The 113,844-nt window shown below is 70.8% G+C and carries 99 protein-coding genes, 2 tRNA genes and 1 riboswitch (2 of these 102 only partly in view); of the genes, 43 read left to right on the top strand and 58 right to left on the bottom strand.

The window, feature by feature from the left end:
• The 5 genes from G3I78_RS30105 to G3I78_RS30085 all read left to right on the top strand — a co-directional run.
• Positions 1-21 carry the 3' end of an ABC transporter ATP-binding protein gene (locus G3I78_RS30105; protein WP_164430216.1) on the top strand. The gene continues 1,014 nt to the left of window position 1, outside the view, so only the last 21 of its 1,035 coding nucleotides appear in the window; its start codon lies beyond the left edge, outside the window; its stop codon occupies positions 19-21.
• A complete protein-coding gene (locus tag G3I78_RS30100; protein WP_164430214.1) occupies positions 18-659 on the top strand; it encodes an ABC transporter permease in 642 nt (213 codons plus the stop codon). Before G3I78_RS30105 ends, G3I78_RS30100 begins: the two co-directional genes overlap by 4 nt.
• A 3-nt stretch (positions 660-662) precedes the next feature.
• A complete protein-coding gene (locus tag G3I78_RS30095; RefSeq protein ID WP_164430212.1) occupies positions 663-1,325 on the top strand; it encodes an ABC transporter permease in 663 nt (220 codons plus the stop codon).
• Between the two features lie 10 nt (positions 1,326-1,335).
• On the top strand, positions 1,336-2,265 hold the full coding sequence (locus tag G3I78_RS30090) for an ABC transporter substrate-binding protein (protein WP_164430210.1): 930 nt from the start codon (positions 1,336-1,338) through the stop codon (positions 2,263-2,265).
• Between the two features lie 71 nt (positions 2,266-2,336).
• Entirely contained in the window at positions 2,337-2,780 is a 444-nt protein-coding gene (locus G3I78_RS30085; RefSeq protein WP_203615702.1) for a hypothetical protein, read from the top strand.
• Positions 2,781-3,266: 486 nt separating this feature from the next.
• Here the strand turns inward: G3I78_RS30085 and G3I78_RS30080 are convergent, their stop codons facing one another.
• Positions 3,267-4,274 (bottom strand): Gfo/Idh/MocA family oxidoreductase, encoded by a 1,008-nt coding sequence (locus tag G3I78_RS30080; protein ID WP_164430208.1) that lies wholly within the window; start codon positions 4,272-4,274, stop codon positions 3,267-3,269.
• Positions 4,275-4,358: 84 nt separating this feature from the next.
• Positions 4,359-5,651, bottom strand: a complete 1,293-nt coding sequence (locus G3I78_RS30075; protein ID WP_203615701.1) for a family 1 glycosylhydrolase — start codon at positions 5,649-5,651, stop codon at positions 4,359-4,361.
• Between the two features lie 237 nt (positions 5,652-5,888).
• Between G3I78_RS30075 and G3I78_RS30070 the strand changes: the two genes are divergently transcribed.
• The gene (locus G3I78_RS30070) at positions 5,889-6,899 is read left to right on the top strand and encodes a LacI family DNA-binding transcriptional regulator (RefSeq protein WP_164430204.1); all 1,011 of its coding nucleotides are present in this window, start codon (positions 5,889-5,891) and stop codon (positions 6,897-6,899) included.
• A gap of 415 nt (positions 6,900-7,314) precedes the next feature.
• On the top strand, positions 7,315-8,274 hold the full coding sequence (locus G3I78_RS30065) for an alpha/beta hydrolase (RefSeq protein WP_164430202.1): 960 nt from the start codon (positions 7,315-7,317) through the stop codon (positions 8,272-8,274).
• 135 nt (positions 8,275-8,409) lie between these two features.
• Here the strand turns inward: G3I78_RS30065 and G3I78_RS30060 are convergent, their stop codons facing one another.
• From G3I78_RS30060 to G3I78_RS30035, 5 genes are all read right to left on the bottom strand, one after another.
• Complete coding sequence (locus G3I78_RS30060) at positions 8,410-10,923, bottom strand: ABC transporter permease (RefSeq protein ID WP_164430200.1); 2,514 nt, start codon at positions 10,921-10,923, stop codon at positions 8,410-8,412.
• A 344-nt stretch (positions 10,924-11,267) separates the two neighbouring features.
• A complete protein-coding gene (locus tag G3I78_RS30055) occupies positions 11,268-12,035 on the bottom strand; it encodes an ABC transporter ATP-binding protein (RefSeq protein ID WP_164430198.1) in 768 nt (255 codons plus the stop codon).
• 517 nt (positions 12,036-12,552) lie between these two features.
• Complete coding sequence (locus tag G3I78_RS30050) at positions 12,553-13,692, bottom strand: methyltransferase domain-containing protein (RefSeq protein ID WP_164430196.1); 1,140 nt, start codon at positions 13,690-13,692, stop codon at positions 12,553-12,555.
• A 10-nt stretch (positions 13,693-13,702) separates the two neighbouring features.
• Entirely contained in the window at positions 13,703-14,575 is an 873-nt protein-coding gene (locus G3I78_RS30045; protein WP_164430194.1) for a radical SAM protein, read from the bottom strand.
• A gap of 324 nt (positions 14,576-14,899) precedes the next feature.
• Positions 14,900-15,139, bottom strand: a complete 240-nt coding sequence (locus tag G3I78_RS30035; protein ID WP_203615700.1) for a hypothetical protein — start codon at positions 15,137-15,139, stop codon at positions 14,900-14,902.
• Positions 15,140-15,278: 139 nt separating this feature from the next.
• On the opposite strand from G3I78_RS30035, the gene G3I78_RS30030 reads away from it, so the two are divergent.
• Both G3I78_RS30030 and G3I78_RS30025 read left to right on the top strand, forming a co-directional pair.
• Positions 15,279-16,076: a helix-turn-helix transcriptional regulator gene (locus G3I78_RS30030; protein WP_164430190.1), complete on the top strand. Its 798-nt coding sequence runs from the start codon at positions 15,279-15,281 to the stop codon at positions 16,074-16,076.
• Positions 16,069-16,281: a DUF397 domain-containing protein gene (locus G3I78_RS30025; protein ID WP_164430188.1), complete on the top strand. Its 213-nt coding sequence runs from the start codon at positions 16,069-16,071 to the stop codon at positions 16,279-16,281. Before G3I78_RS30030 ends, G3I78_RS30025 begins: the two co-directional genes overlap by 8 nt.
• A gap of 93 nt (positions 16,282-16,374) precedes the next feature.
• Here G3I78_RS30025 and G3I78_RS30020 read toward each other — a convergent pair whose 3' ends face one another.
• Positions 16,375-17,766, bottom strand: a complete 1,392-nt coding sequence (locus G3I78_RS30020; RefSeq protein ID WP_164430186.1) for a cystathionine beta-synthase — start codon at positions 17,764-17,766, stop codon at positions 16,375-16,377.
• Between the two features lie 161 nt (positions 17,767-17,927).
• Between G3I78_RS30020 and G3I78_RS30015 the strand changes: the two genes are divergently transcribed.
• From G3I78_RS30015 to G3I78_RS30005, 3 genes are all read left to right on the top strand, one after another.
• Positions 17,928-18,956, top strand: coding sequence for an SGNH/GDSL hydrolase family protein (locus tag G3I78_RS30015; protein WP_164430184.1), 1,029 nt, complete (start codon positions 17,928-17,930; stop codon positions 18,954-18,956).
• A 251-nt stretch (positions 18,957-19,207) separates the two neighbouring features.
• A complete protein-coding gene (locus G3I78_RS30010) occupies positions 19,208-20,428 on the top strand; it encodes an acetyl-CoA C-acetyltransferase (RefSeq protein WP_164430182.1) in 1,221 nt (406 codons plus the stop codon).
• Positions 20,429-20,709: 281 nt separating this feature from the next.
• Positions 20,710-21,501: a hypothetical protein gene (locus tag G3I78_RS30005; protein WP_164430180.1), complete on the top strand. Its 792-nt coding sequence runs from the start codon at positions 20,710-20,712 to the stop codon at positions 21,499-21,501.
• Between the two features lie 119 nt (positions 21,502-21,620).
• Here G3I78_RS30005 and G3I78_RS30000 read toward each other — a convergent pair whose 3' ends face one another.
• On the bottom strand, positions 21,621-21,905 hold the full coding sequence (locus G3I78_RS30000) for a hypothetical protein (protein WP_164430347.1): 285 nt from the start codon (positions 21,903-21,905) through the stop codon (positions 21,621-21,623).
• 132 nt (positions 21,906-22,037) lie between these two features.
• Between G3I78_RS30000 and G3I78_RS29995 the strand changes: the two genes are divergently transcribed.
• On the top strand, positions 22,038-22,268 hold the full coding sequence (locus G3I78_RS29995; protein ID WP_020137875.1) for a DUF4287 domain-containing protein: 231 nt from the start codon (positions 22,038-22,040) through the stop codon (positions 22,266-22,268).
• 65 nt (positions 22,269-22,333) lie between these two features.
• Here the strand turns inward: G3I78_RS29995 and G3I78_RS29990 are convergent, their stop codons facing one another.
• The 6 genes from G3I78_RS29990 to G3I78_RS29965 form a co-directional block, all read right to left on the bottom strand.
• The gene (locus G3I78_RS29990) at positions 22,334-23,227 is read right to left on the bottom strand and encodes a Bax inhibitor-1/YccA family protein (protein WP_164430178.1); all 894 of its coding nucleotides are present in this window, start codon (positions 23,225-23,227) and stop codon (positions 22,334-22,336) included.
• Positions 23,228-23,360: 133 nt separating this feature from the next.
• Complete coding sequence (locus G3I78_RS29985) at positions 23,361-24,533, bottom strand: 4-hydroxybenzoate 3-monooxygenase (protein WP_164430176.1); 1,173 nt, start codon at positions 24,531-24,533, stop codon at positions 23,361-23,363.
• 166 nt (positions 24,534-24,699) lie between these two features.
• Positions 24,700-25,377, bottom strand: a complete 678-nt coding sequence (locus G3I78_RS29980; protein ID WP_164430174.1) for a hypothetical protein — start codon at positions 25,375-25,377, stop codon at positions 24,700-24,702.
• A gap of 164 nt (positions 25,378-25,541) precedes the next feature.
• Entirely contained in the window at positions 25,542-27,467 is a 1,926-nt protein-coding gene (locus G3I78_RS29975; RefSeq protein WP_164430172.1) for a hypothetical protein, read from the bottom strand.
• A gap of 95 nt (positions 27,468-27,562) precedes the next feature.
• Positions 27,563-27,781: a hypothetical protein gene (locus G3I78_RS29970; protein ID WP_164430170.1), complete on the bottom strand. Its 219-nt coding sequence runs from the start codon at positions 27,779-27,781 to the stop codon at positions 27,563-27,565.
• Between the two features lie 58 nt (positions 27,782-27,839).
• Entirely contained in the window at positions 27,840-28,055 is a 216-nt protein-coding gene (locus G3I78_RS29965) for a hypothetical protein (RefSeq protein WP_164430168.1), read from the bottom strand.
• Between the two features lie 232 nt (positions 28,056-28,287).
• Here G3I78_RS29965 and G3I78_RS29960 point away from each other — a divergent pair, with 232 nt between their 5' ends.
• Both G3I78_RS29960 and G3I78_RS29955 read left to right on the top strand, forming a co-directional pair.
• Positions 28,288-28,674: a helix-turn-helix transcriptional regulator gene (locus tag G3I78_RS29960; protein WP_164430166.1), complete on the top strand. Its 387-nt coding sequence runs from the start codon at positions 28,288-28,290 to the stop codon at positions 28,672-28,674.
• A gap of 791 nt (positions 28,675-29,465) precedes the next feature.
• Entirely contained in the window at positions 29,466-29,726 is a 261-nt protein-coding gene (locus G3I78_RS29955; RefSeq protein WP_343243880.1) for a hypothetical protein, read from the top strand.
• Positions 29,727-29,774: 48 nt separating this feature from the next.
• On the opposite strand, the gene G3I78_RS29950 is transcribed toward G3I78_RS29955, so the two are convergent.
• A tRNA-Leu gene (locus tag G3I78_RS29950) sits at positions 29,775-29,858 on the bottom strand.
• Between the two features lie 393 nt (positions 29,859-30,251).
• Between G3I78_RS29950 and G3I78_RS29945 the strand changes: the two genes are divergently transcribed.
• Together G3I78_RS29945 and G3I78_RS29940 are read left to right on the top strand one after the other, a co-directional pair.
• Positions 30,252-31,022, top strand: coding sequence for an ABC transporter ATP-binding protein (locus G3I78_RS29945; RefSeq protein ID WP_164430164.1), 771 nt, complete (start codon positions 30,252-30,254; stop codon positions 31,020-31,022).
• Positions 31,022-33,550 carry an FtsX-like permease family protein gene (locus G3I78_RS29940; RefSeq protein ID WP_164430163.1) on the top strand — a complete coding sequence of 843 codons (2,529 nt, stop codon included), beginning with the start codon at positions 31,022-31,024 and terminating at the stop codon, positions 33,548-33,550. The genes G3I78_RS29945 and G3I78_RS29940 overlap by 1 nt, the downstream gene beginning before the upstream one ends.
• Before the next feature lie 77 nt (positions 33,551-33,627).
• Here G3I78_RS29940 and G3I78_RS29935 read toward each other — a convergent pair whose 3' ends face one another.
• A complete protein-coding gene (locus tag G3I78_RS29935) occupies positions 33,628-34,932 on the bottom strand; it encodes a cyclopropane-fatty-acyl-phospholipid synthase family protein (RefSeq protein ID WP_164430161.1) in 1,305 nt (434 codons plus the stop codon).
• A gap of 192 nt (positions 34,933-35,124) precedes the next feature.
• Here G3I78_RS29935 and G3I78_RS29930 point away from each other — a divergent pair, with 192 nt between their 5' ends.
• Entirely contained in the window at positions 35,125-36,324 is a 1,200-nt protein-coding gene (locus tag G3I78_RS29930; protein WP_164430159.1) for a hypothetical protein, read from the top strand.
• A gap of 142 nt (positions 36,325-36,466) precedes the next feature.
• Here G3I78_RS29930 and G3I78_RS29925 read toward each other — a convergent pair whose 3' ends face one another.
• The 15 genes from G3I78_RS29925 to G3I78_RS29855 form a co-directional block, all read right to left on the bottom strand.
• Entirely contained in the window at positions 36,467-37,846 is a 1,380-nt protein-coding gene (locus tag G3I78_RS29925) for an NAD(P)/FAD-dependent oxidoreductase (protein ID WP_164430157.1), read from the bottom strand.
• Between the two features lie 432 nt (positions 37,847-38,278).
• Positions 38,279-39,220 carry a Ppx/GppA phosphatase family protein gene (locus G3I78_RS29920; RefSeq protein WP_164430155.1) on the bottom strand — a complete coding sequence of 314 codons (942 nt, stop codon included), beginning with the start codon at positions 39,218-39,220 and terminating at the stop codon, positions 38,279-38,281.
• Positions 39,217-39,753 (bottom strand): DUF501 domain-containing protein, encoded by a 537-nt coding sequence (locus tag G3I78_RS29915; protein ID WP_164430153.1) that lies wholly within the window; start codon positions 39,751-39,753, stop codon positions 39,217-39,219. Before G3I78_RS29915 ends, G3I78_RS29920 begins: the two co-directional genes overlap by 4 nt.
• Positions 39,754-39,781: 28 nt before the next feature.
• A complete protein-coding gene (locus tag G3I78_RS29910; RefSeq protein WP_164430151.1) occupies positions 39,782-40,258 on the bottom strand; it encodes a septum formation initiator family protein in 477 nt (158 codons plus the stop codon).
• Positions 40,259-40,377: 119 nt separating this feature from the next.
• The gene (eno, locus tag G3I78_RS29905; protein ID WP_164430149.1) at positions 40,378-41,664 is read right to left on the bottom strand and encodes a phosphopyruvate hydratase; all 1,287 of its coding nucleotides are present in this window, start codon (positions 41,662-41,664) and stop codon (positions 40,378-40,380) included.
• A gap of 266 nt (positions 41,665-41,930) precedes the next feature.
• Entirely contained in the window at positions 41,931-42,623 is a 693-nt protein-coding gene (locus G3I78_RS29900) for a transglycosylase family protein (protein ID WP_164430147.1), read from the bottom strand.
• A 3-nt stretch (positions 42,624-42,626) separates the two neighbouring features.
• Positions 42,627-42,804, bottom strand: a riboswitch (cyclic di-AMP (ydaO/yuaA leader).
• Positions 42,805-43,009: 205 nt separating this feature from the next.
• A complete protein-coding gene (locus G3I78_RS29895; RefSeq protein WP_164430145.1) occupies positions 43,010-44,008 on the bottom strand; it encodes a transglycosylase family protein in 999 nt (332 codons plus the stop codon).
• A gap of 191 nt (positions 44,009-44,199) precedes the next feature.
• On the bottom strand, positions 44,200-45,504 hold the full coding sequence (locus tag G3I78_RS29890; RefSeq protein WP_164430143.1) for a cytochrome P450: 1,305 nt from the start codon (positions 45,502-45,504) through the stop codon (positions 44,200-44,202).
• Positions 45,501-47,849: a tetratricopeptide repeat protein gene (locus G3I78_RS29885; protein WP_164430141.1), complete on the bottom strand. Its 2,349-nt coding sequence runs from the start codon at positions 47,847-47,849 to the stop codon at positions 45,501-45,503. The genes G3I78_RS29890 and G3I78_RS29885 overlap by 4 nt, the downstream gene beginning before the upstream one ends.
• A 71-nt stretch (positions 47,850-47,920) precedes the next feature.
• Positions 47,921-48,937 (bottom strand): nucleoside triphosphate pyrophosphohydrolase, encoded by a 1,017-nt coding sequence (locus G3I78_RS29880; protein WP_164430139.1) that lies wholly within the window; start codon positions 48,935-48,937, stop codon positions 47,921-47,923.
• A gap of 143 nt (positions 48,938-49,080) precedes the next feature.
• A complete protein-coding gene (locus G3I78_RS29875) occupies positions 49,081-49,728 on the bottom strand; it encodes a SurA N-terminal domain-containing protein (protein ID WP_164430137.1) in 648 nt (215 codons plus the stop codon).
• A gap of 166 nt (positions 49,729-49,894) precedes the next feature.
• Positions 49,895-50,722: a glycoside hydrolase domain-containing protein gene (locus G3I78_RS29870; RefSeq protein WP_164430135.1), complete on the bottom strand. Its 828-nt coding sequence runs from the start codon at positions 50,720-50,722 to the stop codon at positions 49,895-49,897.
• 134 nt (positions 50,723-50,856) lie between these two features.
• On the bottom strand, positions 50,857-52,350 hold the full coding sequence (locus G3I78_RS29865) for a serine/threonine-protein kinase (protein ID WP_203615737.1): 1,494 nt from the start codon (positions 52,348-52,350) through the stop codon (positions 50,857-50,859).
• A 38-nt stretch (positions 52,351-52,388) separates the two neighbouring features.
• Positions 52,389-53,003, bottom strand: coding sequence for a hypothetical protein (locus tag G3I78_RS29860; RefSeq protein WP_164430125.1), 615 nt, complete (start codon positions 53,001-53,003; stop codon positions 52,389-52,391).
• A gap of 147 nt (positions 53,004-53,150) precedes the next feature.
• Positions 53,151-55,430, bottom strand: a complete 2,280-nt coding sequence (locus G3I78_RS29855; RefSeq protein WP_164430123.1) for an N-6 DNA methylase — start codon at positions 55,428-55,430, stop codon at positions 53,151-53,153.
• Between the two features lie 212 nt (positions 55,431-55,642).
• Here G3I78_RS29855 and G3I78_RS29850 point away from each other — a divergent pair, with 212 nt between their 5' ends.
• Both G3I78_RS29850 and G3I78_RS29845 read left to right on the top strand, forming a co-directional pair.
• The gene (locus G3I78_RS29850) at positions 55,643-56,353 is read left to right on the top strand and encodes a hypothetical protein (RefSeq protein WP_164430114.1); all 711 of its coding nucleotides are present in this window, start codon (positions 55,643-55,645) and stop codon (positions 56,351-56,353) included.
• A gap of 169 nt (positions 56,354-56,522) precedes the next feature.
• Complete coding sequence (locus G3I78_RS29845) at positions 56,523-57,314, top strand: hypothetical protein (RefSeq protein ID WP_164430112.1); 792 nt, start codon at positions 56,523-56,525, stop codon at positions 57,312-57,314.
• 37 nt (positions 57,315-57,351) lie between these two features.
• On the opposite strand, the gene G3I78_RS29840 is transcribed toward G3I78_RS29845, so the two are convergent.
• Together G3I78_RS29840 and G3I78_RS29835 are read right to left on the bottom strand one after the other, a co-directional pair.
• Positions 57,352-58,095, bottom strand: a complete 744-nt coding sequence (locus G3I78_RS29840; RefSeq protein ID WP_164430110.1) for a GNAT family N-acetyltransferase — start codon at positions 58,093-58,095, stop codon at positions 57,352-57,354.
• 94 nt (positions 58,096-58,189) lie between these two features.
• On the bottom strand, positions 58,190-58,903 hold the full coding sequence (locus G3I78_RS29835; protein ID WP_203615736.1) for an HNH endonuclease family protein: 714 nt from the start codon (positions 58,901-58,903) through the stop codon (positions 58,190-58,192).
• Positions 58,904-59,096: 193 nt separating this feature from the next.
• Between G3I78_RS29835 and G3I78_RS29830 the strand changes: the two genes are divergently transcribed.
• The gene (locus tag G3I78_RS29830; RefSeq protein WP_164430106.1) at positions 59,097-59,282 is read left to right on the top strand and encodes an antitoxin; all 186 of its coding nucleotides are present in this window, start codon (positions 59,097-59,099) and stop codon (positions 59,280-59,282) included.
• Between the two features lie 156 nt (positions 59,283-59,438).
• Here the strand turns inward: G3I78_RS29830 and G3I78_RS29825 are convergent, their stop codons facing one another.
• Entirely contained in the window at positions 59,439-60,050 is a 612-nt protein-coding gene (locus G3I78_RS29825) for a nucleotidyltransferase family protein (protein WP_343243879.1), read from the bottom strand.
• 2 nt (positions 60,051-60,052) lie between these two features.
• Positions 60,053-60,967: a hypothetical protein gene (locus tag G3I78_RS29820; protein ID WP_164430104.1), complete on the bottom strand. Its 915-nt coding sequence runs from the start codon at positions 60,965-60,967 to the stop codon at positions 60,053-60,055.
• A gap of 104 nt (positions 60,968-61,071) precedes the next feature.
• Between G3I78_RS29820 and G3I78_RS29815 the strand changes: the two genes are divergently transcribed.
• On the top strand, positions 61,072-61,677 hold the full coding sequence (locus G3I78_RS29815) for a TetR/AcrR family transcriptional regulator (protein WP_164430102.1): 606 nt from the start codon (positions 61,072-61,074) through the stop codon (positions 61,675-61,677).
• A 304-nt stretch (positions 61,678-61,981) separates the two neighbouring features.
• On the opposite strand, the gene mfd is transcribed toward G3I78_RS29815, so the two are convergent.
• Positions 61,982-65,512, bottom strand: a complete 3,531-nt coding sequence (gene mfd, locus G3I78_RS29810; protein ID WP_164430100.1) for a transcription-repair coupling factor — start codon at positions 65,510-65,512, stop codon at positions 61,982-61,984.
• Between the two features lie 646 nt (positions 65,513-66,158).
• Here mfd and G3I78_RS29805 point away from each other — a divergent pair.
• Positions 66,159-67,589 (top strand): DUF2079 domain-containing protein, encoded by a 1,431-nt coding sequence (locus G3I78_RS29805; RefSeq protein ID WP_164430098.1) that lies wholly within the window; start codon positions 66,159-66,161, stop codon positions 67,587-67,589.
• Positions 67,590-67,699: 110 nt separating this feature from the next.
• Here the strand turns inward: G3I78_RS29805 and G3I78_RS29800 are convergent, their stop codons facing one another.
• Together G3I78_RS29800 and G3I78_RS29795 are read right to left on the bottom strand one after the other, a co-directional pair.
• Positions 67,700-70,279 carry an ABC transporter permease gene (locus G3I78_RS29800; RefSeq protein ID WP_164430096.1) on the bottom strand — a complete coding sequence of 860 codons (2,580 nt, stop codon included), beginning with the start codon at positions 70,277-70,279 and terminating at the stop codon, positions 67,700-67,702.
• Entirely contained in the window at positions 70,276-71,064 is a 789-nt protein-coding gene (locus G3I78_RS29795; protein ID WP_164430094.1) for an ABC transporter ATP-binding protein, read from the bottom strand. Before G3I78_RS29795 ends, G3I78_RS29800 begins: the two co-directional genes overlap by 4 nt.
• Before the next feature lie 404 nt (positions 71,065-71,468).
• Between G3I78_RS29795 and G3I78_RS29790 the strand changes: the two genes are divergently transcribed.
• The 3 genes from G3I78_RS29790 (at position 71,469) to G3I78_RS29780 (ending at position 74,312) form a co-directional block, all read left to right on the top strand.
• Positions 71,469-72,989, top strand: a complete 1,521-nt coding sequence (locus G3I78_RS29790) for an MFS transporter (RefSeq protein ID WP_203615696.1) — start codon at positions 71,469-71,471, stop codon at positions 72,987-72,989.
• Positions 72,990-73,285: 296 nt separating this feature from the next.
• A complete protein-coding gene (locus G3I78_RS29785) occupies positions 73,286-74,125 on the top strand; it encodes a helix-turn-helix transcriptional regulator (RefSeq protein WP_164430090.1) in 840 nt (279 codons plus the stop codon).
• A complete protein-coding gene (locus G3I78_RS29780) occupies positions 74,097-74,312 on the top strand; it encodes a DUF397 domain-containing protein (RefSeq protein WP_164430088.1) in 216 nt (71 codons plus the stop codon). Before G3I78_RS29785 ends, G3I78_RS29780 begins: the two co-directional genes overlap by 29 nt.
• On the opposite strand, the gene G3I78_RS52920 is transcribed toward G3I78_RS29780, so the two are convergent.
• The 4 genes from G3I78_RS52920 to G3I78_RS29760 form a co-directional block, all read right to left on the bottom strand.
• The gene (locus tag G3I78_RS52920) at positions 74,303-77,941 is read right to left on the bottom strand and encodes a TIR-like protein FxsC (RefSeq protein ID WP_164430086.1); all 3,639 of its coding nucleotides are present in this window, start codon (positions 77,939-77,941) and stop codon (positions 74,303-74,305) included. The two genes, G3I78_RS29780 and G3I78_RS52920, sit on opposite strands and share 10 nt — an antisense overlap.
• A 51-nt stretch (positions 77,942-77,992) precedes the next feature.
• Positions 77,993-79,042, bottom strand: a complete 1,050-nt coding sequence (locus G3I78_RS29770; protein WP_164430084.1) for a MoxR family ATPase — start codon at positions 79,040-79,042, stop codon at positions 77,993-77,995.
• Positions 79,039-80,568: a hypothetical protein gene (locus tag G3I78_RS29765; protein WP_164430082.1), complete on the bottom strand. Its 1,530-nt coding sequence runs from the start codon at positions 80,566-80,568 to the stop codon at positions 79,039-79,041. The genes G3I78_RS29770 and G3I78_RS29765 overlap by 4 nt, the downstream gene beginning before the upstream one ends.
• A gap of 76 nt (positions 80,569-80,644) precedes the next feature.
• Positions 80,645-81,571: an SEFIR domain-containing protein gene (locus G3I78_RS29760; protein ID WP_164430080.1), complete on the bottom strand. Its 927-nt coding sequence runs from the start codon at positions 81,569-81,571 to the stop codon at positions 80,645-80,647.
• A gap of 251 nt (positions 81,572-81,822) precedes the next feature.
• On the opposite strand from G3I78_RS29760, the gene G3I78_RS29755 reads away from it, so the two are divergent.
• Complete coding sequence (locus tag G3I78_RS29755) at positions 81,823-82,233, top strand: DUF485 domain-containing protein (protein ID WP_164430078.1); 411 nt, start codon at positions 81,823-81,825, stop codon at positions 82,231-82,233.
• Entirely contained in the window at positions 82,230-83,837 is a 1,608-nt protein-coding gene (locus G3I78_RS29750; protein WP_164430076.1) for a cation acetate symporter, read from the top strand. The genes G3I78_RS29755 and G3I78_RS29750 overlap by 4 nt, the downstream gene beginning before the upstream one ends.
• 24 nt (positions 83,838-83,861) lie before the next feature.
• On the opposite strand, the gene G3I78_RS29745 is transcribed toward G3I78_RS29750, so the two are convergent.
• The 3 genes from G3I78_RS29745 to G3I78_RS29735 all read right to left on the bottom strand — a co-directional run bounded on the left by G3I78_RS29745 (position 83,862) and on the right by G3I78_RS29735 (position 89,022).
• Positions 83,862-84,752: a cellulose-binding protein gene (locus G3I78_RS29745; protein ID WP_164430074.1), complete on the bottom strand. Its 891-nt coding sequence runs from the start codon at positions 84,750-84,752 to the stop codon at positions 83,862-83,864.
• A 212-nt stretch (positions 84,753-84,964) separates the two neighbouring features.
• Positions 84,965-88,030, bottom strand: coding sequence for an SUKH-4 family immunity protein (locus G3I78_RS29740; RefSeq protein ID WP_164430072.1), 3,066 nt, complete (start codon positions 88,028-88,030; stop codon positions 84,965-84,967).
• A gap of 8 nt (positions 88,031-88,038) precedes the next feature.
• A complete protein-coding gene (locus G3I78_RS29735) occupies positions 88,039-89,022 on the bottom strand; it encodes an SMI1/KNR4 family protein (protein WP_164430071.1) in 984 nt (327 codons plus the stop codon).
• Between the two features lie 325 nt (positions 89,023-89,347).
• On the opposite strand from G3I78_RS29735, the gene G3I78_RS29730 reads away from it, so the two are divergent.
• Both G3I78_RS29730 and G3I78_RS29725 read left to right on the top strand, forming a co-directional pair.
• Positions 89,348-89,920, top strand: a complete 573-nt coding sequence (locus tag G3I78_RS29730) for a YwqJ-related putative deaminase (RefSeq protein ID WP_164430069.1) — start codon at positions 89,348-89,350, stop codon at positions 89,918-89,920.
• A 91-nt stretch (positions 89,921-90,011) separates the two neighbouring features.
• On the top strand, positions 90,012-90,506 hold the full coding sequence (locus tag G3I78_RS29725; RefSeq protein ID WP_164430341.1) for an SUKH-3 domain-containing protein: 495 nt from the start codon (positions 90,012-90,014) through the stop codon (positions 90,504-90,506).
• A 156-nt stretch (positions 90,507-90,662) separates the two neighbouring features.
• On the opposite strand, the gene G3I78_RS29720 is transcribed toward G3I78_RS29725, so the two are convergent.
• Positions 90,663-91,970, bottom strand: coding sequence for a histidine kinase (locus G3I78_RS29720; protein WP_164430067.1), 1,308 nt, complete (start codon positions 91,968-91,970; stop codon positions 90,663-90,665).
• A 167-nt stretch (positions 91,971-92,137) separates the two neighbouring features.
• On the opposite strand from G3I78_RS29720, the gene G3I78_RS29715 reads away from it, so the two are divergent.
• From G3I78_RS29715 to G3I78_RS29685, 7 genes are all read left to right on the top strand, one after another.
• Positions 92,138-92,914: a hypothetical protein gene (locus G3I78_RS29715; RefSeq protein ID WP_164430065.1), complete on the top strand. Its 777-nt coding sequence runs from the start codon at positions 92,138-92,140 to the stop codon at positions 92,912-92,914.
• Positions 92,915-92,920: 6 nt separating this feature from the next.
• Positions 92,921-92,991 (top strand) — tRNA-Gln (locus G3I78_RS29710).
• 121 nt (positions 92,992-93,112) lie between these two features.
• Complete coding sequence (gene glmU, locus G3I78_RS29705) at positions 93,113-94,561, top strand: bifunctional UDP-N-acetylglucosamine diphosphorylase/glucosamine-1-phosphate N-acetyltransferase GlmU (protein WP_164430063.1); 1,449 nt, start codon at positions 93,113-93,115, stop codon at positions 94,559-94,561.
• A gap of 78 nt (positions 94,562-94,639) precedes the next feature.
• A complete protein-coding gene (locus tag G3I78_RS29700; RefSeq protein ID WP_164430061.1) occupies positions 94,640-95,620 on the top strand; it encodes a ribose-phosphate diphosphokinase in 981 nt (326 codons plus the stop codon).
• 170 nt (positions 95,621-95,790) lie between these two features.
• Positions 95,791-96,375 (top strand): 50S ribosomal protein L25/general stress protein Ctc, encoded by a 585-nt coding sequence (locus tag G3I78_RS29695; RefSeq protein WP_164430059.1) that lies wholly within the window; start codon positions 95,791-95,793, stop codon positions 96,373-96,375.
• A 76-nt stretch (positions 96,376-96,451) separates the two neighbouring features.
• Positions 96,452-97,048, top strand: a complete 597-nt coding sequence (pth, locus tag G3I78_RS29690; RefSeq protein ID WP_164430057.1) for an aminoacyl-tRNA hydrolase — start codon at positions 96,452-96,454, stop codon at positions 97,046-97,048.
• 53 nt (positions 97,049-97,101) lie between these two features.
• Positions 97,102-97,599, top strand: coding sequence for a hypothetical protein (locus G3I78_RS29685; RefSeq protein WP_164430055.1), 498 nt, complete (start codon positions 97,102-97,104; stop codon positions 97,597-97,599).
• Between the two features lie 28 nt (positions 97,600-97,627).
• Here G3I78_RS29685 and ppc read toward each other — a convergent pair whose 3' ends face one another.
• Entirely contained in the window at positions 97,628-100,369 is a 2,742-nt protein-coding gene (ppc, locus tag G3I78_RS29680) for a phosphoenolpyruvate carboxylase (protein WP_164430053.1), read from the bottom strand.
• A 306-nt stretch (positions 100,370-100,675) separates the two neighbouring features.
• On the opposite strand from ppc, the gene G3I78_RS29675 reads away from it, so the two are divergent.
• Entirely contained in the window at positions 100,676-101,686 is a 1,011-nt protein-coding gene (locus G3I78_RS29675; RefSeq protein ID WP_164430051.1) for a fatty acid desaturase, read from the top strand.
• A complete protein-coding gene (locus G3I78_RS29670) occupies positions 101,683-102,363 on the top strand; it encodes a TetR/AcrR family transcriptional regulator (protein ID WP_164430049.1) in 681 nt (226 codons plus the stop codon). The genes G3I78_RS29675 and G3I78_RS29670 overlap by 4 nt, the downstream gene beginning before the upstream one ends.
• Before the next feature lie 54 nt (positions 102,364-102,417).
• Here G3I78_RS29670 and G3I78_RS29665 read toward each other — a convergent pair whose 3' ends face one another.
• The 3 genes from G3I78_RS29665 to G3I78_RS29655 all read right to left on the bottom strand — a co-directional run bounded on the left by G3I78_RS29665 (position 102,418) and on the right by G3I78_RS29655 (position 103,802).
• On the bottom strand, positions 102,418-102,591 hold the full coding sequence (locus G3I78_RS29665; protein ID WP_164430047.1) for a CsbD family protein: 174 nt from the start codon (positions 102,589-102,591) through the stop codon (positions 102,418-102,420).
• Positions 102,592-102,654: 63 nt separating this feature from the next.
• Positions 102,655-103,008 carry a VOC family protein gene (locus G3I78_RS29660; RefSeq protein ID WP_164430045.1) on the bottom strand — a complete coding sequence of 118 codons (354 nt, stop codon included), beginning with the start codon at positions 103,006-103,008 and terminating at the stop codon, positions 102,655-102,657.
• Entirely contained in the window at positions 103,008-103,802 is a 795-nt protein-coding gene (locus tag G3I78_RS29655; protein WP_164430043.1) for a trans-aconitate 2-methyltransferase, read from the bottom strand. The genes G3I78_RS29660 and G3I78_RS29655 overlap by 1 nt, the downstream gene beginning before the upstream one ends.
• A gap of 89 nt (positions 103,803-103,891) precedes the next feature.
• Between G3I78_RS29655 and G3I78_RS29650 the strand changes: the two genes are divergently transcribed.
• A complete protein-coding gene (locus G3I78_RS29650) occupies positions 103,892-104,389 on the top strand; it encodes a MarR family transcriptional regulator (RefSeq protein ID WP_007382615.1) in 498 nt (165 codons plus the stop codon).
• Positions 104,390-104,468: 79 nt separating this feature from the next.
• Here the strand turns inward: G3I78_RS29650 and G3I78_RS29645 are convergent, their stop codons facing one another.
• Positions 104,469-105,236, bottom strand: coding sequence for a response regulator transcription factor (locus G3I78_RS29645; RefSeq protein WP_164430041.1), 768 nt, complete (start codon positions 105,234-105,236; stop codon positions 104,469-104,471).
• A 273-nt stretch (positions 105,237-105,509) separates the two neighbouring features.
• Here G3I78_RS29645 and G3I78_RS29640 point away from each other — a divergent pair, with 273 nt between their 5' ends.
• Entirely contained in the window at positions 105,510-105,971 is a 462-nt protein-coding gene (locus G3I78_RS29640; protein ID WP_203615694.1) for an N-acetyltransferase, read from the top strand.
• Here the strand turns inward: G3I78_RS29640 and G3I78_RS29635 are convergent.
• From G3I78_RS29635 to galT, 4 genes are all read right to left on the bottom strand, one after another.
• Positions 105,961-106,746, bottom strand: a complete 786-nt coding sequence (locus tag G3I78_RS29635) for a hypothetical protein (protein ID WP_164430036.1) — start codon at positions 106,744-106,746, stop codon at positions 105,961-105,963. The genes G3I78_RS29640 and G3I78_RS29635 overlap by 11 nt on opposite strands.
• An 89-nt stretch (positions 106,747-106,835) precedes the next feature.
• Positions 106,836-107,984 carry a galactokinase gene (gene galK, locus G3I78_RS29630; RefSeq protein ID WP_164430034.1) on the bottom strand — a complete coding sequence of 383 codons (1,149 nt, stop codon included), beginning with the start codon at positions 107,982-107,984 and terminating at the stop codon, positions 106,836-106,838.
• Complete coding sequence (galE, locus tag G3I78_RS29625) at positions 107,984-108,946, bottom strand: UDP-glucose 4-epimerase GalE (protein ID WP_164430032.1); 963 nt, start codon at positions 108,944-108,946, stop codon at positions 107,984-107,986. Before galE ends, galK begins: the two co-directional genes overlap by 1 nt.
• Positions 108,943-110,004 (bottom strand): galactose-1-phosphate uridylyltransferase, encoded by a 1,062-nt coding sequence (gene galT / locus G3I78_RS29620; RefSeq protein WP_164430030.1) that lies wholly within the window; start codon positions 110,002-110,004, stop codon positions 108,943-108,945. The genes galE and galT overlap by 4 nt, the downstream gene beginning before the upstream one ends.
• A gap of 111 nt (positions 110,005-110,115) precedes the next feature.
• On the opposite strand from galT, the gene G3I78_RS29615 reads away from it, so the two are divergent.
• A complete protein-coding gene (locus G3I78_RS29615; protein WP_164430339.1) occupies positions 110,116-111,822 on the top strand; it encodes a sodium:solute symporter family protein in 1,707 nt (568 codons plus the stop codon).
• A 20-nt stretch (positions 111,823-111,842) separates the two neighbouring features.
• On the top strand, positions 111,843-112,133 hold the full coding sequence (locus tag G3I78_RS29610) for a hypothetical protein (RefSeq protein WP_164430028.1): 291 nt from the start codon (positions 111,843-111,845) through the stop codon (positions 112,131-112,133).
• 346 nt (positions 112,134-112,479) lie between these two features.
• Here the strand turns inward: G3I78_RS29610 and G3I78_RS29605 are convergent, their stop codons facing one another.
• The gene (locus tag G3I78_RS29605) at positions 112,480-113,154 is read right to left on the bottom strand and encodes a LuxR C-terminal-related transcriptional regulator (protein ID WP_164430027.1); all 675 of its coding nucleotides are present in this window, start codon (positions 113,152-113,154) and stop codon (positions 112,480-112,482) included.
• A gap of 308 nt (positions 113,155-113,462) precedes the next feature.
• Positions 113,463-113,844, bottom strand: the end of a protein-coding gene (locus G3I78_RS29600) for an ABC-F family ATP-binding cassette domain-containing protein (protein ID WP_164430024.1). It continues 1,421 nt past the right edge of the window; only the last 382 of its 1,803 coding nucleotides appear in the window; its start codon lies off the right edge, out of view; the stop codon is at positions 113,463-113,465.

The following is a 113,844-nucleotide window of genomic DNA, read 5'->3' as shown; positions in this document are numbered from 1 at the left end:
GATGCGCGGGTGGCCGTATGACCATCGACTGGTCGTGGATCTCCGGCCACACCGACGACCTCACCACCCTGACGATCTCGCACCTCCAGGCGGCCCTCAGCGCGGTCTTCTTCGGCCTGCTGATCAGCCTCCCGCTGGCCGTGGTCGCCCACCGGATCCGCCCGCTGCGCGGCTTCCTGCTCGGGCTCTCGAACGTCCTGTTCACGATCCCGTCCATCGCGATCTTCGTGCTCCTGCTGCCGGTCAGCGGACTGACCCGGACCACGACCGTGATCGGGCTGACCGTCTACACGCTGGTCGTGCTGCTGCGGAACACCGTCGAGGGCCTCGACTCGGTGCCCGCGAAGACCAAGGAGGCCGCGAAGGCGATGGGCACGCGCCCGCTGCGCACGCTCCTCACCGTCGAACTCCCCCTCGCGCTGCCGGTGATCATGGCGGGCGTGCGCATCGCGACCGTCATGTCGATCTCCCTCGTCTCGGTCGCCACCTACATCGGCGACGGCGGCCTCGGCCAGCTCTTCACCGACGGCTTCCAGCGCAACTTCCCGACCCCGGTGATCGTGGGCGTGGTCCTCACGATCCTGCTCGCCGTGGTCGCGGACGCCCTGCTGGTGGCCCTCCAGTACGTCCTGACCCCGTGGCGCAGGAAGCGAGCCTGAGCGATGTACGAACTCCTCAAGAACCTCGGCTCCTGGCTGACCAGCGGCTCCCAGTGGGCGGGCTCCGACGGCATCGCCCACCGGCTCGCCGAGCACCTCCAGTACTCGCTGCTCGCGACGCTCATCGCGGCCGCGATCGGCCTCCCGCTCGGCCTGCTGATCGGCCACACCGGCAAGGGCGCCTTCGTCGCGATCAACCTCGCGTCCTTCGGCCGCGCCCTGCCGACGGTCGGCCTGGTCGTGCTGGTCTTCCTGGCCGGCGGACTGTCCATGCTGCCGGTGTACGTCGCCCTGGTCGCCCTCGCGGTCCCGGCGATCGTCACCAACACCTACGCGGGCATGTCGGCGGTGGACCCGGACGTCAAGGACGCCGCCCGCGGCCAGGGCATGCGCGGCCACCAGGTGCTGTTCCAGGTCGAGTTGCCGCTCGCCCTCCCCCTGATCATGACCGGCCTGCGCCTGGCACTGATCCAGGTCGTGGCCACCGCGACCATCGCGGCCTACGTCTCCTTCGGGGGCCTCGGCCGCTATGTCTTCGACGGCCTCGCCCAGCGCGATCTCGTGCAGGTGCTCGGCGGGGCGGTGCTGGTCGCGGTGGTCGCCGTGACCCTCGACCTCCTCCTCTCCGCCCTCCAGCGCTTCCTCTTCCGCCACCGCACTGCCTAGGGACCCTCAGATGAACCGACGCACTCTCCTCGGCGGCCTCCTCGCGGCGGCCTCCGTGCCCGCCCTCTCCGCCTGCTCCAGCGGCATCACCTCGCTCGACGGCGGCGGGAGCGCCTCCGGCGGGGGCGGCTCCAGCAAGGGCGGGGTCACCATCGGCACCGCCAACTTCACCGAGAACCAGGTGCTGGGCTACCTGTACGCGGCCGTGCTGGAGAAAGCCGGCGTGAAGACCAAGGTCCGCCCCAACCTCGGCACCCGCGAGATCCTGATCCCGGCCCTCAAGGGCGGCGACATCGACCTGCTGCCCGAGTACCAGGGCGCCCTGCTGCACTACCTCGACCCCAAGGCGACGGCCACCGAGGAGGGCGCGATGCAGAACGCCCTCACCGTCGCCCTCCCGGCCGGCCTCCAGGTGCTGCCGTACGGCATGGCCGAGGACTCCGACGCGTTCGTGGTGACCCAGGAGACCGCGCGGAAGTACGGCCTGACCTCCCTCGCCGACCTGCGGAAGCAGAACGGCAAGCTGGTCATCGGCGCGGCGCCCGAGGTCAAGAAGCGCCAGGTGGGCGTGGTCGGCCTGAAGGACGTGTACGGCGTGGAGTTCAAGGAGTTCAAGTCCCTCGACTCCTCCGGCCCGCTGGTGAAGGGCGCCCTCAAGAAGGGCGACGTGGACGTGGCGAACCTCTTCACCACCGACACCGACATCGTGGCCAACCACTGGGTCGTCCTCACCGACCCGAAGAACCTCATCCCGGGCCAGCACATCGTCCCCCTCATCGCCGACCGCAAGGCCGACGACACCGTCCGCAAGGCCCTCGCCCGGCTCGGCAACGTCCTGACCACGGCCCAGCTCACCGAGCTGAACCGCCAGGTCGACAAGGACAAGAAGGACCCGGAGGACGTGGCGAACGCGTACGCGAAGCAGCACGGGCTGGCCTAGGAAGGACCCCCGCCGCAACAGGGGGGCTAACCCCAGTGCAGCGGGCGGCCCGGCCTCCTACCGTGGTTCCCATGACCGGAATGGACGCGCGGGACCCCGAACTCAAGAAGGAACTCAACGCCACCCTGCAAGCGCGCAGGGAACTGGGCGAGGAGTACGAGTCCGCGCTGGTCGACTCGTTCCTGGAGAAGGTCGACCAGCGGATCGACGGCGCGGTGGACCGCCGGCTGCGCCGCCAGCTCGCCGAGCAGCAGATGGTGACGGCCCGGGGCGCCCGTACGCCCAAGTCGACGGACTCGTTCGGCGAGCGCTTCGGGTTCGGCATCGTCTCCCTGGTGCTGGCGATCCCGCTCTCGGCGATCGGCGGCGGCGTCGCCCACCTGCCCGGCCTGCTGGTCAGTTGGGTCGGCATCGTCGGCGTCAACGCCTTCCAGGCGCTGCGCGTCAACCCGGACCTCTTCCGGGGCGGCAGGCGCGGGAGGCCGTCCTCGCAGGACAGCGACTGGGAGGGCTGAGGCCGGCCGGCCTCTGGACAAGGATGTGCGCGGGGACCGCCGCACCCCCGTTGCCGGGGGGCGGGACGACGGCGGTCCCCGCGAAGGACGTCGACCAGGTCAGGCCAGGTCTCACGTCCGGCGTCCATGGAGGTCCGGGAGCCGCTCCGGAGGTCCTTGGACGTTCGGCGCCGGCCCGGGCGGGGAGCCGCTCCCGCCCTGCCGACACCCACCAATGTGCCGGACCCGTGTTAAGTGTGTGCTGCGTGCACGTGACGCGCTCGTACCAGTTCCGCGAAGTCCACCTTTTCAGTGGGGAACGACAAGTCCGCCGGATGCACGCCCTGTTCACCGGAGGTTTGCCTGCGGGAGGGGCGCGACGGCGGGTATTGGCACCTGCTGCCCCCCTACCGAGACCGGGTGACGGCAGGGCCCGGAGCGGCCGGTCACGCTGTCCGACAGGACCCACGCGATCGCCATGACCCTGCCCCCCGATGACGGGTGCCGTCAGGTTCTCCCGTAGCTCAGGCCGATCTGGTCGCGCGCGGTGTCGAGCGTGCGCATCACCGCCACGGTCTCGTCCAGCGTCATGACGTCGCTCTCCGTCTCCCCCGCGTGGAGCCGCTGCTGGACGTGCCGGATCTGATGGTGCAGGCCACCGCCTGCCGTGTCGCCGCTGTCGCCTTCGCGTGCGGCGGGCAGGCTCAGCCGTTCGGTGACGCCCCGCGACTGAACGGTCAGTTCGTCCGGGCAGTGCATCAGGAACGGCAGTTCGATGCAGCCCTCGGTTCCGGTGATACGGGCCGTGCAGCCGAGGGTCGCCCGCACGGAACTCTGGGCCAGCGCGACCGCGCCGCTGTCGTATCCGGACAGGACGGCGACGTGCTCGTCGACGCCGGTCGGGCCGAGCGTGCCGTACGCCGTGATCCGGTCGGGCGTGCCCAGCACCATGCTGGCCAGCGACAGGGGATAGACACCCAGGTCGAGCAGGGAACCGCCGCCCAGCGCGCGATCGAACAGCCGGTGTGCGGGATCCGCCGGGAACCGGAGGCCGAAGTCCGCCTCCACGGACTGGACCTCGCCGATGACGCCCTCGGCGAGCAGCTCTCTGACCTTGACGTAGGCCGGCAGGAACCGGCTCCACATCGCCTCCATCAGGAACAGGCCCCGCTTCCTGGACACCGCCACCATGTCGGCGGCCTGCCCGGCGTCCAGCGCGAACGCCTTCTCGCACAGCACCGGGCGCCCCGCGTTCAGGAACAGCAAGGTGTGCTCGTGGTGATGGGAGTGCGGCGAGGCGACGTAGACCACGTCGACGCCGTCGTCGGCGGCCAGGTCTTCGTACGAGGTGTGCCGGTGCCGGGGTGCGACGCCGTACTTCTCGCCGAACGCGTCAGCCCTTTCCCGGCTGCGAGAGCCGACGGCGACCAATTGCGCGTCCGGCAGGCGGCCCAGTGCGTCGGCGAAGCCGTTGGCGATGGCGCCGGTGCCCGCGATGCCCCAGCGGAACGACATGAGAACTCCTTGTCGGTGTGGTGGTGAGGAAGGAGAGTGGGAGCGACCCGGCGCCCCGGCCGATCCCCGTCGCCGGGCATCGGGTCACGCGGGCACCTGGTTGGTCCGGGCGACATCGCCGTACCAGTGGGCCGACGGCTTGACGACCCGGTCCTGAGTCGTGCGGTCGACCGCCACGAGCCCGTACGTGGGCCGGTAGCCGTCCCACCATTCGAAGTTGTCCAGCAGCGACCAGTGGACGTATCCCGTGACGGGCAGTCCGTCGCCGATCAGCCGGTGCACCACCCGCAGCCCCGCCCGCAGGTACTCCACCCGGTCGGCGTCGGCGGCGGTGGCGACACCGTGCTCGGTGATGACGATCTCCTTGCCGGGGAAGAGGTGCGCCACTCGCCGGATCGTGGCCTCGACCGCTTCCGGTGCCCACCGGTAGCCCATCAGGGTGCGGCGGATCCCGTCGTCGGGCGTTCCCTCCACCGGTACGGCGGCCACCGCCTGGCTGTGCAGATACGGCAGGGCGAGCGCCTGCGTCAGACGGCGATTGCGCAGCAGTGCCGCGCTGACGTGCCGGAGGATCCGGGGGGCGTTGACATCGAGGCGGGTGTAGGTCTGGACGCCGAGGAAGTCGTCCTCGGCGGTCTCGGCGAAGAACCGGTCCTCGTGGAGTTCCCTCGCCCAGCGCAGGGCGGGCATGCCGCCCTCGTTGGCGTGCCAGTCCTGGAGCGCGTGTGCCATACCGACCTTGACCCCGGGCGCGAGTTCACGGATGACCTCCCGGGCGCTGCGATGCGCGGCGTTCACTCCTGCCGCCGCGGTGTCGAACGCGTCGAGGTTCCGGACGAAGGGCGGAGTGGGGAAGGTGCCCAGATACCCGCGCGTGATCATGTTGCCGGGCTCGTTGATCGTGCAGATGTAGGGAGCACGGTCCTCCAGGTGCTCCATCACGTGCCTGGTGTAGCGCGCGAACCAGGCGGGAAGGCCGGGGTTCGTCCAGGCGCCGGCACGGGTGACCCAGGCCGGCAGCGTGAAGTGCTGGAGCGTGATCACCGGGGTGACGCCGTGCTTCAGGCAGGTGTCGACCATGTCGGCGTAGTGCCGGAGCGCCTCGCGGTCGAACTCTCCCTGGCGGGGCTCGATGCGCGCCCACTCCACGGAGAACCGGTAGGTGTTCAGCCCGAGCTTCGCGAGCAGGGCGATGTCGTCCTTGTAGCGGGTGAAGTGATCGCAGGCGATACCGGAGGGTTCCGCCAGGGGCGCCTTGGGCGCCGGGTCGGTCTCCCATTCCCACCAGTCACTGGTCGTGTTGTCGCCTTCGACCTGGTGCGCGGCGGTCGCCGCGCCCCACAGGAAGCCGTCGGGGAAGGTCAGCGGTTCGGGCATGGTCAGCTCCTGGGGTTCCGTGCTCGTAGGAAGTCGGGCCGGACGGCGTCGCGGCTCGGCCGCACCGGACGGCTGTCGGGGCCCTCTCGGGCCGCCGCCGTGCGGTTGTCGACGAAACGGCATGACAGGTCGCGGTTCCCATGGCGACGATCCACCAACCGCATCACTAACGCGCGTTAGTGAGTGACGGTACAGTACCTCCGAGGGGGGACACCCACAAGGAGAGAAGGGGCACGGATGGCAGGCGAGGCCGCCGCTCGGCCGGGGGGCCGGATCACCAGTGCCGACGTCGCCCGGGAGGCCGGAGTCTCCAGGGCCACCGTCAGCTTCGTGCTCAACGGCACCAAGGGGCAGACGATCTCCGAGTCGACGCGGCAGCGCGTCCTCGAGACGGCCGCACGACTGCACTACGCCCCCTCGGCGGAAGCCCGCACGCTCAGCCGCGGCCGCAGCGACGTCGTACTCCTCTATCAGCCCCCTCAACTGCCGCTGACCGACCTCGGCGCACTGGTCGAGTTCCTGGCGGCGGAGTTCGCGACGGTCGGGCTCACGGCGGTGATCCACCCGTGGTCCCGCAAGCCCGACGGCGATGTTTGGACCGCCATCACGCCCGTGGCCGTTCTCGCATGGGACCTGCCCGACAGCGACGTCGCCGCGATGCGGCGCAACGGCGTGCGCGCCGTGGTCTCCCTCACCGCGGAGTCCGACCCCGTCGCGCAGTGGATCTGGGGAGCCCGGGAGCACAGCATCGCCCGGTTGCAGGTCGAGCGGCTGCTCAGGGCGGGGCACCGCCGGCTCGGCTACGCCCGCCCGCACGACGAGCGCCTGGCCGAGGCGAGCGACATGCGCCTGAGAGCGCTCCGGCGAGCCTGCGCGGAGCACGGCGTACCGGCCCCCGTGACCCTGACCGTTCCCGGCGACGAGGCAGGAGCCGAAGCCGCGGTCGACGCCGTCGCGGCCTGGCGGGAGGCGGCCGTCACCGGTGTGTGCGCCCACGACGACGTGACCGCCCTGGCCGTCCTGGCGGGCCTGCGCGAGCACGGGCTGACCGCGCCGTCGGATCTGGCGGTGATCGGAGCCGTCGACTCCCCGGCCGCGCGCCTCGCCGCTCCGCCGCTGACCATGGTGGCGGTGGACATGCGGGACACCGCGCGCCACCTCGTCGAGGCGGTCACCAGCCTGCTCGAAGGCCGGAGCGTACCGGCCGGACCCGAGGTCACCCGGGTGATCGAGCGCGGCTCGGTCTGACCCGGGCGCACGCCCCGCAGCGCTCGTCACACCTGCCCGCCGTTGGCTCCCACGAACCCGGCAGCACTTGCGCACCTGCTACTAACGCGCTTTAGTGACACGGGATCGACGTCCGCCTCTCTCGGGACGAGGACCACACCCCTACGTCACGTACGCCTGCTCGACGAACCCGGGACGACGGGCGGCTGAGCCTCCTCACCGCCGAAGTCGGCATCAAGCCGTCCGCATTCACGTACGTCCGTCCGGTCGCGGAAGAGGGGGTGCTGCCCGTGCTGCCGGTTCGGGCGGCGACCGCAGCTGACCGAACGGACCGTCCGCCACGGCCGGGCGCGGGTGAGGGACGGTCGGCGAGGCGCCCCGCTCAACGGCTGTGCCCCCTCGCGAAATTCGTCCGCCGCACCCCCAAGGAGCCCCTGTGACCCACCCGGAAGCCACCGCCTCCGTGCCCGTAGCGCGGCAGCAGCCCAGTCTCGCCATGCGGCTCGCCGGCGCGGTGCTCAGCCTGCGCGCACGCCGCAAGGAAGGCAGGCCCGCCGACCTGGCCGCGGACCGCCGGCTGCTGCGACGGCTCGCGGCCCTGGCCCGCCCGCCCCGAGGCGTGCGGCTGACCCAGGAGGCGATCGCGGGCGTCCCCGTGCTTCGCGCGTCGTCCGGGGCGCGGGCCCGCGGTACCGTCCTCTACCTGCACGGCGGGGCCTACATGGCCGGCAGCGCCCGGGACGGCGTCAACGCCGCCCATCTGTCCGCCGACGGCGGTCCCGACCTGGTCAGCGTCGAGTACCGGCTCGCACCCGAGCACCCGTACCCCGCCGCGGTGGAGGACGCGTTGGCCGTCTATCGCGAACTCGTCCGCGATGCCGGACCCGATCGACTGGTCGTCGTCGGCGAGTCGGCCGGCGGCGGCCTCGCGCTGGTCCTCCTGCAGAAGGCGCGCGAGGAGGGGTTGCCGATGCCGGCCGCCGTGGTGCCCGTCTTCCCCTGGGTGGACCTGTCTCCCGATGGCGCGAACACCACGGCGAACATCGGACGCGACATGCTCACCCGCTCCCACCTGCTGAAGGCAGCGGGTTGGTACGCCGGCGGGCGTGACCCGCGCGATCCCGGAGTGTCACCCTTGTTCGGATCGTTCCGCGACTTCCCGCGCGCCTATGTCGCGGTGGGCCGGCACGACCTCCTGCTCGACGACGCGCGACAGCTGGTGACGCGGATGCGCGCCGAGGGCGTCCCCGTCGTCCTCGACGAGTGGCCAGGAACGATCCACGGCTTCCTCCAGGTGCCCTCGGCCGAGCGCAGGCAATGCCGTCGGCGGATTCGGGCCTTCGCACTTGAGGCGCTTCCCGTGGTGACACCCGTGGCGGGTGCGGAATGTTCGTAGACCTTTCGCACCTGGGCCGTTGAGGCCCTGCCCGGACCTTTCGCACTGGGCCGTTGAGGCCCTGCCCGCCATTCGACCGTACGGCGTTCGGCCGCGGACACGGTATGCCTGCGGCCGTACGGCGTTCCGCTCCGGCTACTCGGACTTGATGGCGGTGAGCATGTTCAGCCGGGCCGCGCTGCGGGCGGGCCACAGTGCGGCCAGCAGCCCTACCAGCGCCGCGAGCAGCAGGAACAGCCCGAACCGTCCCCACGGGAGCACCAGGGCGTAGCCGGGGATGTCCGCCTTCGTCAGCTCGCAAAAGGCCCAGCCCAGGAAGGAGCCGAGCCCGATGCCGATCACCGCTCCGAAGACGGCGATGACCACGGCCTCCAGCTGGATCATCCGTGTCACGCCCCGCCGGTCGAGCCCGACGGCGCGCAGCATGCCGACCTCCCGCTGCCGCTCGAAGACCGACATCGCGAGGGTGTTCACCACCCCCAGCACCGCGATGACCAGGGAGATCGCGAGCAGTGCGTACAGGACGTCCAGCACGGTGTCGAAGGCTCCGCTGAGCTCGTCGCGGATGTCCTGCCGGTCATCGACCCTGGTCCCCGGGCGTCCGGCGAGGGCGTCGGCGAGTGCCTTCTCGTCGGTGCTGCCGTCCGTGGTGACGTAGATCTTCGAGAGGAAGGCGTCGGTGGTGTCCGGTGCGATCACGTCCGTGGAGACGACGACCGGCCGGACGACCTCGTTGGAGGCGAAGACGGCGCCGACGGTGAGCCGGTGGCTCTTGCCCGAGTCCTCGTACACCGCCAACAGGGTGTCCCCCACCTTCCAGCCGTGGGACCGCGCTTCGTCCTCGGCGACAGCGATCTGCCCCTTCGCGAGGGTGCCCTGCGAGCCGGAGACCACCGGGAGGCGGAGGGTCTTGTCGAAGTCCGCCGGGGTGACGGCGGAGACGTCCTCCTGGACGCCGTCGAGTCGCATCCAGGCGGGCTGCTCGGGCGACACCGCCCGGACGCCGGGGACCTTGCGCAGGGCGGCGCCCGCCGAGGCGTCCAGGCGCGCTCCATCGGCCGTGACCATGTAGTCGGCCTTGACGATGTCCGTGGTCATCCTGTCCGTGGAGTGCCCGAGGGTGACGCCGAGCACGGTCAGCGCGCTGACCAGGGTGAGTCCGATGGCGAGCGCCGAGGCGGTGGCACCGGTACGGCGCGGGCTGCGCACGGCGTTCTGGCCCGCGAGGACGCCGGAGACCCCGAAACCGCGCCGCAGCAGGGGCCGTACGACCGCGATCACGGGCCGGGACAGCAACGGGATCAGCACGATGACACCCGTCGCCGCGAGCAGGGCTCCGAACCCGACGACCGCCCCGCCTCCGGAACCGGCGGTCCCGGTACCCGCGACGACGACAGCCGCGCCGAGCAGGGTGGCGACGGCGCCGAGGGAGTTCCGCAGGATCAGGGACCTGGTCGTGGCCGGCAGATGTGCGCTGCCGATGGCCGCGACCGGCGGGATCTTCGCGGCCCGACGGGCCGGCAGCCAGGCGGCCAGCATGGTGACCAGGACACCGACCACGGCCGCGACCAGGACGGTCGTCGACGTGACGATCAGCGGTCCGTCGGGGGTCCCGCCGTCGAACTCGACCGTGGCGCGGGCCACGGCGGCCAGGACCGCGCCGAGCCCGAGCCCCGCGGCCGAGCCGACCGCGCCGACCACCATCGCCTCGATCAGCACGGACCGGGTGACCTGTGGGCGGGAGGCGCCGACCGCACGCAGCAGAGCGAGTTCCCGGGTGCGCTGGGCGGCCAGCATGGTGAAGGTGTTGGCGATCAGGAAGACGCTGACGAAGAGCGCGACGCCGGCGAAGGCGAACAGGATCCCACCGAGCAGTGTGGCGTCTCCCTCCACCAACTTGGCGTTCTCGTCGGCGAGTTGCCGACCTGTCTCGGCCTTCGCGGAGTCGGGAAGCACCTTGCCGACGGCGGCGGCGAGCCCGGTGCTCGAAACGCCGGGGGCGGCGGTGACGGTGAGGGTCTCGAAGAAGCCCGGCCGGAGGAAGAGCCGCTGCGCGGACGGCGTGTCGAACAGCACCAGGCTGCCGCCCGATGCCACCGAGGTGTCCTCGGTGGTGAAGACGCCGGAGAGCTCGTACCTCTTCGCCGGACCCTTGAGTGCCACGGACACCCTGTCGCCGACGCGGTAACCGCCCTTGTCGGCGGTGTCCTTGTCGAGCGCGATCTGTCCGGGCCCGGTGGGTCCGGAGCCGTCGGTGAACGCGTAGAGCGGGTCCTTGCCGTCCTTGCCCGGCGCGAAGTTGGCGCCCGAGTTGAACAGCCCACTGGCGATGAGCCCGCCGTCCCTGTCGGCGACATAGGCGAGCCCGTCGACCCGTCCGACGGCGCCGGCGACCCCGCGCAGTCGGGTGACCTCGTCGAGCGTCTTCCGGCTGATGCCCGGGGAGTCGCCGACGTAGTCGGTGTTCTCCTCGACCTGGACATCGACGTGGGCGTAGCTCTTGGCCGTCTGGCTGGTGGCGGCGTTCTTGTAGGTGTCGGTGAAGATCAGGGTGCCGGAGACGAACGCGACGCCGAGCATGACGGCGAGCACGGTCATCAGCAGCCTGGCCTTGTGCGCGAGGACGTTGCGCAGGGCTGTGCGGAACATGGTGGTGTGGTCCTGGTGGGGTCGGGGGGAGGGTGGGGGCCGGGTAGGGAGTGGGGGTCGGGTAGGGGGTGGGGGGCCGGTTCGGCCGACTCGGTTCGTACGGCTCGGCTCGACCGGGCTCGGTAGCGGCTGGGCTCGGCTCGGGCCGGGCTCGATTCGGGCCAGGTCCAGCTCAGGCCGGGCCCAGCTCGGCACAGGCCGGACTCGGCTCGACCGGACTCGGTAGCGGCTGGGCTCGATTCGGGGCAGGCCCAGCTCGACTCAGGCCGGACTCGATTCGGGCCGGACTCGGCTCAGGCCAAGCCCAGCTCGGCTCGACCGGACTCAATGCGGCAGAACTCAGCTCAGGTCGTCCGGAACCTCGTGTCGAAGGACTTCATGAGATCGAGGACCCCGTCCGCGGTGGGCTCGTACATCTCGTCGACGATTCGCCCGTCGGCGAGGAAGACGACCCGGTCCGCGTAGGCGGCGGCGACCGGATCATGGGTGACCATGACGACGGTCTGGCCCAGCTCCCGTACCGAGTCACGCAGAAACCCGAGGACCTCGGCCCCCGCACGTGAGTCCAGGTTTCCCGTCGGCTCGTCCCCGAAGACGATGTCCGGCCTGGAGGCCAGCGCCCGGGCGACGGCGACCCGCTGCTGCTGGCCGCCGGAGAGCTGGGCGGGACGGTGGCCGAGCCGGTCGGACAGGCCGACCATCTGGATGACGGTGTCCAGCCACTCCTTGTCCGGCGTCCGGCCCGCGATGTCCATCGGGAGCGTGATGTTCTCCAGCGCCGTGAGGGTCGGCAGCAGGTTGAACGCCTGGAAGATGAAACCGACCTTGTCCCGGCGGAGCTTGGTGAGCTGCCTGTCCGTCAGCGACCCCAGTTCGACGTCACCGACGCGCACCGAGCCGGAGGAGAAGGAGTCCAGCCCGGCGACACAGTGCATCAGCGTGGACTTGCCGGACCCGGAGGGCCCCATGATCGCCGTGAACTGCGACTGGCCGAAGCCGACACTGACCTGGTCGAGGGCGACCACCCGGGTGTCACCCTGCCCGTAGACCTTGGAGAGCTGTGTGGCGCGGGCGGCCACAGTGAGGGGGCCGGTGGGCGAGGCGGTGGTCACGGGTACGACTCCGATCGACGGCGGAAGCAGTGCGGGACGTGGGCCTCGCCGGCGGACACAGACCGCCGAAGACAGCACGTGGACACGGGAGTTCAGGCCCACCCCGCTGAGGACTTCTCCATCGTCCGGTTCTCGCCGGTCCTGCGGATCAGCTGAATTGCCGACGCTCCGGGGCTGACGCGGGAGGCGGTTCCGTGAGACTCAGGTATGCCGTCGCGTCAGCTCCCGGGATGACACCCGGCAAAAACCGCGCTGGGAAACAGCCCGCAGTGGGTTGCCGTGGGGCTGCCGCCCCTCACCGACAAGGCGTGCGGGGCATGCCCCCGGACGCCGGGACGCAGCTCGTTTCTGGCCGTTCGGCCGAGGCGGGGAGTCGGTTTCGGGGCGTCGTCCTCTTCCGGGACACATGGCAGACCGCCCGCCGCATCACGCTGCACCATGACGAGGCCCCAGCGCTGTCCGCCCCTGACGCGAGCAGTGGCGAGCACTTGTTCAGATAGGGGGAATCAACCGGGTATCAGTCACCGAGGGTCGCCGACCACTTGCCGCGCGACAGCCGGCACACTCCGTCCGGCGTGATCTCCAGACGGCTGCCGTACAGCGGGAGTCCGCCCTCTGCGTTGAGGCGGTGGCGAATCCGTTCCAGTTGGCTCCACAACCGCTGCGGGCCGCCCTGGTGGACCTCCGGCGGGTCCAGCCATTCGGCGGACGCGCGAGCCCATGAGCCGTCCGCATGCGCCAAGCAGGACGTCCGGCGCCGTCCGTTCTCCGTGTAGTCCAACTCGACGCCCGGTGTCGTGATCTCCAGCATGGAGCGCAGTTCCCACGCGGCAGCCACGTCGAGGACGGGATACCGGCCCAGGGTCACTTCCTCGCCCTCCGCCTCCCGTGCAGTCGCGAGCAGCGCTTCGGGCCCGGGGTCGTAATCGGCTCCGTGCCGGGTCTTCATGAAGCCCGCCCAGTCCCGCTCGACCTGCCCTGTCACCCTGCCGTCCTCGGTCTTCCACCCGGTGAGGATCAGCGACGTGTTGGCGAGCGTGGTCACCAGGCGCCCGCCCGGTCGCAGAGCGCTCAGCACGGGGACCAGCCCAGGCCCTGGTTCCAGAGCCACGGTCGCGATGATCCGGTCGTACGTGCCAGGGATGGCCCGTGTGGCATCCATCGCGAAGAACTGCGGGTGCAGGTCCATGCGTGCCAGACGGCTTGCCGCCGCCTCGGTCAGGTAGCGGTCGACATCCAGGCTCGTCACATGCCGGTCCCCCAGGCGCCGAGCCGCGTACGCGGTCAGGCCGCCCGCGCCGGTACCGAGGTCGAGCAGGTCCAGGCCCTCAGCAAGCCGTGCGTGCCGCAGGAAGCGAACCACCAGGCTGGGCAACGTCGCCGACGACGTCGGCAGCCCGTGCGGCCGGTCGTCGGCGCGCGCGTGGTCGGCATGAACTCCGCCGACGCTCGTGACCAGGGACCTGTCGGCGTACGCGGCAGCCGACCAGCCATCCGGGTCTGACGGGCCGTCGCGCAGCTTCCATCCACCGTCCGCGCGCTCCCACCAGCAAGGTACGAGTTCGTGCCGCGGAGTGCTCGCCACCGGCTGACGCCAGCGGGAGACCGGGTCGGTCACCTCGTCGGCAAGTCGCACCGCGTACTGCTCCCAGTCCACGCCGCTCCTCCTAGTCGTCGTACGCGGGGTTGCACGCCTCGGTGTTCGCCGGGTCGCAGTCCCCCGAGTCGTCCGGCGTACAGGCGAACCCCGAGCGGGGCGGGATACTCGCGATCGTCTCCGACCACGTGGGGCTCCCCAGGATGTCAGCCAGGCGCCGCTCCCGGACGTTGCCGGTGGGCAGGAACCGCGACAGCACGCAGCCGGACAGATCACCGTCCGGCAGCACGGCCGCTCGTCCCCGCCCGCAGTTCCCGCACAGTTCGTCGACAGTCGGCGTCTGTCCCGGAAGAGCACTCCGCCCGACCGCCCGCGCTCGGTCTGTCTGGATCTGCGCGACACCCATGGAGCGCAACTCCGCACGCGCCTGGTTGACGCGCTGGCCCGGCAGGACGGCGACGATCCCGACCCGTACGACGATGGCGCGCACGAGGGCTTCACGGATGTTGGACCGGGTCCGCGCATAGCTGCCCGCCCGGCCTGTGATCTTGTCGTGTTCCGCAGGGTCGTCGCTGTAGTAACTCGTTCCGAGCGTGACACCGTCCCGCTCGAACACCGGCCACCACTCGTCCCGCACGTGGAAGAGGTTGCTGTAGATCTGGACGCGCAGCCCCAGCGACAGAGCCAGGTCCGTGTACTCGATCCAGTACGGGTTGACCGTCGGCTCGCCTCCGATCAACTGCACCTGGGGAATCCCCAGCGCCGCAGCATCGACGATGACCGCCCGCCAGTCCGCAGGCGTCATGTTCCCGTGCGAGGCTTGCGGACTGGACTCCGACAGGCAGTGCGTGCAGGTGAGTTGGCACTTTCCCGTGATCTCCAGTTCAAGCACGTTGATCCCCGCGAAGGGCTTCGACACCGGGGCTTCGGTGACTGTGGTCATGGGCTGTACTCCTCATCAGTCTTGCTTGTCAGGGGGGAAGGAGTCCGCCTCCGCCGAGTTGTAGAGGGGCGTCACCGGCGAAGGCGGCGCATCACGAATGCCGCCAGGTACGCCACGGGCGGGTGATAACTTCCCGAAACGTGTGGTGTGACGGGTTCCGGCCGGAGTGCGACAGCGCCCAGTCCTGCGAGTCAGCGAAGTCCACCGTGGCCGCCGAGGCTTCCTCACACACCGCGCACTGCATCCTGTACGTGGTCGGCTTCGCATCCGGCTCGCGGTCCGGGGTGAGCGTCCATGTCTCCAAACGGATCACCGATCGCGCGGTCACCCGCCCTGCCCCGCTCGGGCATTGGCTGCCTTGACGCCCGCACTGAGCCGTTCTGAAGGAGTGGCCGGACGAATCTGCGCAGGGTCGGCCTCCCACTCACGGCCACCGCCCACCGGCCGCAGCATGGCGTACGGACCGGCCTTGTCCCGGTACTCGCCGACCTTTCTGGACGCCGGGTCGTAGACGACAGCCCCGGGCTCCAGAGGTGCCGCTCCTGACTCCGCCTGCCGTGCCATATCCCACTCCGTACGCATCGGTGCCCGACCGTTCGCAGTCGGGCAATCACGTTGTGTACGACCAACGTTCAACGGCAGGGTGGAGGGCCGCCAGTAGGTACCGGGTGACAACTGATTTGTCGCAAGGGAGAGTTAACCCATGGGCAGTGCATACGGTGATTGGTTAAAGCAGCAGCGCGAAGCGGCGGGGTTTACCCAACAACAGTTGGCCGACGTCGCAGTGATGACGCGCTCCCACATCTCGCACATCGAAGCAGGGCGGCGCATCCCGACAAAGGAAGACGCGCAACGGCTCGACAAGGCTCTGAACACTGGAAACGTGCTGTCCAACTTCCTTCCGAAGAAGGACGACAGAGCCATCGCAGACCACTTCGAAGCGGCTCACGCGTTCGAGCAACAGGCCACGATGATTCGCGAATTCGCGTTGTCGTACATGCCCGGCATCCTTCAGACCAAGAGGTACGCGGATGCCGTTCTGCGGGCGGGCTTCCCTCCATTGAGCGAGGAAGAGCGTGACAGGAGGGTTGTCACACGGCTTGAACGTTCCGGGATTCTCGACGACCCGGTGACGCCTGTGGTGTGGGCGCTGCTCGACGAGGCGGTGTTGCGCAGGCCAGTCGGGGCGCCGGACATCATGGCGGAGCAAATCATGCATGTGGTCGATCTGGTCGAGGCAGGGCGTGTACGTGTACACGTGATGCCGTTCGGTCTGGGTGCTCATCCGCTGCTGATGAGCATGGTCACGCTGATGTGGTTCGAGGACCAGCCGCCGGTGGCCTACGTCGAGGGGCTGCACACAGGCAAGGTGCACGACGCCCCCGCCATGGTCGAACGGATTCAGGGTGCCTACGATCTCGCTCTAGGCGATGCACTGCCGCTGAAGGAGTCACTTGCCCTGCTGAGGGCGACAGCGAAGGATTACGGACACCATGACTGAGCACATCATTGCGGACGCTTCCACGCTGAACGGCTGGCGCAAGTCGTCCTACAGCGGATCCGACTCGGGCAGTTGCGTCGAGGTACTGGACAGCTACCCGTCCGGTGTTCCCGTCCGTGACTCCAAGACCCCCCAGGGCCCCGCGCTGGTCTTCGGCGCCGAGCACTGGAGTGCCTTTGTCGCCGGAGTGAAGTCAGGCCTCTGACAGCGAGCACGACACAGCCCCCGGCAGATCCCTCGTGCCGGGGGCTCGGTCATGTCCGGTGCGGCTCCCGCCGCAGTCGGGGCCGGTACCGGATCAGTGGCGGCTCGTCGTCGCCAGGAAGGACAGCAGGTCCTGGCGGCTGATGACGCCCGTGGGCTTGCCCTCGACGAGGACGATGGCCGCGTCCGCCGTGCCCAGGACCGTCATCAGGTCGGCGACCGGTTCGCCGGAGCCGACCTGGGGCAGGGGGGCCGACATGTGCTTCTCCAGGGGGTCGCCCAGGGAGGCCCGCTGGGTGAACAGCGCGTCCAGCAGCTCGCGTTCGACGACCGAGCCGACGACCTCCGCGGCCATGACGTCCGGGTGACCGGCGCCCGGCTTGACGATCGGCATCTGCGAGACGCCGTACTCGCGCAGGACCTCGATGGCCTCGCCGACGGTCTCGTCCGGGTGCATGTGCACGAGGGACGGGATGGCGCCGTGCACCTTGTCGTTCAGGACGTCGGCGACGCGGGCGCTGGGGCCCTCGTCCTCCAGGAAGCCGTAGTCCGCCATCCACTCGTCGTTGAAGATCTTCGAGAGGTACCCGCGCCCGCTGTCGGGGAGCAGGACGACCACCACGCCGTTCTCGTCGAGGCGTTCGGCGACCCGGAGCGCCGCGACGACGGCCATGCCGCAGGAGCCGCCCACCAGCAGGCCCTCCTCCTTGGCGAGGCGGCGGGTCATCTGGAAGGAGTCCTTGTCGGAGACCGCGACGATCTCGTCGGCGACCGTGCGGTCGTAGGCGGTCGGCCAGAAGTCCTCGCCGACGCCCTCGACGAGATACGGCCGTCCCGAGCCGCCGGAGTACACCGAGCCCTCGGGGTCGGCGCCGACGACCTGGACCTGGCCGTCGCTCGCGTCCTTCAGGTAGCGCCCGGTGCCGGAGATGGTGCCGCCGGTGCCGACGCCCGCGACGAAGTGGGTGATCTTCCCCTCCGTCTGCTCCCACAGCTCGGGGCCGGTGGAGTGGTAGTGGGAGAGCGGGTTGTTGGGGTTGGAGTACTGGTCGGGCTTCCAGGCCCCCGGGGTCTCCCGGACCAGCCGGTCGGAGACGTTGTAGTACGAGTCCGGGTGCTCGGGGTCGACGGCGGTCGGGCAGACGACCACTTCCGCCCCGTACGCCCGCAGGACGTTGATCTTGTCCGTGCTCACCTTGTCGGGGCACACGAAGATGCAGTGGTACCCCTTCTGCTGCGCCACGATGGCGAGCCCGACGCCGGTGTTCCCGCTGGTCGGCTCGACGATGGTGCCCCCGGGCTTCAGCGCGCCGCTCTCCTCCGCCGCCTCGATCATGCGCAGCGCGATGCGGTCCTTCACGGAGCCGCCGGGGTTGAAGTACTCGACCTTGGCCAGGACGGTCGCCCGGATGCCCTTGGTCACGCTGTTGAGCCTCACCAGCGGGGTGTTGCCGACGAGGCTGATCATCGAGTCGTGGAATTGCACCGTTGTCTCCGGATGCTGCAAAAGAAGTGGTCGTAGTGGTTCCGCCAGCCTATGGCCTGATCGGGCGCCATGACGGCCGTTCACTCCTCGATGGGATTGGGCCACGGTCCGTGCGGGGCAAGGAGTGGGTGTAGCGGGTACGACGGAGGTGGCGGCGACGTATGACGAGCATGTCGAGGGCGAGGGTGGCCCGACGGATCGCGGCCGGCGCGGCGTACGGCGGCGGCGGGATCGGTCTGGTCGGCACGGCGGCCGTGGGTCTGTTGCTGGCGGAGGTGCGGCTGGCGAGACGGCAGGTGAGCAACGGCTCGACGCCGCACGTCCCGCAGGCCGAGGGCCGGTACGGCCATGCCTACGCGCTGCCCGGCGAACCTGCCCTGCGGCTGGTGATGCTGGGCGACTCCACGGCCGCGGGCCAGGGAGTGCACCGGGCGGGCCAGACGCCGGGCGCGTTGCTGGCCGCGGGGCTGGCGGCGGTGGCGGAGCGTCCGGTGGAGTTCCGTAACGTCGCCCTGCCCGGGGCGACCTCGGACGACCTGGACCGCCAGGTGGCGCTGACCCTCGCGGACCCCGGCCGGGTGCCCGACATCTGCGTGATCATGATCGGCGCGAACGACGTCACCCACCGGATGCCGGCCACGCGCTCGGTCCGGCACCTCTCCTCGGCGGTACGACGGCTGCGCACGGCCGGTGCCGAGGTGGTCGTCGGCACCTGCCCCGACCTGGGCACCATCGAGCCGGTCCAGCAGCCGCTGCGGTGGCTGGCCCGCAGGGCCTCGCGGCAGCTGGCGGCGGCCCAGACGATCGGCGTGGTGGAGCAGGGCGGCCGCACGGTGTCCCTGGGCGACCTGCTGGGCCCGGAGTTCGCGGCGAACCCGCGCGAGCTGTTCGGCCCGGACCACTACCACCCCTCCGCGGAGGGGTACGCGACGGCGGCCATGGCGGTCCTGCCCACGGTCTGCGCGGCCCTGAGCCTGTGGCCGGCCGACGAGGAACGCCCGGACGTCTCCCGCCGCGAGGGCTTCCTGCCGGTGGCGAGGGCGGCGGCGGAAGCGGCCTCGGAGGCGGGCACGGAGGTCGCGGCGGCGATGCCGACGGGTCCGACCGGGCCGTGGGCCCTGCTCAAGCGGAGGCGCAGGCGGCGGGTCAAGGCGACCGAGCCGTCACCCACCAGCCCGTCCGGCGTGTGAGGACGAGGCCCTTCGGGCCGATGGGGGTCCGGGGGCGCAGCCCCCAGGACGTCCGCCCCCGCACGCCCGCCCCCGACCACCCGCGCCCGCCCGCGCCCACCCGCGCCCCTGTCGGCTCCACCGCCAAAGGCCAAAGCAAGCGCTTAGACAAAGGTCACACCGTCACCCCCGTGACCCAGGCCATACGTCCGGGTAACTTCCCAAGCAGCCACGCCCCGGAAGAACACCCCTCGTACGCCAATGGAGCCGTGATGCCCGAAGCAGTGATCGTCTCGACCGCCCGCTCCCCCATCGGCCGCGCCGTCAAGGGCTCGCTCAAGGACCTGCGCCCGGACGACCTCACCGCCACGATCATCCAGGCCGCCCTCGCCAAGGTCCCCGAGCTGGACCCGCGCGACATCGACGACCTGATGCTCGGCTGCGGCCTCCCCGGCGGCGAGCAGGGCTACAACCTGGGCCGCATCGTCGCCGTACAGATGGGCATGGACCACCTGCCGGGCTGCACGATCACCCGTTACTGCTCCTCCTCGCTCCAGACGAGCCGCATGGCCCTGCACGCCATCAAGGCCGGCGAGGGCGACGTCTTCATCTCGGCCGGTGTCGAGATGGTCTCCCGCTACGCCAAGGGCAGCTCGGACGGCCTCCCGGACACCAAGAACCCGATCTTCGCGGAGGCGGAGGCCCGTACCGTCGCCACCGCCTCCCAGGAGGGCTCCACCTGGCACGACCCGCGCGAGGACGGTCTGCTCCCCGACCCGTACATCGCGATGGGCCAGACCGCCGAGAACCTGGCCCGCAGCAAGGGTGTCACCCGCCAGGACATGGACGAGTTCGGTGTCCGCTCGCAGAACCTCGCCGAGGAAGCCATCAAGAACGGCTTCTGGGAGCGCGAGATCACCCCGGTCACGCTGCCCGACGGCACGGTCGTCTCCAAGGACGACGGCCCCCGCGCCGGCGTCACCCTGGAGGCGGTCGGCGGTCTGAAGCCGGTCTTCCGCCCCGACGGACTCGTCACGGCCGGCAACTGCTGCCCGCTGAACGACGGCGCCGCCGCGGTCGTGATCATGTCCGACACCAAGGCCCGCGAGCTCGGCCTCACCCCGCTCGCCCGCATCGTGTCGACCGGTGTCTCGGGCCTGTCCCCCGAGATCATGGGCCTCGGCCCGGTGGACGCCTCGAACCAGGCCCTGCGCCGCGCCGGCCTCACCATCGACGACATCGACCTGGTCGAGATCAACGAGGCGTTCGCCGCCCAGGTGATCCCCTCCTACCGCGACCTGAACATCCCGCTGGAGAAGCTGAACGTGAACGGCGGCGCCATCGCCGTCGGCCACCCCTTCGGCATGACGGGCGCCCGCATCACCGGCACGCTCATCAACTCCCTCCAGTTCCACGACAAGCAGTTCGGCCTGGAGACGATGTGCGTCGGCGGCGGCCAGGGCATGGCGATGGTCATCGAGCGCCTGAGCTGACAGCCTGACCTGACGGAACGTATCCAACCGAGAACCCAGCGCCACCCTTTGGCCCAGAACCAAGGAAACTCCAAGGTTCTGGGCCGATTTGTGATCCAATCTGCCCCAGGATGTGACCTATATCGCTCGCGGGAGAATTTCCGCAGGTCACACCCTTCCCGCACTAAACCCCGGGCCCAAAGTCCTGTCCGTTTCGTGACGTTACGCACTGACAGCTGGATAGTCCGCCCTTCAAGCTGATGTAGGAAGTCGGGGGTCGACTTTGAACCGGGAGTACGTCAGTGAGCGCCATGCCGATCGCTTTGTTGGTCACCACGGCCGCCACGGGCGCCGTGGGCGTCGCCGTGCTGCGCACCCTCATGGTGCTGCGCCGACAGGTCGCCGCCCTGCACACCGAGCTCGCCAGGAACAACACCGCGCCCGTACGGGGTCTCGTACCGGCCGCCCGTCCCGCCACCGACGTCGAGGAGATACGCGCCGCCGTGGCGGAGGCCCTCGCCGAGGAGCGGGAGCGCGAGCTGGCCGAGGCGCGGGCCTTCTGGGCCGCCCAGGAGTCCCGGGACGCCGCCGACGCGCCCTCGCTGCTCGGTCTGCCCGACAGCGAGCTGTTCCTGCCCCGGCAGGCCGACTTCGTGGGTCTGGAGCCGCTGGAGCCGGTCTCCGAGCCCTCGGCCGACGCGGACGAGTTCGCCGGTGACAGCCCCGAACTGGCCGCCGCCCGGCGCCGCCACCCCTCCCACCCGGACTTCGTGCCGGTCGCGTCACCCGCGGTGGGCGACCACGAACGCACGGTGGCCACCCTGGAGGAACTCGCCGCGTCCGGCACCGAACTGGCCGACGTCCGCCCGGGCCCCCTCGGCACCCTCGACGTCTACGTCTTCGCCGACGGCACCACCCTCTGCATGACCCCGGGCCACCGCGAAACCGCCGAACGCCTCTCCGCGGCCCTCCACGCCGGCCAGACCCCGGTCCTGCTGGGCGGCTCGGGCATCTCGGGCGCGTACACCCTGACGTTCGCGTGCGGCGAGGAGAACGTCTACATCCTGGCTGACAGGGTCATAGCGAGCCTTTAAGAGGCTCACCTCGGGGCGCAGGGCACCTGCGACTCCTCAGGGGCGCGGGCCTGGATCTCTTTGCAGCTCCGCTGCGTGGGCGCGACAAGCCCCCACCGGCCCGCACCCGCCCGCGAACCTCAGACCCCCGCCCGCTTCTGCGCCTCCTCCACCAACCGCACAGCCTCAGAAACCTGGCCCTCGTCATCGAGCACGAGGGCCAAGTCATGCACGGCCACGGTGATTTGATCGGCGGCGGCGAACATCCCCGCGTCCGGCATCTCGCGCAGCGAGACCACCCCCGGCTCCTCCAGGAGCTGTGTCCGACGGGCGAACTCCCGCGCCAGCCCCAGCGCCTCAGCGGCGGCGCCCCGCTGCAAGCGGCTCTGCGGCGCGGCCCTGAGCCGGTCGGCGAAGTGGTCCACAGCCTGGGTCAGACGCGAGGTATCAGCCACGGCGCAACCGTACGCGTCCCACCGGGACTGTTGCCAACACGCGAACGCTCAGGCACGGTGACCTGAAGGACCGGCTTACATCCCATGCGCACGGAGGCGCCGATGTCCCAAGTCTTCTCCGAGGAGACCCACCGCAACATGCTCGCCCGCATCCCCCACTGCACCGGTCGTGAAGTCTCCGACTGGCTCCGCACCGTCGACGAAGGCCCGGCTCTCTTCCGCTTCGAGGAGAAGGTCAGCTGGCTCCGCCACGAACACAACCTCGCGTACGGCCACGCGAAGGCGATCATCCATGAGTACGACCTGAGGAGGGCCGCGCGCAGGTACTTCTAGCCCGCGCACATGCCGAAGGGCCCCAGGTCGTGACCCGGGGCCCTTCGCCGTACGACCGTCGAGGACTAGTCGTTGCTGTTGAGGATCGCGATGAGCCGCAGGAACTCCATGTAGATCCACACCAGCGTCAGCGTGAGCCCGAAGGCCGCCAGCCAGGCCTCCTCCTTCGGCGCGCCGTAGGCGATGCCGTCCTCGACCTGCTTGAAGTCGAGGGCCAGGAAGCACGCGCCGAGCAGCACGCCGATGACGCCGAACATGATGCCGAGGCCGCCGCTGCGGAAGCCGAGGCCGTCACCGCCGCCGAACACGGCGAACAGCATGTTGACGACCATCAGCAGCAGGAAGCCGAGGGTGGCCGCCATCACGAAGCCGTAGAACCGCCGGTTGACGCGGATCCAGCCGGCCTTGTAGGCCACCAGCACGGCGGCGAAGACCGCCAGTGTGCCGATCACGGCCTGCATGGCCGCGCCGCTCGCGATGCGGTTGTCGACCACGCTGGAGACCACGCCGAGGAACACGCCCTCGAACGCGGCGTACGACACGATCAGCGCGGGCGAGGCCGTGCGCTTGAAGGACTGCACCAGCGCCAGGACCATGCCGATCAGCGCGGCGCCGATGCCGATGCCGTACGAACGCCCGATGTTGGCGTCGTCGACGGGCAGCAGCGCCCAGGCGAGCGCGGCCGTGACGATCAGGATGCCGAGGGTGGTGCCGGTGCGCAGGACGACGTCGTCCATCGTCATCCGGCCGGTGCCCGCCGGGGCCTGCGGCGGCGCGCCCTGCTGAAGGTCCTGCTGGGCGTAGGGGTTGGTCGCGTACGGGTTGCCGGCCTGCTGGGCGTAGGGGTTGCCCTGCGTGCCGACTGCTGCGCCCCCGGCCTGCGGCGCGGTGTTGAAGCCCGCGTAGCCGTTGTCGCGGCTGAAGCCCCGTCGCGAGAAGACCGGGTTGCTGCTCCTCATTTCACTCCTCCATGGCCACCGTGTGTGGGCCTTGGCTCAAGAGTAATAGGTAGGCAAAGGATTGACCCTAGTGCTTGGGGAGGATCTTTCCCTGCTCGTGCTGCGCAACACGCTACGCGGTCCGTCGATTCCCTCAGAGGGCGAACCCCGTGTACCCCTCGGCCAGGTCGGTCTCGGCGGCCCGGGAGGAGGAGAGCCGGTCCAGCCGGGCCAGCTGGAGGCGGTCCTCGAAGGGGGTCGCGCCGGGGGCCCGGTGCAGGAGGGCCGTCATGTCGTAGGAGAAGCGCTCGGCCTGCCACACCCGGCGCAGACAGGTCTCGGAGTAGGCGTCGAGCCGTTCGGCCGAGCCCGTCTCCTTCTCGTACGCCAGCGCCCTCGCGAAGGTCACGACGTCGCCGACGGCGAGGTTCAGGCCCTTGGCGCCGGTGGGCGGGACGATGTGTGCCGCGTCACCCGCCAGGAAGAGACGGCCGTACCGCATGGGCTCGTGGACGTAGGAACGCATCGGGGTGACGGACTTCTGGGTGATCGGTCCCCGCTCCAGCGTCCAGTCGTCGTCCGTCTCGAAGCGGCGCTCCAGCTCGTCCCAGATCTCCTCGTCGCCCCAGCTCCCGGCGTCGGTGCCCTCGGGGACCTGGAGGTAGAGGCGGGAGACGGACGGGGAGCGCATGGACAGCAGGGCGAAGCCGCGGTCGTGGCGAGCGTAGACGAGCTCGTCGTGGGAGGGCGGGACGTCGGCGAGGATGCCGAGCCAGGCGAAGGGGTACGACCGCTCGAAGACCTTGGTCAGTTCGGCGGGGATCGCGTTCCTCGCCACGCCCCAGAAGCCGTCGCAGCCGACGACGTACTCGCACTCCAGGACGTCCTCGCGGCCCTCGTGCCGGAAGCGGATCCGCGGGCTGTCGGTGCCGGCGTCCTCGACGGCCAGGGCCTCCGCCTCGAAGAGCAGCGGGCCGCCGTCCTTGAGCTGGAGGGCGATGAGGTCCTTGCAGACCTCGGTCTGGGCGTAGACCATCACGGACCGGCCGCCGGTGAGGGCGGGGAAGTCGACGCGGTGGCGCTTCCTGTCGTAGCGCAGTTCGATGCCGTCGTGCGGCAGGCCCTCGCGGTCCATGCGCTCGCCCGCGCCGGCCGCGCGCAGTACGTCGACCGTGCCCTGCTCCAGGATTCCGGCGCGCTGGCGGTGCTCGACGTAGGCGCGGTCGCGGCTCTCCAGGACGACCGAGGCGATACCGGCGTCGTGGAGGAGCCGGGCGAGGAGGAGACCGGCGGGGCCGGCTCCGATGATGCCGACGGTGGTACGCATCGGGTGTTCCCTTCGGGGACCTGTTCGCAGCAATGGCCGTTGTTCGCGTGGTGAACTTTATTTCACTTGCGTGGGGCGAGTCTGCGCTCGGGGTCTGCCGATGTCAACGGTCCGCGCGGCCGTCCGGCCCGCGGGAGGCTCCCGCGGGCCGGACGGCCGAAGCGGGTCAGCGGCCGGGCCAGCCGTCCAGGTGGCGGCGCATGGTGACGTCCTGCTTGGCGTCGCCCTTCGGAGCGTTGGCCACCGCGTCCTTGAGCACGCCGTCGACCTCGGCGGCGAGGGCGTCGGCCTGGGCCCGCAGCTCGGTCGCGGGCGTCCTCGACCGGGTCAGGGCGTCCAGCCGGCGGTGGATGTCGGCGAGTTGGCGGCGGTGGGCGGAGTCGAGGGTGAGCGGGTTCGGGGTGGCGACCACGAACTGGTAGGCGCCGGCCAGGGTCTGGCAGCCGTCGCAGCTCTTGTTGGCGGCGTCGCTGAGGTTCACGGCGTTCAGCCGGGCCTGCTCACCGGCGTACGTGACGATCTGGAAGGACAGCGCGACCGACCGGCAGGCGTCGTCGGCGGAACAGCCCGACGAGACCGCGTTGGCCTGGTTGCGCACGGAGGCGTTCTTCACCTTGCCGAACTGCCGGATCGTGAACGAGTCCTTCGTCTCGGTGTGGTCGAGCCGGTTGGCCCGGCTGAACACATGGTCCGAGGCGATGGCGACCGCCTTCGACGGCCCTCCGCTCGCGGCCTGCGCCGGCACCGCGGTCGCCACCCCGGCGACCCCGGCGGCGAACAGCCCCACCCGCACGGCACGCCGGGTGAGCGGGGAGGTGGAACGGGGTTTTCGATGACTGCTCAAGGGATCTCCTCGGTGAGTGAGTGCGGGCGTGAGTGCGGGCGGGCGTACGGGTGAACAGGTCACCGCCCTCGGCGACCCGCCCCGGTCCGCACCACCCGGGGGCGGGACTCCGCCGCTGCCCCCGGGTGGGTGTCGTGGAAGCCGGACGGGCGTCGCTCCGGTGGTCAGGACGTCGCCGGTGAGGCGCTGGGCGGCGGCGAGGGCGGGGTGTCCGTCGGGGAGGCCGGGACGCTCTCCGACGGGACGGGGGACGGGGGCGGGGTGGAGGGGTCGCCGCCCGTGCCCGGGGACGACGGCTGCTGCTCGGCCGGTGCGGTCGGGGACGCCGGACCGCGGGAGGTGCCCCCGCTCGCCGCTCCCGGTGCCGTCGCCGACCTGGCCGGTGAGGCGGAGGGAGAGGCGCCGGGCGAGGTTCCGGGGGACGCGGAGCCCGAGCCCGCCGTACGGTCCGCCGCGGACGGTACGGCTCCGTCGGGGCCGGTGTCCGCCGGGCCGTCCGGGTCGTCGTCCGGCGCGGACGCGTCGCCGTCCGGTGTCGTGGCCTGCCGCGGCTGGGGTTCCTCCGTCGACACCCCGGGCTGGAGGATCGGGGCGATCGGAGGTTTCTTCGGGAGGGGCTGGGGGGTGAGGCCCGAGGTCCAGGCGTAGCTGAGGCCCGCGAGTCCGGCCAGGACGCACGCGCACAGCACGACCCGCAGCACCGGCCGCTCCGCCGTGGACCGCTTCGCCGCCCGGACGATCCGGCCGCCGATCTTCACGGTGAGGTAGACGACCCCGCCCATCGGGATCAGCAGCATCAGACAGCCGAGGATCCCCACGAGCCCCTCGACGATCTTCCCGTCCGCGAGGGCCGATCCGGTCCCGGAGAACTGCTCGACCATCGACCGGGTCATCGTGGCGATGATCCGGGGCAGGTTCCACAGCGCGTACGCCAGCTCGCCGATGATCAGCGGCACCATGGTCAGCACCCATGCCGCCACCACGGTCCGCGCGGACTTCTTCAGCCCGGCGACCTCCTTGCGCGCGGCCCGCCCCTTCCTGCCGGGTACCAGCCCGAGCAGGATCGGTTTGATCTTGCCGTAGAGGTCGGGCACCCCCGCGAGGTCGCCCAGGATGTAGTAGCCGTCGAGCCGCACGGCCGGCATCAGCTGTTCGAGGATCTCGAAGTGCCCGAGATACACGGCCGCCAGGAAGAACGGCTCCCCCGTGGCGAAGTACAGCCCGGCCATGCCGAGCATGAAGACCACGTTGAAGTAGACCCCGCCCAGGTCGGTCCTGATCCGGCCGCCGCGTCCGATCCGGTAGACGTCGGTGACGTCGGTGTACATCGACGGCCAGATCAGGAAGATCCCGCAGCCGATGCACCCGGGCCGGGCGCCGCCGTATCTGCACGCGGACGCGTGGCCGAACTCGTGGAAGACGAGCGAGGCCACGGTCAGCGCGAAGACGAGCAGGATCAGCACCGGCTGGTCGAGGACCTCCAGGACCGGTTCGATCGCCCCGTAGAAGGCGAAGAGCCAGACGTCCATGGCCACGGCCGCCGCGATCATCACCAACACCACGACCGGCCGGTGCAGCCACGAGAAGGTCCGCGCGATCTTCGCCGTGCGCCGCTCGTCGAAGATGACCCGGTGGCCCTTGAGCGCGAGCAGCAGGTCGGAGCGCGGGGCGTCGACCTCGTCGCTCTCCTGGCCCTCGGGGACCGTCACGCCGAGCGGTTCGAGCTTCTTCTCCACCAGGAAGCGGATGTTCTCGCCGCTGACCTCGCGGCCGAACCGTGCGCTCACCCGGTGGGCGATCGACTCGACGTCCCGGGCGCCGTCGACGGACGACGCCACGAGATACAGCAGCCGGGACAGCTGCACGACCTGCCCGTCCCCCCGACGGGCGATGTACTTGGGCTCGGTGAACCCCGATCCCTGGTACTCGCCGTGCAGCCGCAGTCCCGCGCTCAGCCGTGGCACCAACTGCGGTTCGACGACCGGCAGGCTGCCCGTCGCCACCTGCTCGTACGTCACCGGCCAGCCGCCGGGTCCGGGCACCGGCCCGGGGTCGTACAGCGTCGGCGCCCCTTCTCCGAGCACTGTCATATGTGGTCTCCCCCCATGTCCTGCCCCCCTACATGGCGGCGGGGGCGGACCGCTCACAGGTGCGGTCCGCCCCCGTCGCCGTCGTCAGCGCAGGGTCACTGCTTGACGGAGATCGTCTGTCCGGCCTGCGACTCGGCGGCCGACCACGCGGAGTGGTCGTTGACGGCCGCGGACTGGTTGTCGGCCTGGATGTTGGCGATGTGCTTGGTGACGTTGGTGGTGCGGTTGAAGCTGAACTTCAGCTTGCCCAGGGCCTCGCGGCCCGGCAGCAGCTCCGCGGACTCGGTCTCGAGCTCGTGCATGTCCATGCTCATGATGGATGTCCTTCCAGGTGGTGGGTGTGGTGCTGGATGTGGAGGTGGTGCGCGGGCGCTACTGCGTGACGCTGATGGTCTGCGAGGCGCTGGAGGCCGCGGCGGACCCGACCGAGTGGTCGTTGAGGGCCAGGGACGAGTTGTGCGCCTCGATGTTGGCGACGTGCTTGGTCACGTTCGTCGTCCGGTTGAAGCTGAACTTCAGCTTGCCCAGGGCCTCCCGGCCCGGCAGCAGTTCCGCGGACTCGGCCTCGAGCTCGTGGGCGTCCATCATGGTCGATTCCCCCTCAGGGACGGGCTTTTCCGGTCGGGCAGAGTCAGGTTCCCCCCACACTCTGTCCAACTTGGTCGGACGTGCTGTCCAACGAGATTGGACACTAGGGCCTCGCGGGGGCGTTGCGCAACCCGTTCGGAGAATCACCCGTTCGGCGCCGGGCGTACCCGCCCGTAGAATCGGCCCCGACATGGACGGTTCCGCCGAGCGGCGAGCAGGAAGTGACTCTCCCGTGGCCAACGCACTGCAGCAGTTGATCCGTGAGCGCCTCGACCTCAAGGGCTGGTCCTACGGCGAGGTGGCCCGCCGGGGCGGCGTCCCGCGCTCCACCGTCCACCACCTCGCGACCACCGACCGCGTCGTCCGCATGCCGCAGTCGACCACCCTGGAGGGCCTGTCCAAGGGCCTGGAACTCCCGTTGGACACCGTCCGCCGCGCCGCCGCGGAGGCCTGCGGCATCCACGTGTACGGCCCCCCGGACCCCGAGTCCACCACCACCCACCCGGCCGACCCCGAGGTCGACCTCCTCATCGCCAGCGTCCAGCAACTCTCGGCGGACGACCGCCGGCATGTGGCCGCGCTGGTGGAGTCACTGTTGGACCGCACGCCGAAGAAGTGACTGCGGGGGGGCTCGGGCGGGGGCCGGGTTGGGGCGTGGGGGCGTGGGGGCGTGGAGCCGACGGGTCGGGGGCGGGGCCGGTTCTCGTAGCCGCCGGATCGGGAGGGGGGTCGCGCCTCGCAGTCGACGGTCCGGAAGCGGGGCCGGGTCCAGGAACCGACCAGCTTGTCGCCGGGCCGCCTGCCTGGGACACGCTCGCGCGGCGAGGCTGGCCGGGTGCGCCTCAGAGTCGACGGATCTGAGGCGGTGCCAAGTCCCGGCGCCGACCGGCCTGTTGCTGGGCCGGCCTGCGGACACACCCGTCCAGTGACCGTAGCCCGGCGCCGCCCAAGAACCGACGGATCGGGAACGCGGCCGGACTGGGCCGCAGAGCGGCCAGCCTGTTGCCGGCCGGACCGCCCCACGGACCCGCCCGTCCGGTGACGCCGGCCCGGCACCTCCTCGCAAGTCCCCCTGAAGCCGCCCGCCCAGGCCAGGGCCGCGACCGCTGGACACTCGGCCGCCCCCGTTCGAAAGCCGACCCTCCTCCCGGAGCGCCCCTCCGGAAGCCGTCCAAGCCCGCAGAGCGCCCTCCGAAACCCGCCCCCACCACCCCACCCCCACCCCAACCCCTGGCCAAAGAAGTGACCGTCCGGAAGCCGGTCCCGGCGGTCCGCGACCGGAGATGTTCACTCTTCCGTGCAGTCGGAAAAAGAATTCGACTGTGCCGGAACGGCCCCCGCGGTGACCGCTACTCTCTCGTCCTGCCCGAGGAGCGAGAGCCGCACGACCCCGGGCTCCCAGGGGGGAATGTGTTGTTCGTGCATGGCGGACCGGCCACGGCCGTGGTCCGCGGGCCCGCCGGTGAATCGGTCGTACTGCTCTCCGGGGAGCTGCCGGGCGTACTGACCGACGAGTCGGTGTCCGAACTCATGGAACTGGCCGCCGCCGTCCTGGACGCGGACGAGCTGCCGCTGTTCCACACCTGTCTGAGAACCCTGCGCCGCGACGGCATGCGAGCGGGCCGCCGGATCGAGATCGACGGTGCCATCCTGACCGTCTACGAAGGGTGACGGCCGGGGGCCGGCCCACGCGTGAGGGAGCTCCGCGTGGGCGGGAAGTGCCCGGAGCCGGACTTGAACCGGCACGCCCGCGAAGGGGCAGCGAGGTTTAAGCTCGCCGTGTCTGCATTCCACCATCCGGGCAGGTCATGGGCTCCGCGTTTGAGGTTCCGAGCCTATCGGGACGCATCCCCCGAACAGCGGACGGGCGGACCGATGTTGTCTTATTTTATTGACGTCTGAGGGTGCATCAGACCATGGAACAGGCCATCCGCACTTGCCAATAGCCTTACGCGGGGCACCCGGCGGCGCATGCGGAATGACGGAATTTCACCGCCCGAACAAGGACGCTCCACCCGTTCTCTGCACGCGCCCCGCCCTCGGGGGTCGCCGTCATCCCCAGGTATGACATCGAGCCGTCCGGTCCCTCCGAAGTCTGCCCCCGGAACCGGAACAGCGGCTGACTACACGGCGCGCTCCGACCCCCACGATGGAAGACGTCCTTCAACGATGTCGTCCCGCTAGGAGTTCCATCCCGTGACCACCACACCCGTCGCCGGCCGGACCACGACCGTGGCCGCACGCGCCACGGATCTGTCGAAGATCTACGGACAGGGCGAGACCCAGGTGGTCGCCCTGGACCGGGTCACCGTCGAGTTCCGGCAGGCCGAGTTCACCGCGATCATGGGCCCCTCCGGCTCCGGCAAGTCCACGCTGATGCACTGCGTGGCCGGCCTCGACACCTTCTCCTCGGGTTCGGTCCGCATCGGCGAGACCGAGCTGGGCTCGCTGAAGGACAAGCAGCTGACCAAGCTGCGTCGGGACAAGATCGGCTTCATCTTCCAGGCGTTCAACCTGCTGCCGACGCTGACCGGCCTGGAGAACATCACGCTCCCGATGGACATCGCGGGCCGCAAGCCGGACAAGCAGTGGCTGGATTCGGTCATCGACATGGTGGGCTTGCGGGACCGTCTCGGACACCGCCCCGCCCAGCTCTCCGGTGGTCAGCAGCAGCGGGTCGCCGTGGCGAGGGCGCTCGCCTCCAAGCCCGACATCATCTTCGGCGACGAGCCGACCGGAAACCTCGACTCCCGCTCCGGCGCCGAGGTGCTGGGCTTCCTGCGCAACTCCGTGCGGGAGTTGGGGCAGACGGTGGTCATGGTGACCCACGACCCGGTGGCGGCGGCGTACGCGGACCGCGTGGTCTTCCTCGCGGACGGCCGGATCGTGGACGAGATGTACAAGCCGACGGCCGACAACGTGCTTGATTTCATGAAGCAGTTCGACGCGAAGGGCCGCACCAGCTGATGTTCCGCACCGCCCTGCGCAACGTACTCGCGCACAAGGCCAGGCTGCTCATGACCGTGCTCGCCGTGATGCTCGGCGTGGCGTTCGTGTCCGGCACCCTGGTCTTCACCAACACCATCTCCGAGGCCTACCAGAAGAGTTCGGCCAAGGGCTTCGACCAGACCGACGTCGCCGTCACCGCCAAGTGGGGCGAGGACAAGGGCAATACGCTCGGCAAGCGCCGCGAGCTGTCCCAGTCGATGCTCGAACAGAGCGCGAAGGTCTCGGGCGCCGCCGGCACGATCGGCGTCGTCAGCGGCTTCACCGCCATCGCCGACAAGGACGGCAAGCTCGTCGGCGGCGGCTTCCAGTCGCAGGGCGGCAACTACTTCGGGGCCGAGGACCCCAGGTATCCGCTGGCCCAGGGCAAGGCCCCGCACGGCGCGAACCAGGTCGCCATCGACTCCGAGACCGCCAAGCGGGCCGGCTACAAGGTCGGCGACACCGTGCGCATCTCGGTCGACGGGCCCGTACTCAAGCCGACCATCACCGGCGTCTTCACCACCGACGACGGCAATGTCGCGGCCGGCGGCAGCCTCGCGCTGTTCGACACGCCCACCGCCCAGAAGCTGTTCGGCAAGCCGGGGACGTACGACGAGATCGACGTGAAGGCGGCCGCCGGCACCTCCCAGACCGCGCTCCAGGCCGCTCTGGAGAAGGCGCTCCCCAAGGGCACCGTCGAGACCACGACCGGCAAGGAACTCGCCGACAGCCAGGCCAGGTTGATCGCCTCCCAGATGAGCGGGCTCAAGCAGGGTCTGCTGGTCTTCGCGGGCATCGCGCTGTTCGTCGGCACCTTCATCATCGCCAACACCTTCACCATGCTGGTCGCCCAGCGCACCAAGGAACTCGCCCTGCTGCGCGCGGTCGGCGCGTCCCGCCGGCAGGTCACGCGGTCGGTGCTGATCGAGGCGTTCGTGGTCGGCCTGGTCGCCGCCGTGACGGGCCTGGTCGCCGGTATCGGCATCGGCGCCGGGCTGAAGTCCCTGATGGGCATGTTCGACGCGACCGTCCCGGACGGACCGCTGGTCATCACGCCGGGCACGGTCGGCGCGGCCCTCGCGGTCGGTGTCCTGGTGACCATGCTGGCGGCCTGGCTGCCGGGCCGCAGGGCGGCGAAGATCCCGCCGGTCGCGGCGATGAGCAGCCTGCACGCGAAGGCGACCACCAAGTCGCTGGTGCTGCGCAACACGCTGGGCGCGCTGTTCTCCGGCGCGGGTGTCGCCGTCGTCCTGGCGGCCACCACGATGGAGGGCTCCGACGGCCAGGCCCCCATGGGGATGGGCGCGGTCCTGCTGATCATCGGCGTCTTCATCCTGACCCCGCTGCTGTCCCGCCCGCTGATCGCGGCCGCGGCCCCGCTGATGCGCGTGTTCGGCATCTCCGGGAAGCTGGCCCGCCAGAACTCGGTGCGCAACCCGCGCCGTACGGCCGCCACCGCCTCCGCGCTGATGATCGGCCTCACCCTGATCACCGGCATGACGGTGATGGCGGGCAGCCTCCAGAAGTCGATCGACAAGATGGCGACGGCGGCCGTCAAGGCGGACTACGTCGTCTCCATGGCGAACGGCAACGAGCTCTCCTCCGACGTCGAGAAGAAGCTGGCGAAGGTCGACGGGGTCACCGCCGTCAGCCCGCTGCGCAACGCGGCCTCCCGCATCGACGGCGAGACCGAGTACCTCACCGGCGTCAACGGCTCGGCGATCGGCGGCCTCACCGACCTCAAGGTCGACGACGGCGCGTTCAAGGTCGGCGGCAGCCAGGTGGTCGTGGACGCGGAGCGGGCCAAGTCCTTCGGCTGGAAGGCGGGTTCGACCTTCACCGTCCACTACGAGGACGGCAAGGCGCAGAAGCTCACGGTCGCCGGGGTCTACGAGGGCAACGACCTGATCAGCGGCATCATGCTCGACACCGCGACGCTCACCCCGCACCTGAGCGACGTGTCCGACATGCAGGTCATGCTGAAGACGTCCGGCGGCGCCTCCGACGCGACCAAGGACAAGCTGGAGAAGGCCCTCGGCTCCAACCCGGCCATCAAGGTCCAGGACAAGAAGGACCTCTCCGACTCCATCGCGCAGCTGTTCACGCTGATGCTGAACATGCTCTACGGCCTGCTGGCGATGGCGGTGCTCGTGGCGGTCCTCGGTGTCATCAACACCCTGGCCATGTCGGTGTTCGAGCGTTCCCAGGAGATCGGCATGCTCCGTGCGATCGGCCTGGACCGCAAGGGCATCAAGCGGATGGTCCGGCTGGAGTCCCTGGTCATCTCGCTGTTCGGCGGGGTGCTCGGCATCGGCCTGGGCGTGTTCTTCGGCTGGGCGGCCGGTGAGCTGCTGGGCGCGAAGATGGCGACGTACGAACTCGTCCTGCCCTGGGCCCGGATGGCGGTCTTCCTGCTGCTCGCGGCGACGGTCGGCATCCTCGCCGCGCTGTGGCCGGCCCGGCGGGCGGCCCGTATGAACATGCTGGCGGCGATCAAGGCGGAGTAGCCGCGGAACCGGTCGGGGCCCGTCGCGGAGGGGGCGACGGGCCCCTTCTTCATGCCCGGTTCTTCATGCGCGGTTCTTCATGCCCGGTTCCAGGTGCGAGCGCGCAGCGGCAGCCCGGAAGCACCGGTGTCGGGGGTCCGCACGGCGAGGACCTGGTTGACGCCGATGCGGTTCTGCTCGAAGGCGAGCGCGGAGGCGGCCATGTACAGCCGCCAGACCCGGGCCCGGCCGGGGCCCGCGATCCGGACCGCCCGCTGCCACTGGGCCTCCAGGTTGACGACCCAGCGGCGCAGGGTGTGCGCGTAGTGCTCCCGGATCGACTCGACGTCCCGCACCTCGAACCCGGCCCGCTCCAGCTGGGTCACGGTGGTGCCGAGCGGGGCGAGTTCGCCGTCGGGGAAGACGTAGGCGTCGATGAACCCGTCGAGGGTGTACGCCGATTCGTCGCGCTGCGGACGCCGGGCGATCTGGTGGTTGAGCAGCCGCCCGCCGGGCCTGAGCAGCTTCAGCAGGTCCTCGGCGTACTCCAGATACCGTTCGGCGCCGACGTGTTCGGCCATGCCGATGGAGGAGATCGCGTCGTACGGCCCGTCGGTGACGTCCCGGTAGTCCTGCACCCGGATCTCGATGCGGTCGGTGAGCCCCTCGTCGGCGACGCGCTTGCGGGCGTAGGCCGCCTGCTCCTGGGAGAGGGTGACGCCGACGACGCTCACGCCGTACTCGCGGGCCGCGTGGACGGCCATCGAGCCCCAGCCGCAGCCGACGTCCAGGAGCCGCTGCCCGTCCTGGAGCCCGAGCTTGCGGCAGACCAGGTCGAGCTTGTCGCGCTGGGCGCTCTCCAGGGTGCCGTCGGGCTCGGGCGCCGCCCAGTAGGCGCACGAGTACACCATGGAGGGGCCGAGGACGATCTCGTAGAACGTGTTTCCGACGTCGTAGTGGTGGCTGATGGCCCGCTTGTCGGTGCGCCTGGTGTGCAGGTGGCCGCGGGTCCTGCGGATCTCCTCGGGCGGCGGGGCGGGCGGCAGCGGTGGTCCGGCCAGGGCGAGCAGTCCGCGTACGGCGGAGCGGACCTCGGGGTCGCGCAGGGACTGGAGGAGGGTCCTGCTGTCCTCCCCGCGCTCCCAGACGAGCCCCGAGATCAGGTCGAGCGCGGTGTAGAGGTCACCGTCGATGTCCAGGTCGCCCGCGACCCAGGCGCGGGCGAGGCCCAGTTCGCCGGGTTTGAAGAGCAGCCGGCGCACGGCACGCCGGTTGCGCACGACCAGTGCGGGCGCGTCGGGCGGCCCGGCCTCCGACCCGTCCCAGGCGCGCACGCGCACCGGGAGCGGTACTCCCAGCAACTGTTCGAAGAGGTCCCTGAGCCGCAGCGCGGCATCTGCCATGGCGCACACCTCCGTGACGAGGATCCCGGAATTGTCCACCTGGGTAAACAACGACGCGGCGGTGCGCACTCCCTCCGGCGGGTCACGTCTGGGCAAAACAGATGTAGCAACCACGTACACCCCGGAATCTCGGATCGCAGGAACACTGGAGCAGGCCGAGAACAGCGAGAGGCAGAGGCAGGGGCGCGCGGAATGTCGACTTCGGAGATTCGATTCAATCGATCGCTTCTTTTGAGTTCCGTTGTTCAGGTCATGCTGTCGTGGGACGAGGAGCCGGCCCTGGCGGCGCGACGCCTGGACAGCCTGCTGCGAAGGACGACACCGCCTGAGTTGATGCGCCTGGAATCGGACTACCGAAGCCGGCGTTACAGCCTCGGCTCTCTCGGGCTGAGAGCCCCTGGTGACGCCGTGCCCGATCGGTACGCCGTGGCCCTGGCCGCTCTGATGTCGTTCGACCGGTCCGGGTATGTCAGGGAAGAGGGCGTCGCCAAGCTCGCCGATGCCCCGGAATCCTTCCCGGTTCCCTTCCTGTTGCTGCGGCTCAACGATCCGGTTGCGGAAGTACGGAACCTCGCGCAGAGCGCGCTGGCCACACGACTGGCCCCGGAGCATGTGGCCTTCCTCGTGCAGGCACTGCCCCTCCTGGACAGCTTGACCAGACGCCGCAGGGCCAGTCCTCTGCTGACCGTGGTGGAGGACCTTCTCCACCGTGGCGGAACGGAAGCGTTGTGGCAGGGCGCCCGGTCAGCGGATCCCCTGATGCGCGCCTGCTGTCTGCGGTGGCTCGCCCGGATCGAGCCGGTGGCGGCCGTCGAGACCGCCTTCGCGTCCCGGGACCCGTCCCTGTGGCGGTGGGCCACTCGTGTGGCCACGTCGTCGCGGCTGACGCCGGCCGAGCGGAACGCGCTCCTGCCGTGCCTGGAGAACAGCAGCAGTCCCCGCATACGTCTGCGGGCCCTGCACGCCCGGGCACGTCAGCAGCACGGCGAAACGGAACTGCGCCGCGCAATGCTCGATCGCGATGCCCGAGTCCGCTACTACGCTCGCGCCACCCTGTATGCCCGCGGGTATACGAATCTCGCGCCACAGGTGTACCGCGACGCCCTGGCGTCCCCTGATGCGCCGGACTCGATCGTCATCGGCGCCCTGGGAGGGCTGTCCGACCTCGGGGGTGCGTGCGACGTGCCGCGGGTGCTGGACTTCGTCACACACCGCAAGGCGCGGATCCGCGCCGAGGCGTGGCGCACCCTGGGTGTCCTGGCCCCGCAGGAAGTGGATCGCAGAGCGGCCCAACTGGCTGACGACCCGAGCGGCAAGGTGCGCCGCCACCTCCCTAACCGGGCTGCTTCGGGTGTTGATGGAATCAACACCGGTGAACGGTCCGACCGATAGGTTCCGACCGTGCCAGGACCGCCCCTGAAGAGGGAGCGGGGGTCCGGGGCCACGTACACCCGTTGGGCGCGGGAACGCCGAAGGACCTCCCGCACCACGGATGGCGGGAGGTCCTTCGGGGTGGATCGGCGACCGGAGCCGGTCAGGAGGCCTTGGCCTCGGTCTTCTCCGGCTTGGGCGCGGCGGGCACGGGCTTGGCGGCCTCGTAGAACTCCTCGCGCGGGTGCTCCATCGCGCCGAGGGAGACGACCTCGCGCTTGAGGAACATGCCGAGGGTCCAGTCGGCGAAGACGCGGACCTTGCGGTTCCAGGTCGGCATGGCCAGACCGTGGTAGCCGCGGTGCATGTACCAGGCGAGCCGGCCCTTGAGCTTGATCTTCATCTTGCCCATGACGATCATCGCGACGCCCTTGTGCAGGCCGAGACCCGCGACGGCGCCCTTGTTGCCGTGGCTGTACTCCTTCTGCGGGAAGCCCCGCATACCGGAGATCACGTTGTCGCCGAGGACCTTGGCCTGGCGCAGCGCGTGCTGGGCGTTCGGCGGGCACCAGGCGTTCTCGTTGCCCGCCTTGCGGCCGACGAGGTCCGGGACCTGGGCGTTGTCGCCCGCGGCCCAGATGTAGTCGGTGCCCTGGACCTGGAGCGTGGTCTGGGTGTCCACGTGACCGCGCGGGCCCAGCGGGAGGCCGTAGCGCGAGAGGACCGGGTTGGGCTTGACGCCGGCGGTCCACACGACCGTGTTGGAGTCGACCTCCAGGCCGTTCTTGAGCACCACGTGGCCGTCGACGCAGGAGTCCATCGAGGTGGAGAGGTAGATCTCCACGCCGCGGCTCTCCAAGTGCTCCTTGCCGTACTGGCCGAGCTTGGGGCCGACCTCGGGCAGGATCTTGTCGGCCGCGTCGACGAGGATGAACCGCATGTCCTCGCGGGAGACGTTGGTGTAGTACTTGGCCGCGTCGCGGGCCATGTCCTCGACCTCGCCGATGGTCTCGGCGCCCGCGAAGCCACCGCCGACGAAGACGAAGGTGAGCGCCTTGCGGCGGATCTCCTCGTCCTTCGTGGAGTCGGCCTTGTCGAGCTGCTCGAGGACGTGGTTGCGCAGGCCGATGGCCTCCTCGACGCCCTTCATGCCGATGCCCTGCTCGGCGAGGCCGGGGATCGGGAAGGTGCGGGAGACCGCGCCGAGCGCGATCACCAGGTAGTCGAAGGGCAGCTCGTACGCCTCGCCGACCAGCGGGGCGATCGTGGCGACCTTGCGGTCCTGGTCGATGGTGGTGACCCGGCCGGTGAGAACCTCCGCCTTGGGCAGCACGCGTCGCAGCGGGACGACGACATGGCGCGGGGAGATGTTGCCGGCGGCGGTTTCGGGGAGGAAGGGCTGGTAGGTCATGTACGACCGGGGGTCGACGACCGTGACGGTCGCCTCGCCGTAGCGCATCTTCTTGAGGATGCGCCGAGCTGCGTACAGGCCTACGTACCCACCGCCTACTACGAGGATCCTGGGACGCTCCGTGGTGCTCATGCCATCGAGTATCCACCTGCCCCAGGGGGGTCGCTCGTGCGCCCCTTCACAAGCTTGTGGAGGGTGTGTGCTATCCTCCGCGACTCGCGTGATCCAGGTCATGGTGCCGAACGGGAACCAGGGTATGCGGCTCACCGTTGTCAATGCCGCGTGAGCTGCCTCTCCGTGCCGGAAGGGCTTCCGTGAGGGGCCCTCGCGAACCCCTCCCGCACCCCTCGCGCGGGGTCCGCATCCCACCGTTTTGAACGTGTTCACACGGGTGTTGGGCCCCCGGAAGGGGCAACCGGGTCACATTCGTCGTCCGACAGGACCCAATTCCTTGTGAAGAACTTCACGAACTTTCCCGGCGGCACGTCGAAGAGGGGCCCCGAAGGGCCCCTCAGGTGCGCTCATACGTTGTTCTGCCTGCTCAGCAGAGGCCCGCGCGGAGCGTCAGGCGACCGACCACGCGATGCCGTCGAGGATGTCGTGCTCGCTCACCACGACCTCCTCCGCGCCGATCCGCTCCATGATCGAGAGCAGGACGAGGGCGCCCGCGGCGATGACGTCCACGCGGCCCGGGTGCATGGAGGGGACGGCCGCGCGTTCGGCGTGGGTGGAGTTCAGGAGCCAGTCGGTGATCTCGCGGACCCGGGTGAGGGGGACGCGCGAGTGGTGGATGGCCTCCGAGTCGTACTCGGGCAGCTCCTGGGCGATGGCCGAGACGGTGGTGACCGACCCGGCGAGGCCGACCAGCGTGCGCGCCTCGCGCAGCGGGACGGTCCGTTCGGCGAGGTCGAGGGCGGCCTCGATGTCGGCCTTCATGGCGGAGATCTGCGCGGCGGTGGGCGGGTCGCTCACGGCCCCGTCCGTCACCAGATGGCGCTCGGTCATCCGCACGCAGCCCACGTCCACGGAGCGCGCGGCACGCACCCCGTCCTCGCCCACGACGAACTCCGTGGAGCCGCCGCCGATGTCCACGACCAGGTAGGGCTTGGCCAGGTGGTCGCTGCCCGCCAGCTCCCTGGTCGCCCCGGTGAAGGAGAACTCCGCCTCCTGGTCCCCGGAGATCACCTCGGGCTCGACCCCGAGGATGTCGAGGACGCCCCGTACGAAGTCGTCCCGGTTCTCGGCGTCCCGGGAGGCCGAGGTGGCGACGAACCGCAGCCGCTCCGCCCCGTGCTCCTTGACGACCGCCGCGTACTCACGGCACGCGGCGAAGGTCCGCTCCAGCGCCTCGGGGGCGAGCCGTCCGGTCCGGTCGACGCCCTGGCCGAGCCGCACGATGGTCATACGGCGGTCCAGGTCGACCAGTTCGCCGGTCGCCGGGTCGCAGTCCGCGACGAGGAGGCGGATGGAGTTCGTACCGCAGTCGATCGCGGCGACCCGGGTCACTGGGCGTTCTCCTCGGTCTCGGCGAGGGTCACGCAGGCTCCCTTGCGCCACCACTCCGGCAGCATCGCGATGGCCTCGTCGCCCAGCGGGTTGACGCCGGGGCCCGCGGCCAGCGAGTGGCCGACCAGGACGTGCAGGCACTTGACCCGGTCCGGCATGCCGCCCGCGCTCGGGAAGCCCTCCAGGACCTCGATGGCGTCACGGCGGGCGATGTAGTCCTCGTGCGCGGCCCGGTACGCCTTCGCCAGCTCCGGGTCGGTCTGGAGGCGCTCCGTCATCTCCTTCATGACGCCGTTCGCCTCCAGGGTGCCGATCGCCGAGGCGGCGCGCGGGCACGTCAGGTAGTACGTCGTCGGGAAGGGCGTGCCGTCGGGGAGGCGGGGTGCCGTCTCCACCACGTCCGGCTGTCCGCAGGGGCAGCGGTGCGCGATCGCGCGCAGTCCGCGCGGCGGCCGCCCGAGCTGCTGCTTGAAGGCCTCGACGTCCGCGTCGGTCGGCTCGGTGCGCGGGGTGGAGGGCGGGGGCGTATCCATGCTTCGGGAAGTATCTCTCTGCTTCAGGTCACTGGTCGGAGGCGTCGGACTTGTCCACGCCGTCCCAGACGTTCGAGTACCAGGGGCGGTCGGCGGCTCCGAGGTCGGCGCGGGACTGCTTGGCCGCGTCCGGGTCGACGACGACGAAGCCCGTCTCCCCCGGCATCACGTAGTGCAGCCGCTGCCGGATCTGCTGCTCCGCGTACGTGTCGTCCTGCCAGCGCGCCTTGAGGTCGCGCAGCTTCTCGACCCGCTCGGCGGTCCGTGCCTTCTCCCGCTGGAGGTCGGCGACCTCGGCGCGCTGGGAGACGTACTGCCTTATCGGGTACGCCAGCGCCACCACCAGCGTGCACAGCACGAGGGCGAGCAGCGCGGCCCGGCCGGTCAGCCGGGAGCGGCGGGCCTGCCGTTTGGTCTGGGAGCGGTAGACACGCGCCGCGGTCTGCTCGCCGAGCAGCCTGATCCTGGTCGCGGTGGAGAAACGGTCCCGGTCCTTCACGGCCATCGGCTCTTCCGCCTCCCCTTCTACGTGCGTACGTCCCCGCACACGGTACGGGACCGGTGCGGGGACGTACGTACGACTGGCTAAGGCTTGGCCCTGTACGGGTCAGCCCTTGAAGCCGCTCAGCCCTTGAAGCGCGGGAAGGCGCTGCGGCCCGCGTACACCGCCGCGTCGTCGAGGATCTCCTCGATGCGCAGGAGCTGGTTGTACTTGGCGACGCGCTCGGAGCGGGCCGGGGCGCCGGTCTTGATCTGGCCGCAGTTGGTGGCGACGGCGAGGTCGGCGATGGTGACGTCCTCGGTCTCGCCGGAGCGGTGGGACATCATGCACTTGAAGCCGCTGCGCTGGGCCAGCTCGACGGCGTCCAGGGTCTCGGTGAGCGAGCCGATCTGGTTCACCTTGACGAGCAGGGCGTTGGCGGCGCCGTCGTCGATGCCGCGGGCCAGGCGCTCCGGGTTGGTGACGAAGAGGTCGTCGCCGACGATCTGCACCTTGTCGCCGAGGCGGTCGGTGAGGACCTTCCAGCCGGCCCAGTCGTCCTCGAACAGCGGGTCCTCGATGGAGACGAGCGGGTAGGCCGCGACCAGCTCCTCGTAGTACTCCGTCATCTCGGCGGCGGAGCGCTCCTTGCCCTCGAAGAGGTACTTGCCGTCCTTGTAGAACTCGGAGGCGGCGACGTCGAGCGCGAGGGCGACCTGCTCGCCGGGGATGTAACCGGCTTCCTTGATCGCTTCGAGGATGAGGTCCAGGGCGGCGCGGTTGGACTCCAGGTTGGGCGCGAAGCCGCCCTCGTCGCCGAGGCCGGTGGACAGGCCCTTCGACTTCAGGACCTTCTTCAGCGTGTGGTAGACCTCGGTGCCCCAGCGCAGCGCCTCGGAGAAGGACTCCGCGCCGATCGGGGCGATCATGAACTCCTGGATGTCCACGTTGGAGTCGGCGTGCGAGCCGCCGTTAAGGATGTTCATCATCGGAACGGGCAGCAGGTGCGCGTTCGGGCCGCCCAGGTAGCGGAAGAGCGGGAGGTCGCTGGCCTCGGAGGCGGCGTGGGCGACGGCGAGGGAGACGCCGAGGATGGCGTTGGCGCCGAGCGAGCCCTTGTTGTCGGTGGCGTCCAGGTCGAACATCGCCTGGTCGATCAGGCGCTGCTCGGTGGCGTCGTAGCCGACGAGCTCCGGGCCGATCTGCTCGATGACCGCGAGGACGGCCTTCTCGACACCCTTGCCCTGGTAGCGGTTGGGGTCACCGTCACGCAGCTCGATGGCTTCGAAGGCGCCCGTGGAGGCGCCGGACGGGACGGCGGCACGACCCGTGCTGCCGTCGTCGAGGCCGACCTCGACCTCGACGGTGGGGTTGCCTCGCGAGTCGAGGATTTCCCTGGCTACGACGACGTCGATCGACGGCACGAGCATCTCCTTCTTGGATGGTGAGCCTGGCGACTAGAGCCTAACCGGCTCCGGGGTATCGGCCACTGTGCGGACCGACCTGTGGACGAAACCGAGAGTAAATTGTTTCTGAACTGAACAAAGACGGCCCGGCAAGCGCGCACAAAAAGCCCCGCCCCGGTGCGTACGGGGGAACACGCACCGGAGCGGGGAGCCCGTGGGGACGGGGGGACCCTCACGAGGCCTTCAGTATGAGGTCCACGGATGTGAGGGCGCTGTGGTTCAGCTGAGTATCACTTCAGGTGCAGCTGCTGGCCCGGGAAGATGAAGTCGGCATCGTCGATGATGTCCTTGTTCAGCTTGAACAGCTTCTGCCAGCCGCCCTTGACCTTGTGCTTCTCGGCGATCGCGCTGAGGGTGTCACCCTTGACGACCTTGTACTCGCCGTCGCCCTTCTTGACCTTCTTGCCGGTCGGGGTGGTGACGGTCTTCTTGGCGGCCGGGCGCTCGGAGGAGCGGGACGCGCTCTGCTCGTCGGTCGAACGGCTGCTGGTGCCGGAGCTCGTGTTCGAGGAGCCGGAGTTCGAGGAGGACGAGCCGCCACCGCTGTACGAGGCGCCGGACAGACCCACGCCACAGGTCGGCCAGGCACCCTTGCCCTGGGAGGCGAGGACCTTCTCGGCCACGGCGATCTGCTGCGACTTGCTGGCCTGGTCGGCGGTGGAGGCGTAGGCGGTGCCGCCGTACGCGGCCCAGGTGGAGGCCGAGAACTGCAGGCCGCCGTAGTAGCCGTTGCCGGTGTTGATGGACCAGTTGCCGCCGGACTCGCACTGGGCGACGGCGTCCCACTCGGAGGCGGTGGCGGCGGAGGCGCTGCCGGCCGCCATCAGCGGGGCGGCGATGGCGACACCGGTGACGCCGGCGAGCGCGGCGGCGCGGGTGGCCTTGGACGGACGACGGTGCTTGCCCTTGCCGGAAAACAGCATGGTGGATCCCCTCACCGACGCCTGCGAGGTGAGCTGTCGGGTTCGGGCCGGTTGAGTTGCCCGGCCACGCTCGGTGCCTTGCGGCCCGTTGCGCGGCTTCACCCCAAGCCGGTCCAGCATGAACTGCTGGGCCCGGCGCTTACCTTGGGTCCCCCGCTCCTGCCTACGGCGCTTGACGCGACGACTGTTCCCGTACGGCCGCTGGCAGGATTCGGCGTTGCGACAGACGGGGCTCGGGTTGCCGAGCGGTGATGACCGTAGACACGCGCTCGGCGGAATTTCAAAGACGATCAGGGCTTCTGAGACTCATCCCACACTTTCACCAAACCGGACATTCGGCGCGAAGCGTGACGTGAACTACCCCTGTTTTTCTGGGCTTTTCGACCCTATTCAGCGCCGGTGTCCAGGGTCTGACCGGCGACGATGTTGCTCGGGTCGACGCCGATGCGGTCCTTGTTCTCGGCGTAGAGGGCGCGCCATCCGCCGTCGAGGCCAAGGGAGTCGGCGATGGAGGCGAGGGAGTCGCCTTCCTGGACCGTGTACGTGCGGGCCGCGTGACGGCCGGCGGAGGCGTCCGCGCTCTTCGTCACATTCTCCTCGGCGCTGCCGCCGCGGTGCTTGCCGGAGCCGAGGGAGCCGACGTCGACGAGGGCCGAAGAGCCGCCCTCCTGCCACGACTTGTCCGCTTCATCCTCTTCTGGGCTCACTATGGGCGAGCTGTCCGAGGGCTGTGCGTCCGGCTTGGCGGTGTCCTTGGAGTCCGCGGAACCCTCGCCGCTCTTGGAGTCACCGGAGCCCTCGGCATCCTCGGAGTTCGATTTGCCCGACTCGGCCGAGTTGTCGCCTCCGCTGGACGGAGTGGCCGACGGCGACGGCGTCGGGGACGAGCCGTCGAGCGAGTCGAGCAGGCCGGACGAGCCGTCGGAACCCGAGGAGTTGGACGAACCGGACGAACCGGATGCCGAGGGCGTCTCGCTCCCCACGCCGGTGTCGACATCGGCCGAGGAGGAGTCCTTGCTGAGACCGGCGAGCAGACCGCAGGTCGGCCAGGCGGCGATGCCCTGGTCCGCGAGCAGCTTCTCGGCGACGGCTATCTGCTGGTTGCGGCTGGCCTGGTCGGCGGTCTCGGCGTACTCGAGGCCGCCGTAGCGCTCCCAGTTCTCCTGGGACATCTGGAGGCCGCCGTAGAAGCCGTTGGCGCCGTTCTCGCTCCAGGAGCCGCCGGACTCGCATTCCGCGACGCGGTCCCAGGTGGAGCCGGTGGCGGCGCTGGCACCCGTCGCCGCGAGCAGGGGGATCGCGATGGCGGATCCCGTCACACCGGCCGCCACGAGGAGCGCCGGGGCTTGACGGGGGCGACGGTGACGACCGTTCCCGGAGAGCATGGGGGACCTTTCCCGAGACTGCACGGACCCGCGCGGCGGGTGATGCGGGGCACCGCGCTGGTCCGTGAACGTATAGGGATTCGATCACTTGTCACAAGTTAATGCCGCGTAGATCACGTGAAGATCACAGACTTGAGGGCGCGTCATGTTTAAGCGGCTTCGCGCCGGTGCACGCCGGATCTCTCCCCCGATTACCGGACGGGCTCGAACTCCACGGGCAAAGTGCGCAATCCGCGCATGATGAGTCCGCCGCGCCAGCGCAATTCCGTTGAATCCACCGCGAGTCGGAGATCCGGGAGCCGGGTGAGCAGCGTGGCGAGCGCGGTCTGGCCCTCCAGCCGGGCGAGCGGGGCGCCGAGGCAGTAGTGGATGCCGTGGCCGTAACCGAGGTGCTGATTGTCACGGCGGGACAGATCCAGAATGTCCGGATCGGCGAACCGCTCCGGATCCCGGTCCGCCGCGGCGAGTACGACGAGCACGGGGTCGCCGGCCGCGATGTCCTGTCCGCCGATGCGCAGGGGCTCGGTGGCGAACCGCCAGGTGGCCAGCTCCACGGGGCCGTCGTAGCGCAGGAGTTCCTCCACGCCGGTCTCCAGCAGGCCGGTGCGGCCGTCGGCGAGGGACCGCTGGAGCCTCTCACGCTGTTCGGGGTGGGTGAGCAGGGCGTAGACGCCGTTGCCGATGAGGTTGACGGTGGTCTCGAACCCGGCGAACAGCAGGATGAAGGCCATCGCCGCGGCCTCGTTCTCGGTGAGGTGCTCGCCGTGGTCGGAGGCGCGGATGAGCCCGGAGATCAGGTCCTCGCCGGGGGCCGGCTCGGCGGGCAGCGCCGCCCGCTTGCGGTGGATCAGCTCGGCGAGATACCCCCGCATCCTCTTCACCGACCGCGCGACCCCGCCTCTCGGCCCGCCGCCGTGCCGGATCATCATGCCCGCCCAGTCCCGGAAGTCGTCCTGGTCCTCCTCGGGGACGCCGAGCAGGTCGCAGATCGCGTAGATGGGGAGCGGGAAGGCGAAGTCGTGGATGAGGTCGGCGGAGCCGGTCGCCGCGAACCGGTCGATGAGACGGTCCGTCAACTCCTGCACCCGGGGCGCGAACTCGGCGACCCTCCTCGGCGTGAACGCCTTGCTGACGAGCCGTCGCAACCTCGTGTGGTCCGGCGGATCGATGTTCAGCAGATGCGTCATCAACTCCGCCTTGCGCTCCCCCGGGATCCCGGTCTTCCCCTTGGCGTGCGCGGGCTCGTCATGATGCGCCGGGTTCTTGGAGAGCCGGTGGTCGGCGAGCGCCTGCTTGGCATCGGCGTACCGGGTGACCAGCCAGGCCTCCACGCCGCTCGGCAGGGTGGTGCGGTGCACGGGGGCATGGTCGCGGAGCCAGGCGTAGGCGGGGTAGGGGTCGGTGGCGAACTCCCAGGTGAAGAGTTCGGGGGCCGGCGGGGTGGGGGCCGCAGGGGTGGAGGCGGGAGTGGGGGCGGAGGTGGGCTGGTCGGTCACTCCCTGACGGTATCCGGCGGGGCGGCGGGGTGACCGAGGTCGGTGGCCTTCCGCGACCAGGCGGCGGCTTCTTCGGGGGCGCCTTGTCTGTGGAGCAGGACGGCCAGGCGGTAGGCACCGTAGGGGTCGCCCAGGTGGTAGGCCTTCTCGTACTGGGTGCGGGCTTCGTCGAGGAGCCCTTGCTTCTCGAGTACGGCGCCGAGGTGGGCGGAGCTCAGGGGAAGCAGCTCGATCGACTCCTGGAAGCCCGTCCTGGCGCCCTCCAGACTCTGCGACGTCCCCGACATGGAACGAGTGAGCGCCAGCAGGTCGGCGGCCGCGACGTCACCCGCGTCCGCCGCGCGCCGCAGATACACCTCGGCCGTCTCCTCCTCGCACCGCAGAAGCGCGAGAAGTCCCGCGCTCCTCGCGACCGGGGCGTGCCCCCGCTGCTCGGCCTTCAGGTAGTAGTAGGCCGCCCTGTCGATGTCACCGCGCCCGAGATGCACATCGCCCAGCTGGTGCGCCGCGTCCGCGTCACCGCGGTCGGCCGCCTGCCCCAGCCAGCGCTCGGCCAGCATCAGATGGGCCTCGCCGAGCAGCCGGACCTCATGACCGGTCGGATCGTGCTCGGCGGCCGTGCGCAGATAGGGGAGTGCCTGTCCTGTCTCCCCCCGGCGGAACAGCAACTCACCGACCCGTCCCGAAAGCTCCGTCTTCCCCGCGTCAGCGGCTCGGCGGAACCAGTCCAGTGCCGTCGCCTCGTCCTGCGCGTCCTCGCTCAGCAGGCCCATCATGTGCATGGCGTCGAGGTCACCGGTCTCCGCCCTCGGGTCGAACACCGCCCGCAGGACCGTGCGGACCCTGCGGTGCACGTAGGCGTCATCCCCCGTCCCCTCCAACGCACAGCGCCACACCGCGACCGGCACGTCCGGCAGCCGGGAGTCCCGCACAGCGTCCGCGACCAGCGACCCGTACGCCCGCCACGCCCACTTGTCCTCGGCCCCTCCCACAAGCGCCCCGTACCTCCCCCACGGCCCCTGCTCCCCTCCCACCAGCAGCCCCGTCACCCCGTGCCGCCGCTCCGCCGCCCAGGCGAACGCCTCCGCCACCGGCTCCCGCTCGGCCTCCGCCGACGCCTCGGCGCCGTACGCACCGCACACCTTCTCCAGCAACGCCCCCGGAATGTCCCCGCCGACCCCGCACAGCGCCAGGTCGATCGCGGCCCGCACCAGGAGGTGGCCGCGGGGATGCGGGCCGCCGGGTCGGGCCGCCCGACGCCACAGGTCCCGGAGTTCGGGTCCGACGGCGAGGTATTCGGGGAGGCTGTGCTCGCCCCGCCACCTCACGGCGTCGGCCAGGCGGGCGTCGGCCGCCGCGGCCTGCTTCAGGCGTCCGAGTTCCGCCGGGCTCCAGCGGGAGTCCAGTTCGACGGTCGCCGCCCGGCTGAGTACACGGGACGCCGGTCCGCCGCCGAAGCGGTGCTCGTCGTAGAGGTCGTCCCGCATCGTCGCGAGCACCTGGACCCGCAGGGCGGCGAGTTGGGACAGCAGCGCCGCGTCCAGGCCGTGTTCGCCGAGGTGTCCCTCCAGTTCGTCGAGCCAGAGCACGTACGACCCCTCGCGGCCGTGCAGCAGAGCGGGGAGGCTCCGGAGATCGGTGCCGGGTGCCGGGGCATGGACGCGGGTGTCCTCCGGCAGGACCAGGGGGCGGCACAGGTACTCCCACGCGGTCCGCGTCTTCCCCGACAGGCGCCCGCCGGTGATCACGATCAGGGCATCGTCGCCGAGGATTCCGTCCCCGGTGCGGTCGGCGTCACGCCGTACATAAGGAGGAAGCGCGGACTCCCCCTCCGTACCCGTACGCCGGCCCGCCCGCACCCCCAGCGTGACCGGGTCGGCGTCCCGGACATGCGGCCAGCTGTCGGGGTCGGACAGCGCGCCGCCGGGTCGCTGGTGGACGTAGTTGTGCTGCACCCCGATCACCGGCCCGTGGAAGGTGCCCTGCCGGAAGTCGATGTGGTCCTCGGCCGGTGCGGGCCGTCGCCGTGGGGCAGGGAGGGTGAACTGTCCGACCAGGGCACGGAGTTCCGCCTCGACCGCGGAGCCGGCCGGTGCCTCCACCAGCGCCTCGGCGAGCCGGCGCCGCCATCGCCGCTCGACCAGGCCCCGCCGCCGGGCGGGTTCAGTCTGACGCTCCTCGATGTCGGCGAGGTCACTCGCGTAGAAGGGCTGCCCCGATACCGCCAACCACGCCGCGAAGGCGTCCCGGACCTGTTTCCAGTTCTCCGACCCCAACCCGGCCAGAAGCACCGCGCTGCCCTCGGCCGCCAGCTCCTCCCACTCCGGTTGCACGTACTCCCCCATGCCGCTCGACCGTCAGTGAATCAACGCTAACCGCCCCGCCTCACGCTGTCGGAGCATCGGGAAACCGGACCTCAACTCCCGCTCTCCACCCGCCGGATCGCGTCCCGGTACGTCCGAGCCGCCGCTCGCAGTGCCGCCTCCGGGTCCACTCCCTCCGTCTCCGCGCGCGCGGCCAGTGCCAGCAACTCGTAGCCGATGCCGTCCCCTTGGGGCAGCGGCACCTCCAGACCGGCGGTCCGCGCGCGGGAGGAGAGCTTGGCGGCGAGGGCCAGGCCCGGCTGACCGAGGGGGACGCCCTCGGTCACCGAGTCGCGCTGCTTCTCCATGGCCTTGGTGCGCAGCCAGTGCGCCTTGACCTCCTCCGGGGTCGTCGCCGTCTCGTCACCGAAGACGTGCGGGTGACGGTGGATGAGCTTGCTGACGATGCCGCCGGCGACGTCGTCGATGGAGAACGGGGTCTCCGGGTCGTCCTGCGCGATACGGGCGTGGAAGACGACCTGGAGCAGGACGTCGCCGAGTTCCTCGCGGAGTTCGTCGCGGTCGCCCTCCTCGATGGCCTCGACGAGTTCGTACGCCTCCTCGATGCCGTACTTCGCCAAGCCCTTGTGGGTCTGCTGGGAGGACCAGGGGCACTCGGCGCGGATGCGGTCCATGACCTGGACGAGGTCGAGGAGCCGGGCGCCCGGCAGGTCGTAAGAGGCGGGGAGCAGTTCCAGCTCGGGCATCTGCACGCGCCCGGATCCGGCGAGGCGGGCCAGACCGTCCGTGAGGGCCGGCTCGCCCTCGCCCGTCGCCACCACGACCACGGTGCGCCCGCCCGCACACGCGCCGAGCAGTTCCTCGGCGGTCGGGGCGTCCTCGTCCACCTGTATCCCGGCCTCGCGCAGATACGGCAGCTGCGGGTGGGCGCCGTCCGCGCACAGGACATGGTCGGCCGCGTGCAGCGCCTGCCAGGCGGGCCAGGACAGCAGGCCCGGGGCGACCCGGTGGCTGGTGGTGAGCAGGACGATGCGGCCGGGGGCGGCGGCCGTGTCGGACGCCTCGTCGGACGCCTGGTCGGGGGCGGGCTCGAAGCCGGTTGCGTTCACAGTTCGAAGCTAACGCACGGCGTCGACGGGGAGATCGGGTTGTCCACAGGGCAGGGGTTGCGGTGCGATCGTATGATCTTCTGCCTTCGGTGGTGCTGTGCCGTTACGCCATCCCGAACGAGGGCCCCGCAAACCCGGCCGGTCTAGGCCGGCTGCCCGCCACCCGCCGCCGTGACCTCGCGCACCCACGGCGTCTTGGCGTCGACGCGGGTGCTCTTCTGGACGTCCCAGGTGCCGTAGCGCGGGTTGAGGTCGACGTCGAGTTCCTTGGACGCCTTGCTGAGGGCGCTCCAGAACGCGGGGTCGCTGGTGTCGGTGCCGAGCTTCGCGGCGAGCTTCTGGGCCTCCAGCTGGAGGCGGAGGTTGTCGTCGAGGCGCTCGGGTGCGATGCCGTACTGCTGGAGCCAGGCCGTCTCCAGGCCCTTGGCCCCGCCGGCCTGCTCCTCCAGGCCGGAGCGCAGCTCCTGGACCTGCTTGCGGGTCACGGACACGCCCGCGTCCTCGGCCGCCCGGTGCAGCACCTGGTCGAGGACCATGCCGTGCAGGACGTCCCGGGTGAGGGTGCCGGTCTTGGCGATGGTCTGCGCGTACTGCGCCTCGTCGGTGACGGCCGCCCGCTGCGCGTCCCGCACCTCGGTCACCCGGTTCTCCAGCTGGGCGACGGTGATCCGCTGGCCGCCGACGACGGCCGCCGCGCCGGGATGCGCGTCGCTGCCGCAGGCGGAGAGGAGGGGAACCGCGGCGGCGAGTGCGGCGGAGAGGACTAGCGCGGTGCGACGACGGCGGTGCAAGGAAGCCTCCCGAGGAGATTGTGCGGCGGTGCACAAAGTCTTGCGGTGATCGATGGTAGGCAGGGGACCGGCTCTGGCCAACCCATTCGACCAACGATTCACCGGGACTTCGGGCACCGCCGCGCCGCCCGCACCGCGCGACGGCGGCCACGCACGTGTGTGCGCGTCAGCCGGTGATCGCCACCGGCCCGTCCCACGCGTCCCGGTCCACGGTGATCGTGTAGCCGCCGCGCGACTCCTTGCTGTTCACCAGGTACTGGTGGCCGCGGCTGTGGTCGGTGTACTGCTTGGCGCCGAACGGCCAGTCCGCGGTGGTGGTGTTCTGCTTGTCCCACAGGGCGTACCAGAGGTTGCCCGGCAGATCGGTCTTGTCGGTCGCGTTGGCGATCGCCTTGGCGCTGGAGCTGGTGAAGCCGTAGAAGCCCGCGCGGTACGTCTTGGCGCGCAGGGTCTTGCCGAAGGCGCGCACATAGGTGAGCACGGCGTCGTTGCACGCCTTGTTCGTGATGTCGTACGACTCCATGTCCAGGTAGATCGGGCTGCCGGCCTTCATGCCGAGCGCGGCTGCCTTGGCGACCGCGTCCGCGCCGTCCTTCGCGCCCAGGGAGGCGGCGGTGGAGGCGGTGAGCTTCTCCGGGCTGGAGCCGGTCTGGCAGGACGGCTGGGCGCCTACGTAGAGCGGGATGAGCTTCCAGCCGACCGTGCCGACCGACTTGACCCAGGAGGCGGTGAGGTTGGGCTGGGCGCAGCCCCGGTTCCTGCCGCCGATGTAGACGGCGGCGGCGCCGTAGAGGCCGCCGTGCCAGGCCTTCATCGCGGACAGGGAGGGCGCGGCGCAGGTGTCGAAGGCGCGTCCCGTGTACGTCTTCTGCGCGGGCCAGGCGGTCGCGGCCATCGAGGACTGCGCGGCGAGGCCCGCGCCGGCGACCACGGCGGCACCGGCGACGCCCCAGGTGACGTATCTGCGCTTCTTCGACTGACGATGGCTGGACATGCCGACCCCACCCCTGGTTGTGCTGTGCTTGGCTGAAACGAATCGCAAAGCTATCCGGCCCCGATCAGCCTTTCGGAAACGCGACCCCCCAAAGGTCACAAGATTCCCTCTGGGCCCGGCAAAGTCCGGGCTCGTCAGCCGCGCACCTGCCCCAGCCACTGGAGCGTCCGGCGGATGTCCGCGGCGAGCGGGTGGGCGGGGCCCTGGAGCCGCTCCACGTCGTGCAGCAGCCGCGCGAGCGTGTCGTGGGCGGCCGGGCGGTCGCCGAGGGCGAGCAGGAGGTGGCCGATCCGGCGGCGGACGTCGTGGGCGAGTTCGGGGCCGCCGGCCACGTACTGGTTCTCGTAGTACGGCAGCAGGGCGCGGTATTCGGCCAGCGCCGCCGCCGGTTCGCCGAGCTGTTCCAGACACTGGGCGGCGTCGTAGCGGAAGCGCAGGGACTGCGGGTCGGCCTGGCCGGCCTCGGCGGCGCGTTCGTCGGCGAGGCGGCGCAGCTCGGGCAGCGCGCGCCGGTACTGGCCGTCGTCCATGAGGGTGGCGGCGTACTGCTTGCGCAGGGTGCGGACGACCGGGGAGTGCACGCCGTGCTGTTCGGCCGCCGCGGGCAGGATCGCGCCGAGGATGTCGACGGCCTGGGTGATACGGCCCTCCCCCAGCAGCCGCTTGACCTCGTCCACCGCGCGCGCGACGTCCGGTTTCTCGGCCTTCTCGGGGACGGGCGAGACCGGGGCGGGCTGCGGTGCGGGCGTCCGCGCACGGTCCGGCCAGGGGGCGTGCGGGCGCAGGAAGGGGCGCGTCGGGTTGAGGGGCGCCCCGGTGGGCGTCCCGCGCGCGGGCAGGAGCAGCGCCAGCTCCTCGTACACGTCCTGCGCGGAGGCCGGGCGGTGCTGCGGGTCCTTCGCGAGCAGCCGCAGGACCAGCGCCTCCAGCGCCTCGGGGACCTCGGGGCGGGTGCGGCGCACCGGCAGCGGGGGCTCGTACAGATGGCGGTGCAGCACGCCGAGCGCCGTGGAGCCCGCGAACGGGACGTCCCCGCTGAGGAGTTCGTGCAGCAGCACACCGAGCGCGTACAGGTCGGTGTACGGGCCGACCGCGCCGCCCATCGCCTGCTCGGGCGCCATGTAGGCGGGCGAGCCGATGGGGGTGCCGGTGTGGGTGAGGCGGGTGGTGTCGGCATCCATGACGGAGGCGACGCCCAGGTCGAGGACGGTGACCGTGCCGTCCTGCTTCACCATCACGTTGCGCGGCTTGAGGTCGCGGTGGACGATCGGCACGGCGTGCACGGCGCTCAGGACGGCGCACAGTTGCGCGGCGACCGCCACGGCCCACTGCCAGGGGTACGGGTCGTGCTCGGCGAGATGGTCGGAGAGGTCCGCGCCGTCGACGTACTGCATGACGAGGAACAGCTCCTCGCCCTCGCTGCCCGCGTCGTGCACGGTGACGAGCCCCGGGTGGTCGACCTGCGCGGTCACCCGGCACTCGCGCACGAACCGGCGGCGCAGCTCGTCCGCCTCCTGTCCGGCCACCTTGTCGGGCCGCAGCAGCTTCACCGCCACCCGTCGGTCCAGGCGCTGGTCGTACGCCGTCCACACCTGTCCCATGCCGCCCTGTCCGATGAGCGTGGACAGCTCGTAGCGGCCGGAGACGACCCGTCCTGTCGCCACGGTCACCTGCCGCCTTCGGTGTTGCCGTCGTGCTTGCGCAGATAGTCGCTGAGCTCGTCGAGTTCGGCGCGCACCTGGTCGATACGGGCCGGGGCGGGGCGCTGGGGCGGCGGGGGCGGCACGACACCGGCGCCGGGGCCCTGCTGGACGGGCGGCTGGGGCTGCGGTTGAGGCTGGGGCTGGGGCTGGGGCTGGGGCACGAGTGTCGTGTACGGCGGCGGCGCGGGCTGCTGCGGATAGCCGTACCCGGTGTGGACGGTCGGGCCCTGGGGCGGCGGGAAGCCGGCGAACCGCATCCGCTGGTGCACCCGGATGTCCATCACCAGGAAGTACACGCTGCTGAACAGCCCGAGGAGCAGCACGATCCCCATGGCGACGTCGGTCCTCGGGTCCTCCTCCGGCAGCCCGCCGACCACCGCGAAGCACGCGATGGACAACGGAAGACTCGCCCAGGCCAGCACCCAGTCGACCGAGCGGCCGCGCAGGAAGGCGACCCGGAACAGCGGGACGCCCGCCAGCAGGCCGCACGAGAGGAAACCGGCAGCGGCGATCAGCACGCGCAGGGTGATGACGGTGCCTGCGCTGCGGGCGGGCGGCACCGCGCCGTGGCCGTACATGACTGCTCCTGGACCGGGTGAAGCCGATGGGGACGGAGTTCGAGCGTATAGGCCGACACGGACATGCGTTCCCGGGTTGTACCGAACCGTTGTGGAGCTGATCACTTCCCACGGCCGCGCAGGTCGCGCGGAGTTGCGGCTTCCGCCTCAGTCGGGCGCGACCGTCCCGCCGGTGAGCCCGTCGTACATCCCGCGCACGAGCTGCTCCCCGAGCCGGCCCGCGCGCCTGAGCGCCCGCTCGAACTCGTCGAGCGCGCGGAAGCGTTCGCCGTAGCGCCGCTGTTCGTCGAGCGGGAGCCGGGGCAGCTGAAGCCGGCGCACGTCCAGGCGTGTCGCGGTGGAGGCGTAACTGCTCGCCTGGCGGTTGTTGGCGGTGCCGCGCAGGAACCCGGCGAGGAACCAGGGGTCGAGCGCGGCGGGATCGGGGCGCAGGAGCACGAGATTGCGCCCCAAGGCGGCGCCCCCGGTCGCCGTATCGATCACGCGGGCCACCGAACCGCCGCCGAGCACGGGTACGACGACGTCGCCCGGCTCGGTCAGCACGGCCTCCTCGTCGCTCTCGGGGAGCGTCCCGGAGGGGTCGGCCCCGGAGAGGACGTCGTGGTCGGTGAGGACGGGCACGCGCGCGTGGCCGCCGTTGCCGCCCGTGCGCAGCAGCAGGGCGCCCCCGCGCGCGAGTTCGCCGATCGTGGTGAGCGGCCACCGCGCGGGTTGCGCCGCGTCCGCGCGGGGCGGGGTGAGGTCGGCGGTCAGGCGCAGGGTCTCGTTCAGGCGCTCACGCACGGCCGTGAGCTGTTCGGCGCCGTCGGCCGCCGTCGGGGGCGGCAGATGGCGGGCTGGGGCGAGGTCCACGTCGTCGTCGAGGAGTTCGATGACGGGCAGCGCGCGGGCCAGACCAGGACGTTCGGCGAACCTGCCCGGCCCGGCGAACGCCTGCCAGGCGTCCAGAACGGCCTCGCGCACCGCCCGCCAGTCCGGCCCGCCGCGCCCCTCCCCGGCGAACCTGCCCACGTCGGCGAGCAGCACCTCCGGCTGCGCGGGCGGCTTGTGGGGGCGGCGCAACACCCACAGGTGCAGCGGGATGTTGTACGGCGGTGCCGCCCCGACCGGCAGGGCGATCACGGCGCGCAGGGCACCGCGGCGCAGCAGGTCGGCGCGGATACGGCGGCCCGAGCGGCGCGAGGCAGCCGCCGGCGGCATGAGCAGGACCGCGCTGCCGCCGTCCTTGAGGCGGGCGAGCGCGTGCTGGACCCAGGCGAGCTCGGACTCGGTGCGGGCCGGGAAGCCGTACTCCCAGCGCGGGTCGTAGGCGAGTTCGTCGTGGCCCCAGTTGCGTTCGTTGAACGGCGGGTGGCACAGGACGGCGTCGGCGTGCAGCTGCGGGAAGGCGTCGGCGCGCAGGGTGTCGCCGGCGGCGCCGTGCACGGTGGACCAGGTGTGCAGGGCGAGCCGGAGCGTGGTGAGCGCGGCGAGTTCGGGGGCGCTGTCCTGGGCGTGGAGCTGCTGTTCGGGGCGGGTGGCGGCGGCCCTCAGCAGGGCGCCGGTGCCGCAGGCCGGGTCGAGGACGGTGCGGACCGGGCCCACGAGGTCGGCCATCAGTCCGGCCAGGTCGGCGGGGGTGAGCGTGTACTGGCGCGGGTTGGCGTCCAGGTGCCGGCCGAGCAGGAACTCGAAGGTCTGCCGGGCACCCAGCTCTGCTGCCAGCTCTACGACTCCGCGCAGGAGGGGGGTGGAGGGGAGGAGTTCGACGGCGGTGGGGGTGTGAACGGCGGGGTGGGTGTTCACGGGGGGGTGCGTGTTCACGGGGGAGGGGTGAGCCGGGTCGGACGGCGTGTGAACAGGGTCGGACGGCGTGTGAACAGGGTGGGAGGTGTTCACAGCCGCAGGTGAGTTCACGGTCGCGGGTGAGTTCACGTCGGCCGGGGCTTCGGCGGCTGTTGCGGTGTTCACAGCCACCGGCGCGTTCACGACGGTCGAGGAGTTCACGGCCGCCGCGATACTCACGCCCGCCGCGGTGTTCACGCCCGCCGCCTCCCCGAAGCGTTGCGTCAGCACCACCCCCAGCTCCCCCGGCAGCATGCCCGCGAGGCGCTCGTCGGAGCCGGCGCTCATGTCCAGCCAGATCGTCGGGCGGTCGTGGATGAGCAGCAGGACGCAGCCCGCGTGGGTGAGGGCGGTGACCGGGCCGTCGGGGTGGCCGGAGAGCTGCTGCCAGACGCGCTCCCGGAGGGGTACCTCGGCAAGTTTCCCCTGCTTGCGCAGCCAGGACTCGACCTCGGCGAGTGCGAACGAGGGGCTGGTCTCGGTGCCGCCGACGGGCCTCGGGAAGTCGGCGTGCCGACGGCGCCAGTTGCTGACGGCCGCGCGGCCGACACCGGCCAGCCGTGCGATACCGGCGGCGGTCACCTCAGTCGCGTTGTCCTGCACCCGCCCGCTCCCCTCGTCGTGCCGCACAGGCCCTGCGCGTCGCCTGTGACGCCGAGCATACCGACGTACGCAAGATCTACCCATTCACGGCCGTGTACACGAGAGGCTTCGTGAATCGTGTTGACTCGGTTCACAGCCTCTGCTCTTATTGACCCAGCGAACGAGCGACCGCCGAAAGGGCGGCGGTCACCGCTTCGGGAGGGGACACAGCCATGGGCATGAAGGGCAGGGTGGCGCTGGGCGCCGTCGTGGGACTCGTCGTCATCGGCGCCGTCTCGGCGAACGCCGGGAGCGGCGGGAGTGACGGGAACGACGGCGGCAGCGGTGGCTCCAAGGGCTCCGGTGGCAGCGGCTCCTCGGCGTCCGCGGAACGCGAGTCCGGGGGCGAGAAGGGCTCGGCGAAGACCGAGGTCGCGGAGAAGAAGGCCGCGTTCTCGGGGGACGGCGACTTCCAGGTCGGTTCGGACGTCAAGCCCGGGACCTATCGCACCACCGGCAACAGCGACGGCATGTGCTACTGGGAGCGGGCCAAGGACGCCTCGGGCGAGATGGACTCGCTGCTGGCCAACGACAATGTCACCGGCACCAGTTACGTCACCGTCAAGGCCACCGACAAGCTCTTCAAGTCGAGCGACTGCAACGACTGGGAGGCCGTCGACACGAAGTCCAAGGGCTCCCCCGCGGCCAGGATGTCCGGCGACGGCGGCATGTTCAGAGTCGGCGCCGACATCGCCCCGGGCACCTACCGGTCCGCCGGAAACGCCGACGACTCCTGCTACTGGGAGCGCGCCAAGGACGCCGAGCACGGAATCGACTCGATCGTCGCGAACGACAACGTCAACGGCACCGCCGTCGTCAAGATCGGCGCCTCGGACGCCTACTTCAAGACGACCGGCTGCAAGGACTGGAAGAAGACCGGCTGATCCCGCCGGGCCCGCACCCTCCGGCCCGCCCCGCCCACAGCCGCCCGGGGCACCACACCGCACGCCCCCTCGGTATATCGCGCCCCTCTCGGCGCATCGCGCGCCACCTCGGCGCACCCGCCGTGGCGCCCCGCGCCACGCCTCACCGCCTCCCCATCAAGGAATCACCATGCGTCGCACCGCACTTGCCGCTCTCTGCATCGCCGCCGCGGCCACCGTGGGACTCACCGGCTGCCAGCCCGGTCAGGACAACGCGGACAACACCAGCGCGGCCGGCACGTCCGCCGGGTCGAGCAAGCCGGCCCAGAAGAAGGAGCCGTTCGCCGGACTGACCGGCGGGGAGATAGCCGACCGCGCCACGAAGGCGACGACCGGCGCCTCAGCGCTCCGGATGAAGGGCGAGATCCCCGACGACGAGAGCAAGGCCACCATCACCCTCGACGTGGCCCTGAACAGGAAGGGCGAGTGCGCCGGCACGATCGGTATGGGCGGCAAGGGCAAGGCCGACCTGATCAAGACCGGCGACACCGTCTACATGAAGTTCGACGAGGCGTTCCTGCGCGAGCAGAGCGAGGGCGAGTCGAAGTCGGACACCGAGGCGGCCGTGGCCATGCTGGCCGGCAAGTGGACCAAGACGAAGGCGACGGGCGACGACGCCAAGGAGTTCGCGGACTTCTGCGACCTGGACACGGTGCTCGCCGGCGCCGAGGACACCGACTCCGACGCGAGCCGCGGGAAGACGGCCACCGTCGACGGGGCCCCGGCGATCGTGCTGCACGAGAAGGACGGCAAGGAGCGCTACACCCTGTACGTCGCCACCGAGGGCAAGCCGTATCTGCTGCGGATCGACAGCACCGCCGGGGCGGACCAGGGCTCGGTCGTCTTCAGCGACTTCGACGAGCCGGTCCCGGCGCAGAAGCCCACCGGGGAGATCCTCGACCTCGACGCGCTGGGCGGCTGACCGGGCGGCAGGGGCCCACGGCACCGATGCGGCACGCTCAAAGGGCGTGCCGCATCCACACGTTGGGCTCGACGTACACCGCGTACCCGCGCTCCGGCTCGCACCGCACCGGCACCAGCGCCCCGGGCACCTCGATGTCGCCCCGGGTGTCGAAGGGCAGCCCGGTCCAGTCGCGCCACTGCTCCAGTGAGCCGGCGACCGTCATGGAGGCCGGTGCCACGGCGTGGACCGCGGCGCCGGCCCGGGCGTGGACGCGCAGCCAGGGGTCGTACGGCAGGCCGTCGGAGCGGACGCGGTAGGCGTACTCCTCCATCGGGGTGTGCGGTTCCAGGTGCTTGCCGCTGGGGCGGACGGGGGCGACGACCTCGGTGAAGCCGTGGGCGCGGGCGTTGTCCCGCATCGCCGAGAGCATCCGGGCGGACAGGCCGCGGCCCTGGAGGCGCGGATCGACGACGACCGAGATCGCGCTGACCGTGTCGGGCCGCACACCGCGGCGCAGGTCGCCGAAGGCCCACACCAGGATCTCGTCCCAGCCGCGGGCGGGCAGCTCACCGCGGTCCTCGGCGCGCAGGGCGAACGGCACGCTGTGGGCGTGCGCGACGACCTCGCCCCGCTCGTCCTCGGCGAACAGCACGTACTCGGGGAGTTCGGCGGAGATCCGGCCGTAGTGGGCGTTGCCCACGGGGTCCTGGGTCACGAACTCCGGCCAGCTGTCGGCCATGTCGAGGACACGCTCCCGCATCTCGGGACGCTCGGCGAGACTCGATACCTTCAGCTCCATGCCCTCAACGTAGGCGCGGGCCCGCAGACCGGAAAGCGCATTTCCCGCCCACGACGGCCCACGCCGGCCCTCTCGGTCCGCTCTCAGTCCGCTCTCAGTCCGCGTGGAACCTCGGCGGTGCCGCCGTCGGGTTGCCGCCGGTCGGCAGCTTCTGGCCGGGGCAGCCCGAGAGGACTTTCTCCATCGCGGACTTCTCGGCGGCCGTGACCCACAGGTCGTACTTCTTCTTCACGGCGACCTGGGCGGCCACATAGGTGCAGCGGTACGCCTTGTTGGGCGGCAGCCAGGTCGCCGTGTCGCCGTCCCCCTTGGAACGGTTGGTGCTCGCGTCCACGGCCAGCAGGTTGAGGGGGTCGTTGGCGAGAGCTATGCGCTTGCCGGCGTCCCAGTACTTGGCGCCCTTCTGCCAGGCGTCGGAGAGCGCCACCATGTGGTCGATGTCGACCTGGCTGCGGCCGCGCCGGTAGGTGACGTCCTTGCCCGAGTAGGGGTCGGACTCCAGGACGCCGTAGGACACCTTGCAGTCCCCGCCGGTGAACTTCACGTCCTCCAGGTCGCGTTTGAGTATGTCGTCGCGGGTGTCGCAGTCGTTCGAGTCGGTGTCCGCCCAGGCGGTACCGAACCTGTCGCGGGAGTAACCCGTCTTGGGCGCCCGCCCCTTCACGGTGAGCGACTCCGCGGCGGTCAGGGCCGCGCCCGAACCCCCGGTCTCCTCCGGTCCGCCGGACCCTGTGGTCGTCTCCGCCTTGCACCCGGCCACGGCGAACACCAGCACGACGGCGGCCGCAGCCCCGCCCCTCAGACGCATCACGTGCGCCCCTCCCCTTGCAAACCCGGTCCGCCCCCGCAGGGAGCGCCTTCCCTTGTACGGCGCCGCGCACACCGTAGCGAGCGGGCGCACCGCGGCATTCAGGAGGTCCAGACCACCACCCGTTCGAGTGGGCATCAGAGACATAACGGCCGTATCGTCGTTCGTGAGTCGCCTCCGGAAGGAGCTCTGGATGGGCATCTTCGACAGGTTCAAGAGCAACCGCCAGATGCAGGACAAGGCCAAGGACATGTCCGACATGGCGGAACGGAAGGTCAACGAGAAGACGGGCAACAAGTACGAGAGCCAGGTCGACGACGCACAGCAGAAGATCGAAGGGTCGCTCGGCATGGATCGCGACAGGCCCGAACAGCCGTAGGCCCGAAGACCCCACGGAGGACAGGGACCCGTCGGGCAGGGCCCGACCGGGCACCGGGTTCCCACCCCACACCGCGTCCGAGGCCGTCCGCGGAGCCCCGTCTCCCGCGGGCGGCCTCGGTCGGTGTGCGCCCGAAGCGGCCTGAACCCGCAGCGGTCAGGCAGGCCACGGCAGCACCGTGAGCTCCGGCCATTCCCCCTTCCAACGCGCGGTCTTGGTCTCGTAGACCTCCCGCGGCGCGAGCACCGGGTTGGGGCGGACGACGAGGTCGAACACGTCGGACAGCCCGTGGGGCGCGTAGACACGCCAGGCGCCGCCGGGTTCCCACCGCACCCCCAGACAGCACGTCGTCGCGGCGAAGCGGTCGATGGCGGACTCGGTGGAGTCGTGCGGCGGGCAGGGGACTCCGAACTTCTGCTCGTACCAGAGGTGCACCCGGGCCTCGTTGCGGATCTCCACCTCGGCGGGCAGTCCCGCGTACACCTCGCGGCCCGCGCGGATCACGGCGTCCTCGGCCTCCCAGGAGAGGTCGGTGGCGTCGAAGTAGAAGATGTCGTAGTCCTTGATGCCCTGCTCCGGGGGCCTGCCCGTGACCACGTTCCACACGGTCTGGAACAGGCAGCCCGCCGTCAGGTACCAGCCGGGCAGGTCGAGGGTCGCCGTTCTGGTCAGCACCTCGGTCAGGGTGTCGTTCCGTGCGAGCACGGCGCGGAGTTCGTCCAGTTGCTCATCGAGGGGGAGCCGCCCCGGCGCCTGCCTGTCCGTCACGGTCACACCTTTCCGATGCCGAGTGTCGTCTCCGACGGCAGCAGCCCGGAGGACAGGACCGCGACCCAGTAGTCGCCGAGCAGGTCCGCGAGGCGGTCGGTGTCGGCTGGGCCGAGCAACTGCCAGGGAGCGGCGGCGAGTTGGTCGGTCCGGTGCTCCACACTGTGCCGCAGGTCGCGGCCCGCGCCGGTGGCCTCGCCGTGCTCGTCGACCAGTCCACGGGCCGTCAGACGCTCACGCGCCGCCGCCCATTCCCGCGCGCTCCAGCCCCGGCTCTCGAAGCGCTCCACGGACGCGGCACCGATCGCGGCGAAGGAGACCAGTGACTCGACCGGGTCGAGGCCGGCCACGAGCAGCGCGGCCACATGGCCGTCACCCCGGTGTTCGCGCAGGATCGTCGCCGCCTGCCAGAGCTGGAGGTGCGGGGCCTCGGGCCACTCCAGTCCGGCGTTGGCCGCGGCGAGCGGACGGCCCGCGGTGTTCGCCGCCTCGGCCGCGCGCCGGGCGAGGGCGGCGGCCTCCGCCAGCTCGGGGCCGTCGACACGGTCGCCCAGTATCGCGCGGTAGGCCCGGTCGACCCCGCGCAGCCTCGCCGCCAGCACCGCCTCGGGCTCGGCGATCGCCCACGCGGGGTCGATGTGCTCGGCGACCATGCGGGGGCTGAAGCTGTAGAACGCGGAGGCCACCCGCTCGGCATCGGCCGCCCCCAACGGCGCGGCACGGTAAGGGAAGTAGCTCGGCCAGCGCTCCCGCGTGCCGTACCCGAGCGCCTTCGCCTCCTCGAAGGCCTCCGGCGCGTAGTAGAGCACCGCGTGCAGCGGCTCCAGCAGATGCCAGAGCTGCCGCACCCGGGTCAGCTCCACGCCTCCGCCGCCCACGCCGGTCTCCCCCGCCGCCGTGCCGTCGTACTCAGACATGACATGCCTCCCGAGAGCCCTCGGACCCACCTCAACTTGACATCGACAAGATTGCCCCATCCCCTCCAACTTGTCAATGGCTAGATTCCACGTACGCTGTTCCCATGGCACCCGCGGAACCCGAGCAAGAAGCCAAGCAAGAACCCAAGCAACCGAACCGCCCCTACCACCACGGCGACCTCCGCCACGCGATCCTCACGACCGCACTCGACGTCATCGCGGCCGACGGCCCGGGCGCACTGAGCCTGCGTGATCTCGCCCGCCGCGCCGGCGTCTCGCACGCGGCCCCGGCCCATCACTTCAAGGACCGCACCGGCCTCCTCACGGCGATCGCCGCCGAAGGCTTCGCGCTGCTCGCGGCGACCCTGGCGGAGGCCCCGGACCTCAAGGAGGCGGGCGTGCGCTACGTACGCTTCGCCCGCGAGCACCCGGCCCACTTCCAGGTGATGTTCGCGCCCGAACTGCTGCGCGCCGACGACCTCGAACTGACCACGGCCCGCGCCCTGGCCACCGACGCCCTGCGCACCCCGGTCTCGGCCGCGCACACGGGAGGCCTGGACAGCCGCCTCGCCGGAGTCGCCGCCTGGTCCTTCGCCCACGGCTTCGCCGCGCTGCTCCTCAGCCACAACCTGGACGACCCGCTCGGCGACCAGGCCCCGGAGGAGGCGTTCAGAACCCTGGCGACCACGATGTTCCGCCCCGGAACCTGACCCGACGACCGGCCTTGCGCGGGCCACCACGCGGACCCTCACCACCACCGCACGCCCCGGTCACCGGGCAACCGGGCCGCCACCCCGCCACCCCGCCGAGGTCAGGCTCGGATCCGGCCCACGGGCGCAGCGCCACGACCCCCACGCCCAGCGCGAGCACGGCCACCGCCGTCACTCCCGCGAGCCACGCCCTGCGCTGCCGCCGTCCCCCGTAGAACATGCCGTCGTCGTGGCAGCGGAAGGGAACGCCGGGCAGTACCGCCGAGAGGACTTCACTCAACCCCGCGTGTCCCCCGGCGGCGCCTCACGACCCCAGGATCGACGTCAGGAACTCCCCGACCCAACCCAGCAGTTCCCGCCCGACCAACGGCTTCCCGCCCACCTTCGCCGTCTTCGGCCGCGGCACCAGCACCTGGTGGACGGCCGGCTTGATGACGGTGCCCGGGTACAGCCGCTTCAGCCGCAGTTCCTGCGACTCCCGCAACTCCACCGGTGCGAAGCGGATGTTGGTGCCCTGGAGGACGATCTCGCCGACGCCGCACGCGCGTGCCAGCATCCGGAGACCGGCGACCAGGAGCAGGTTCTCGACCGGCTCGGGCAACTTGCCGTAGCGGTCGACGAGTTCCTCGCGTACGGCCTTGATGTCCTCCTCGGTGTTGACCGAGGCGATCGCGCGGTAGGCCTGAAGACGCAGCCGCTCGCCCGGCGCGTAGTCGTGCGGGACGTGTGCGTCGACCGGGAGCTCGATCTTGACCTCCAGGGGCGGCTCCTCCTCAACACCGCCCTCCAGGGAGGCCCGGTAGTCCGCGACGGCCTCGCCGACCATGCGGACGTACAGGTCGAAGCCGACGCCCGCGATGTGCCCGGACTGCTCGCCGCCGAGGAGGTTGCCCGCGCCGCGGATCTCCAGGTCCTTCATGGCCACGTACATGCCCGCGCCCATCTCGGTGTGCTGGGCGATGGTCGCGAGCCGCTCGTGGGCCGTCTCCGTGAGCGGCTTCTCCGGCGGGTACAGGAAGTAGGCGTAACCCCGTTCACGGCCACGGCCCACCCGCCCGCGCAGCTGGTGGAGTTGCGAGAGGCCGAAGTTGTCGCCGCGCTCCACGATCAGGGTGTTGGCGTTGGAGATGTCGATGCCGGACTCGACGATCGTGGTCGAGACGAGGACGTCGAACTTCTTCTCCCAGAAGTCGACGACGACCTGCTCCAGGGCCGACTCCGACATCTGGCCGTGCGCGGTCGCGATGCGCGCCTCGGGGACGATCTCCCGCAGCCGCGAGGCCGCGCGGTCGATCGACTCGACGCGGTTGTGGATGTAGAAGACCTGGCCCTCGCGCAGCAGTTCACGGCGGATGGCCGCGCCGATCTGCCGCTCCTCGTACGGTCCGACGAAGGTGAGCACCGGGTGGCGCTCCTCCGGGGGCGTGGTGATCGTCGACATCTCGCGGATGCCGGTGACCGCCATCTCCAGCGTCCTGGGGATGGGCGTCGCGGACATGGTCAGTACGTCGACGTTGGCGCGGAGCTTCTTCAGCTGCTCCTTGTGCTCGACACCGAAGCGCTGCTCCTCGTCGACGATGACCAGGCCGAGGTCCTTGAACTTGGTCTCGGAGGAGAACAGCCGGTGGGTGCCGATGACGACGTCCACGGAGCCCTCGCGCAGGCCCTCCAGGACGGCCTTGGCCTCGGTGTCGGTCTGGAAGCGGCTGAGCGCCTTCACGACGACCGGGAACTGCGAGTAGCGCTCGGAGAACGTCCCGAAGTGCTGCTGCACCAGCAGGGTCGTCGGGACGAGCACCGCCACCTGCTTGCCGTCCTGGACGGCCTTGAAGGCGGCCCGTACGGCGATCTCCGTCTTGCCGTAGCCGACGTCGCCGCAGATCAGGCGGTCCATGGGGACCGACTTCTCCATGTCCTCCTTGACCTCGGCGATAGTGGTGAGCTGGTCGGGGGTCTCCGCGTACGGGAAGGCGTCCTCCAGTTCGCGCTGCCACGGGGTGTCCGGGCCGAAGGTGTGCCCGGGGGCCGCCATGCGCGCGCTGTACAGCTTGATCAGGTCGGCGGCGATCTCCTTGACGGCCTTCTTCGCGCGCGCCTTGGTCTTGGTCCAGTCGGCGCCGCCGAGGCGGTGCAGCGTGGGTGCCTCGCCGCCGACGTACTTGGTGATCTGCTCCAGCTGGTCGGTGGGAATGTAGAGGCGGTCGCCGGGCTGGCCGCGCTTGGCGGGGGCGTACTCGACGACGAGGTACTCGCGCGTGGCGCCCTGCACGGTCCGCTGGACCATCTCGATGTAGCGGCCCACGCCGTGCTGTTCGTGGACGATGTAGTCACCCGCCTCCAGGGTGAGCGGGTCGATGGTCTTGCGGCGCCTGGCAGGCATCCGGGCGCCGTCCTTGCCGGCCGCCTTCTGCCCGGTCAGGTCGGTCTCGGTGAGCACGGCGAGCTTCATCGAAGGGTCCACGAAGCCGTACTCGATCGAGCCGCACGCCACGTGCACGACCGAGGGGGAGATCGCCGCGAGCTCCGCGTCCAGGCGGGCCGCGATGCCCTCGCCGCCCAGCACCTCGACGGTACGCGCCGCCGGGCCGTGGGCCTCGGTGACGAAGACCGCGCGCCAGCCGTCGGCGAGCCAGCCCTTGGTGTCGGCGAGGGCCTTGGCGGTGTCGCCGCGGTAGGTCTCGGGGGCGTGCATGCCGAGCTTGAGGGTGTCGGCGTCGAGTTCCTCGTCGGCCGCGAACGGCGAGACGGACCACCACATCATGTCCAGCTCGCGCGCGCGGTCCCGGACGTCGGCGATGGACCACAGGGAGGCCGCGCCGACGTCGATGGGCGCCTCGCCGCCGCCCGCGGTGGCCGCCCAGGACGCCTGGAGGAACTCCTGCGAGGTGGCCACGAGGTCGGACGCGCGCGTGCGGACCCGCTCCGGGTCGCAGACGACGGCCATGGCGCCCTTGGGCAGGACGTCGATCAGCAGCTCCATGTCGTCGACGAGCACGGGGGCCAGGGACTCCATGCCCTCGACCGCGATCCCCTCGGCGATCCGGCCCAGCAGCTCGCCCAGCTCGGGGTGCTGCTCGGCGAGGGCACGCGCGCGTTCGCGTACGTCGTCGGTGAGCAGGAGTTCACGGCACGGGGGCGCCCACAGGCCGTGTTCGGCGACCTCCAGGGAGCGCTGGTCGGCGACCTTGAAGTAGCGGATCTCCTCGACGTCGTCGCCCCAGAACTCGACGCGCAGGGGGTGTTCCTCGGTGGGCGGGAAGACGTCGAGGATGCCGCCTCGGACGGCGAACTCGCCGCGCTTCTCGACGAGCTCCACGCGCGCGTAGGCCGCTGCCGCGAGGGACTCCACGATCGTGTTCAGGTCGGCGCTCTGACCAGTCCGCAGGGCCACCGGCTCCAGGTCGCCGAGGCCCTTGACCTGCGGCTGGAGCACGGAGCGCACGGGTGCGACGACCACGGAGACCGGGCCGGTCTCGGGGTCGTCCGGGCGGGGGTGGGCCAGCCGCCGCAGGACGGCGAGGCGGCGGCCGACGGTGTCGCTGCGGGGGCTCAGGCGCTCGTGCGGAAGGGTCTCCCAGGACGGGTACTCCACGATCCCCTCGGGCGGGAGCAGGGAGCGCAGGGCCGCGGCCAGGTCCTCGGCCTCGCGGCCGGTCGCCGTCACCGCGAGCACCGGCCGGCCGGCCTCGCGCGCGAGCGCGGCGACCGCGAAGGGGCGGGCCGCCGGGGGGCCGACCAGGTCGACGTGCATGCGGTTGCTGTCCTGGGCGGCCGCGATCGCTTCCGCGAGGGCGGGGTCCTTGACGACGGCGTCGAGCAGACCGTGCAGGCTCATTCGGGGCGGCTTTCGTCCGGGGGGCTTGGCTGGCGGCGGAGGGAGCGGCCGGTGGGATCGGCCGGGGGCGGGCAACGCGAATCGCCCGACGCGGTGACCGGCCGGGGGGTCTCCAGCCTACGACGCCACGCTCGTGGACGCCGGGGCCTGTGGACAACTCCAGGCCCCCGAGCACCGGCCCTGTGGAAAACCGCGAACAGCCGAACGCCGGCCTTGTGGACAGCCCTGGACAACCAAGCGCCGACCCCTGTGGACAGCCCCGGACAACCGAACGCCGCGCCCTGCGGACAGCCCTGGACAACCGAACGCCAGCCCTGCCGGACCACCACGGACAACCGAACGCCGTCCCCACCGGACTACCCCGGACAACCGAGAGCCGCCCCCACCGCACCACCACAGTCCCCGCAGGCCAAGGCCCTCCACACGCGTCCGCCCGGGGCCGGTCACCGCGGCCGCCGGACCACCAGACATGATCGAGGGCCAGGCATCGAAGCCCGCACACCCCGGCCCAAGCCCCGCACACCCCCGGCCCGAGCCCCGCCAATCCTCGACCCAAGCCCCGCCGGCCCCCAGCCCAAGCCACACCAGCCACCAGACCCCACCGGCCCCCACCCCAACCCCCAACCCCACCCCCGAGGCCCGCCACATGCCCCCTCCCGCCCCGCCGTCCACGGACTCGCATCCCGTCATACCGGGGCCGGTCACGCCTCCCCCGCGTGACCGGCGTCCGCCGGGCCCCCGCTGGGACCCCTGGCTGCTGGCCGGGCTGCTGTTCGTCGCGTACGCGGTCGTCTCCGTCTCCCGCTACCGACACCTGGCGAACCGCTCCTGGGACCTCGGCATCTTCGAGCAGGCGATCCGCGCGTACGCGCATCTGCGCGCGCCCGTGGCCGATCTGAAGGGCCCCGGGTTCAACATCCTGGGCGACCACTTCAGCCCGGTCACCGCGCTGCTCGCGCCCGTGTACCGAGTCTTCCCCTCCCCCGTGACGCTCCTGGTGGCGCAGGCCGCGCTGTTCGCGCTGTCCGCGGTGCCGGTCACCCGCGCGGCGGCCGCACTGCTGGGGCGGCGCCGGGGACTCGCGCTGGGGGTGGCGTACGGACTGTCCTGGGGTCTTCAGAGGGCCGTCGACTTCGACTTCCACGAGATCTGCTTCGCCGTCCCGATGATCGCGTTCGCCCTGGAGGCGGTCCTCGCGCAGCGCTGGCGGCGCGCTCTGTGCTGGGCGCTGCCGCTGGTCCTGGTGAAGGAGGACCTGGGTCTCACGGCGGCCGCGATCGCCGTGGTCGTCGCGATCCGGGCGCGGAGCGTGTCCCCGCGCGCGGTGCGGTACGCGCTGGGCGTCGCGGTGCTGTGCGCGGCGGCCACGGTCGTCACCCTCACCGTCGTCATACCGGCCTTCAACACAGCCGGGGACTACGGCTACTGGCAGAAGGTGAGCGGGTCCGGCGGCCCCCTGGACGGCCTCGACACCAAGATCCGTACGCTCGCCTGGCTGCTGATCCCGACCGGCGGACTGCTCGCCCTGCGCTCCCCGCTGGTCCTGGTCGTGCTGCCGACGCTGGGCTGGCGGTTCGTGTCCGCGGACGCGCACTACTGGGGCACGGACTGGCACTACAGCGCGGTGCTGATGCCGGTGGTCACGCTGGCGTTCGCCGACGCCCTGACCGCCGTACGGGAGAGCCCGCGGCCCTGGCTGCGGTCGTACGGCAGGCAGCTGCCCACCGCCGTCGTCGCGGCGGCGCTGGCGCTGACCACGGCGCTTCCGCTGGCGGGGCTGACCGAGGCGGACACCTATCGCGAGCCCGCGCGCGTGAGCGCGGTGGAGGGGCTGCTGGCGCGGGTGCCGGACGGGGCGACGGTGGAGGCCAACATCGGTCCGATCAGCCGGCTCACCGCGCGCTGCCGGGTGTTCTGGATCGGGAACACCCAGGGCCTGTCCCCGGACTACGTCGCGTTCGGCAACCGGACCCAGGAGTACGCCGAGTCGTACGTCAGGCGGCTGCATCCGCGGACCGCCTACACGGTCGTGGGCGTGACCGGCGGCTATGTCCTGCTGAAGCGGGGCAGTTTCTGAGCACGGGAACGGGCCCGGTGCCGGAGGCTGGTTCCTCCGGCACCGGGCCCGTTCCCCGTTCCCCGTTCCCCGTTCCCCGTTCCCCGTTCCCCGTTCCCCCGTCAGGGTGGCTACTCGGTCGCGATGGCGTTCAGGACGTTCATCCGGCCCGCGCGGAACGCCGGGATCAGGGCGGCGAACAGGCCCACGAAGGCCGATCCGACGAAGACCGCGATGATCGTCGGCCAGGGGATCTCCAGGACCTTCAGGCCCTCCAGGGCGAGCAGCTTCTGGGCCGTCGCCCCCCAGCCCATGCCGAGGCCGAGGCCGAGCAGGGCGCCGAAGAGGGCGATGACGACCGACTCCATGCGGATCATGCGCCGCAGCTGGCGCCGCGAGAGGCCGATCGCCCGCATGAGGCCGATCTCCCGGGTCCGCTCGACCACCGAGAGCGCCAGGGTGTTCACGACACCCAGGATCGCGACGATGATCGCGAGGGCCAGAAGGCCGTAGATCATGTTCAGGAGCTGGCCGATCTGGTCCTTGAGGGCCTGCTTGTAGTCGGACTGGTCGCGCACGGTGTACTGCGGGTAGTCGTGCAGCGCCGACTTCAGGGACTTGTACGCGGCGTCCGTCTGGCCTTCCTTGGCCGACGCGAAGACCAGCTGGTCGAGGGGCATCTTGTCGGCCGGCACGTACTTGGCGAGCGTGGCGGTCGAGATGTACTTCGAGCCGGCGTCGATGACGACGTCGCTGCTGGTGATGGCGCGGACGGTGAGGTTCGCGGTGGCGCCGTCCTTGAAGGCGACCTTGATCTTCGAGCCGAGGTGGATGCCGTGCGCCTCGGCGAACTTCTCGTGCACGGACATCGAGTCGGGCTTGTAGGCGTCGGCGAGCTTGCCGGCGACTGTCTTGGTCTGGAGGTCGGTCGCGTACGTCGGGTCGGCCGCCGTGATGTCGGTGTCCTTGAGCGTCTTGCCGTCGGGGGTCGTGTAGTCGGCCTCCGTGATCCGGTACTCGGTGACCCGCGCGAGGCCGGGGGTGTCCTTGACGGCCTTCACAGCGGCCGGGGTGACCAGCTGCCCGCTGTCGGACTGGATGATGAAGTCCGTGCCGACGGTCTTGTCGAGCTGGTCCGTCGCGGAGGCGACCATGGACGAGCCGACGACCGACAGACAGGCGACCAGCGCGAGGCCGATCATCAGGGCGGCGCCCGTGGCCCCGGTACGGCGCGGGTTGCGCAGGGCGTTGCGCTCGGCCATGCGTCCCACCGGGCCGAACACCCTGAGGACGACCGCGCCCAGGACGCGCACCACACCGCCCGCGAGGAGCGGGCCGATCACGACGAAGCCGATCAGGGAGAGCACCACGCCGAGGCCGAGCCACAGGGAGCCCTCCTTGGCCTTGTCGGCCGCGGATGCCAGGTAGAGGGCGTAGCCGCCGCCCCCGGTCAGCACCAGGCCCAGCACGGCCCGTACGACACCGGCCTTGGCGTCGGCCGGGGCGCCCGCGTCGCGCAGCGCGGCCATCGGGGAGACCTTGCCCGCGCGGCGGGCCGGAAGCCAGGCGGCCAGGACGGTGACGACCACGCCGAGCAGCAGGCCGACCAGCGGGGTGGTCCAGGCGACCGTCAGATCGCTGGTCGACAGATGCATGCCCATGGAGCCCATGAGCTTCATCAGTCCGACCGCGAGTCCGACGCCCGCGCCGACCCCCAGCACCGACCCGGTCACGCCCAGGAGCAGCGCCTCGGCCAGCACGGACCGGTTGACCTGCTTGCGGCTCGATCCGATCGCCCGCATCAGGCCGATCTCACGGGTGCGCTGGGCGACCAGCATCGAGAAGGTGTTGATGATCAGGAAGATGCCGACGAGGAAGGCGATCCCGGCGAAGCCGAGCATCGCGTACTTCATGACGCTCATGAAGCTCTCGACGTCCTTCTGGTTGGCGTCGGCGGTCTCCTTGGCCGTCTGCACCTTGTAGCCGCCGCCGACCTCGGCCGCGACGTTCTGCTTCAGCCGCGCGTCGGTGACGCCGGGCGCGGCCGTGACGTTGACGTTCGTGTACACGCCGGTCTCGCCGACCAGCGCCTCCTGGGCGGTCTTCGTGTCCAGGTAGAAGATCGCCGCGCCGGGGTTGGTGACCTGGAAGTCGGCGATGCCGGAGATCTTCGCGGTGTGCGTGCCGACCGCGCTGATCACGCCGATCTCGTCACCGAGCTTCAGGTGGTGCTTGTCGACGGTGTCCGCGTCGACCATGATCTGGCCGGAGTTCTTCGGGGCCGCACCGGAGGTGATCTTCATGGTGCGGGCGTCGTTGGCGTTCCAGCTGCCGACGATGGTCGGGGCGCCGCTGGAGGGCGAGAGGTTGTCCTTGTCGGCGTCCACGACGGTCACCGAGGTCGAGAAGACGGTCCCCTCCGCCGACTTCACGCCCTGCGCCTCGCGGACCTTCGCCAGCACGGAGGCCGGCATGACCGGCGGCTTGCCGTTGTCGGAGGTCGTCTCGCCGCTGTCGGAGGCGCCCTTGCCGCTCACCGTCACGTCGGAGGAGGTGGCCGCGAAGAGCTTGTCGAAGGTGGTGTTCATGGTGTCGGTGAACACCAGCGTCCCGCAGACGAAGGCGACCGACAGCAGGACGGCGACGGCCGACAGGGCCATGCGTCCCTTGTGCGCGAAGAAGTTGCGCATCGAGGTCTTCATGACGGTCATGACGTACGCCCCCGGGCGTCGAAGTCCTTCATGCGGTCCAGGACGGCGTCCGCGGTCGGCTTGTACATCTCGTCGACGATCCGGCCGTCGGCGAGGTACAGCACCCGGTCCGCGTACGAGGCGGCCACCGGGTCGTGGGTGACCATCACGATGGTCTGCCCGAGCTCGTCGACCGAGCGGCGCAGGAAGCCCAGCACCTCGGCGCCCGCGCGCGAGTCGAGGTTTCCGGTGGGCTCGTCACCGAAGATGATCTCCGGCCGGGCGGCCAGGGCGCGGGCCACGGCGACGCGCTGCTGCTGGCCGCCGGAGAGCTGGGTGGGCCGGTGCTTGAGTCGGTCCGAAAGTCCAACTGTCTCGACGACCCTGGCGAGCCACTCCTTGTCGGGTTTGCGGCCCGCGATGTCCATGGGCAGCGTGATGTTCTCGAGCGCGTTGAGCGTCGGCAGCAGGTTGAACGCCTGGAAGATGAACCCGACCCGGTCGCGGCGCAGCTGCGTGAGCTTCTTGTCCTTGAGGCCGGTGATCTCGGTGTCGTCCAGGTAGATCTGACCGCTCGTCACGGTGTCGAGTCCGGCGAGGCAGTGCATGAGGGTGGACTTGCCGGACCCCGAGGGGCCCATGATCGCGGTGAACTGTCCGCGAGCGATGTCCACGTCCACATGGTCAAGGGCGACGACGCGGGTCTCGCCGGACCCGTACGCCTTGACGACCTGCCGCGCCCGCGCGGCAACGGCCGTACGCCCTCCAGTGCCCCCGTGCCTGGTGATGGTTACAGCCGATGTCACGGTATATCTCCTATGTCGGTCATCGAATGAGCAGCGATTGAACCGCCGATCGCCGGGGCGACCGGTGCGATTGCTTGGGTACGGCGTTCAGTCTGGTCCCGCGAGAGGGTCCGCCGCGCTGGTGCTCAGCACCGTCTTCTACGGGGGAAAACCCCACCCCCGCCGATCCGGTCGACCTCCCCCCGCCGCTCCCCAACGGCGTAAAGCCAGGTTAAGGACGGACCGTGGCCCGTCTCGTCCTCCGGCGGTACGAACCCTCCCCGAGCCCAGGTACGGAGATACCCCTAGGGGCAGTCCACCTCCAGGTGGAGGCGATCTAGGGGTCGGCTCCACCCTCCGGCGCAGCCAGGCTGCACCCTGCCGCCGCGTGAGGGTCAAGTGGGAAGCTGTCGTCCGGCAGATAGATGCAGGGGGAAGGAATCCGCGTGGACGACACGAGGCCGGCGATACGTGAGTCCGCGCCCCACCGGGAGACCCGCCGCCGGGGGGCCGTCGTGGCCGCCCTCATGCTCGCGATGGCACTGGCCGCCCTGGACGCCACCATCGTCTCCACGGCCGTCCCCCAGATCGTCGGGGACCTCGGCGGCTTCTCGGTCTTCTCCTGGCTGTTCTCCGGCTATCTGCTGGCCGTGACGGTGACGCTGCCGTTGTACGGCAAGCTCTCCGACACCTTCGGGCGCAAGCCGGTGCTGGTCGCGGGGGCCGCGTTGTTCCTGCTCGGGTCACTGCTGTGCGCGGTGGCGTGGAACATGGGGGCGCTGATCGCCTTCCGGATCGTGCAGGGCCTCGGCGGCGGCGCGCTCCAGGGCACGGTCCAGACGCTCGCCGCCGACCTGTACCCGCTGGAGGAACGCCCGAAGATCCAGGCCAGGCTCTCCACGGTGTGGGCGGTGGCGGCGGTCGCGGGCCCGGGGGTCGGCGGGGTGCTCGCGGCCTACGCCGACTGGCGGTGGATCTTCCTCGTCAACCTGCCGATCGGCGCGGTGGCGCTGTGGCTGATCGCCCGCCATCTGCACGAGCCGGCCCGCGAAGCGCGCTCCACGCGCGCGCGTGTCGACTGGGCGGGCGCGCTCGCGGTGTTCGCCTGCGGGGGCGTGCTGCTGACGGCGCTCGTGCAGGGCGGGGTGGCGTGGGCATGGCTCTCGGCGCCGTCGCTGGGGCTGTTCGGCGCGGGACTCGCCCTGGTGGCCGTCGTCGTCCTGGTGGAGCGCCGGGCGGCCGAGCCGATCATCCCCGGGTGGGTGTGGCGCCGCAGGACCATCGCCGCGGTGAACCTGGCCCTGGGCGCGCTGGGACTCCTCATGGTCGCCCCTACGGTCTTCCTGCCCACGTACGCCCAGTCCGTCCTCGGCCTCGCCCCGGTCGCCGCCGGATTCGTGCTGTCCGTCTGGACGTTGAGCTGGCCGGTATCGGCCGCGCTGAGCCAGCACGTGTACCGGCGCATCGGCTTCCGCAACACCGCGATGCTCGGCATCGGCACGGCGTCCCTGATCCTGTTCGCGTTCCCCTTCCTCCCCTACCCGGGCGCGGCCTGGCAGCCCACCCTGCTGATGCTGCTCCTCGGCGCCGCGCTGGGCCTCTTCCAACTCCCCCTGATCGTCGGGGTCCAGTCCACGGTCGGCTGGGCCGAACGCGGCACCACGACGGCCTCCGTGCTGTTCTGCCGCCAGACCGGCCAGACCATCGGCGCCGCCGTCTTCGGCGCGGTCGCCAACAGAGTCCTCGCCTCCCGCCTCGGCGGCGCGAACGACCTCGACTCCGTCACCCGCGCCCTCTCCGCGGGCACCGCACCCGAGGCGACCCGGCGGGCCATCGCGGACGCGGTGCACGCGGTGTATCTGGGGGCGGGGTGCGCGGCGGCGGTGGCCTTCGTGGTGCTGCTGGTGTGGGCGCCTCGGCGGTTTCCGGTGTTGGAGGAGCAGTGAGCTACGCGCGCGTGCACCTCGGACACCGGCAGGGCGGAAAACGTCCCGCCAGGTCGATCGGAGCGTCCTTGCGGGACGGGCTGTACGTCACTGTGGGTCCCCAGCTCCGGCCGCCGTCGCGTGAGACCTGAAGGGTGATGCTCGCCCCGACAAGCCCGTCTTCCTGCTCTTTCGAGAGTTCCACCCTGTCGCCTTTCACTTTCCGTGCCGATTCCTGCACAGAGTGACGTGGCGCCGGTTACGCTCGGAAGGTAGCTGAGCGTGACAACGTGGTCTGCACGAGGGGGAGTTGACCGGTGGCGATCGAGGACAACCCGCTGACGCGTCAGCAGTACGGCACCGAGCTGAAGCGGCGACGGGAGGCAGCCGGGTTCACGCAGGAGGAGCTGAGCATGCGTGCGGTCATGTCGCGCACGCACATCGCACACATCGAGGCGGGGCGGCGCAGGCCGGACGTGGAGGACGCGCGGCGGCTGGACCAGGTGCTGGAGACAGGCGGCTTCTTCGAGAACTTCCTTCCGGCGCTGGACGGCCGCAGGGTGGCGGAACACTTCGCGGAGGCGCTGGAGTTCGAGGGGCGGGCGACGGAGATCCGGGAATACGCCCCCAAGTTGGTGCCTGGCATCCTCCAAACCCCGGCCTACGCACGCGAGGTGCTCAGTTCGGGCGCGTCACCGAGGAGCGACGAGGAACGTGACAAGCTCCTTGTCACCCGCCTCGAACGCGCCCGCATCCTCGACGACTTCCACTCGCCGAAAGTGTGGATCCTGCTCGACGAGGCGGTACTTCGGCGCCCTATCGGCGGGCCAGAGGTGATGTGCGAACAACTCCGGCACATCGCGACCCTGGGAGAGAGCAACCGCATTCGCGTCCATGTCCTGCCCTTCTCCGTCGGTTACCACGCCCTGATGGAGGGCTTCGTCTCGCTGATGTGGTTCGAGGACCTGCCGCCCCTCGCCTACGCCGAAGGCCTCAAGTCGGGCCGGATCCTGGAACTCCCGTCCGTGGTCCGGGAGTGCCAGGTGTCCTACGATCATGCGCTGGGCGACGCTCTGTCGCACCGCAACTCCCTGGCGTTGATCAAGTCAGTCGCAGAGGATTACGAGCATGAAGCACAACGAGCACAACATCTCTGACGACTCCGCCCTGACCTCGTGGCGCAAGTCGAGCTACAGCGGCGGAAGCAGCGGCGACTGCCTCGAAGTGGCCGACGCTGCTTGGCCGTTGGTGCCGGTCCGCGACAGCAAGCGGACTGGTGGACCGGTGCTTGTCTTCAGGGGCCCCGCCTGGTCCGCCTTCGTCGCCGGTGTACGTCAGGGCTGAACATCCTCGAAGGCGTTGGGCAGGTCCGCCAAGTCGTTAGGGTCGCAGGGCCGCAGTCGAGCCGCTTTGGCCGCTTCCGCTACGGACATGGCGATCCGGAAAACCGCCTCCCGGTACTCGCGGCGGCGGCCGGATTTCAGAAGGCCGAGCAGTCCCTCTTCGAAATACGCGTTGCCCAGCGCCGCCTCCCCGTACTGGATGTTCCGTACGGCCGACGGCAGCTGTTCGCCGTCTGTGGGAAGCCAAATCACCGGCACGATGGCCGACAGAGGGCTCCTGCCGGAAGAGGACTCCCTCTCCATACGCCAGTTGAATGCCGCCCATTCCCTCCCGCACCATTCGCTCTTGAAGTAGCGGGGTGAATAGAGGGGTACGAGCACCTGTGCCTCGGCCAAGGCCCTCATCGTCGTCGCCCGCCACTCTGTCCCTGGGGAAATCTCCGCGTCGATGAAGCCCACGTCCGACGATTCCAGAGTGGTGAGCTGCCAGATGTCCGTGCTCAGGTCTCTGAAAAAGCGCTGCTCCAGGTCGTGGTCCCGAGATTCGGCTGACGGTGTGTGGGCGTAACTCAGATAGAAGAGCGGCCCTCGGGTCGGCACGGGCTGTGGCCTGGAGACCGAGAACAGCTCATGCAGTTCGGGATGGATCCTAGACGCCGTCAACCCGCCGCCGGCGTTCTCCCACACCACAGAACAGAGCCGTCCGCCCTCGTCGAACACCACCGCACCCGGAATGCCGTCGTTCAGCCTCCTTGAGACGGATCGCACCTGGAGACCCGGTGTTCCCGCACTTCCTGGGTCCCGGAACCAAACTGCGGCGAAGGGGCTGAAAAGGCCGCTCACCTCAGCCACCACTTCCCGGGGCAGCTCATCAGGAACGCGCAGCAGCGTCTGCCCTGGCACACCAAATGCGCGAATTCCGGTCACGTCGAGACCCCGGCCGAGCAGTCGATGCACACGCAGGACGCCGCCCGGGGTTGTGTCGACGACACCGGTCATCACCGTGTCGGTTCCGACGACAATCCCGGTTCCGATGAACTCCCCATCGCGGGTGATCCACACGAGCGACGGCTCAATCCGCCGGAACCCCTCGCTGCTCGCCAGCTCCCGCATAACCCTGAAACGGACCGACATGTCCTTCGTCCTGATCGCCGTCACAGCGTGCCCGAGCGCACCCGGATTCGTCCCCGTCACCTCGACCAACTCGGCTAGCTCAGAATCGCTCACCCAGAACCGGCCCGGGGGACCAAGCGACAGCGTGACGTACTCCAAGGCCTCGCCCCAAGTGAAGTCCTCCAACTCCAGCCGCTCGTGAGGCATGACCACCGTCCCCGGGTCCCCGGAGCAGGTCACCAGCATGCTGTTGTACGAGTTCGCCAGCAACGGCAGCCGATCCACGAAGGCGAGAGTCTCCGTCGTGGCTCCGTCGAGGATCAGCAGCACGTCAGGGTTTCTCGCGAAGTAGGCATAGACGTCCGCCAGAAGGGAGTCCGCGTAGATCGACTCGCCGGCGCGAATGACGTCAGCGTCGACGGCGAAGCTGACGAGATCCTCCTCCAGGACCTCGCGACTGTGCGCTCTGACCCATCGGACCGTCTTGAAGTCCATGGCCAGTTCCCGTGCGCAGGCAATGGCCAGTGAAGTCTTCCCGGTGCCCGGACGCCCCGTCATGACGACGATGCTCGGGCCCTTGGTGCGGCTTCCGCGTGAGCGGCTTCCTCTGCGCAGGACCTCCAGGACACGGCCGGTCTCCGCCCGCGGGAGGTAGTGCTCCGGAAGCGCGGGGATCGTGTTCGACAGCCCCGCCGACGAGCCCTGCTCCTCGCCAGGACGGTCACCACGCCGTCGCCGCCACGGAAGCGACCACCCTCGACGGCTCCGCCGCCCAACCTCCTCGGCGTCCTCTCGGTCCCGCACCAGCTCCCCGCCCCCGCCATCGCCCCCCAACCGCGCCGCCAGCTCCGCGTAGTCGCCTCCCGCCCGGCTGATAACGGCCAAGGCGACCTCCGCGAACGCCCGGCTCTCCGGCGGCAGTTCGACCCCGTCGAGTCCCGCCCCGGAGCCCGCTGCCACCAGGGCCGCGAAGTCTGTCACCCCACCCAGTGTCCGGGAGACCCGCTCGCCGGCACCCGCCATCACCTCCCGGAGCACCCTCAGCGACTCCGTGCGCGTCAGGCGGTCCAGCAACGTCTCGCGAATGCCGTCCCGGAAGTCGTACAGGACCGTGTCCGGGTCCTCGCCGGGGCCGGCCGGTGTGGCGCGGACCAGGAGGCCGGACAGGAAGATCTCGGCCAGGTGCATGGGCGTCGATGACGGGAGCAGCGTCTGCTGGACGAGCCGCATCACCGGGAGACTGAGCGGGGCCGCAGCGAGGAGGCGCAGGAGGCGGAAGGCCTCCGGGGAGTAGCCCTCTTCAAAGCGTTCGATCCACGCGGCCGGGGTGGTACTGCCGTCGGGCCGGTCGGCGGCTGGGGCGGGGCGGTCGGCCACGGTGAGCGGGGTGGCCAGCAACGGGGTCCAGTCCGTGGCGCGGCCCGCGACCAGACGGGCCCACGGGTCCAGCCAGGGGCCGGAGACCTCCAGCACCGGCAGCCAGCGGATCCGGGCCCGGTCGGCCGCTCCCGCACGTCCTCGGACGATGCCGGGCAGCGGACCGGAGGAACTGACCTCGATCGTCGCGCGGGCCCCCTCCGTACCGCGAGCACGGACAGCCGAGGTGCGCAGGGCCGTCCGGTGCCACAGGTGGCTGGGGAGCACCTGGAACGCGGCCACGGGACGCTCGCGGGACCATGCGGCCAGCGTCCTGGGCAGGTCGGTGCCGTACCAGGCCGGGCCCACGCCGTCGGTCAGGACGAGGACGGCCCGGCAGCCGGTGGGGTCGGCCAGGGCCTCACGCCAGCGGCGCGTCGGGGACACGGCCCGCGTATCTCGCCGGAAGGGCGCAAGGCGCGGCTCCGGATCGTCGGTGTGCAGTGCCCAGGCGCGTACCTCCGCGAAGGCGCTGTGCCGGGCGAAGAGGGTGCGCAATTCGTCCGCGAGCCGGTGCCAGACACCCATCGTCGTCCCCGTGTCGATCAACAGGTCGGCGGAGAAGCGGAGTTCGCTCGCCGGGCGCAGGACCGGCAGCAGCAGTCCGGTGTCACCCGAGGCGGCCGCCGTGGCTTCGACGTCGAGGACCCGGGTCCTGGTGGAGGAGACCTTCTGGCGCAGCGGGCGCAGGGCGCGGGCCAGGGACAGGGCGTCGGGGAGGGCGTGCGGCTGGGTGACACGGACGGCGTGTGCGCCGCCAGGACGCGGTGGCGCCGTGCCGGTGCCACCGGGCAGGTACAGGCGGGCCGACGGGGCCCGCGGACCGGAGTCGTGTGCGGGACGGGGTTCGGGCGGAGGAGCCGGCAGCGGGTCGGTGTCCCGCGCACCGGCGGTCGGGTCGGTGCCGTCGCCGATCCTGGCCCAGTCCAGGGGGCCGATACCGCTGAGCCTGGCGATCCACAGGACGTCGAGAGCGTCGCCCGCGTCCGGGCGGCCGTCCGGGTTCAGGAGTCGGGCGAGTTCCTCTCGCAGGACGCCGTCCGGGACGGAGGGCCGTGGATCCGGGTTCGGCCGGGTCGGCGAGGTGCCCTCGGAGTCCACCGGCCGCGCGTACCCGGCAGGACCTGCCCACTCAGCCCCGGCCACCGCCCCTCACCCCCGGTCCAACGGCCGCAACAAGTGGTCCCGCACCAGATCCCGCCCCGTCTCCCCGTCCCACAGCCCGCGCTCCGCCATCAGCAGCGCGTTGAGCAGTTGGTCGTTGGCCAGTGCCCCCATCTCCCGTTGCCGGGAAAGGAATTCGGCGATCAGCTCGGCCCGCGCCCCGCCCGCGGTATCCGCCCCGCCAAGATGGGCGGCGAGCATGCCGGCCAGTCGCTTCGGGTCCGGAGTGCCGATCTCCAGCCGAATGCAGCGCCGCAGGAAGGCCATCGGGAACTCCCGCTCCTCGTTGCTGGTCAGCACCACGAACGGGAACTCCGCGCAGGCCACTTCGCCGCCGACGACCTCGACAGGCCTGCGATCCGAGGTCATCACCCGCTGTGCTCCGTGTCCCAGCCTGGCCAGTTCGGGGATGACGAACTCACCCTCCTCGAAGACGTTCAGCAGGTCGTTGGGGAAGTCCATGTCGCTCTTGTCGATCTCGTCGATCAGCAGGACCCGCGGGCGCCGCCAGGGCAGCAGTGCGGTGCCCAGCGGACCGAGCCACATGTACCGGCCGATGTCGGGCGGTTCCGGAACCGGGCCGCCGAGGTCGCCCCGCAGTCCGGCGTTGCGTAGTCCGGCGTCGTACAGGCGGCCCACGGCGTCGTACTCGTACAGCCCGTCCTTGAGGGTCGACCTGCTGGTGATCGGCCAGCGCAGCACCGGCCCCAGATTCAGTTCGTGTGCCACGGCGTACGCCAGCGTGGACTTGCCGGTGCCGGGTTTGCCGGTCAGAAGCAGGGGGCGGCGCAGGTGCAGGGCGAGGTTGACGAGGTGGATCTCACGTTCGCCGGCCTGGTAGGCAGCGCCCTGTCCCTGGCGGCCGAGGTGTCGCTGAACGGCGTCGTCGTCGGGGGCTGTCGGTGGTTCGGGCAGATCGGCGGGCACGGCGCCCGCGTGCCGGAAGGCACGCCAGGGCGGGGCCTCGGGCAGTCGGCGGATGCCCTCGTGCGGGACACCGGTGCCCCGGTAGACCCACCAGTCCTGCGGCTCGGTCATGCTGCTCCTCCACCGGTTCCGGCCCCGCGGGTGCCGGGCAGCTGGCTGTTCTGGTTCACGAAGACACACGTCGGGTCGTCCCAGAGCAGGGTGATGTGCCTGCCCACGTTCAGCGGATCGCGGCGACGGCGCTGTCGCGCCCCGTGGACGCTTTCGGGCAGCTGGGCGAGCAGGGCGGGCGGGCAGCTGTCACGCAAAGCGTCCAGCAGCAGGCCGGGGTCGCCTGCGTCACGCCGCCAGACGATGACGGGGATCCCGTCGTACATCAGGGCATCGCGTACCGCGTCCCGAATGAGGGGGTCGTGCGGTTCGTACGGTGCCACCAGGCCCAGGCAGGCCAGGTCCTTGTGGTCCCGCAGCCAGTCCTCCACGTCGGCGCCGTCGGCGAGCAGCAGTGGCGGGTATCGCCCCGGCGGACAACTCCGGTTCATATCGGGGGAGTTCGTGGCCTCGGGACTCATCCAGCCGATGCGCTTCAACGCGTCGCCCGGCGCACAGTCACGGTCGAGCGCGTCCCAGCGGCGAGCCCACTGCTGATGGACGAGGTTGTCGTCGTACCGGGTCAGGGACCGTACGACGACCTGGCAGCCGTAGCTCAGTGGAACCCCGGAGCTGCTCGGCCACAACTCGACGGGATGGCCCAGCAGTTCGTCGGGCAGCAGGAACTCGTACCGCGTAACGCCGCCCTCGCCGGGCTCCACGTGCTGTTGCCAGGCGAGCAGGAACTCCGTTCCCCGGCGGTCGAGTTCGGCACCCGGGAAGACCTCGGTGGGGTCCATCGCCCGACGGAAGCGCGGTTCGCCGGCGCCCGTGTCGTCGTAGCGGAAGCCGCGCAGGAAGTAGGTGCGCCGGGTGAACGGCAGATGCGGCTCGACCGGTGGGCCTGCCTCCTGGACCCGTATCTGGATGATGGCCCGGCTCTCCTGCCCCTCCGGGAGCCTCTCCTGTGCGGGGAGTCCGGCAGGCTCGCCGCGCCGGCCCGGGACACGTGCGAGCAGCCCGGTGAGCCGCTCCCCCTGCTCGTGGGCCTGTGCCTCCTGCGCGAGCAGGTCGAGAAAGGACACCATCCGGGCATGGCGCGTGGCCGGTTCGGCGGGGGCCGCCTGGCTGTCGTAGAGCGCCAACAGCGCGGCGGGGAGTCCGTCGGCGTCCAGCGGTTGGTCCGCTCTGCGCTGTTCGATCACGTACCGGTCGACGGTGTGCATGCCGAACTCCGGCGGTAACTGCCTCAGTTCGTCGATGAGACTCAGCATGTACCCGACGGGCAACGGGCCGGGCACGGTGAGAACGGTGACCGCGAGCGCGAACCAGTGAGCACCGATGTCGTACCGCTCGGCCTTCAGCAGCACGTCCCGCAGCTCGGGCAGCACTCTGACGCGACGGCTGGTCCGCACAATCTCCGTCAGGTGCTCCAGGGGCCGGCTGTGCTGTACGACATCCCTCATCTTGGGTCCGACGTCATAGACGAGGTCCAGGCGGTTCTGGAGCGCTTGGAGTCTCGGGATGTCGACCAGGATGGCCGCCAACAGTCGGTCGTCCCGCCATGGATGACGGGGCACCCAGGAGCCTGCCCGGCGCGACCACGGGCGTCGGCGGCCCACTTCACTCCTCCCCGAGGTCCAGCCCGGCGGCGGTCAGCACCGCCCGCACGCCCGCCGTGCCCACGTCGTCCGGGGCGATCTCTTCCAGGGCTACGAACAAGGCTTTCAGGGCCGCGTCACGGGTCGGGGTGCGGCTGACGGAGCGGACCAGGGACCGCAGATGCGTGCGGGTGTCCGGGCTTTCGGGGGCGGGGAACGCATGGCCCAGGCCGAGGTGCTCCCCCATCAGCAGCACCAGTTCGTTGCGGACGGCCAGCATGTGGATGTCCCTGCAGGCCAGGAGGGCGTCGACGAGGGCCCCCTGGTCGGGGAACCTGAAGGTGGCTCGGGGCGGCCGCGGAGCCGGGACCTGAGCGGGCTCCGTCACCGGGTCGGGCAACTTCAGGGGCTGCCGCGCGACTTCGTCGCGCGCTGCGAGTGTGGGCACGGGACCCAACTCCGGCACGGTCTCGAACGGCTGTCCGGTCAGCAGCCGCAGCAGTCGCTCCGCGCCGGGAACGGTGAAGTCCTCGACCCGGTAGTAGGTGGTGGTTGCGCCACCCAGCCAGGCGGGCAGGTCGGTCGCCGAACCGTCGGGCAGGACCACGGGGACGATCCGGTCGAGAGCCCTGGCCGGGTCCTCGTAGACGAGTCTTCGCAGCAGCCCGGTCTCCCACTGCACCCCCATACCCTCACCCGCCTCCGCATCGCCGTCCGCACGTCGTTTGTACTGCGGCGAAGCGACCACCAGCGCGAAACGGCTGTCCCGGATTCCCCGCAGCATCCACAGGGACCAGTCCTGACGGCGTTCGTCGGCGGGCAGATCCAATTCCGCGTCGATCCCGCAGGAACGAAGGAAAACCCAGAATTCCCGGACCCGGTCCATGTGCTTCTGATCGTCATGGGCGTACGAGATGAACACCCGCACAGGCGACGACGCCTCACTCATGTGGCCTCCCCCTTGCTTCCCGCGCACCACAGAGAGTGAATACATGATGGCTCAACGGCGCCTGCGGAGCGCCCTGTTTGACGATGCCGACGGATCCGGCCTTCCGGTGAGGCCAAAAGTCTGAGTTAACGGGGGTAACACCGCAGGTCAGAGAAGTAAGCGCATACCGACCGATCAGTTTGGCGAAAGGGATGTGCAACGTCGAACCGGCGAGTAACGTGCGGGGCTCCGCTCACCCAAGGAGCACCGGGATGTCCCACGAGCGCCCGTCGCAGCCGTACCCCACCTACCCCTGGCAACCGCCCGCCCCGCCGCCCGAACCGGCTCCCCGGCGCGCGCGGCACCGCGATCCGATCGGGCACCACAGCGATCTGCGGATCCTGCGCGGCGCCTATCGCTGGCAGCGGCGGACCGCCACGCTCACCGCGCTCGGGTACTTCACGCTGTTCCTGGTGCTGTCCGCCTACGCGCCGTCCTTCATGTCGGGCAGCGTCGGCGGCGGACTGCCCACCGGGCTGCTGCTGGCGCTGCTCCAACTGCCCGTCACCTGGCTGGCGGTGGCCTTGTACGAGCACACCGCACGCCACTACGTCGATCCGCTCGCGGACCGCATCCGCAAGCAGTCCGAGGTGGACGCACGGCGCGGGGCGGCCGCACGATGACCGGCTTCAGCGACTCCGCGCAGGCGATGTCCCTGGTGGCGTTCTCCGCCGTCGCCACCGTGACGCTGCTGCTGTGCGTGATGACCGGCCCGGACGGCGACGACCTCGACGAGTTCTACACCGGCTACAGCTCCCTGTCCCCCGTGCGCAACGGGCTCGCGATCGCCGGCGACTACATCTCCGCCGCGACCGTCCTCGGCACCGGCGGGGTCATCGCGCTCTACGGCTACGACGGCGTCGTCCTCGCCCTGAGCACGGCGCTGTCGCTGATGCTGCTGATGTTCCTGCTGGCCGAACCCCTGCGCAACGCGGGCCGGTTCACCATGGGCGACGCACTGGCCCGCCGGATGCCCGGGCGCCCGGTGCGGATCGCCGCGTGCCTGGTCACCCTCGCCGCGCTGCTGCCGCTGATGCTGGTGCAACTCGCGGGGGCCGGCCAACTGCTTGCGTTCGTCCTGGGGTTCTCCGGCGACTCGCTGAAGACGGGCTTCATCATCGGGCTCGGCGTCCTGATGATCAGCTACGCGGCCATCGGCGGCATGAAGGGCACCGCCCTCATCCAGATCCTGAAGATGGTCGTGCTGCTCGGCTCGGGCGCCGTGGTCGCCGTACTGGTGCTGAAACGGTTCGCCTGGGACCCCGGCGCGCTCTTCGACGCGGCGGCCGCGGGCAGCGGGGTGGGGCCGGACTTCCTGCGGTCGGGGCTGGAGTTCTCGGGCGGGCCGTACCCGCGCCTCGACATGATCAGCTCACAGCTCGCCGTCGTCATCGGCGGGGCGTGTCTGCCGCACGTCACCATGCGCATGTACACCGCCTCCAGCGCACGCCAGGTACGGCGCTCGATGTCCTGGGCGGTGTCGGCGGTGGTGCTGTTCGTGCTCGTCATCACGGTCGTCGGGGTCGGGGCCACGGCGCTGGTCGGGCGGGCCGCGATCGCCCAGGCCGATCCACAGGGCAACACGGCCTATCTGCTGGGCTCCCGGGCGGCGTTCGGGGCGGACGTCTCCACCGCGGAGACGTTCCTCTTCACCACCGTCACCACGGCGATCTTCCTCACCCTGCTCGCCTCCGTCGCCGGCATGATCCTCGCCTGCGCCAACTCCCTCGCCCACGACGTGTTCGCGGCGCGGACCCCGTCGATGCCACCGCGCCGGGAGATCCTGCTGGCCCGGCTGTCCGCGCTGGCCGTCGGGGTCCCGACGATCCTGCTCGCCGCGCTGTTCCAGCACCGCAGCCTGCAACCGCTGGTGATCCTGTCGTTCTGCGTCGGCGCGTCCGCCCTGGCACCGGCGCTGGTGTACGGCCTCTTCTGGCGGCGGTACACACGGACGGGGCTGCTGTGCACGCTGATCGGCGGGACGGTCACCGTGCTGGCGCTGATGCCGGGGACGAACCTCGTCTCGGGCTCACCCGCGTCGGCCTTCCCCGAAGCCGACTTCAACTGGCTGCCGTTCACCACGACGGGACTGGTGTCCGTCCCGGCAGGGTTCCTGTTCGGGTGGCTCGGGACGGTGGTGTCCGGACGCCGCAAGGCGGAGGAACAGCGGCGGCAGTACGAGGCCGTGGAGGGGTGGATCCTGGCGGGAGCGGTCCGCAGGGGCTGAGGTGCAGGGGGGCGCGGTCGGCCGTCACTCCAGCGGGGCCGCCCGCCCCGTCAACGCCGTCAGGCTGCTCCGTACGTGGTCCATCTGGGCCTGCACCTCGTCCCAGCGCTCCCCGTGCTCCCTGAGCACCCGCTCCGTCTCCCTCGCGATCCGCTCCTCGCGGGCCCGCGCCTCCGCGAGGATCTCGCCCGCACGCGCGTGTGCCTCCTCGTCGCGGCGGACCACCGATGCCTCAGCCTCGGCGAAGTCGCGTTTCGCGTCGGAGAGGGCCGCTTCCGCGCGGGCCACTCGTTCGGCGGTCAGGGCGTCCGCCTCGGCGGCGCGCCGCTCCTGCGCGCGCTCGACCTCGGCCCAGCGCTCCGCGTGCTCCTTGGCCTGTTCGGCGAGTGTCGCGATGGTGCGCCGGCGTACGTCGCGCAGGGCGTCGAGCGCCTCACCGCGCCCCTCCTTCACCTCGCGCCGGGCGGCGACGCGGAGTTCGTCGGCCTCGGACCGGGCCGCGAGCAGCCGGTGACGGGCGCGCTCCTCGGCGTCGGAGCGCACGGTGTCGGCGTGCGCCCGCGCGGCGTCCCGTACGCCGTCCGCGTGGGCCCCCGCCTCCTCCGCGAGGGTCCGCGCCGCCTGCCGGGCGCCCTCGCCGACGGCCGTGGCCTCCTCCTGGCCCAACTCGAAGAGCCGGCGGGCGCGTTCGCCGAGCGTCTCGTACGTCTGCGGGGCCAGCGCGGCCACGACCTCGCGCAGCCGGACCGCCTCCGCCTCCATGTCCCTGGCGAGCACGGTGAGCCGGGCGGCGCGTTCCCACGCGGCGTCGCGGTCGCGGGACAGGGCGGCGGCGAACGCGTCGACCTGTTCGGGACGGTACCCACGCCCCCGTACGGCCACGAACCCCTGGGGCGACACCGGTGCGCTGCTCATCCTGGAAACCCTCTCCGCCGAAACGACACGAACGGACCCGAAATGATGATTTCGCGCACATCTTGATGTATCGGACGGAAATGTTCATAACGCGACACTCCGTGTACAGGTCACGGTCGTCACCCGCGATGAGCCCGCACAGCAGAGGGCCGGCCCCGGTCGGCGACCGGGTCCGGCCCTCCACGCGCGCGTGGGTCAGCGGCGGCGGGGCGTCACAGCAGCCCGTCCCACATCTCCTCCAGCAGCACCGACCACCAGCTCTCCGGCGAGCCCAGTGCCGCCGGGTCGAGCGAGGCCAGCTGGGCCTGGAAGTCGACGGTCCAGCGGCCCGCCTGCTCCTGGTTCAGCCCGAACCGCAGCCGCCACATCCGGCCGAGCAGCGCCAGACAGCGCTGGAACTCCGGCAGCCCCGTGTTCACGAACTGCGGCGGTACGGGCGCCCCGCCCGGCCCCGCCTCCACGGGTACGGCGACGATGTTCGCCGTCCCGTACTGCACACACAGCGCCTTGCCGAAGTCGCTGCCCATGACGAGGTACGACCCCGCGTCCGACGCCGGCTGCACCGCGCGCTCGGTGGCCAGTTCCGCCAGCGTCGGCACCGGCCGCCCCGGCTGGGCCTGCGCCCAGAAGAACGGGCCCATGTCCAGCGGCAGCCCCGCCACCACCAGCGAGTGCGCCACAACCGGCGGCACGCCCTGGCGGGACACGGCGGCCTGCTCGAACCGGAACACCCCCGGCCCGAACGCCGACGCCAGCTCCTGCGCCACGCCCTCCGGCGGGATCGGCGGCGCGGCCTGCACGGGGGGCAGGGGCGCGCGTACCGGTGCCGGGCGGGCGGGACCGTCGGCCACCTGGTGCAACTCGCCCTGGTGAACGAGCAGTTGCCGCATGCCCTGCTGCCGGCTCGCGTGGTCCGTGCCGTAGGGCGCGATGCTCGTGATCCGCGCCTGCGGCCACTGCTCCCGGATCATCCGCGCGCAGTACGCCCCCGGCAGCTCGCACGACTCCAACTCGGTGTGCAGCTCCAGCACCTGGTCCGGCGGCACGTTCATACCGCGCAGCTCATGGAAGATCTGCCACTCCGGGTGCGGAGTACCGGGCGCGGAACGCCGGATCAACTGCTGCTCCGACCCGTCCTGCAACCGGTACCGGAGAACGGCCTGATAACCGGGCCCGACGGTCGGCTGAGACTGCTGCGGATAGCCGTACGCCGGGGGCTGCGCGGAGGGAGGGACGGGGCCTGGTGGGGGTGCCATGGGGCCGGGAGGGTTCGTCGGTACGACACCAGGGGGTGCTACGGCGCCTGGAGGCGGGGGTGGTGTCGCGCCGGGGGGCATGGGCTGGGGGGCGCCTGGGGGCATGCCGGGGGCGCCCGGGGCTCCAGGTGCGGCGGGTGGTGCCGTGGGGGCTCCGGGGGCGGCGGGCGGAGGCGTGGGGGCTCCGGGTGGGGCGGGCGGAGGCGTGGACAGCACGGTCTCCGCGTGGTGCACGGCGCCGTGCGTACCGCCGCCGGGGAAGCCGGGGGCGCCGGGAGGGTGCGGGGCACCGGGGGGACCCTGCGTTCCCGGGGTGCCGGGAACGTGTGCGGCGCCGGGGGTGCCGGGGGGCGGGGGCGGACCGGGGGTGCCCGGAGTTCCGGGCGGCGGGGGCGGACCCGGAGTACCAGGGGCACCCGGATTGCCCTGAGTGCCCGTTGCGCCGGGGAATCCCTGTGCGCCAGACGCGCCCGGGGTACCAGGGGCACTGGGGAACGCGGGGCCACCGGTCGTGCTCGGTGCCGCTGGGGCACCGGGGAACGCCGGTCCGCCGGGCGCGTGCGGGGCGCCGGGGGATGCCGGTCCGCCGCTCGTATTTGGTGTGCCGGGGAACGCAGGGCTACCTGTCGCATTCGGCGCCGCCGGAGCGCCGGGGAACGCCGGTCCGCCGGGCGCGTGCGGCCCCTGCGGAGCACCGGAAAGCTCCGGACCACCGGACGCGTGCGGGGCGCCGGGGGATGCCGGGCCACCACTCGTATTCGGCGCACCGGGAAACGCGGGCCCACCCGCCGCGCTCGGCCCCTGTGGAGCACCAGGGAACGCCGGACCACCGGGCGCACCCGGCGCACCCGGGAACACCGGTCCCCCCGGACCGCCGGGGAACCCCTGCCCACCCGGCGGCGGAGGCGGAGGCGGAGCCCCGACCCCCGGAACCGCCGGTGCGCCAGAGCCCGAGGGCCCCTCGACCCCCGGTGCCGACACGAACTGGGTCGGCACGTACCCACCCCCCGGAACGGGCGGCGGCGGAGGAGTCGTGCTCCCCGACTGCCCACCGGGCGCACCAGGCACCCCGGGCCCACCAGGCGCAGGCGGCGGAGTCGAGCCCCCGCCCTGCGCACCACGCCCCGGCCCCGGCCCCGGAGGCGCCAACTTGCTGGTGGCGAGATCGGCGATGTCCCCGGCACTCGGCGCGGGCGCCGGAGCCTGCGGATAGCCGTAGGACGGCACACCCGGCACAGGCGTCTCCGGACCACCGGGACCACCGGAACCACCGGGCCCCTGCGGGTACCCGTACGCATCCGAAGGCGGCGGAGGCGGAGCCCCCACCCCAGGCCCACCCACCGTCTGCGGATAGCCGTACGCCGAACCACCGGCCCCTGCCCCATCCGGCGCAGACGACGACGGAGACGGCGACGACGACGGCACCGCATCCTCAACCCCGTTCACCGGCGCCGAGAACACCGTGTCCGGCAACGCCACGGACAGGTCCTCACCCCCGTTGGTATCGGTCCCGGTCCACGGCCGCGCAGCGGAACCCGCACCATCCCCACCGGAGCCAGAACCAGAGCCGGACCCAGAACCCGACCCAGAACCCGAGCCGGACCCAGAGCCGGAGGAGCCGCCGTCGGACTCCCCCCGCCCCTCCCCGATCCCCAACTTGTCCGCAGCGTCCTGCAACCACTCCGGAGGAGTCAGCAGAAACGACGTCTGGTTCAGGTCCACCCGAGCCGCCGGCGCCGGCGCCGCGTCCTCCGGGCCCGGGTCCCGTCCGTACTCCTCCTCGTAGCGGCGGATCACCTCGCCCACCGGCAGCGAGGGCCACAGCGTGGCCTCCCCGCTGTCCCGGGCGATCACCAGCCGCTGTGCGCCGCCGTCGCCGCGCGGTCCGTCCGCGCGGTCCTCGGCCCACACCACGAACCCGAGGTCGAACTCCCGTACCCGCACCTCACGGTGCTGGTACGACGGAACGTCCCCGTTGATCCACTCTTCCGCGCGCTCCTGCGCCTGCGCGAAGGTCACCATCGGTCAGTTCACTCCCCAGCCACCGGCACGGACCGCGCGAACCCGCCGTCCACCATCAGGTTCGCCACCGTCTCCAACTCCGGTGGATTACCGGCCAGTCGGGACAGGAACACGTCGAAGTCGGCGCCGCAGGGCAGCAGCAGCCGCCGCACCCGGTCGGCGGGCGGCACCGTCGGATCGACGTCGCGGGCGTCGTCGTAGGCGCAGAACCACACCGAACCGATCTCCTCGCCCTTCACCTTCACCGCCAGCAGTCCGCCCTGGACGAAGCCGACGCCGAGATAGTCCTTGGTGAGGTGGTCGCGCAGGCATTTGTTGGCGTAGACGAGGTCGTTGACGGCGGCCTCGTCCCGCACGGTGAAGAACGGCTGGTCCACCAGCAGCCCCAGCTCCGCGTCCAGCGCCGCCCCCACCGGCGCGGACCCGCCCGCCGCCTTCAGGAACGACCGGTAGGCGCCCGGCAGCCGGTAGCCGAGGTCCTCCTCGACCCCCTGCACCTGCGACTCGGTGACCGCCACCGACGACTTCGGCAGTCCGAAGTGCGCCGGGCGGGTCTCCTGGAGCGGCCGCGTGCCGCGCTTGTTCTGGTCGACGCGCGTCGTCGCGATCCCGCCGTGGTGCCGCAGCAGCGCCTTGACCTCGACGGGGACCAGTTCGAGACGGCGCGAGCCCACCACGTGGTGCCAGGTCCAGCCGTGCGGTGTCGCCACCGGCGGCACCGTGTCCCACAGGTCGTGGCCGGTCGCCGACAGGGCCGCGTTGGCCGACACGTAGTCCGTCAGCCGCAGTTCGTCGACCCCGAAGCCCTCCGGCGGCTCGGCGATCTCGGCGGCGGCGCGCGCGTAGGGCGAGAAGTCGGGGTAGCCGCGCTCGTCCACCCGCACCCCTCTGGGATGACGCGCGGCCCGGACCGGATCCGGGAAATGCACGACCTGCCCGGCATAGGCCGCGTTCGGCGGCGCGGCTTTCTGCCCGAGCCGACCTGTCGTCATCGCTGAAGCCCCCTGCGGCGCTCTGGTACGGCCCGCGGCGGGCCCCCGCACAGGGCGGGGCCGTCACGCACCGTATCGACTGTCTCGTCCGTCTCCACGCGTCAACCGCGCGCATCGCGGCCGCCGCCTGGATCGCGGTGCCGACAGCCTATGCGGTACGACGACACCGGTCACCGGGCACCGGTCAGCCCCCGTCCGCTTCCGTGACCAGCCGTCACCCCGCTGTGACGGCCCGCCCGGACCCGGGCGTGTCGCACCGCCCCAGCTTCCGCACCAGCCACGCCATTTGGCAGTCTGTGACGTCCGGGGGGATGCACGGGAGGGGATGACGATCATGAACACGACGCGGACGGGACCGCACTCAGGGCCGCACAACGGCGCCGGCACCGGCGCGAACGGCCACCCGCACACGGGTCTCGGCGGCGATCCCCGCATCGGCTGGAGCAGCGCCGAGAGACCTCACGTGCCCGCCCTCCAGCACCGCCGCGACGGCATACTGCCCACCGTCGCCGCCGCGCTCTCCGTCCGCGGCGCCACGCTCACCTCGACCGCCGCCCGCGGCGACGAGGCACCGCAACTGCACCCGCTCGTCCAGGACTTCCTCGACACCCTCGGCAGCGACCGACGCGACCGCTTCACCGGCCGCTGCGCCGAGACCATGCTCATATCCCGGCACATCGCCGCCGCCGACGCCGCCCGCAGCAAACGCGCCGCGCGCAAGCCCATGACCAACGGCGAGGCCCGCCGCGCCCTCAAGCAGGCCAAACTCACCGCCCGCCGCATCCGGGAGGACGGCGACCCGCTGCACGGCAGCTTCGCCGCTCCCTGCCGCGCCTGCACCGCGCTCAGCGCCCACTTCGGCGTACGCGTCGTCGATCCGGCGACCGAGGACGGCTGAGCCCCCTCCACCCCCACCCCCCGCAGCACCGGGCAACTCCCCGACGGCCACCGTGCCGCCGCCCCATGACCTCGACGAACGCGAAGGGCAGATGCACCCCGACCGCACCAACAGCACCCGATTCCCCGTCCCCGTCGACGCCGCCCTGCGCGCCGCCGGCTGGCAGCCCGGACGCTGGGACATAAAGCAGGCCGAGATCTGGGCCGACACCCTGCGCGACCACACCTCACCCGCCGGTCACCGGCACAGCGTGTTCCCGGCCGCGGTCGAGGTCTGGGCGGAGTTCGGCGGACTGCACCTCGCGCCCACGGGCCCCGGCCGCCAGGTCGCCCCCGCCCACCTCCACCTCGACCCGCTGCACGGCCTCCACATGGCCCGCACCCTCGGCGACCTCGGCCGCGCCCTCGGCACCGAGGTCTGCCCCCTCGGCGCCGAGACCGACACCCAGGCGCTCCTCGCCGTCGACACCGAGGGCCGGGTCTACGCCCTCGACCACACCGGCGACTGGTACCTCGGCCCCGACATCGACCAGGCCCTCGCCGCCCTCGTCTCCGGCATCGAACCGACCCGCCTCACCGCGGGCTGACGGGACGGGTCAGACGGCCGGCGCGCAGAAGCCGGGGCGTCGGAGAGGCGCAAAGCCGGAGAGGCGTGAAGCCGGAAAAGCGCGAAGCCGGAGAGGCGTAAAGACCGGAGAGGCGTGAAGCCGACATCACCCCCCGCCCGCAGCCACTCCCCGCCTTCAAGCCGCCGGAATGACCGCCGACACCCGAAAGCCCCCCGCCTCCGTGGGCCCCGACACGAACACGCCGCCCAGGGCGGAGACGCGCTCCTTCATCCCCACCAGGCCGTTGCCGCCCGAGGGCAGGCGGGCCGAGGCGAGGGAGGGGACCTCCGGCGGGGCGTCGTTCTCCACCTGCATGGCGATCTCCGAGACCCGGTGCGCCAGCCGTACGTGCGTCTTCGCGCCCGCCGCGTGCTTGTGGACGTTCGTCAACGCCTCCTGCACCACCCGGAACGCGGTCTGCTCGATCTCCGCGGCGTACGCGCGCGCGTCCCCCTCGACGGACAGGTCCACGACCATCCCGGCCGCCGCCGACTGCCCGATCAGCGTGTCCAGGTCCTCCAGACACGGCCCGTCCGTCTCCTCCACGGCCCGCGAGGCAGCCGCGGCGGCGGCCACCCCGACCGCGACCAGCGGCACCGCGGCCCGCTCCCGCCGGTCGAACCCGTCCCCGCTGCGCAGCACCCCGAGCATCTCGCGCAGCTCGGTCAACGCCTGCCGCCCCATGTCCCCCACGAGGGCCGCGTTCTTCACGGCCTTCTCGGGGTCCTTGCGGGCGACCGCCTGGAGCGCGGCCGCGTGCACGACCATCAGGCTCACCCGGTGCGCGACGACGTCGTGCATCTCCCGCGCGATCCGGGTCCGCTCCTCGTTCCGCGCCCACTCCGCGCGCTCCTCGGCCCGCTCGGCGAGCAGCTGGAGCTCCCGCTCCAGGCTGTCGGCCCGCTCCCTGAGGCTCTCCATGAGCCGGCGCCTGGCCCCCACGTACAGCCCGAGCAGCAGCGGCGGGGCGGTCATGCCGATCGCGGTGGTGATGGACGCGAACGGCACGAACCAGTCGCCCAGGTCCAGTTCGCCGCGTGAGATGTCCTGTCGTACCCGGACGAACATCACGATCAGCATCCCGACGAGCGACATGCCCGCGAGCGAGCCGATGATCCGGCGGGGCAGTTCGGAGGCGGCCAGGGTGTACAGACCGACGATGCCCATGAGGTAGCCCATCTGGGCCGGGGTGATCGCGATCGAGACGAGCACGACGGCGATCGGCCACTTGCGCCGGACGACCAGCACCGAACCGGCGAGCACCCCGAACACGATCCCCGCGGCCATCGGGATCCCGGCGTCCTCCGCGAACCGGATCCCCTCGAACGCGCACTCCACCGCGGACGCCGAAGCGAGCCCGACGTCCAGTACCGCACTGCGCCACCGTGTCCACCACCACGGCCCTGGCCGGGCCGCCGCGGTGTCTTCCCCCGTCGTGGTCATGCCTCCAGCCTACGGGCGGCCCGCGCCGGATTTCCGGTGACTTTCGACGACTGGCCTACACCACATCCCGTGACCGACCGACCACGAAACCACCCGGCATCCCTCGAACTACTGAATCGCACGCCGTTCGACCCCGGAAGATCCAATTCCGTCCGGACGGTATGTCCATGGCACATCCATCTGGCAAGTACGCGGATTTCGAGGGGCTGCGGGAACAGGCGCTCGCCTTGCGGCGGGCCGGCCTGAGCCGACGCCAGATCCGCGACCGACTACACGTCGACAACAACGACATCCTCAATCGGCTCCTGGAGGGCGAGCCCCCTCCGGAGTGGACGAAACGACCGAACTCGAAGGACGACCTGAGAGACAAGGCACGAGAACTCCGCCTCCAGGGCTGGACGTACGACCAGATCCAGGTGGAGTTGGGGTGCTCCAAGAGTTCGATCTCGTTGTGGGTAAGGGACCTGCCGAAGCCGGAACGCAAGCGCACATCCGAAGAAGCAGCAGCGATCGCCCGGCGAGGTTGGGAAGCCACGCTGCGCACCCGGGAAGAGGCGCGCAAGCAACGTAAGGCCGAGGCCGGCGCGGAGATCGGCGTCATGACCGACCGAGAGTTATTCCTCGTCGGGGTCGGCCTCTATTGGGCCGAGGGCACGAAGGACAAACCCCACATCCGGTTCCACGTGATGATCCACGAATCGGCCGACGTCGCAGCAGCGGAGAACTACTGGGCGGATCTGGTGGAAGCGGACCGCCACTCCTTCGGCAAGACAACCCTGAAGCGACACAACCCGAAGACCGTGCGCAAGAACACCGGGGACAGTTACCAGGGATGCCTCGCAGTCACCGTGCGGCAGAGCGCAGACCTGTACCGTCGCATCGAAGGCTGGTGGTACGGCATAGTAGGTGCTGCAACCGCATCCGATCGACAAAATCGGGCATAGCGGTAATCCCGGGTCGTCTAAGGGCAAGACGTCTGATTTTGGTTCAGAGTATGGGGGTTCGAGTCCTCCCCCGGGAGCAATTGTTCGGTTGGGCCCTGACAGTGACAGCACTGTCAGGGCCCGCTCTCATGTCCCCCACGAAACGCCCCGGTATCCTGCGGATGTCACCCCACCCCCTCCACAGCCGAAGGGCATCCCGTGAGCGCCATTCGCCCGGCCGCCGTCGTCGTTCTCGCAGCGGGTGAGGGCACCCGTATGAAGTCGGCCACACCCAAGGTCCTGCATGAGCTGTGCGGCCGCAGCCTGGTAGGGCATGTGCTCGCCGCGGCCCGTGAGTTGGACCCCGAGAACCTCGTCGTCGTGGTGGGGCACGCCCGGGAGAAGGTCGTCGCGCACCTCGCCGACGTGGACGCCGGGGTGCGCACCGCGGTGCAGGCGCAGCAGAACGGCACCGGGCACGCCGTACGGATGGCCCTGGAGGAGCTGGGGGGCCCGGTCGACGGGACCGTCGTCGTGGTGTGCGGGGACACTCCCCTGCTGACCGGCGACACCCTCAACGCCCTTGCCGCCACGCACTCCGGGGACGGCAACGCGGTCACCGTGCTGACCGCCGAGGTGCCGGACGCGACCGGGTACGGCCGGATCGTGCGGGACGGCGCCTCCGGTGCCGTGACCGCGATCGTCGAGCACAAGGACGCCTCCGCGACGCAGCGGGCGATCCGGGAGATCAACTCGGGTGTCTTCGCCTTCGACGGGCAGCTGCTGGCCGACGCGCTCGGCAAGGTGCGCACCGACAACTCCCAGGGCGAGGAGTACCTGACGGACGTCCTCGGCATCCTCCGCGAGGCCGGGCACCGGGTGGGCGCGTCCGTCGCCGGGGACCACCGTGAGATCGCCGGGATCAACAACCGGGTGCAGCTCTCCGAGGCGCGGCGCATCCTCAACGACCGGTTGCTGACCGACGCGATGCTCTCCGGGGTCACCGTGATCGACCCGGCCACCACGTGGGTCGACGTCACCGTCACCTTCGGCCGGGACGCCGTCGTGCACCCGGGCACGCAGCTGCACGGCGCCACGCATGTCGGCGAGGGCGCGGAGGTCGGCCCCAACAGCCGCCTCAAGGACACGGTCGTCGAGGCCGGGGCCCGGGTCGACAACACCGTCGCCGACGGCGCCCATGTCGGGGCCGGCGCCTCCGTGGGGCCGTACGCCTATCTCCGTCCCGGTACCCGGCTGGGTGCGAAGGGCAAGATCGGGACGTACGTCGAGACGAAGAACGCGCAGATCGGCGAGGGGACGAAGGTCCCGCACCTCTCCTATGTCGGGGACGCCACGATCGGCGAGTACACCAACATCGGTGCCGCGAGCGTGTTCGTGAACTACGACGGACAGGACAAGCACCACACCACCGTCGGGTCGCATTGCCGTACGGGTTCGGACAACATGTTTGTGGCTCCTGTCACGGTCGGGGACGGCTCGTACACCGCGGCGGGGTCCGTGATCACCAAGGATGTGCCGCCCGGTTCGCTGGCCGTGGCCCGTGGCCAGCAGCGGAATATCGAGGGCTGGGTGGCCCGCAAGCGTCCGGGGAGCGCGGCGGCGAAGGCCGCCGAGGCGGCCGCTGGCCAGCAGGAGCGCGAGGACTGACCGGAAACAGGTGCGCCAAAGTCGTCGTACCGTGATAAGTGCACACCCCGCTGTAGACACCTCTGAGGAGACAGTGCTGTGACCGGGATCAAGACGACCGGCGAGAAGAAGATGATGTTCTTCTCCGGCCGCGCCCACCCCGAGCTTGCCGAGGAGGTCGCCCTGCAGCTGGGGGTCGGGGTCGTTCCGACCAAGGCCTTCGACTTCGCGAACGGCGAGATCTACGTCCGCTACCAGGAGTCGGCGCGCGGTGCGGACTGCTTCGTGATCCAGAGCCACACGGCTCCGATCAACCAGTGGATCATGGAGCAGTTGATCATGATCGACGCCCTGAAGCGCGCGTCGGCCCGCTCGATCACCGTGATCGTGCCGTTCTACGGCTATGCGCGGCAGGACAAGAAGCACCGTGGCCGTGAGCCGATCTCGGCGCGGCTGATCGCCGATCTGATGAAGACGGCGGGTGCGGACCGGATCCTCACGGTGGATCTGCACACGGACCAGATCCAGGGCTTCTTCGACGGCCCCGTCGACCACCTCTTCGCGCTTCCACTGCTGGCGGACTACGTGGGCGCGAAGGTCGACCGGAGCAAGCTGACGGTGGTGTCCCCCGACGCGGGCCGGGTGCGGGTCGCGGACCGCTGGTGCGACCGGCTCGGTGCGCCCCTCGCGATCGTGCACAAGCGGCGCGACAAGGACGTGGCGAACCAGGTGACCGTCCACGAGGTGGTCGGCGAGGTCAAGGGCCGGGTGTGTGTGCTGGTCGACGACATGATCGACACCGGTGGCACCATCTGCGCGGCGGCCGACGCCCTGTTCGCGCACGGCGCCGAGGACGTCATCGTGACCGCCACGCACGGTGTGCTGTCGGGTCCCGCCGCCGACCGGCTGAAGAACTCCCGGGTGAGCGAGTTCGTGTTCACGAACACCCTGCCGACGCCGGGTGAGCTGAGCCGTGACCTGGACAAGATCACGGTGCTGTCGATCGCCCCGACGATCGCGAGCGCGGTGCGCGAGGTCTTCGAGGACGGGTCCGTGACCAGCCTCTTCGACGAGCAGTAGGTCGCAAAACGGTTCTGCATGATCGATTTTTCAGTGGCCTCCGCCGCCGAGTACACTCCTTGAGTTGCTCGGCGAGGGAGGCCACGCCTCCGTTATCGACGCGCTCTTCGTAGCAGGCCGATTGTTTGGCCGGGTGACCACCTTCCCCGACTGTTCTACGAGGAGTGACCATGGCCGACATCAAGCTCGCCGCCGAGACCCGCACCGAGTTCGGCAAGGGCGCCGCCCGCCGCATCCGCCGTGACAGCAAGGTTCCCGCCGTGGTCTACGGCCACGGTGCCGAGCCGGTCCACATCACGCTGCCGGGCCACGAGCTCCAGCTCGCCCTGCGCACCCCGAACGTCCTGCTGACCCTGGACATCGAGGGCAAGACCCAGCTGGCGATCCCGAAGGCCGTGCAGCGCGACGCGATCAAGGGCTTCCTCGAGCACGTCGACCTGCTCCTGGTGAAGCGCGGCGAGAAGGTCAACGTCGAGGTCTACGTCCACACCGAGGGCGAGCTCGCGCCGGGCGCCTACCTGCTCGAGCACGTGCTGAGCACGCTGAACGTCGAGGCCGAGGCCACGCACATCCCGGAGTCGGTCACCGTCTCCATCGCGGGCCTGGAGGCCGGCGCCTCGATCCTCGCCAAGGACATCCCGCTGCCCAAGGGCACCACGCTGGTGACCGACGAGGACGCGGTCGTCCTCCAGGTCCTGGCCGCCCAGGCGGAGGAGGCCCCCGCGGACGGCGAGGCCGAGGCCACCGAGGCCTGATCCACCCCGGAATCCCGGTTGTCGGCCGTCGCTCCCTCCGGGGGCGGCGGCCGGCGCTCATGAAGGAGACACGGACGTGACGACCGATGCCAACGGGCCCTGGCTGATCGTGGGCCTGGGCAACCCGGGGCCCGAGTACGCGGCCAACCGGCACAACGTCGGCTTCATGGTCGCCGATCTGCTCGCGGAGCGGATCGGGGGCCGGTTCAAGCGGGCCGGGAAGGCGCAGGCGCAGGTCGTCGAGGGGCGGATCGGTCCGCCCGGACCGGCCAACCGGCGGGTGATCCTGGCCAAGCCGATGTCGTTCATGAACCTGTCCGGCGGGCCGGTGAACGCCCTCAAGGACTTCTACAAGGCGCCGGTCGCGAACATCGTGGCGGTCCACGACGAGCTGGACATCGACTACGGCGTCCTGCGGCTGAAGCTGGGCGGCGGCGACAACGGCCACAACGGCCTGAAGTCGATGACGAAGGCGTTCGGCGCGGACTACCACCGGGTGCGGTTCGGCATCGGGCGCCCTCCGGGCCGTATGCAGGTCGCGGACTTCGTGCTGAAGGACTTCTCGTCGAGCGAGCGCAAGGAGCTCGACTACTTCGTGGACCGGGCGGCCGACGCCGTCGAGGCGCTGGTGACCGAGGGCCTGGAGCGGGCGCAAAGCACGTACAACTCCTGACTTGTCAGCCCACCGGGACGGGCCCGAGTTGACCCCGCGCAGCGCCATGGCCAATGATCCCGGCCATGCCTGCCACCACCTCCCGCCAGACCTCGGCCGCCGCCCTGCGGTTCGGACGGCTGGCGGCGATGGGCACGGTCGCGGTGCTGATCCTGATCGCCGGGGTGTGGGCGTCCTGGGGCAGCGCGCAGTACGTGATGCTGACCAAGGGCCGGGAGCGCGGCACTATCGAGGTGGCGCGCTGTTCGGCGGACGAGTGCAGCGGCCCGTACACCCCGCTGTCCCACGGCTCCGAGGCGCGTGAGCGGGCCGTCATCGAGAAGTCGGTGGCGGTGCGGCAGGGCCGGACCTACACGGTGGTCGTGAAGCCGGGCACCGACGACGTCGTACGGTCCGGGCCCGCGGGTGTGCTGTATTCCTGGGTGCCGATGGGCGGGGCGCTGCTGCTCGCCTCCGTGGTGGTGGCGGGCGGGCTGCGCAGGACGCGGGCCGCGTGGGTGCTGGCCGGGGCCGGGGTCGCGCTGCTCACGGCGGCCTTCGCGGTGATCTGACCGTCCGGCCAGATCACCGCGCGTGACGTCAGCCGGTGTTGCGCAGACCGGCCGCCACGCCGTTGACCGTCAGCAGCAGGGCGCGGGCGAGCAGCGGGTCGGCAGGCTCGCCGGCCGCCGCCGCGTCACGCTGGCGCTTGAGCAGGGTCACCTGGAGGTAGGAGATCGGGTCCAGGTAGGCGTCGCGGATGGCGAAGGTCTGCTTCAGGACCGGGGTGGCGTCGAGGAGTTCGGCCTCACCGGTGATGCGCAGGACCTCGCGGACGGTCAGCTCGTGCTCGGCCTCGATGTCGGCGAAGACGTGCTGGAGCTCGGCCGGGACGAGGGTCTCGACGTAGTGGCGGGCGACGCGCAGGTCGGTCTTCGCGAGCGTCATCTCGACGTTGGAGATGAAGTTCCGGAAGAAGTGCCACTGCTCGTGCATCTCGTCGAGCACCGTGTCCAGGCCTGCCTCACGCAAGGCCTTCAGACCCGAGCCGACGCCGAACCAGCCGGGCACGATCTGCCGGGACTGGGTCCAGCCGAACACCCACGGGATGGCGCGCAGTCCGTCGAGGGAGACGCCCGAGCCGGGGCGGCGGGAGGGCCGTGAGCCGAGGTGCAGGTCGGCGAGCTGGTCCACCGGGGTCGACGCCAGGAAGTACGTCGGCAGGTCCGGGTCCTCGACGAGCTTGCGGTAGGCCGCGTGGGCGGCGTCGCTCACCACGTCCATCGCCGCGTCCCAGCGGGCCAGCGCCTCGTCGGACTGGCGCGGGGCGGTGTGCAGGGCGGAGGCCTGGAGGGTGGCCGCGACCGTCAGCTCCAGGTTCTCCCGGGCCAGCGACGGCACGAGGTACTTGTCGGAGATGACCTCGCCCTGCTCGGTCACCTTGATCTCGCCCTCCAGGGTGCCCCAGGGCTGGGCGAGGATCGCGTCGTGCGAGGGGCCGCCACCGCGCCCGACGGTGCCGCCGCGGCCGTGGAAGAGGCGCAGCCGTACGCCGTAGCGGTGGGCGACGTCACGCAGCCGCCGCTGCGCCCGGTGGATCTCCCACTGGCTGGTGGTGATGCCTCCGAACTTGGAGGAGTCCGAATAGCCGAGCATGACCTCCTGCACATCGCCGCGCAGGGCCACGAGCCTGCGGTACGACGGGTCGGAGAGCATGTCCTCCAGGATGGTGTCGGCGGCCTTCAGCTCGTCGGTGGTCTCCAGGAGCGGCACGATGCCGATCTTCGCCCAGCCGGCGTGCAGGTCGAGCAGTCCGGCCTCGCGGGCCAGCACCGCGGCCGCGAAGACGTCGTCGGCGCCCTGGCACATCGAGATGATGTACGACTCGATGACCTCGGGCCCGAAGACCTCCAGGGCCCGCTTCACGGTCTGGAAGACACCGAGGGTCTTCTCCCCGGCCGCGTCGACGGGCGCCGGGGTGGGGCCGAGGGGACGGCGGGACCGCAGCTCCTTGGCGAGCAGCTTGGCCCGGTACTCGCGGGGCATGTCCGCGTACCGCCAGGACTCCTCGCCGAGCCGGTCGAAGAGCTGGCCGAGGGCGTGGTGGTGGGCGTCGGCGTGCTCGCGGACGTCCATGGTGGCGAGCTGGAGGCCGAAGGCGGACAGGGTGCGGATGGTGCGGTTCATCCGGCCGTCCGCGAAGAGGCCGCCCCGGTGCTCGCGCAGCGAGGTCTGGATGAGGGTGAGGTCGTGCAGCAGCTCGGAGGTGCCGAGGTAGTCGCGGCCGTCCTCGTGCGGGATGCCCCTGGCCAGGCGCGTCTTGGTGTTCTCCAGCTTCTGCCGGATGCAGGTGGCCTTGAGGCGGTACGGCTCCTCGGAGTTGAGGCGCTTGTAGCGGGGGCTGATCTCCGGCAGCCGCTCCAGGTCGGCGCGCAGGGACTCCAGGAGTTCCTCGGTGGCGCCGGTGTAGCGGATGGAGTTCGACAGGAAGCCGCGCAGCTCGTCGATGAGCTCCAGGGCGTCGTTGATGCCGTGCTCGTGCTGGAGGATCAGGACGTCCCAGGTGACCTGGGGGGTGACGTTGGGGTTGCCGTCGCGGTCGCCGCCGATCCAGGTGCCGAAGGTGAGCGGGCGGGTGGCGTCGGGGAGCCGGACGCCGACGCGCTCCAGCTCGGCGGTGAGGTCCTCCAGGACGTCCCCGACGGCGCCCGCGTGCAGCTCGTCGAGGTAGTAGATGGCGTTGCGGGCCTCGTCGGCGGGCTCGGGGCGTACGACCCGCAGCTCGTCGGTCTGCCAGACGAGGTCGATGTTCTCGGCCAGACGGGTGTCGTAGCGGCGCCGGTCCGACTCGATGACCGGCGTCTCCAGCAGGGCGGCGATCCGGCGGAGCTTGTTCAGCACCGAGCGGCGGGCGGCCTCCGTGGGGTGAGCCGTGAAGACCGGGCGGACGTTCAGGTTGGCGACCGTCTGGCGCAGGTGCTCGGGGTCGGCGTCCTTGAGGCGGTCGGCCGTACGGGCGAGGAGACCGCCCTCGGCGGCCCGGCGGGCGCGCAGCTCACGGCCTCGGTGCACCTGCTCGGTGACGTTGGCCAGGTGGAAGTAGGTGGAGAAGGCACGCACCAGCTTGGCGGCGGTCTCCAGTTCGGTGCCGCGCAGCAGCTCGGCGGCGGCTTCCCCGTCCTCGCGGGTGAGACGGCGGACCTTCTCGACGAGTTCCAGCAGCTCGGGGCCCTCCTGGCGGACGAGGGTCTCGCCCAGGAGGTCGCCCAGCCGGCGGATGTCGGCACGCAGCTCGCTACTGGTCGAGGTGGCGCTCGTGGTCAGGTCGTCGGCACTGCTCACAGGTGCGGCTCCTTGCAGTGTTGAAGCTCGTCTGGAGGGAACCCGGAGGCCGGTCGTGCGGCAGCCGCCGCATACGGGCCGGACATCCGGGAAGAAAACAGAGCGGACCGCGCTGTCCGACCGACTCCAAGGATAGGTGTCGATGCGGACGCGCAGACTTTTGGGCTCTTGCCGTGAGACGGCGACGCACTGCCATACTTACGACGCCGTAGGTTACGGAACCGTAGGGTCCGCTGTAACGGAACCCGGGCAGGATTCCCGCAGCCCGGCACCTGACTCAACCCTCGAACCCCACAGGGGACGCCCATGACCACGCGCTCCGATGTGATCGCAGACGCCCCGAAGGCGCCCGACGACACCCCCACTTCCTCGGCGACCCTCGGCGGCGACAGCAAAGGGTCCATCGAGCAGCTGGCCCTTCTCGTCTTCATCGTCGTCCCCTTCCTGGCCCTCCTCGCGGCGGTACCGCTGGCCTGGGGCCGGGGCGTGAGCTGGCTGGACCTCGGTCTGCTGGTCTTCTTCTACTACCTGGGCTGTCACGGTGTGACGATCGGCTTCCACCGCTACTTCACCCACGGTTCCTTCAAGGCGAAGCGTCCGCTGCGGATCGCGCTGGCGCTCGCCGGTTCGATGGCGGTCGAGGGCCCGCTGGTCCGCTGGGTCGCCGACCACCGCAAGCATCACAAGTTCTCCGACGCCGAGGGCGACCCGCACTCGCCGTGGCGCTTCGGTGAGACGCTCCCGGCGCTGATGAAGGGCCTGTGGTGGGCGCACATCGGCTGGATGTTCGACGAGGAGCGGACCCCGCAGGACAAGTACGCGCCGGACCTGATCAAGGACCCGGCGATCCGGGCGATCTCCCGCCAGTTCCTCCTGTGGACGATGCTCTCCCTCGCCCTGCCCGCCCTGATCGGCGGTCTGGTGACGATGTCCTGGTGGGGCGCGTTCACCGGCTTCTTCTGGGGTTCCCTGGTCCGGGTCTGCCTCCTGCACCACGTGACCTGGTCGATCAACTCGATCTGCCACGCGGTCGGCAAGCGGCCCTTCAAGTCGCGGGACCGCTCGGGCAACGTGTGGTGGCTGGCGGTGCTGTCCTGCGGTGAGTCCTGGCACAACCTGCACCATGCCGACCCGACGTCGGCGCGGCACGGGGTGATGCGGGGGCAGGTGGACTCCTCGGCGCGGCTGATCCGCTGGTTCGAGCTGGCCGGCTGGGCGTACGACGTGCGCTGGCCGTCACGCTCACGTATCGATTCCCGCCGGAACACGGACGGGGACGGCTCCCGACGCGGGACGGAGACCGTCGAGGCGGCATGATGGACGCCGTGGCGACCGACTCCAGCAGTACCCCGAGCAACGAGGCGAAGGCGCGGCGTCCCCGGCGCACCCGGATGACGGGTGCCGAGCGCCGCGCGCAGCTTCTGGAGATCGGTCGCACGCTCTTCGCGGCAAAGGGTTTCGAGGCCACGTCGGTGGAGGAGATCGCCGCGAAGGCCGGGGTCTCCAAGCCGGTGGTGTACGAACACTTCGGCGGCAAGGAGGGCCTGTACGCGGTGGTGGTGGACCGTGAGATGCGGCGCCTGCTGGACATGGTGACGAGCAGTCTGACCGCCGGCCACCCCCGCGAACTATGCGAACAGGCGGCGTTCGCGCTCCTCGACTACATCGAGGAGTACACGGACGGCTTCCGCATCCTGGTCCGCGACTCCCCGATCCCCCAGTCCACGGGCTCCTTCGCCTCGCTGATCTCGGACATCGCCACCCAGGTCGAGGACATCCTGGGCCGCGAGTTCAAGAGGCGCGGCTTCGATCCCAAGCTCGCTCCGCTGTACGCCCAGGCCCTGGTCGGCATGGTCGCCCTGACCGGCCAGTGGTGGCTGGACGTGCGCCGCCCGAAGAAGGCGGAGGTGGCGGCGCACCTGGTGAACCTCGCGTGGCACGGCCTGGACGGCCTGGAGGCGAAACCGCGACTGATAGGGCGCCGCAAGAGCTGAGTCCCGCGGCGCCCTGTGACGTCGATCAGTGCCTGACGATCAGTTGCTTGATGATCAGTGCTTGAACGCGTCCTTCGCCTTCTCCTTCGCCTGCCGGGCGTCCCCCTTGGACTGCTGGGCGCGCCCCTCGGCCTCCATGCGTTCGTTGCCGACCGCACGGCCCATGGCTTCCTTGGCCTTGCCCTTGGCCTGTTCCTTCTTGGCCTTGGCCTTCTGGTCTCCTGCCACCGTTCTCACTCCCAGCGATTGCGACTCCGCTGTCATCACTGCGGGTGACCCGGGCGGCTCCGGTCAAACAAGGAACTCCAGCCGGTTGCCCACCGGGTCGTGGGAGTAGAACCGCCGTCGGCCCGGCAGCGCCGAGTCCCACTCGACCGCGGCACCGTGCGCCTCCAGCCGGGCGGCGTACGCCGAGATGTCGGTGACCCGCAGCCCGGGGTGGGCCTTGCGCGCGGGGCGGAAGTCCTGCTCGATGCCGAGGTGCAGCTCCACGCCCCGGGCCCGGAACCAGCACCCGCCCCGCGCCGCGAGTTCCGGCGGCTTGGGGATCTCCGTCATGCCGAGGACGTCGGTGTAGTACGCCCGCAGCAGGTCCTCGGAGCCCGGTGGGGCGGCCAGTTGGACGTGGTCCACGGCGAGCAGCATCAGGCCGCCTTCCGGGCCACCGCGAAGATCCGGCGGAACGGGAAGGCCGTACCGTGCGGGCCCGCCGGGTACGCCTCGCGCAGGGCCGCCCGGTACCGGGCCAGGAAGTCCTCGCGGGCCGCCGGGTCGTCGGCGAGGGCGGTCAGGACCGGGCGCAGGCCCGTTCCCTTGACCCAGTCGAGGACCGGGTCCTCGCCGGGCAGGACATGGACGTACGTCGTCTCCCAGGCGTCCACCTCGCAGCCGAGGTCCGCCAACGCGGCCAGATAGTCCTGGGGCGCGAGGACCGCGTCCGCGTGGCGCAGGGTGCCGGCGAGGCCCGCGGACCCGGCGAGTTCGCGCATCAGGCGGTGGCTCGGGGAGTCGAAGTTGCCGGGCACCTGGAAGGCGAAGGTGCCGCCGGGGGCGAGCCCGGCGATCCAGCCGGCGAAGAGGTCCACGTGCCCGGGGACCCACTGGAGCGTCGCATTGCTGACGACGAGGTCGTACGGCTGTGAGGGCGCCCAGGTGCGGACGTCCGCGTGGGCGAAGTCGAGGCTGCCGCCGCCGGGGGTGGGGCCGGCGTACTCGACCCGCGCCTTGTCGAGCATCTCGGCGGAGTTGTCGTAGCCGGTGATGCGGGCGGTGGGCCAGCGTTCGGCCAGCACCGCCGTGACGTTGCCGGGGCCGCAGCCCAGGTCGGCGATCACGGGCCGCTCGCCGGGCAGGTCGGGGACGCGGGCGAGGAGGTCGGTGAAGGGGCGGGCGCGGTGTCCTGCGTGGCGGAGGTACTGAGCGGGGTCCCAGGTCGTCATGGGACCCACTGTCCCCCTGATTTTATCTTGATGTCAAGAGACTCGACTTCAAGAGACTTCACGTCGACACAACCACTACACTGATCGTCATGGAGGACGAGGTCGATCGGCTGGTCGCTGCGTGGCGCCGGGAGCGCCCGGACCTCGACGTGGAGCCGCTGGAAGTACTCAGCCGGGTGAGCAGACTGGCCCGGCACCTGGACCGGGCACGCCGGCTGGCCTTCGCCGAGCACAGCCTGGAGCCCTGGGAGTTCGACGTGCTGACCGCGCTCAGGCGCGCGGGGACGCCGTATCAGCTCTCCCCCGGACAGCTGCTGACGCAGACCCTGGTCACCTCGGGCACCATGACCAACCGCATCGACCGGCTGGCCAAGAAGGGCCTGGTGGAGCGGTTGCCCGACCCGAGCGACCGGCGGGGCGTGCTGGTCAGGCTCACGGAGGACGGCAAGGACCGCGCGGACCAGGCCCTCGCCGGTCTGCTGGAACAGGAACGCGCGATCCTCGCCGAGCTGTCCCGCGCCCAGCGCGGGGAACTGGCCGGTCTGCTGCGCCAGTTGACCGCGCCGTTCGACAACATCCCCGGCTAGGCGCTCCGCGGGGAGAGCCGCGCGACGGAGCCGCATGTTGATGCAGCCCCGCGCCCCTTACGGCGTCACCGTCGCCCCCCTACGCCAGCTGACCGCCCCGCTCGACGACATCCCCCGCCAGGTCGACGGGGCCCACGCCCGCGCGGCGCGCGAGTGCGACCGCGGCCAGGGTGGAGTGGACGCCCAGCTTGCCGAGGACGTTCTGCATGTGGGTGCGGACGGTGTGCGGGGAGAGGAACAGTCTCTCCGCGACCGCCTTGCGGCCGAGCCCCGCCACCATGCAGCGCAGGACCTCGCGCTCCCTCGGTGTCAGGGACTCCACCAGCCGCTCGCTCTCGGTGCGGTGCTTGCGGGCCGCGGTGAGCTCCCGCAGTACGCCCGTGAGCAGGGCGGGCGGCAGATGGGTCTCGTCGCGCAGGACCCCTCGTATGACCGTGAGCAGCCGGGACAGCGAGCAGTCCTTGGCGACCCAGCCCGAGGCGCCGGCCTGGAGGGCGAGCGCGGCCCGCCGCGGGTCGTCCTTCTCGGCGAGCACGACGATCCGGACCGCGGGCTGTGCCGTACGGACCCCGGCGACCAGCGAGATGCCGTCCACCAGCCCGTCCTCGCCGCTGTCCGGCACGGACACGGCGGGCCTGATGCCCTGGACGTTGCCGCCCAGGTCGGCGTCGACGAGCAGCACGTCGAAACGGCGCCCCTCGGCTGCCGCCCGCTCCAGCGAGCGCAGCGCGGCGGGACCGCTGCCGGCCGCGGAGACCTCCACGTCGGGCTCGGCCGCCAGCGCGGCGGCGAGCGACTCGGCGAAGATGCGATGGTCGTCGACGACCAGGACTCGGATGCGAACCACGAAACCCCCTTCCCCAAGCTCTCGAAGAGCAGGGGATACCCCATCGTCTTCGTCTGAGGACGACTCGGGAGACGACACCGGCGCGGGTACGACGCCCGAAGCACGATGGCCGCACGGCCGCCGCCGCGCAAGAACTGCTACCCCCACTTCGGGCGCCGTACCCGACTGTCTCGCCCCCTGATCAGCACCGGCCCCCACCGGTGCTGTTCATCAGGGTACGGCCGGGGGGCAGGAGCGGAAGGTTATTTGCAGAACTGGCTGTCCGGTGCGTTTATGGTGAGCCGCATGTTTCGTCTGGAGACAGAAGTCGACAAAGCCCGGCAAGATCTGCTCCGCAAACGTCTGCTGGAGACCAACACGGCGGCCTCCCCGGTGCTCCGCGCGCTGCGCGGAACCCCAGGTGAACGCGAACTTCCGCTCCACGTCTGGGCGTTGGGCCCGACCGGGGATCTCGCGGGCGGACTCGTCGGCCACACCTGGACGAGCTGGCTGCATGTCACGTACCTCTGGGTCGACGGACGCCACCGTGGCACCGGGCTCGGTTCGCAATTGCTCGCGACGGCGGAACGGCTCGCGCACCGCGACCGGGGCTGCACCGCCGTACGCCTGGAGACCTGGGACTTCCAGGCGCCGGGGTTCTACCAAAAGCAGGGGTACGAGGTGGTGTGCGTGATCCCGGACTACCCGCCGGGCGTCACGGAGTACACGCTGACCAAGCGGCTGGTCAGCCCCTGAAGCGCCAGGAGCCCGGGTCGCCCTCCTCCAGGCCCATCTCCCGGGCGATCCCGGCGGCGCGGCGGTAGGAGACGTCGGGGTAGTGCTCGGGGTGCACCTCGACGAAGCCGTTCGGGTCGGCGGCGGCCGTGCGCAGGGCCTCGCGGAGCGTGTGCTCCTGTTCGTCCAGCCGCATCCGCTCCTCGCGCCGCCGGGCGGCGACCGCGCCCCGGCGGGCCGTCCCGGCCACGATGCCGAGCGCGACCAGCGCGAACGCGCCCACGCCCAGGACCCCCGCGGTGGCGTCCGCGTCACCGGGCGTCCTGGGGCGCAGCAGACCCTCGGGGTCCACGAGCACGGTGATCCGCTGGCCGACGGCGAAGCGGCCGGACCGGGTCTGGAGGGCGGGTCCGGCGATCCTGGTGCCGTCGCGGCGGGCGAGGGCGTAGTCGTAGGTGTTCTCCTGCTGTCCCTGGTCGGAGGCGCGCCATTCCCGTACGACGGTGGCGTTGACGCGTTCGCCGCGGCGCTCCAGGGTGAGGTCGTCGTGGACGAGGTCGGCGAAGTACACCGCCGTCAGGGAGGCGCCCACCACGAACAGCGCGGCGGGCAGGCCGGACTCGCCCGCGCACAGCTTGGTCAGGAGTACGGCGAGGAGCACGCCGTGGGCGATCCACAGGGGCACGAGGAGGCCGTAGCCGTGGTCGTCCGCCAGCAGGAACAGGCCGGCGATCGCGGCGAGGACATAACAGCCGATGCCGATCGCCGACAGGATGCGGTGGTGCCCTCGACTCACGCTCCGACGCTACTGGGGCGTCTGCCAGGGAGAGGCCCGGCTTTCCCCAAGATCGGATCAAGCCGGGCAAAGCAGGGGTCGGCCGGGGTTCAGACCAGGCGTCGGGCCCCCGGGGAGGGCACCGCCTCGAACACCCGCGGAGCGGTGAACCCCGCGGCGGCGAACGCCTCTTCGACCGCCTTGGTGACGGTGTCCACGTCGGCCGCCTCGGCGAGCACGATCGCCGAGCCGCCGAAGCCGCCGCCGGTCATCCGGGCGCCCAGGGCGCCGGAGGCGAGGGCGGTGTCGACGACCAGGTCCAGCTCCGGGCAGGAGATCCGGAAGTCGTCGCGCAGCGAGGCGTGGCCGGCCACCAGCACCGGTCCGATCGCCCGGGTCTCGCCCGACTCCAGCAGGGCGATGACCTTCTCGACCCGCTCGTCCTCGGTGACGACATGGCGGACCAGGCGTACGGCCTCCTCGTCGTCGCCCAGCCGCGCGAGGGCCGCGTCCAGCTCGCCGTAGGGGATGTCCCGCAGGGCGTCGACGCCGAGCAGGGCCGCGCCCCGCTCGCAGCCCGCGCGGCGCTTGCCGTACTCGCCCTCGTTGTGGGCGTGCTTGACGCGGGTGTCGACGACCAGCAGGCGCATGCCCTCGGCGGCGAGGTCGAAGGGGATCTGCTTCTGCGAGAGGTCCCGGGTGTCCAGGAACAGGGCGTGCCCGGTCTCGCAGCAGGCGGACGCGGTCTGGTCCATGATCCCGGTGGGGGCGCCGACGTAGACGTTCTCGGCGCGCTGGCACAGCCGGGCCAGCTGCCAGCGCTGGAGGCCCAGTTCGTAGAGGTCGTTGAGCGCCAGGGCGATCACGACCTCCAGGGCCGCCGACGAGGACAGGCCCGCGCCCGCCGGGACCGTGGAGGCGAGGTGGACGTCGGCGCCGGTGACCGGGTGGCCGGCCTCGCGCAGCGCCCAGACCACACCGGCCGGGTAGGCGGTCCAGTCCCGGTCGGTCTCGGGGGCGAGGTCGTCCAGTCGCAGCTCGACGACTCCGCCCTCGATGTCGGCCGAGTGCAGCCGCAGGACGCCGTCCTCGCGCCGGGAGACGGCCGCGACCGCGGTGTGCGGCAGCGCGAAGGGCATCACGAAGCCGTCGTTGTAGTCGGTGTGCTCACCGATGAGGTTGACGCGCCCCGGCGCCGACCAGACGCCCTCGGGCTCGGTTCCGTAGAGCTCCACGAAACCGCGCTGCACCTGCTCCACTACTGCTCCCTTGCGATGTGCTGAGCGAACTCCCAGGCGTCCGCGACGATCCCCGCGAGATCCGCGCGGGACGGGTTCCAGCCCAGCTTCTCGCGGGCGGTGGCCGCGGAGGCGACCAGGGTGGCCGGGTCGCCGCCCCGGCGGGGGGCCACGACCTCGGGGATCGGGTGCCCGGTGACCTCGCGGACCGTCTCGATGACCTGGCGGACCGAGAAGCCCTCGCCGTTGCCGAGGTTGCAGATGAGGTGCTCGCCGGGCTGTGCGGCCGTCAGGGCCAGCAGGTGGGCGTCGGCGAGGTCGGCGACGTGGATGTAGTCGCGCACGCAGGTGCCGTCCGGGGTCGGGTAGTCCTCGCCGAAGACGGAGATCGCCTCCCGCTTGCCCTGGGCGACCTGGAGGATCAGCGGGATGAGGTGCGACTCGGGGTCGTGCCGCTCGCCCTGGTTGCCGTACGCCCCGGCGACGTTGAAGTACCGCAGGGACACGGCACCGAGCCCGTGGGCGTTCGCCTCACTGGTGATCATGAAGTCGACGGCGAGCTTCGAGGCGCCGTACGGGTTGGTGGGCCGGGTCGGCGCCGACTCGACGATCGGCACCTCCTCGGGCTCCCCGTACGTGGCGGCCGTGGAGGAGAAGACGAGTCGGCGCACACCGGCCTCGCGCATGGCGCCGAGCAGGGCCATGGTGCCGCCGACGTTGTTGTCCCAGTACTTCTCGGGCTTCACGACCGACTCGCCGACCTGCGAGAACGCGGCAAAGTGGAGCACGCCGTCGAAGGAGGAGTCGAGCCACTTGGCGGCGTCGCGGATGTCGCCCTCGATGAAAGTGGCGCCCGCGGGCACCCCCTCGCGGAAGCCGGTGGAGAGGTTGTCGAGGACGACGACCTCGTGGCCGGCCTCCAGCAGGTGCTGGGCCACGACCCCGCCGACATACCCCGCGCCACCTGTCACCAGGTACTTCATGAACTCGCTACCTCTCGCAGTCGCTGTGCCGCGGCCTCCGGTCGGATGTCGTTGATGAAGACGTCCATGCCCGACTCGGAGCCCGCGAGGAACTTCAGCTTGCCGGACGTACGGCGAATGGTGAAAAGCTCCAGGTGGAGCGCGAAGTCGTCACGGTTGACGCCCTCGAACTCCTCCAGCGCACCGAACGGCGCCTGATGCCAGCCGGCGATGTAAGGCGTAGGAGGCTCACCTTCTCCGAAGATCCGGTCGAAGCGCCTCAAGAGTTCCAGATAGACCTTGGGGAACTCTGTGCGGGCCTCCTCGTCGAGGCCGAGCAGGTCCGGCACCCGGCGCTTCGGATACAGATGCACCTCGTACGGCCAGTGCGCCGCGTAGGGCACGAAGGCGACCCAGTGCTCACCCTCCAGGACGACCCGCTCGTCGGCGAGTTCGCGCTCCAGGACGGCGTCGAAGAGGTTCTCGCCTCCGGTCGCCTCCTTGTGAGTCGCGAGAGAGCGCAGCATCTGCGCGGTGCGCGGAGTGGTGAACGGGTAGGCGTAGATCTGGCCGTGCGGGTGACCCAGGGTTACACCGATCTCGGCACCGCGGTTCTCGAAGCAGAACACCTGCTCGACGGAAGGGAGATGCGAGAGCTCCGAAGTCCGGTCGGTCCAGGCGTCGAGCACCAGCCGCGCCTGTTCCTCGGTCAGATCCGCGAAGGAGGAGTTGTGGTCGGAGGTGAAGCAGACGACCTCGCAGCGCCCCGAGTCGCCGGCCAGCGAGGGGAAACGATTCTCGAACACCACGACGTCGTACGACGAGTCCGGGATCTCACTCAGCCGCTCACCCTGCGACGGGCAGAGCGGGCACTCGTCCTTGGGCGGGTGGTAGGTGCGCCCCTGCCGGTGCGAGGCGATGGCCACGGAGTCGCCGAGCAGCGGATCCCGACGAACCTCGGACGTGGTGACAGTCCGCTCCAGCGGACGCCGGTCCACGGCGTCGCGGACGGTGTCGTCCCGCAGGTCGTAGTAGATGAGCTCGCGACCGTCGGCCAGCCGGGTCGAGGTCTTCTTCACCGCTGGACTCCTTCACTCAAACATAACTAAACACAAGTAACCATAACCCCCCACCGACGTCAACATCAGAATCAAACAAAGCGCATCAGTCGAGGTGTTCAATTGCTGACTATGCAAACCCCCACACAAGGTGCATACATCGCATATCCCTCAGACCTCGCGGCAGAGCTGAGACTCCCCACCAACTGGCTCGACTACACGATCCTCGGCATCTACTTCGTCGTCGTCCTCGGGATCGGCTTCGCGGCCCGCCGCTCGGTCAAGACCAGCCTGGACTTCTTCCTCTCCGGCCGCTCCCTGCCGGCCTGGATCACGGGTCTCGCCTTCATCTCGGCCAACCTGGCCGCGACGGAGATCCTGGGCATGGCCGCCAACAGCGCGCAGTACGGCGCCTACACGGTGCACTGGTACTGGATCGGCGCCATCCCGGCCATGGTCTTCCTCGGCCTGGTGATGATGCCCTTCTACTACGGCAGCAAGGTCCGCTCGGTCCCCGAGATGCTCCTCCTGCGCTTCGACAAGTGGGCCCACCTCCTCAGCTCGGCCCTGTTCGCCCTCGCGGCCATCCTGATCGCGGGCGTCAACCTCTACGCCCTGGCCATCGTCGTCGAGGCCCTCCTGGGCTGGCCGCAGTGGGTGGCCATCGTGGTCGCGGGCGCCTTCGTCCTCGCCTACATCACCCTCGGCGGCCTCTCCTCCGCCATCTACAACGAGGTCCTCCAGTTCTTCGTGATCCTGGCCGCCCTGATCCCCCTGGTCGTCCTCGGCCTGAAGAAGGTCGGCGGCTGGGACGGCCTGACGGACAGACTGACGGCGGAACACGGAGCGAACTTCACGACGGCGTGGGGCGGCACGGGCATCGGCAGCGCGAACCCGCTGGGCGCGAACTGGCTGACGATCGTGCTCGGCCTCGGCTTCGTCCTGTCCTTCGGCTACTGGACGACGAACTTCGCGGAGGTCCAACGGGCGTTGTCGGCCAAGAACTTGAGCGCGGCCCAGCGCACGCCCCTGATCGCGGCGTTCCCCAAGATCTTCATCGTCTTCCTGGTGATGATCCCGGGCCTGACGGCGGCGGCCCTGATCCCGGGCTTCGGCACCACCGAGTCGGGCTACCAGTACAACGACGCCATCCCGTACCTGATGGAACAGCTCCTGCCGAACGGCGTCCTGGGCATCGCGGTGACGGGCCTGCTCGCGGCCTTCATGGCGGGCATGGCGGCCAACGTCTCGTCCTTCAACACGGTGTTCACGAACGACATCTGGTCGCGGTACGTGGTCCGGGGCCGCGAGGACGAGTACTACGTCCGCTTCGGCCGCCTGATCACGGTGATCGGAGTGGCGGCCTCGGTCGGCACCGCCTTCCTGGCCTCCTCCTTCTCCAACATCATGAGCTACCTCCAGACCCTGTTCTCCTTCTTCAACGTGCCGATGTTCGTCGTCTTCGTCGTCGGCATGTTCTGGAAGCGCGCGTCGGCGAAGTCCGGCTTCTGGGGACTGCTCGCCGGCACGGTCGCGGCGATGGTGAACTACTTCTGGATCTACAAGCAGGGCGTCATCGGCATCCCCACCGACCAGGGCGCCAACTTCGTCTCGGCGATCGTCGGCTTCGTCGCCGGCGCCGTCGTCATGGTGGCCGTGTCCCTCTTCACCTCCCCGAAGCCCGCCGAGGAACTCCAGGGCCTGGTCTACGGCACGACGTCCCCCGGCATGTCCGAGGCACCGGCCGCCGGCGACGACGCCTGGTACCGCAGGCCGGCCCTGCTGGGCTGGGGCGCGGTCGTCCTGGCCGCCGCCTGCTACATCCCGTTCTCGTTCTGACCCCGGAGGCCTGACCCACCATGTCCGAACACGACGTCCAGCGCGAAGTCACCGAACTCCAGGCCAAGTCCGCCACGGCGGCCCGCATCTTCGACCTGCGCCGCATCATCGGCGGCCTCTTCGTCCTCTACGGCATCATCGTCACGATCGCCGGAATCAACCCCTCCGACGCCACGCTCTCCAAGGCCGAGGGAGTCAACATCAACCTCTGGACCGGCCTGGGGATGCTCGCCCTGGGCATCTTCTTCCTGCTCTGGCTCAAGCTGAGGCCTGCGGCGCCGGTGCGGTCGGAGGGTCCTGCGGAGGAGTGATGCCGGGTTCGGTCGTGGGGCGGGTGCGGCTCCGTCGTGGCTGGTCGCGCAGTTCCCCGCGCCCCTGGGTGGGCCATGTGGACGCTCCTCAAGCCGCGTACGGCGCGCAGGGGACGGGGTGGGGGGTGTCCGCCCGCAGCGGCCGGCGTCCGTTACCGAGAACTTCTCAAGTGGCCGAGCCGCCGGACCGAGGACGGATACCCCCCACCCCGGCCCCGACCCCACCACCGAACGCAACGCGCTACACAAGCCCCCACCGAAGCCGAGCAGGCCGCCGCAGGCATCCAGGGGCGCGGGGAACTGCGCAAAAACGCCCGCCCCCACCGAACCCGCAGACGAATACGGCTCAACCGCCGGAGGCCGACGCCCGATCCAACAACCCCGTCCGAGCAGCCAACGCCGCCGCCTCCAACCGAGACCCCACCCCCAGCTTCATCAACACCCGCTGCACATGCGTCCGAGCAGTGGACGGCGCTATCCCCATCCCGGCGGCGATCAACCGCGTGTCCTCCCCGTCAGCCACCCGCACCAGCACCTCGACCTCCCGAGGCGTCAGCATCTGCAACAACCGCTGCCCTTCGTCATCCGGCTGAGCCGCCGGATTCAGCAGCTCGCTGAACGCCCCCTGGAGCAACTGCGGAGCAACCGCCGCCTCCCCCGCCCGCGCCTTCATGATCGCCCGCTCGACACCCTCGATCCGCTCGTCATGCCGCACATACCCGGACGCCCCCGCCGCGAACGCCGCCGCGATCCCCCGAGGGCTCGGCACCGGACCCAGCACCAGCACAGCCACCTGCGGCCGCTCCCGTTTGATCTTCACGACCGGGTCGAACATCCCCGGCTCGGCCGGAGTCGCCGTCCCCAGCAGGCACACCTCGGGTGCCCGGCTGATCACCAGCTCCGCCGCCCCCGCGGCAGGCGCCGCCGCCGCGAGCACCCGGTGCCCGCGCAGTTTCAACGCCGAGGCCAACGCCTCGGCGAGCAATCGGTGGTCGTCGACCACCATGAGCCGAACTCCCATCGAGCAACCCCCCAGTCCCCCCATGGATCCGTGTGAAGGCCCCACTATGGATGCCCACTGATCCGCACGGACAGAGGCCCTCTCCCAGCGCCCCGCCCTTCATGCCCCCGGAAGCTACACGCTAGTTCGACGTTGCGCTTCCCCTACCGGTGAGAAGTGTCCCGGAAGAGCTGAATTCCCGGCTTTCCTGTAGTTCGAGGCCGATGTGCGGCACCTCCACACACCGGCACCTTCACACCGGCACCTCCACACACCGGCACCCGCACCCGCACTCCCCGGTACCCGCACCCACACCCCCCACCGACCACCTACGCGTCCTCGGCAAGCTCCAACCACCGCATCTCCAGCTCCTCCCGCTCCCCGACGAGATCCCGCAGCTCGGCATCGAGGGTGGCCACCTTCGCGAAGTCGGTGGCGTTGTCGGCGATCTGCGTGTGCAGCCTGGCCTCCCGGTCGGAGATCTTGTCCAGCTGCCGCTCGATCTTCTGGAGCTCCTTCTTCGCGGCCCGCTGATCGGCGGCGTTCTTCTCCGGTACGGCCTTCACCGGGGCCGGGGAAGAGGCGGCCGCAGCCTCCTCCATCCGCTGCCGCCGCTCCAGGTACTCGTCGATGCCCCGCGGCAGCATCCGCAGGCTCGCGTCCCCGAGCAGCGCGAAGACCCGGTCGGTGGTCCGCTCGACGAAGAACCGG

The organism is Streptomyces sp. SID13726 (assembly GCF_010548375.1).
Lineage (GTDB): Bacteria > Actinomycetota > Actinomycetes > Streptomycetales > Streptomycetaceae > Streptomyces.
This window is presented reverse-complemented; position numbering and strand designations above follow the sequence as displayed.

What these genes read in the sequence shown, in the direction of transcription:
- G3I78_RS30090 (WP_164430210.1), top strand. Translation starts at nt 1,336, where the DNA reads ATGAACCGACGCACTCTCCTCGGCGGCCTCCTCGCGGCGGCCTCCGTG.
- G3I78_RS29745 (WP_164430074.1), bottom strand. Translation starts at nt 84,752, where the DNA reads ATGAGCAGCGCACCGGTGTCGCCCCAGGGGTTCGTGGCCGTACGGGGG.
- G3I78_RS29820 (WP_164430104.1), bottom strand. Translation starts at nt 60,967, where the DNA reads ATGTCTGAGTACGACGGCACGGCGGCGGGGGAGACCGGCGTGGGCGGC.
- G3I78_RS29770 (WP_164430084.1), bottom strand. Translation starts at nt 79,042, where the DNA reads ATGACCGAGCCGCAGGACTGGTGGGTCTACCGGGGCACCGGTGTCCCG.
- galE (WP_164430032.1), bottom strand. Translation starts at nt 108,946, where the DNA reads ATGAAGTACCTGGTGACAGGTGGCGCGGGGTATGTCGGCGGGGTCGTG.
- G3I78_RS29940 (WP_164430163.1), top strand. Translation starts at nt 31,022, where the DNA reads ATGTTCCGCACCGCCCTGCGCAACGTACTCGCGCACAAGGCCAGGCTG.
- G3I78_RS30010 (WP_164430182.1), top strand. Translation starts at nt 19,208, where the DNA reads ATGCCCGAAGCAGTGATCGTCTCGACCGCCCGCTCCCCCATCGGCCGC.
- G3I78_RS29650 (WP_007382615.1), top strand. Translation starts at nt 103,892, where the DNA reads ATGGAGGACGAGGTCGATCGGCTGGTCGCTGCGTGGCGCCGGGAGCGC.
- G3I78_RS30060 (WP_164430200.1), bottom strand. Translation starts at nt 10,923, where the DNA reads ATGTTCCGCACAGCCCTGCGCAACGTCCTCGCGCACAAGGCCAGGCTG.
- G3I78_RS29675 (WP_164430051.1), top strand. Translation starts at nt 100,676, where the DNA reads ATGACCACGCGCTCCGATGTGATCGCAGACGCCCCGAAGGCGCCCGAC.
- G3I78_RS29965 (WP_164430168.1), bottom strand. Translation starts at nt 28,055, where the DNA reads ATGATGGACGCCCACGAGCTCGAGGCCGAGTCCGCGGAACTGCTGCCG.
- G3I78_RS29615 (WP_164430339.1), top strand. Translation starts at nt 110,116, where the DNA reads ATGCAAACCCCCACACAAGGTGCATACATCGCATATCCCTCAGACCTC.
- G3I78_RS29790 (WP_203615696.1), top strand. Translation starts at nt 71,469, where the DNA reads ATGCAGGGGGAAGGAATCCGCGTGGACGACACGAGGCCGGCGATACGT.
- G3I78_RS29685 (WP_164430055.1), top strand. Translation starts at nt 97,102, where the DNA reads ATGATCCCGGCCATGCCTGCCACCACCTCCCGCCAGACCTCGGCCGCC.
- G3I78_RS29755 (WP_164430078.1), top strand. Translation starts at nt 81,823, where the DNA reads ATGTCCCACGAGCGCCCGTCGCAGCCGTACCCCACCTACCCCTGGCAA.
- mfd (WP_164430100.1), bottom strand. Translation starts at nt 65,512, where the DNA reads ATGAGCCTGCACGGTCTGCTCGACGCCGTCGTCAAGGACCCCGCCCTC.
- G3I78_RS29915 (WP_164430153.1), bottom strand. Translation starts at nt 39,753, where the DNA reads ATGGATACGCCCCCGCCCTCCACCCCGCGCACCGAGCCGACCGACGCG.
- G3I78_RS29750 (WP_164430076.1), top strand. Translation starts at nt 82,230, where the DNA reads ATGACCGGCTTCAGCGACTCCGCGCAGGCGATGTCCCTGGTGGCGTTC.
- G3I78_RS29660 (WP_164430045.1), bottom strand. Translation starts at nt 103,008, where the DNA reads ATGCTGCTCGCCGTGGACCACGTCCAACTGGCCGCCCCACCGGGCTCC.
- G3I78_RS30100 (WP_164430214.1), top strand. Translation starts at nt 18, where the DNA reads ATGACCATCGACTGGTCGTGGATCTCCGGCCACACCGACGACCTCACC.
- G3I78_RS29970 (WP_164430170.1), bottom strand. Translation starts at nt 27,781, where the DNA reads ATGAGCATGGACATGCACGAGCTCGAGACCGAGTCCGCGGAGCTGCTG.
- eno (WP_164430149.1), bottom strand. Translation starts at nt 41,664, where the DNA reads ATGCTCGTGCCGTCGATCGACGTCGTCGTAGCCAGGGAAATCCTCGAC.
- G3I78_RS29640 (WP_203615694.1), top strand. Translation starts at nt 105,510, where the DNA reads ATGGTGAGCCGCATGTTTCGTCTGGAGACAGAAGTCGACAAAGCCCGG.
- G3I78_RS29995 (WP_020137875.1), top strand. Translation starts at nt 22,038, where the DNA reads ATGTCCCAAGTCTTCTCCGAGGAGACCCACCGCAACATGCTCGCCCGC.
- G3I78_RS29975 (WP_164430172.1), bottom strand. Translation starts at nt 27,467, where the DNA reads ATGACAGTGCTCGGAGAAGGGGCGCCGACGCTGTACGACCCCGGGCCG.
- G3I78_RS29870 (WP_164430135.1), bottom strand. Translation starts at nt 50,722, where the DNA reads ATGTCCAGCCATCGTCAGTCGAAGAAGCGCAGATACGTCACCTGGGGC.
- G3I78_RS30095 (WP_164430212.1), top strand. Translation starts at nt 663, where the DNA reads ATGTACGAACTCCTCAAGAACCTCGGCTCCTGGCTGACCAGCGGCTCC.
- G3I78_RS30080 (WP_164430208.1), bottom strand. Translation starts at nt 4,274, where the DNA reads ATGTCGTTCCGCTGGGGCATCGCGGGCACCGGCGCCATCGCCAACGGC.
- G3I78_RS29805 (WP_164430098.1), top strand. Translation starts at nt 66,159, where the DNA reads ATGCCCCCTCCCGCCCCGCCGTCCACGGACTCGCATCCCGTCATACCG.
- G3I78_RS30035 (WP_203615700.1), bottom strand. Translation starts at nt 15,139, where the DNA reads ATGGCACGGCAGGCGGAGTCAGGAGCGGCACCTCTGGAGCCCGGGGCT.
- G3I78_RS30070 (WP_164430204.1), top strand. Translation starts at nt 5,889, where the DNA reads ATGGCAGGCGAGGCCGCCGCTCGGCCGGGGGGCCGGATCACCAGTGCC.
- G3I78_RS29815 (WP_164430102.1), top strand. Translation starts at nt 61,072, where the DNA reads ATGGCACCCGCGGAACCCGAGCAAGAAGCCAAGCAAGAACCCAAGCAA.
- G3I78_RS29845 (WP_164430112.1), top strand. Translation starts at nt 56,523, where the DNA reads ATGCGTCGCACCGCACTTGCCGCTCTCTGCATCGCCGCCGCGGCCACC.
- G3I78_RS29990 (WP_164430178.1), bottom strand. Translation starts at nt 23,227, where the DNA reads ATGAGGAGCAGCAACCCGGTCTTCTCGCGACGGGGCTTCAGCCGCGAC.
- G3I78_RS29895 (WP_164430145.1), bottom strand. Translation starts at nt 44,008, where the DNA reads ATGCTCTCCGGGAACGGTCGTCACCGTCGCCCCCGTCAAGCCCCGGCG.
- G3I78_RS29935 (WP_164430161.1), bottom strand. Translation starts at nt 34,932, where the DNA reads ATGGCAGATGCCGCGCTGCGGCTCAGGGACCTCTTCGAACAGTTGCTG.
- G3I78_RS29885 (WP_164430141.1), bottom strand. Translation starts at nt 47,849, where the DNA reads ATGGGGGAGTACGTGCAACCGGAGTGGGAGGAGCTGGCGGCCGAGGGC.
- G3I78_RS29840 (WP_164430110.1), bottom strand. Translation starts at nt 58,095, where the DNA reads ATGGAGCTGAAGGTATCGAGTCTCGCCGAGCGTCCCGAGATGCGGGAG.
- G3I78_RS30025 (WP_164430188.1), top strand. Translation starts at nt 16,069, where the DNA reads ATGACTGAGCACATCATTGCGGACGCTTCCACGCTGAACGGCTGGCGC.
- G3I78_RS29800 (WP_164430096.1), bottom strand. Translation starts at nt 70,279, where the DNA reads ATGACCGTCATGAAGACCTCGATGCGCAACTTCTTCGCGCACAAGGGA.
- G3I78_RS30045 (WP_164430194.1), bottom strand. Translation starts at nt 14,575, where the DNA reads ATGACCACAGTCACCGAAGCCCCGGTGTCGAAGCCCTTCGCGGGGATC.
- G3I78_RS30075 (WP_203615701.1), bottom strand. Translation starts at nt 5,651, where the DNA reads ATGCCCGAACCGCTGACCTTCCCCGACGGCTTCCTGTGGGGCGCGGCG.
- G3I78_RS29730 (WP_164430069.1), top strand. Translation starts at nt 89,348, where the DNA reads ATGACGATCATGAACACGACGCGGACGGGACCGCACTCAGGGCCGCAC.
- G3I78_RS29835 (WP_203615736.1), bottom strand. Translation starts at nt 58,903, where the DNA reads ATGCGTCTGAGGGGCGGGGCTGCGGCCGCCGTCGTGCTGGTGTTCGCC.
- G3I78_RS29720 (WP_164430067.1), bottom strand. Translation starts at nt 91,970, where the DNA reads ATGACCACGACGGGGGAAGACACCGCGGCGGCCCGGCCAGGGCCGTGG.
- G3I78_RS29925 (WP_164430157.1), bottom strand. Translation starts at nt 37,846, where the DNA reads ATGAGCACCACGGAGCGTCCCAGGATCCTCGTAGTAGGCGGTGGGTAC.
- G3I78_RS29735 (WP_164430071.1), bottom strand. Translation starts at nt 89,022, where the DNA reads ATGACGACAGGTCGGCTCGGGCAGAAAGCCGCGCCGCCGAACGCGGCC.
- G3I78_RS29725 (WP_164430341.1), top strand. Translation starts at nt 90,012, where the DNA reads ATGCACCCCGACCGCACCAACAGCACCCGATTCCCCGTCCCCGTCGAC.
- G3I78_RS29670 (WP_164430049.1), top strand. Translation starts at nt 101,683, where the DNA reads ATGATGGACGCCGTGGCGACCGACTCCAGCAGTACCCCGAGCAACGAG.
- G3I78_RS29830 (WP_164430106.1), top strand. Translation starts at nt 59,097, where the DNA reads ATGGGCATCTTCGACAGGTTCAAGAGCAACCGCCAGATGCAGGACAAG.
- G3I78_RS30085 (WP_203615702.1), top strand. Translation starts at nt 2,337, where the DNA reads ATGACCGGAATGGACGCGCGGGACCCCGAACTCAAGAAGGAACTCAAC.
- G3I78_RS29605 (WP_164430027.1), bottom strand. Translation starts at nt 113,154, where the DNA reads ATGGGAGTTCGGCTCATGGTGGTCGACGACCACCGATTGCTCGCCGAG.
- G3I78_RS29900 (WP_164430147.1), bottom strand. Translation starts at nt 42,623, where the DNA reads ATGCTGTTTTCCGGCAAGGGCAAGCACCGTCGTCCGTCCAAGGCCACC.
- G3I78_RS30015 (WP_164430184.1), top strand. Translation starts at nt 17,928, where the DNA reads ATGACGAGCATGTCGAGGGCGAGGGTGGCCCGACGGATCGCGGCCGGC.
- G3I78_RS29910 (WP_164430151.1), bottom strand. Translation starts at nt 40,258, where the DNA reads ATGGCCGTGAAGGACCGGGACCGTTTCTCCACCGCGACCAGGATCAGG.
- G3I78_RS29850 (WP_164430114.1), top strand. Translation starts at nt 55,643, where the DNA reads ATGGGCATGAAGGGCAGGGTGGCGCTGGGCGCCGTCGTGGGACTCGTC.
- G3I78_RS29760 (WP_164430080.1), bottom strand. Translation starts at nt 81,571, where the DNA reads ATGAGTGAGGCGTCGTCGCCTGTGCGGGTGTTCATCTCGTACGCCCAT.
- G3I78_RS29655 (WP_164430043.1), bottom strand. Translation starts at nt 103,802, where the DNA reads ATGACGACCTGGGACCCCGCTCAGTACCTCCGCCACGCAGGACACCGC.
- G3I78_RS30030 (WP_164430190.1), top strand. Translation starts at nt 15,279, where the DNA reads ATGGGCAGTGCATACGGTGATTGGTTAAAGCAGCAGCGCGAAGCGGCG.
- G3I78_RS29695 (WP_164430059.1), top strand. Translation starts at nt 95,791, where the DNA reads ATGGCCGACATCAAGCTCGCCGCCGAGACCCGCACCGAGTTCGGCAAG.
- G3I78_RS29740 (WP_164430072.1), bottom strand. Translation starts at nt 88,030, where the DNA reads ATGGTGACCTTCGCGCAGGCGCAGGAGCGCGCGGAAGAGTGGATCAAC.
- G3I78_RS29715 (WP_164430065.1), top strand. Translation starts at nt 92,138, where the DNA reads ATGGCACATCCATCTGGCAAGTACGCGGATTTCGAGGGGCTGCGGGAA.
- G3I78_RS29860 (WP_164430125.1), bottom strand. Translation starts at nt 53,003, where the DNA reads ATGTACGGCCACGGCGCGGTGCCGCCCGCCCGCAGCGCAGGCACCGTC.
- G3I78_RS29985 (WP_164430176.1), bottom strand. Translation starts at nt 24,533, where the DNA reads ATGCGTACCACCGTCGGCATCATCGGAGCCGGCCCCGCCGGTCTCCTC.
- G3I78_RS29780 (WP_164430088.1), top strand. Translation starts at nt 74,097, where the DNA reads ATGAAGCACAACGAGCACAACATCTCTGACGACTCCGCCCTGACCTCG.
- G3I78_RS29610 (WP_164430028.1), top strand. Translation starts at nt 111,843, where the DNA reads ATGTCCGAACACGACGTCCAGCGCGAAGTCACCGAACTCCAGGCCAAG.
- G3I78_RS29930 (WP_164430159.1), top strand. Translation starts at nt 35,125, where the DNA reads ATGTCGACTTCGGAGATTCGATTCAATCGATCGCTTCTTTTGAGTTCC.